This is a genomic window from Streptomyces filamentosus, from assembly GCF_014654895.1.
GTDB classification, from domain to species: Bacteria; Actinomycetota; Actinomycetes; order Streptomycetales; family Streptomycetaceae; genus Streptomyces; species Streptomyces filamentosus.
In genome coordinates this window covers 454277-568554 of the sequence record NZ_BNBE01000002.1, presented here as the reverse complement: position 1 = coordinate 568554, position 114278 = coordinate 454277, and the positions used below count along the sequence as shown (strand labels likewise).

Genomic DNA, 114278 nt, shown 5'->3' with positions numbered 1-114278 from the left:
CGCGCGCGACGAGCTGGCCCTGAAGCGCCTTCACCGCGTCGCCCTGCGTTCCGCGCGCGAGCGGGTGGGCGAGCTGGTGCCAGGTCTGGTTCCCGGCCACGCCGTCGACCCCGGCGCGGTTGGTCGTCTGGAAGGCCCGCACCGCGCTCTCGGTCGCCGGCCCGAAGGAGCCGTCGGCCACGATCGAGGCCCCCCGGGAGGCGAGCAGGTACTGCAGCGACCTGATCCGCTCGCCCGAGTCGCCGAGCCGCGCCACCGGCCAGCCGCCCCACTCCGGGCTGCCGCCGATCCGGGCGGCGACGTCGGCCCTGAGCTGGGGCAGCAGCGCGTACAGCCGGTCGCCGGGGCACTCGGTGTTGTTGAAGTCCCGGTGCCCGAAGATCTGGTAGGCGCGCAGCCCGTACTGGGAGCAGATGTACGCGCAGAGGTCGACCAGCTTCGCGTACTGCGCCGACCGCGGGTCCACCGACGTGTAGGTGCCCTCGTTCTCGATGCCGACGGCGACGGTGTTCTGGCCGGTGCAGTGCGCCGACTCGACCTGCTGGACACCGGCGGCCAGCGCGGCGGCGCTGGAGTGACGGCCCTCGGTGATCCAGCCGCCGCGGCTGATCGTGAAGTGCTGGCCCGAGTCGATCCAGCCCCGCGCGTCCATGTGGTCGTTCTGGATCGACCGGGACAGCCCGAAGGCGTGCGCCTGCGAGTAGTCGGTGCTGTTCGGGGTCGCGGTGTGATGGACGATGATCTTCTGCGGCCCGGTGGCCAGCAGCTTCACCGGGCTGCTCGGCTCGCGGGCGCCCCAGGCCACGCACCCGGAGATCACCGGTCCGGCGAGCGCGGCCCCCGCGGCGGCGCCCGCGGTCCCCGGCAGCGCGGTCCCCAGGACCGCTCCCGCACCGAGGGCGAAGGCCCCGGACAGCAGCGCGCGCCGTCGCGGACGCGGTATCGGCAGGTCGCTCATCGTCTCTCCCCATGTGGTCGGCGGCCGCTCCGCACGACGCGGAGCGGCCGCCGAATGCTATGAGCAACTCAGATGTCCCATAAGGGAGTTGCTCGCCCCGGACTCGGCCGCTTCGGCTTCTCGGGACGCCCCGGGACCCCGCCGGGCGTCACCGCCTCAGGGCTGCGGGGCGTCCTGCGGGGGGTCGCACTCCTGCTCCTTGACCTTCGGGATCACCCCGCAGAGGGAGATGGTCGAAAGGGGGTACTCGGCCACCGACAGCATCCGCGTGTAGGTGTCGCGGTCCACCCGGATGGTGGACTCCTCCGTCCTGCTGCCCTTGTCGGTGATGATCACGCCGTCGCCGATCGCCCCGTTCTCCAGCCGCCCCCAGACCGCCTGGCAGGCGGCGCTGTGCCGGAGCTGGATCCGCAGCCCGCGCAGGTAGAGGAGCCGGACGGTCTTCGCGTCCCACTGGCAGTTCATCGTCTGCGGTTCGCGCCCGAGGCAGGACTCCCCGGAGCAGCCCGGCAGGGGGTGGTCGGACTCGGCGCCGGGCGTGCGCTCGGCCGCGCCCTGGGCCGTCACCCCCGAACTCTCCCCGCTCGCGGTCGACTTCCCCGCGTCCGACCGCGCACCGTCCGGATCGGACCTCACCCCGAGGACGGCGATCACGATCAGGGCGCCCACGACCGCGCCGATCGCCATGTGGACGAGCGGCCGCACCCGTCCGGCGGAGCGTTGCCCGGGTCCGAACCCGGCGGCACGGTACGGATCCGGCGCGCCGGGGCCGGCCGCGCCTTCGGCGGCCGCGCCCCCGGCGGCCTGCACGGCCGGACCGGCCCCGCCCCGCGCGGACCCGCCGACGCCGTCGTGCCCCTGGGATAAGGCCGGCGCGTCACTCGGCGCGCGCCGCTCCTCCCGTACGGGTTCCCTCTCCCGTACGGGGTCTCCCCGGCCTGCCGACTCCTCCTGCCCCTGCCCCGGCGCAGCCCTGCCCCGGCCCTCGCCCCGGCCTTCGCCCCGGCCCTCCTGACCCGGGCCGTCCGTCCCCTCTCGCTCTCCCCGCTCTGCCGACTGTCCCGGTCCGGGCTCCTGCTCCTGGTCCCTCTGGATCTCCGGCCCGGTTTCCTCGCGTCTGTTTCTGCGGGCCAGCCTCTCGGCGTGTTCCCAGAGGGCGATCAGGGGCGCGGGGTCCTGCCCGACCACGTCCGCGAGCTGCTGGACGGCGGCGCGGCTCGGCCACTGCTTCCCGTTGAGGAAGCGCTCCCAGGACGAGCGGCTGTAGTGCGTCTTCTCGGCGAGCCGGCCGTAGCTCAGACCGAATTCCTCCTTGATCCCGCGCATCCCCGCCAGGACCCGTTCGCGGACGGCCCCGAGTTCGGCGTCCCGCCGACGCCGCTCGTCCCGGGCCCGCTTCTCGACAGCAGTCATCCGAAGCCCTTCCCCCGTGTTGAACTCCCTTTGTCTCAAGCGGAGTTCATGAACAACTTGCCGCTACCTGCGGCAGGACTTTGTCACACCGGAGCCCCGGTGAGACAGGGGGCTCACAGACCTCCGGGGCCCGTGCGAGTGATCTGCGCCACAGGCGGCCGCGTGGTGCGAGCCGTCCCGTCTCGTCCCGTCCCGCACACCCCCGGCGTCCCGCGCGTCCCGGCCCCGTCCCGTATCGCCGGCGAGAGGCTCCGGAGCGGCCGCCCCGGCGGCACCATGACTTCGGCCGCTCCCGATCCACCGCGAAGACGAGGACTCCGAGTGACACCCACCCGAACGCCGGACCTCCGGCGCCGCTCACCGCTCGCCCGGGCGGCGCTCGTGCTGGCCGCCGCCCTGCTCGCCGTGCTGGCGCCCTCCGTCCCCGCGCACGCCCTGGACTCCACCACCTGGATCCAGCGCAACCTCGCGGGCATCGGCTATCTGCCGGCCGGAGGGATCGACGGCGTCTACGGCGCGCAGACCACCGCCGCGGTCCGCTCCTTCCAGCGCGACAACGGGCTCGCCGAGGACGGCGACTACGGCAGTCGCACCGAACTCGCCCTGCACGACAAGGTGAAGGAGGTGCAGCGCAAGGCCGGCGCCACGGCCGACGGCGCGTACGGCGACGGCACCAAGTCCGAGGTGACGGCCTGGCAGCAGGCGAACGGCCTGTCCGCCGACGGCGTCGCGGGCACCGCGACCATGAACGCGATGCGGGTGGCCCGTACCGTGAAGATCACCGCGCAGTGGAAGATCGCCGAGCACGGCTGGTCCGTGAGCGGCCAGTTCGGCTGCCTCGACAACCTCTGGATCCGCGAGAGCACGTGGAAGGTGTACGCGACGAACCCCTCGTCCGGCGCCTACGGCATCCCGCAGTCCCTGCCCGGCGACAAGATGGCCGTGGCGGGCCCCGACTGGCGGACCGACCCGGCCACCCAGATCGAGTGGGGACTCGACTACATCAAGTCCCGCTACAGCACTCCGTGCGGGGCGTGGTCCTTCTGGCAGTCCCACAACTGGTACTGAGGAAGAAGGAGTTCGCCACGGCATCGGCACCCGCCCCGCCACGCCGCGCACTGCTGCGCCTCGGCGCCGGAGCGGCCGCGGCGACCGCGCAGGAGAACGTGCGCCGCACCAGGTACGAACTGGATGCGCTGCGCAAGGAGTGCGGCGACCGGCCCGTCACGATCGACTCCGGCTTCCCCGGCATCTCCCACGACTCCTCGGTGGGCGGCGCCTCGAACTCCATGCACCTGTACGGCATCGCCGCGGACGTCCGCGTCTCGGGCTCCCGGCTCGCAGGGGCTTCCGGTCACTTCTCGGCGGGAGCCGGGGAGCGGGCCGCGACGCGTGCCAGGACGAGGGCCGCGAGGGTCAGGCCGCCGAGGGCCGCCGCCGTGCCGGCGAAGCCGCCGAGGGCCAGGCCGGCACCGCCCAGTCCGGCGCCGAGGAAGACGCCGAAACTCATCCCGGCGGCGTTGACGCCCAGCGCCGTGCCGCGCAGGGAGCCGCAGCGCCGTACCAGCAGGGTGGTGACACAGGCCGCGACCGTCGCGTGCCCGGCGCCGACCAGGGCCGTGAGCGGCAGGGCCAGCCAGAGGGCGGGTGCGAAGAAGACGCCGACGAGCGCTGCCAGTGCCACGACCAGCCCGAACGTCATCAGGCGTTCCGCCGGGACCGTCGCCCTGTCGGAGCTCAGCAGCCGTCCGGCGAGCAGGTTGCCGAGGAAGAAAGCGGTGCCGCTGAGCGTCCACACGATCGCGAACGGCTCCGGTGCGAGCCCGAACCGTTCGTCGTAGAACGCGGCGAGGTAGGCGAGGTGGCCCATGAACGCGGCCGTGCGGAGCATGGCGACCAGGAGGAGCGGCACCACGCCCGGCAGGGTGCCCAGAAGCCGGAAGGACTCCAGGTAGCCGGGCCGCTCCGTCGTCCCCGCGGTCTCCGTCCCGGCCTTGCGGCGGCCGCGCAGGAGGAAGTACAGGGCGAGGGCGGCGCAGAGCGCGGCGACGGCCCACAGGTCGCCGCGCCAGCCCCACACCAGGGCGGGCAGGGCCACGAGCGGCGCGGCGAGCAGGGCGGTCAGCGACTGGGTGGCGGTGATGAGGGTGGCGGCGCGGCCCGCCGCGGCGTCGTCGTCGAACCGGTCGGCCGCGGCGGCGGTCAGCGCCGGGTTGAGCACGGCCGTGCCGGCGCCGACCAGCAGGCAGAACGCGGCGAGCAGCAGGAGATCACCGCTCGCGCCGAGCGCCGCCGAGACCGCGAGCACCGCGAGGCCGCCCGCCGCGGCCCACTCCCGGCGCACGCGGTCGAGCAGCGGCGCGAGCGCGGTCCCCACCGCGAGGGCGGCCAGGCCGCCGAGGCCGCGCAGCTGCCCCAGGGCGGCGACGCCGCCGCCGGAGAATTCGGCCATCGGGACGAGGAAGGTGCTGTAGACGGTGAAGGGCACCAGGCCGACGGCGGAGGCCAGCATGAAGGGCCACAGGACGCGGGTCATCGCCAGGTCGCCGGGTACGGCGGCGGTGCCGGACGTCGTGTCCGCGTCCGCACCGCTCCCGTTCTCCGGCCGCGTTCCACCGGTCCGCACGACCGCCTCCGGGCCCTTGGTCTCGCTGCTCATGCCCGTGCCGCCCGGTACCGGTACAGCGTGGTGGTGTCCGCGCTGAACTGGGAGAAGGGGAACGGTTCGGCGGACAGCGCGGTCACGCCGGCGCCCAGGAAGGCCCGCGCGACGGCGCTGCCGCTCTGGGCGTAGACCACCAGCGGGAGCTCCTGCTTGCGACAGTGCTCGACGATCCGGTCGAAGCTGCCGTTCACGAGGGTCATACCGGTGGCGACGACCGCGTCGGCCTCCGCCAGCACCTGCTCCATGTCGTCGGTGACGGGGTCGCCCCAGTGGGTCGTGCGCAGGTTGAAGTCGCAGGGCAGCGGGACGCCGCCCCGTTCCCGTATCGCCGCGACCAGGGGGTTGACGACGCCGATCAGCGCCACCTTGGCCTCCGGTGCGATGTCGAGGAGCCCCGCGACGGCCGCGTCCCTCGCCTCGGCCCGTGCCTTCGGCGCGCCGGTCGGCAGGGTGACGGCCTCGGCGTCCGCCGCGTCGCGGTGCGGCCGTACGCGTCCGAGGTAGGCGTCGAGCGCGGCGATGCGCACCGGAGCGGACTCGTGGCGGATCAGTGCGTCCAGGGTGTGCCCGGAGGCGTCGGCGCAGAAGTCCGGGGCGACGTCGCCGGCCTCGAAGGAGCAGGCGCCGAAGGAGTCTCCGGAGCGCAGCAGCACGTACCGGTTCCGGTAGGTGACCTGGCTGCCGGCCAGGCGGGTGGTGTGGTGGACCCAGAAGGCGCTGGTGACGGTCAGCTCGCCGGGGAGCGGGCCGAAGGCTCCGTCGAGGACGGCCTGCTGGAGTTCCGGTACGGACTGCGGGGGCGCGGAGGGCATGGCTGTTTCCTTCTCGGGTGTGGACGGCAGGAGGGGGAGGAAGGGGGTGCGGGAGGCCGGACAGGCGGTCGGCGCGGCAGGGCAGCCCCGCGAGTCAGGGCCGGCCGGAGGCACGACAGCGGCGAACGCCGTTCCCGTCCCGTTCGGTCGGGGCCGAGCGGTGCACGGCGAGGCCGGGGAACATCAGCCGGTGGGTTCGGTCCGGTTCCGGGGGCACGGCGCGAGGGCTGCCCGGCATGAGCCGGAAGACGCGGCCTAGGCCGGCTCGCCCACGAGGGCGGGCACGCCACGCGGCAGCGGGCCGCCGGCCGGGGGCCAGTCCATGGAGGACCACGGGTGCTTGAGCTCGTCCTGCGCGGTCACCTCGTGGGGTCGCAGGGCACCGAGCCCCCGTGCTCGGGCGTGGTGGGCGTAGGCGCTGTCGACGTAGCGGTGCCCCGTGTCGGCGGCGAGGAAGACGTACGTGCGATCGGCGTCCCGCTCCCGTTCCCAGAGCGTCGCGAGGTACGCGGCGCCCGCGGAGAGGCCGGCGAAGATGCCGCTGGCCCGGAGGAGTTCGACGGCGCCGGACATGGCGTAGTCGAAGTTGACCCAGTGGATGCGGTCGTACAGGTCGTGCCGGACGTTCCGGAAGGGGATGGAGCTGCCGATTCCCGCGATGATCATGTCGGGGTCGGAGACGTGCTCGGCGCCGAAGGTGACGCTGCCGAAGGGCTGGACGCCGACGAGGGCGACGTCCCGGCCGGCCTCGCGCAGGTAGGTGGCGATGGCGCCGGTGGACGCGCCGGTGCCGACGCCGCCGACGAGCGACAGGGGGCCCTCCGGGACTTCCTTGCGGATGAGGTCGGCGACGTCGCGGTAGCCGAGGTAGTGGATGGCGTCGTGGTACTGCCGCATCCAGTGGTAGTGCGGGTTCTCGCGCAGCAGTTCGCCGATCCGCTCCACGCGCAGGTTCTGGTCGAGGCGCAGGTTCTTGGACGGGCGGACCTGCTCCAGGGTGGCGCCGAGGACCTCCAGCTGCACGCGGAGGGTGCGGTCGACCGTGGTGGAGCCGACGACGTGGCAGCGGAGGCCGTAGCGGTGGCAGGCCAGGGCCAGGGCGTGGGCGTAGATGCCGCTGGAGCTGTCGACCAGGGTGTCGCCCGGCTCTACCTGCCCGGTCTCCAGCAGGTGGCGTACGGCGCCGAGCGCCGAGTAGAGCTTCATGGTCTCGAAGCGGAGACAGATCGCGCCCGGCGGGACGGCGACGACGTCCGGTTCCTTGACGGCCTCGGCTATGTGCTCGTACATGTGGTCGTCCTTCCGGTCAGGCGGCGTCGCGGTGGATGAGCTTGAACAGGTACGCCTGGCAGTTGTCGCCCTCCCAGGTCTGGCGGTGCAGCACGACGGGACGGAAGCCGGCGTCGACGCCGTGGCCGACGATGCGCTTGAGCTCGGCCGTGTTGGACACGATCAGGTGGATCTCGCCGTCCGGGGCGAGCAGGTCGCGGGTGACGATCTGGTCGAAGAAGCGGGTGACGATCTCGGCGCCCACGCAGACGTTCCGCACCACGGTCGGGTCGTCGCTCGTCCGCGCGCTGACGGCGGGCGGGTTGAAGGTGACGACGTCGAGGCGCGAGGAGTCCGGGAACTCCTCGAAGAGGTTGGACACCAGCGGTCGGAAGACGGTGCCGGCCCGGTCCCCGACGATGCGCTCGTAGTGGGCGGCGGCGGTGGCCACGCTGTCCGGATGGACGTCGACCGCGTGGATCTCGCGCGCCCCGAGGGTGCCGGCGATCACGGCCTCGACGCCGAGGCCGACGCCCATCGCCGCGTAGGAGCGGCCCTCGACGGGGATCGTGCCGTCCAGGAGGCGGTCGTGGACGATGCGGCTGGTGTCGCCTGGCCTGAACACCCCGGGCGGCAGGGTGAAGGTCCAGCCGTTGTAGTCGTACGTCCGCTCGGTGTGGATGTCGGACCCGGAGCCGCTGTTGAGGGCCAGGATCTCGTCCCGGGGCAGGGTGTCGGGCAGGGAGTCGAGCAGCGCGCGCACGTCGTCCCGGGACGTGGGGGTGCCGTCGGCGGTTCGGTCGGTCATGGATCCTCTGCGGGTCGGACGGGAAGGGAAGTCGGGGGCGGGGAGCGGAGCACGGCCGGAGCGGCGGGGCCGGCCGTCGCCGGAGGCGTGCGGCTCCTTCGCCCGTGCGGAACGGCGGAGCCGGCTTCACGGGGGAGCGCCGACGTCCCCGGTGGGGGCGGCTGACGCCCGGCGGCTGCGAAGGACGGACACGCTGCTCCCCGGGGGATCACCTGGAGTGGACCCCGCACCACGCCGCCGGACGGAGTGAAAGGTGTGGGGCCCGAGCAGCATGAGACATGATGAAAATGATTGTCAACACCGACTGATGGGCTTTCAAGGTGCGCGCACCCCTGATGGCGGCTTCGATGCGAGCTCGCGACCGCCTGCCGTTGCGCGGCCGGCACCCCCTCGGAGGGAGGGGGTAGTAGTGATTATCGTTTTCATATACGCTCGATCCGCCAACCCCGGACAGGAGTCCGAGGGGCCCGTCCGGCGCGGGTCGGGAAAGGGCCCCGGGTCCCTCGCGGAGCGCCACGCGTGCCCTCGGCGCACGCCGGGCCCCGACCCCTCGCGCGGTCGGTCGCCCGGGGCGCGAGCCCGGCCCCCGCGCCCCGCGAGGGCCAGGAAGACGCGGGGGACGGCTTCCCTCCGCCCGCTCCATCGACGGCATGACCCTGCCGATCGACCTGCTCCGAGTCAGATCCCGCCCACGGGCGGACGTCATCCGCCCGACCCGCACGTCCCGTTCGATCCGGAAGGCCGAGTCCTATGTCACCGCCAGCGATCACCGCGCCCTCGGCGAGCAGCGCCGCCGATACGCCGCCAGACGAGATGCCTCCCGAACCCCCGGGAGGGGTGAAGGGCCGGCTCGCTTCCCGCAAGGGTCTGGCGCTCGCCTGCGCCGGCCTCTTCGTCGTTCTTCTCGTCTCGATCGTGGTGGCCATCGGTCTGGGGGCCGCCGTCATCACGCCGGGGGACACCGCCCGGTACCTGTGGGCGGCCGTGAGCGGCGGTCGCGTCGCCGCGGACGACGTGACCACCTATCAGATCATCTGGGAGATCCGTACGCCGCGGGTGCTGCTCGCGGCGCTCGTGGGGGCCGGGCTGAGCGCCATCGGCGTGGCCATCCAGGCCATGGTGCGCAACGCGCTCGCCGACCCCTTCGTGCTCGGCGTCTCCTCGGGCGCCTCCGCCGGTGCCGTCGCCGTCACGGTCACCGGAGGGCTGGCGGCGCTGGGCGTCTACGCGGTGTCGGCCGGCGCCTTCGTCGGGGCCCTGGTCGCGTCGGTCCTCGTCTACGCCGCCTCCTCCGGCCGGGGTTCGCTCTCGCCGCTGCGTCTCGTCCTGACGGGCGTCGCCGTGTCGCTGGGACTCCAAGCGGTGATGAGCCTGCTGATCTACTTCGCGCCGGACAGCGAGGCGACCAGCATGGTCCTGTACTGGACCATGGGCAGTTTCGGCGCCGCGAACTGGGGCGCGCTCCCTGTCGTGTCCGCGGTCGTCCTGCTCGGCCTCGCCCTGCTGTACCGGTACGGCCGGGCACTGGACGTCCTGGCGCTCGGCGACGAGACGGCCGCGAGCCTGGGCGTCGGCCCCGACCGGCACCGCAAGGCCCTGCTCGTCCTGGTCTCGCTCGTGACCGGGGTGATGGTCGCCGTCAGCGGTGCCATCGCCTTCGTCGGACTGGTCATGCCGCACGTGGTGCGCATGGTCGTCGGCGCCACGCACGCGCGGGTGCTGGCCGTGGCGCCCCTCGCCGGAGCGATCTTCATGGTCTGGGTCGACCTGGTGTCCCGGACGCTGGTGGCACCGCGCGAACTGCCCCTGGGCGTCATCACCGCCCTCGTCGGGGTGCCGGTGTTCGTCCTGCTGATGCGCCGCAGGGGCTACATGTTCGGAGGCCGCTGAGATGGAACTCCGACTCGACGGACTCTCCGTCGTCACCGACGGCCGGAGCCTGGTGCGCGACCTGTCCCTGGACGTGGGAAGCGGCCAGGTGGTGGGCCTGGTCGGACCGAACGGAAGCGGCAAGTCCACCGCCCTCAGATGCGTGTACCGTGCGCTGCGCCCCAGCTCCGGGACCGTCCGGGTGGACGGGAAGGACCTCTCCCGCCTGACGGTGCGCCGCTCCGCGCAGGTCGTCGCGGCCATGACCCAGGACGGCGCCCTCGAACTCGACTTCACGGTCGAAGAGGTCATCGCCCTCGGCCGCACCCCGCACCTCCGGGGCAACCAGGCGCTCAGCCGCCGGGAGCGGGAGCTGTGCGAACGGGCCATGGACCGGCTCGACATCCGCCACCTCGCCCGGCGCGGGGTCCTCACGCTCTCGGGCGGAGAGCGCCAGCGCGTCCTGCTGGCCAGGGCGCTCGTCCAGGAGCCCGCGATCCTGGTCCTTGACGAGCCGACGAACCACCTCGACGTACGCCACCAGGTCGAACTGCTCTCGCTCCTGCGCGGCTCGGGGCTCACCGTCCTGGTCGTGCTGCACGACCTCAACCTCGCCGCGTCCGCCTGCGACCGCATCGGGGTCCTCCGCGACGGCCGCCTCGTCACCGCCGGCACACCCGAAGAGGTCCTCACCGAGGACCTCGTCCACGACGTGTTCGGCGTCAGGGCCAGCGTCGTCTCCCACCCGCTGACGGGTGACCCGCAGTTGCTGTACTCGCTCGACCCCTCCCTGTGAAAGGCACCGCAAGCATGTCCATGACTCGATCTCCCCACTCGGCGCGGCAGTGTGCCGCCCTCGGCTCCGTGCTCTCGGCCGCCCTGCTGCTCAGCGGCTGCGGCGCCGACGTGGAGACGGACGCCGAGGCGTCCGCGAAGGTCACCGTCAACCGGTGCGGCGAGCCGGTCGAATACACCGTCCCCCGGCGCGCCGTGGCCTACGAAGGCGGAAGCGCCGACAAGCTGTTCAGCCTCGGACTGGTCGACCACGTGCACGGCTACGTGATGCCGCCGGCGAACCCGCCGGTGACGGAGTCCCCGTGGGCGGCCGACTACGCCAAGGTGAAGATGCTCAGCGACGACCTCCTCAACAAGGAGATCGTGGTCGAGGCCAAGTCCGACTTCGTCCTGGCCGGCTGGAAGTCGGGCTTCAAGGACGAGCGGGGCATCACCCCGGAGATCCTGGACAAGCTCGGCATCCAGAGCTTCATGCACGGCGAGAGCTGCTACAACTACCCCGGGTACCCGGAGAAGCTCACGCCGTTCGAAGCGCTCTACACCGACCTCGAGCGCCTGGGCCGGATCTTCCGGGTCGAGAAGAAGGCCGACGAGGTCGTCGGCGGGCTGAAGAAGAGGGTGGAGGCCGTCAAGGCCCGGGCGCCCCAGGGCGATCCGCTGCCGGTCTTCCTCTACGACTCGGGCACCGACCAGCCCTTCACGGCGGGCAACCAGGTCCCGCCCGACGACATCATCAAGGCCGCCGGCGGCAGGAACGTCTTCGGCGACCTCGACCAGCGGTGGACGCAGGTGAACTGGGAGGCCGTCGCCGAGGCCGAGCCCGAGGTCATCATCGTTCTCGACTACGGGGACCTGCCCGCCCGGAAGAAGATCGACTTCCTGAGGACGTCCCCCCACACGAAGGGGCTGCCCGCCGTCAAGAAGGACAACTTCTTCGTCCTCGACTACAACGAGGGCATCAGCGGGCCGCGCAACATCGACGGCCTGGAGAAGTTCGCGACGTACCTGAGGGGGCTCAGGCGCTGACACCGGGCCGCGGTGCGCCGGGACCGTGCACGTCCGCACGGCCCCGCCGCACCGCCGGTCGCGCCGATGGGGGCGCCGGGACGCGCGGGAGAGCCTTTGCGGGTGGACCGCGTCCTGCGCGTCCGCCCGACGCCGCACCCGGCCGCCACCAGGATCACCACCCTGCTCCACGACACCCGGCACCGCACCGCCCTCGCCCGGCGGAACACCGCCTACGGCCGGCCCCCGCCCCCGCTTCCCGGAGCGACCGGACTACGTCACCCTGCTCTCCGCCTCCCCCGCCGCCCTCCGCGCCGCCGACGACGGCACCTGCGCCCGCAGCCGGTCCGGCGGATAGAACTGCCGGGCCCAGTGGCGGAACGGGCCGATCGGGCCGTCGCCGCGGGCCAGCCGGGGCGGGGACACGTACCGCTTCGTCGACCAGACCGGGAAGTCCTGCGACACGAAAGCGCAGTTGCCCCGGAACATCACACCCGCCAGCAGCCGGTGCGCCGAGCCGCTCACCCAGCGGGCCAGCGGGGCCGGGAGCGAGGCCGGCCCGGCCACCTCGAAGCGGCTCGTCTGGCGCAGCTGGAAAGCCGCGGGCGCGATCATCGTGGTCGTGTACACGGCACAGGTGCGCACCCCGAACCGGGGGAGCGCCGTGCACACGTGCACCCGGCTGATCCCGTTGCCCTCCAGCGTCACCTCCAGCGGACTCGCGCCCAGCAGCGGCACCCGCTCCTCGGAGCGCACCGAGATCCGGAAGGACCGCCCCTCGAAGACCGCCGGCTCGGCCACTTCCGACGCGCCCCAGCCGTGCAGCGGCGTGAAGTGCCCGATGTCCACCGTGTTCTCGACCACGTCCTGGCTGTGCCCCGCCATCTCCCACGCCGCCAGCCGCGGCGCCCGCGTCCCGAGCGTGTGCCAGGGCGTGGGCTCCCAGTCCGGCGCCCGTCCGTCGTGGTGCCGCCACACGAAGACGGCACCGTCGACCTCGCGCACCGGCAGCAGGGTCAGGTCCGAGGACGGCGGCGGGGGCGTGCCGTACCCCGTCCGCGTGCAGGCCCCGTCCGGGCCGAAGGCGAAGCGGTGGAAGGGACACAGCAGTTCGTCGCCCTCCAGCGCGCCGAGCCCGAGGTGCGCCCCCAGGTGCGGGCAGTACGGGCGGACCGCCCGCACCTCGCCGCTGCGGAGCCGGTAGAGCACCACGTCCTCGCCCTGGAGCGGCCGGGTCAGCAGCGTCCCCCGCACCACCTCCGAGGAGAAGGCCACCGAGAACCAGCCGTCGGGGTACGGCAGGACCGGCTCGTGCGCGTCGGCCGGGCTCGGCCCCTCCGTGAGCGCCCGGGTGTGGCCGCGCCTCACAGCTCGACCAGCACCTTGCCGAAGGACGCCGCGCGGTCGGTGTACAGGCTGCGGTAGGCGGCGGGGATGGAGTCGAAGCCGCGGTGCACGGTCTGCTGGTAGCGGATCTCGCCGGCGCGCACCAGCGGACCCAGCTCCGCGTGCAGCGCCGCCCAGTTGTCCTCGGTGAACCACTCCAGCGCGAAGATCCCGCGGATCGTCGTGCGCGGGAACATGATGTACGGCAGCAGCCGGGGCCCGGTCCACTCGCCGCCGACCTGGCTCGACCACTGCCAGCACACCGCGACCCGGCTGTCCACGGTGAGCATCGTGAAGACGGTGTCGGTCATGACCCCGCCGAGGTTGTCGAAGTACCGGTCCACGCCGCCGGGAGCCGCCTTCGCCAGGTCCTCGCGGAGCTGCGCCGGGTCCCCGCCGTGCCGGAAGACGACGACGGCGTCGAAGCCGAGCGCCGCCAGCCGCGCCGCCTTCTCCGGCGAACCGGTCGTGCCCACCACCCGCGCCCCCGCCCGCTTCGCCAGCTGCCCGACCAGCGTGCCGATCGCGCCGGACGCACCGCTGATCAGGACCGTGTCGCCGGGCCGTACGGCCAGGAAGGTGGTGAGGGTGCCCCACGCGGTCATCCCGGCGCCGCCGAGGATGCCGAGCGCGGTGCTCAGCGGCAGCGCCTCGTCGTAGTGGGCCGGGTCCAGCTTCCGGTACGCGGGGAAGACCATCGGGAACGTGCCGGTCTGCCACAGCGCCTCGGCGCCGTTGCTGACCAGGTGGGTGCGCCAGCCGCCGAAGCCCTGCACGAGGTCCCCGACGCCGAACATCGCCCGCGGTCCGGCCGCCAGCACCTCCATGATCGAGTCGGCGCCCATGTGGTCGCCCACCGGGGTGTCCAGGGCGATCCCCTGGAGGTACGGGTCGACGGAGACGTACCGCGTGCGCAGCAGCATCTCGTCCTCGGCCAGATCGGTGTCGAGGTCCTCCACCACCTTCACGTACATCCGGTCCACGTCCGGCACGCCGTCGTTGTGCTCGCTGACGATCCACTTCTCGGTCTTCACGGGGTCGCTCCTGCGGGTTCGATGAGCTGGACGGGGAGGGGGGCGCTGTCGTCGACGGAGGCGGTGAACGGCCGCCCGTCGTCGCGGCAGACGAAGTGCATGACGTGCCGTCCCGAGGCCGCGGCCCGGATCAGGCCGCCGGTGGTGGCCCAGACGCCGGACAGGTAGAAGTCCGCGAGCCCCGGCAGCCCCGGGCCGTGCCGCTTGACCTCCTTCTCCACGGTCTCGCCGCTGTCCACGAACGGCTGCCAGCCGAGCACCGTGCCGTCGTGGCTTCCGGTGTAGCGGACCTGGGTGAGCGGGGTGGACACGTCCCGCACCACGATCGCGTCCCGCAGCCCGGGGTGCCGTTCGTCGAGGAGGTCCACGATCGCGTCCCGCGCCTGCCGCTTGGCCCGCTGGTACTCGCGTCCGCGCCCGACCGGCAGCGTGTGCAGCTCCTCGCCCCGGCGGATCCGGGTGGACCGCTCCGGACCGGTGCTCAGCTCCCGCCACGGCGCGATGTCGCAGAAGTACGTCGCGTACACCACGGAGGTGCCCGGCGGCGACAGCTCCGGGTAGTGGCGGCTGCGGAACTGCACGTTGACGCTGGGGTGCCGGATGCCGGTGAGCCGCTGCGCGACCGCGTCCTCCAGGAGGTACGTGGTGCAGGGCTCCCCGTCCGGGAAGGGCCGGCGCAGCCCCAGGAAGACCGTCAGGTAGCCCGGGAAGACCATGCCGGGTTCCGTGATGGTCCGGGTGTACAGCTCCCGGTACGCGTCGGTGAGGTAGCGGCCCTTCAGCAGGTCGAGGAAGGTGGTGCGCCCGTCACAGGCGGAGACCACGATGTCCGCCCGCAGCTCCGTCCCGTCGCTCAGCCGGACCCCGGCCGCCCGGTGGTCCTCCACCAGGATCTCCACGACCCGGGCGTTGTACGTGACCTCGCCGCCGAGCCTCCGGTAGCGCTCCTCGACCGAGCGGGCCAGGCCCAGCGAGCCGCCCTCGGGCACACCGGCCGAGGCGTCGGCGTGCGCCGCGAGCTGGAAGTAGAAAGGCAGCACGGGGAAGTTGGGATGCTTCTCGTACAGGATGAAGTTGAACGCCTCGCGCAGCAGCGGGTCCTGGAAGCGCTCCGAGTAGTCGCGCATCAGCGTGCCGATGGAGCGCCGGATCACGTTGAAGTAGGGGACGAAGGACGCCAGCATCCGCCAGCGCTCCAGGCGGCCCATGAGCCCGACCGGGGTGAGGAAGGGGTAGCGGGCCAGCGCCTTGCGGAAGGTCCGCAGTCCGGCGCAGAAGTCGCGGATCACCCGGGCGTCGCCGGGGGAGAGGGCGAGCAGGTGCGCTTCGAGGCGGTCCGGGTCGGAGTAGAAGCGGACCGCCCGCCCGTCCCGGCCGCGCACCGTGTTGAACACGTCGAAGTTGCGCATCCGCTTGCCCTGGAGCGCGCCGAGCTCCAGCCAGATCTGGTGCATCTCGTTGCCCGGCCCGCTGCCGAGCAGCCAGCTCACGCAGCAGTCGAGGGTGAAGTCGCCCCGGTCCCAGGCCGTGCAGGAGCCGCCCGGGATCTCGTGCATCTCCAGCACCCGGCTGCGATAGCCGTTCATCTGGGCGTAGCAGCCGGTGGAGAGCCCGCCGAGCCCTCCGCCGACGATCAGCATGGTCCTTCTGGTCATTCGGCCACCGCCGCCTTCCGGGTGTCGTCCCGCTGTTCGAGTCGTGGCAGCCGGCCCAGCTTCCCGGGATGCCACGGCCCGGCACCCTCGCTCGGCCAGGCCCGGAACTCCCGGCCCAGCTCGTCGCACAGGAACTGGACCGCGTACCGGCCGCTGGTCGCGGCCCGGATCAGGCCGCCCATCCCGGTCCACTGACCGGCCATCGAGAAGCCGCTCAGCCCCGGCAGCCGCATCCGGTCCCGGTCCACCAGCGCGGTCGACACGTCGTCGGCCTCGGAGAACGCCTTCCAGGCCAGGATGCTGCCGTAGGTGTTGCCGGTGTACCGCTCCGTCGTCGCCGGTGTCGCCACGTCCACCAGCTCGATCCGCTCCGCGAGGCCCGGGTGGCGCTCGGCCAGGAAGCCCCTCAGGAAGTCGACGACCTCCTGCTTGCGCTGCCGGTACGCCCGCCGGTCCGCCTTCCGCAGCTCCTGCCAGGACCGGTGGTCGGTGAAGTACGTGCAGTGCAGCACCGACTTCCCGGCCGGCGCGAAGCCGTCGGCGTAGTCGGACCGCCGCTGCACCACCAGGCTGTGCTGGAGGCTCCCCGGCAGCGCCGCACCCCGCTCCGGCCCGAGGAGGTACGTGGTGCTGTGCGGCTCACCGGGGGGCAGCGGGCCGTCGATCCCGACGAACGCGGAGACCACCGCCGGGTACAGGTTGTCCGGCCGGTCCAGCAGCTCCTTGTACAGCCGCTCGGTGCGCGGGCTGCTCCACCGCCCCTCCAGCAGCCGGTCCAGCACCGTCGGCCCGTCGCAGGCGGCGATCACGTGGTCGGCGAAGTGCTCCTGCCCGTCCCGCAGGCGCACGCCGACCGCCCGCCCGTCCTCGACGAGGATCCGCTCCACCCGGGCGCGGTAGCCGATGTGCCCGCCGAGCCCCGTGTACCGCTCCTCCACCGACCGGGCCAGACCCAGCGAACCGCCCTCCGGGAAGCCCGCGTTGCCGTTGGAGGCGCAGGACATCGTGAAGAGGAAGGGGAGCAGCGGGAAGCCGGTCAGCTCCTGGAGGAACACGTTCGGGAACGCCCGGCGCAGCAGCGGGTCCTCGAAGCGGTCCGCGAACCGGCGCATGGGCGTGGCCGCGGTGCGCCAGTACAGCCGGAACGCCGGCAGGATCGCGAGCAGCGTCCGCGCCTTCTCCGACGGCGACTTCAGCGGCGGCGGCTTCAGCTCCCACCGCAGATCCAGCCCCGCGAAGCGCTCGAGGTCCCGGCAGAACGCCCGGATCGGGCGCGCGTCGCCGGGCGAGAGCTCCAGCAGGTGCTCCCGCAGCCGGTCCGGGTCGTTGTAGAAGGTGACGGACCGGCCGTCCTCGGTCACCACCCGGTTGAACTGGTCGAACAGGGTGATCCGCTTCCCGTCCAGCGCCCCGAGCTCGCGCCACACCTCGTTCGCCCCGGTCCCGGGTGCCGTGCCGATCAGCCAGTCGATGCAGTAGTCGAAGAGGTAGCCCTGACGGGCCCAGGCGGTGCAGCAGCCCCCCGGCAGCACGTGCTTCTCGAAGATCCGGCTCTCCAGTCCGCTCATCTGCGCGTAGCAGCCGGCGGCCAGACCCGACATGCCCGCGCCGATGATGATCACCCGGGGCCGCCCGCCGGGAGGCCGGGCCTCCCAGTGGGGCCCGCCGTCACGCACGCCCATCCGCGGCACCTCCCGCCAGCAGCGTCCGGACCAGTTCCGCGTTCCCGTCGAGGAACGGACCGTCGAGCATCTCGGCGTGCCGTCCGTGCCCTTCGAGCACGGTGCACCCGCCGGCGGTGACGCCGTGCCAGCCGCCGGGCTCGTCCGCCGCGAAGCGGAGCAGCTTGTCCTGGTCGGAGATCACCGCGATCGGAGCGCCGAGCACACCCAGCGACGGATGGGCACCGCAGTGCGCCAGGTACTCGCGGGCCTGCTCCACGGTCTCCCGGGCGACGATCTCGGAACCGGTGTGCCGCCGCAGGTGTTCCGCGAGCTCCGCCTCGAATCCGGCCAGGTGCTCCTCGCCGAGGGCGACGGCCTCGGCGATCCGGTACGAGTCCATGATCAGCACGAGGTCCACCACCCTGCCCCGCCGCTCCAGCTCCCCGGCGATCTCGAAAGCGAGGTTGCCGCCGAGGGAGTAGCCGAACAGCGTGTACGGCCCGCCCGGGTGCAGCTCCTCCGCCAGGTCGGCGTACCGGGCCGCCTTGTCCGGACTCGACAGGTAGTTGAACCCCGCGAAGCGGTGCTCGGGCAGCCGCGCCGCGAGCTGCCGGTACACCAGCCCGTGCCCGCCCGCGGGCGGCAGGCAGAACACCGTCGCCGCGGGGTCCGCGCCCGGGTTGAACCACAGGTACGGCTCGGCGCCGGGCAGGCGCCCGGTGACGACGTCCTCCAGGGTGCGGGCCATGCCGTGCAGGGTGCTGGTCCGGAACAGCCGCCCGACCGGCACGGACGCGTTGAACTCGGTCCGCAGGTGGTGGATCAGTTCGATCAGCTTGATCGAACTGCCGCCCGCCTCGAAGAAGTCGTCCCGCAGCCCCGGCCGCTCCAGCCCGAGCAGCGACCGCCAGTGCGCCGCCATCCGCGTCTCGTACAGCGTCACCGGCGGCTCGTACCGCTCCGGTCCCGCCTCCGCGCGCGGTTCCGGCAGCGCGCCCGGATCGACCTTGCCGTTCGCGGTCAGCGGCAGCGCGGACAGCTCCGTGAAGTGCGCCGGGATCAGATACGTCGGCAACTGCTCCGCGAGGTGGCGGCGCAGCTCCCGGGCGTCGGCCACCGCGCCCGGCACGGGCACGCAGTAGGCGCACAGCACGTTCTCGCCCGTCTCGTCCCGCCGTACCGTCACGCACACCTGGGCCAGCTCGGGCCGGGCGGCCAGCCGCGCCTCGACCTCCCCGGTCTCCACCCGGTGGCCGCGCACCTTCACCTGGCCGTCGGCCCGCCCGAGCAGGTGCAGCACCCCCTCCGCGTCCCAGTGCCCGAGGTCACCCGTCCGGTACAGCCGCACGGGCTCGCCGCCCGGTGCGAGGGTCACGAACCGTTCGGCCGTCCGCTCCGGATCGCCCAGGTAACCGTCGGCGACGCCGGCGCCGCCGATCCACAGCTCACCGGCCACCCCCGGCGGCACCGGTTCGCCGTGCCGGTCGAGGACGTACAGCTCGCTGTTGGGCAGCGGCCGGCCGACCGGCACCATCCGGCCCGGCTCCAGCCCCTCGGCCGACCCCTCGTAGTAGGCGCTGTCGATGGTGGCCTCGGTCAGCCCGTACGAGTTGACCACCCGGGTGCCCGGCCCGCACAGCGCGACGAGCCTCCGGTGCTCGCCCACCCGCCAGGCGTCCGAGCCGACGATCACCAGGCGCATGAACCCCAGGTCCAGGCCCTCCCGCTCGCAGTGCGCCAGCAGCCCGCGCGCCACCGACGGCACGAACTCGCCGCAGTCCACGCCCTCCGCGCGCATGGTCCGGTAGAGCCGCGCGGTGTCGAGGAGGAGGTCCCGGTCGACGAGGACCAGCGTCCCGCCCGAGCACAACGCCCGGACCAGGTCCCCGGTGAACACGTCGAAGGAGACGCCCGCCATCTGCAGGTGCACCCGGACGTCGGTGTCCAGCCGGTACTCCCGCTGCCAGGCGACGAACACCGAGGCCAGGCTGCGGTGGCTGACCCGCACCGCCTTGGGGCGGCCGGTGGAGCCCGAGGTGTGGATCACGTACGCCGTCCGGTCGAGGCCCACGGCCGGCTCCGGCCGCTCCTCGGCACCCGGCCGGTCCAGCTCGTCGAGGGTGACCGGCCGCCCCGGCAGCAGGACCGTCTCGCCCGGCCGCCCGTCGGTCAGGACCAGCGTGGCCCCGGCGTTCTCCATCAGCTCGGCCAGCCGCTCCGCCGGGTGGTCCGGGTCCAGCGGCAGGTACGCGCCCCCGGCCCGCAACACCGCGAGCAGCGCGATCACCAGCTCCGGCGACTTCGCGAGGCGCACCGCCACCACCGTCCCGTCGCCGACGCCGCGTTCGCGCAGCGAGGCCGCCACGCGTCGCGAGCGCCGGTCCAGCTCCCGGTAGCCGAGCCGCCGCCCGCCCGGTACGGACACCGCGACCGTCTCGGGGAACTGCGCGGCGATCTTCCCGATCAGCTCGTGCACCGGCACGTCGTGGTCGATCCGCCGGCCGGCGCCGCCGAACCCGGTGACGACGCGCTCCCGTTCGCCGGCCTCCAGCATCGGCAGCCGTCCCGCCGGACGCCCGCCCTCCGCGCGGGTCAGGCCGTCGAGGAGGGTCCGGTAGTGCGCGGCCATCCGGCGCACCGTCGCCGCGTCGAACAGGTCGGTGTTGTACTTCAGCACGCAGTGGAAGCGCCCGTCGGAGCGGTCCTCGTACGCGGAGAGCGTGACGTCGAACTGTCCTTCTTCCTCGGGCAGTTCGATGTACTCCAGCGCGTATCCGAAGCGCTCCACGGCCACCTTGTGGGTGAGCAGGATGAACATCGCCTGGAAGACCGCCGAGCGGCTCGGGTCGTGCTGGAGGCCCAACTGCTCCACGAGCAGCACGAACGGGTACTCCTGGTTGTCGAGGCCCCCGAGGACCGCGTCCCGCACCCGGCCCAGCAGTTCGGCCACCGACGGCTCCCCGGCCAGGCTCACGTGCAGCGGCAGCGGATTGACGAAGTAGCCGTAGACGGAGGCGAACTCCTCCTCGGTCCGCCCGGTGACGGGGCTGCCGACCACGATCTCGTCCTGCCCCGACCAGCGGTGCAGCAGCAGGTAGTACGCGGCGAGCAGCACCGTGTACACGGTGACGTTGTGCTCCCGGGCCAGCGCGTGCACCCGGGCGCTGAGCTCCTCGTCGAGCTGGAAGAACTCGGAGGCGCCGTTGTCGGTCTGCACCGGCGGGCGCGGCCGGTCGGTGGGCAGTTCGAGCGCCGGGACCTCCCGCGGCAGGTGCTCCCGCCAGTACTCCAGCATCCGCCGCGCCTCGGGCCCGGCCAGGAAGCGGTTCTGACGGTTGAGGAAGTCCAGGTAGCGGGCCGGGACCGGGGCCAGCTCCGCCGGACGGCCGGTGCGCAGCCCGTGGTAGACCTCGAACAGCTCCTCGATGAAGGTGAAGGTGGAGATCGCGTCCGACACGATGTGGTGGACGGCCTTCATCAGCACCCAGCGGTCCGGGCCCCGCCGGAACAGCCGCAGCCGCACCAGGGGGTCCCGCTCCAGGTCGTACGGCCTGCGGTACTCCGCCACCAGTCGGGAGCGGACCTCGTCCCAGGGCAGCCCGGACACGTCGAGAAGACCGGTGTCGGCGACGGCCTCGGGCCGCACCCGCTGGACCGGACGCCCGTCCTCGGTGGTGATGTTGACGCGCAGGCTCGGATGCCGGGCGATCAGCGTCCGGAAGGCATCGAACAGCAGCTCCGGGTCGAGCTCCGCACGGACCTCCACCGCGCCGCCGATGTTGTACGCGAAGCCGTCCGGGTTGAGCTGCCGGAGGAACCACAGGGCCTGCTGGTTGTGGGTGAGCGGGTGGCACGCCTCGTCGGTGAACGTCTCCACCGCCGTCTCCGCCACCGGACCCCCGGCCGCCGCGAGCTCGGTCAGCCCCGCGTGCAGCCGCTCGGTCAGCTCGCTCACCGGCCCGTTGCTGAGCAGGGCCACCACCGGCAGCGAGACGCCCAGCTCGGCGTGGACCCGGGCCCGCAGCTCCATCGCGAGCAGCGAGTCCAGACCGAGCGAGCCGAGCCGGGCGTCCGCGTCGACCAGCTCCGGCCGCACCCGCAGCACACCCGCCGCGAGGGCCGCGAACCGCTCGGTCACCAGCGCCGTGCGCCCCGGCCCGTCGGCGGCGCGGAACGCGTCGAGCAGACTGCCGCCCCGCCCCGCCGGGACCTCCCGGGCCGCCGCGGCGGCGAGCGCCGACACCAGCGGCGGCGGGGTGGGGTACCAGGACAGGAAGACCGGCCAGTCCACCACCGTGGCCACCAGCAACTGGGCCCGGTCCTGCCCGATCACCCGCTCCAGGACCGCCATGCCCGCCTCCGGCGCCAGCGAGCTCATCCCGCGCGCGTCCCGGTAGTGGGCGACCAGCCCGAGCTCCTCGATCATGCCGGTGGCCCACGGCCCCCAGTCCAGGCTGAGCGCCGGCAGACCGAGTGCCCGGCGGTGATGGGCGAGCGCGTCCAGGAACGCGTTCCCGGCCGCGTAGTTGACCTGGCCGGCGGTGGTCAGCAGCGAGGCGATCGACGCGAACAGCACGAAGTGCTCGACCGGCTCCTCGCGCAGCAGCCGGTGCAGCAGGTACCCGCCGTGCACCTTCGGCCCGTAGCCCGCGTCGAAGGCCGCGCGGTCCAACGACGGCAGCAGGACGTCCCGCACCTGCCCCGCGAGGTGGAACACGCCCCGCACCGGCGGCAGACCGGCGGCCCGGCGCCCGGCCAGCCAGCCCTCCACGGCCGCCGCGTCGGTCACGTCGACCGCGGCGACCAGCACCTCCGCGCCGAGCGCTTCGAGCTCGCGCAGGAACGCGACCCGCCGCCCCTCGGGGCCGTCCGGATCGAGCCCCCGCCACGCGCCGCGCTCCGGCACGCCGGTGCGGCCGAGCAGGACCAGGCGCCGGGCCCCGCGCCGCACCAGGGTGCGGCAGAGCAGCCGCCCCAGCGCCCCGAACGCGCCCGTGACCAGATAGGCGCCGTCCGCGCGCAGCCGCAGCGGCAGGGGACGGGTCAGCCCCGCGGGCGGACGCAGCCTGCTGAGGTGCCGCCGACCGGACCGCAGCGCGACCTCGTCCTCGCCGTCGTCCGCGGTGAGCACGCGCAGCAGCGCCTCGGCCTCGCCGGCGCCCCCGGCCGGGTCGAGATCGATCAGCTTGCCGCTGTGACCGGTCAGCTCCTGCTGCCGCAGCACCCGTCCGATGCCCCAGGCGGGCGCGCCGAACGGCTCCACCGGCTCGCCCGGCACCACCGCCTGGGCGCCCCGGGTGACGATGTGCAGGCGCCCCTCCGGGCACGCCTCGGGCAGCACCTGGGCGAGCGGGACGAGCGAGTAGCCGCCGAGCGTGCCGATCCCGTCGAGGTCCGCCGCGCCGACCGCGTCCAGCGGCGGCAGATCGAGGTTCCACAGATGCACCACGGCTCCGAACCCCGGCCCGAGTCCGTCGAACAGCCTGCGCAGATCGGCCGCCGAATCGGGCCGTACGGTCGCGTGCCGGCCCCCGCTGCGGTAACGGCTCCCCGGGCGGACCAGCCGGCACCGCCCGCCGCGCGCCACGACCGCCTCGGCCAGCCGCGCCCCGAGCCCGCCCCGGTCGGCGAAGACCACGAGGTCGGGGGCGGGGGAGCCGCCGGGGGCGTCCCCGGTCCCCTCGGCGGTCCCACCGTCCTCCGGCGCCTCGGCGGACGCCTCCTCCCAGACCACCTCGGCCAGCCAGCCGTCGATGGTGCCGAGCTTCACCGAGGAGGCCACCCGGTCCACCGCCGCCGCGCGGAAGCCACCGATCCGGCCGAGCGGCGTCCCGTCCTCGGCGTACAGGGCGAGGTCGGCGACCAGTTCCCCCTCGTTCTCCGCGGTCACCGTCGCGTGTGCCCACAGGGCCCGGTCGCCGACCGCGTCCAGCCGCAGCTCCGCGATGCCGACGGGCAGCCGGATCCCGGCGGACCGGCCGTCGTCCGGCGTCGTCGCGGTGAGCACGGTCTGGAAGCAGGCGTCCAGGAGCACGGGGTGCGCGTGGCAGTCCGCGGCCCCGTCGCCCATGCCCGGGGTGGGCCGGATCAGCGACAGTGCCTCGCCGGGGGCCGTCCACACCTCGTCGATCGCCCGGAACGCCGGGCCGTAGTGGTAGCCGAGCGCCGCCAGCTCGCCGTAGCACGCCTCCCGGTCGAGCCGGCGCCCCGCCCGTGCCCGTACCGCGTCCGTGTCCAGCGGTTCCCCGAGCCGGCGGGGCTGCCCGGTGCGGACGACCCCGCGCGCGTGGACCGTACGGTCGGGCGCCCCGGTCCCGTCCCCGGCGAGGGAGGCGATGGTGAACCCGGACTCCTCCGTTGCGAAGGCCAGTTGGACGGTCCTCGCCTCGCCGTCGGGCAGGAACAGGGCCCGGGAGAACTCGACGTCGGCCAGGGTGGCCGTGTCGCCGCCGGTCAGCGCCCGGACCGCCTGCGCGGCCATCTCCAGGTACCCGGCGGCCGGGAAGACCGTGCTGTCCTCGATCCGGTGGTCGGCCAGGTACGCCAGCCGCTCGGTGTCCAGGCGGCTCTCCCAGGTCGGCTGCAGCGCGGAGGTCCGCCGGCCGAGCAGCGGGTGGTCCAGCCGGCCGAGCCGGACCTGTTCCACCGGAGCGGGCTCCACCCAGTACCGCTCCCGCTGCCACGGGTAGCCCGGCAGCGACACCGGCCGCCCCACGGGCTGGAGCACCGACCAGTCCACGTCGACACCCAGCGTGTACAGCTCCGCGAGGGAACGGGCGAACCGCTCGGGCTCGTCCTCCCGGCGCCGGATCGACGGCAGCGTCACCCCCTCGGCGGCCCGGCCCTCCAGGCACTCCCGGATCGAGTGGCCGAGCACCGGGTGCGGACCGATCTCCAGGAACAGCGTGTACCCGTCGTCGACGAGCCGGTCGACCGCGGCACGGAACCGGACCGGCCGCCGGACGTTCTCCCACCAGTACGCGGCGTCCAGCTCCGGCCCCCGCGCACGCCCCTCGCGGGCGGTGAGGTACAGCGGGAGGCCGGCGGCGCGCGGCGCGATCCCGGCCAGCGCCTCGCGCAGCTCGGCCTCGATCGGGTCCATCCGCACGCTGTGATAGGGCACTTCTACGTCGAGGAACCGGGCGAAGACCTGCTCCCGCTCCAGCCGCCCGGCGAGCTCCCCGAGGGCCTCCCGGTCCCCGGACAGCGTCACCGACGCCGGGCCGTTCACGGCGGCGACCGACACCCGGTCCCGGTGCGGGCGGACCAGCCGCTCGGCCTCCTCCTCGGACAGGTTCGCCGCCAGCATCGCGCCGGTGCCCGCGAGCCGCTGCTGGAGGGCGCTGCGCGCCAGCGCGATCCGGACGGCGTCCTCCAGGCCGTACACCCCGGCCCGGTGGAAGGCCGCGATCTCGCCGGTGCTGTGCCCGACGACGGCGTCCGGCCGCACGCCGCGGTGCTCCCACAGCGCCGCGAGCCCCGCCTGGACGGCGAAGTTGGCGGGCTGGGCGAGCCAGGTCTCGGCCATCCGGGACTCCGCCTCGGGCCGGGTCAGCTCGTCGAGCAGCGACCAGCCCGCCTGGCGCCGGACCTCCCGGTCGCACCGCTCGACCGCCTCCCGGAACACGGGCTCGGCGTCGAGGAGTCCGCGTCCCATGCCCCACCACTGCGGTCCCATGCCGGTGAACACCCACACCAGCCGCCGCGCCCCGGCCTCCCGGAGGCGGCCCCGCACGGCGCGGGGGTGCTGCTCCCCGCGCTCGCAGGCGGCCAGCACCTCGTCGAGCGAGCCGGGCGGGTCGAGGGGGGAGTGGACGACGGCGAGGCGCTCCTCGAAGTGCTGGCGGCGGTGGGCCAGGGTGTGCCCGACGTCCGCGAGGGACGCTCCGGCGGCGAGTTCGCGGCGGACGCCCGCGGCCAGTTCGGCGGGGCCCGACGCGTGCCGGGCGCTCAGCGGGAGGATCGAGCGGGCGGGCCTCCGGTCCGTCGCGTGCGGCTCCTCCGGCGGGCGGGGCGGCGCCTCCTCCAGCAGGACGTGGGCGTTGGTGCCGCCGAAGCCGAAGGAGTTGACGCCCGCCCGCGCGGGTCCCTCGTGCTCCGGCCAGTCGACCGGTGCGGTCGGGATCTCGAAGGGCAGCGCGGCGAAGTCGATGGCGGGGTTGGGCCGTTCGAGGTTCAAGTGCGGTGGGATGCGGCGGTGCCGGAGGGCCAGCGCCGTCTTGATCAGGCCCGCGACGCCGGCGGCGGCCTCCGTGTGCCCGATGTTGGTCTTGACCGAGCCGACGTAGCAGCGCGCGCCGGGCACCCGGCCCTGCGCCAGCACCCGGCCCAGCGCCCGCGCCTCGATCGGGTCGCCGACGGGGGTGGAGGTGCCGTGCGCCTCGACGTACTGGAGGCTGCCCGGTGACACTCCCGCCTCGGCGCAGACCCGCTCGATGAGCGTGGCCTGGGCGTCGGCGCTGGGCACGGTGATGCCGTTGGTCCGTCCGTCCTGGTTCACCCCGCTGCCGATCACCACGGCGTGCACCGGGTCGCCGTCGCGCAGCGCGTCCGAGAGGCGCTTGAGCGCCACGACGCCGACGCCCTCGGCCCGTACGTAACCGTCGGCGGAGGCGTCGAAGGCGCGGGAGCGTCCGTCGGGGGAGAGGAAGCCGCCCTTGGTCTCGGCGATGGTGTACTGCGGCGCGAGGTGCAGCAGGGTGCCTCCGGCCAGGGCGAGTTCGCTCTCGCCGCGCCGCAGGCTCTGGCAGGCCAGGTGGACCGCGACCAGGGAGGAGCTGCACGCCGTGTCGATGGAGACGCTGGGGCCGCGGAGGTCGAGGCAGTGCGAGATGCGGTTCGAGACCATCGTCATCATCGTGCCGGTCGCGGTGTGCGCGGCCAGCGTCTCGAAGCCGAGGTCGGCGAACTGCAGGATCTTGTAGTCGAGGGTGAAGGCGCCGATGAAGACGCCGACGTCCCGCCCGGCCAGTTCGGCGGGCCGCTGCCCGCCGTCCTCCAGCGCCTCCCAGGACACCTCCAGGAGCTTGCGCTGCTGCGGGTCCATGTGCTCGGCCTCGCGCGGACTGATCCCGAAGAAGTGGGGGTCGAACTCGTCGAAGCCGTCGATGTAGCCGCCCCGGCCGCCGGTCAGCCGGCCCGGCTTGGCCCGGTCGCGGCTGCCGAGGGTCGTGATGTCGTACCGGTCCGCCGGGGTGGGCACGAGACAGTCCCGGCCTTCGATCAGATTGCGCCAGAAGGACCGGTGGTCCCCCGCGTGTCCGGGGAGCCGGCAGCCGATGCCGATGATGGCGACCTTGTCGTGGTGGGCGGAGCTGGGGGAGTCCGTCATGGTCCAATCCGGTGGGGGGCGACGCCTCGGTACGAGCCGGGCGGGGCGTGTGGGGGCACGACGCCGGTGCGGCGCGGTACGGGGCGGGGAGGTGCGCGGTACCGAGCGGGTGCGCGCGGTACGGGGGACTACGCGGTGCGGGGCGGGCGGCGCACGGGGTGGAGCAGGCTGGCGACGATCGAGCCGGTCTCCGGGAACGCGGCGGGGTCCTTGACGCCGACGATCGCGGGGCGGCGGTCCGGTCTCCAGGTGAAGCTGCCGAAGAGGCGGTCCCAGACCGAGAGGTCCACGCCGAAGTGACCGGCCTCGGCCAGGTCCGCGCTGTGGTGCAGCCGGTGCTGCTCGGGAGTGGCCAGGACGTGGTGGAGCGGACCGAGCCGGACGTCCACGTTCGCGTGCACGAAATAACCCTGGACAAGGGTGAAGAGCGCCACTGCGAAAAGGCAGTCGGCGGAGAATCCGAGAAATCCCAGTGTCAATTGGACGGTGCCCTGCTTGAAGGCGACGTCCAGGAGGTGGTTGACGCCGTTGTTGGCGACATTCACTTTTCCCGGGACGTGATGGATTCCGTGCACCTTCCACAGCAGTCGATTGGAATGCGCCCAGCGGTGGGCGAGGTAGCCGGCCAGCGAGGAGGCCAGCAGGGCGAGGGGCAGCTCCGCCCCGAGCGGCAGCTCCGGCCCCGTGAGGGGGGTCGCGGCCAGGACGGCCGTGACGACCGACTTGCCGAGCACGGCGCCGACCATGGTGAACCCGAAATATGCCGCGTACCAGCACAGTTCCGGGCCGCTGGGGTGCCAGTCGGTCCGGTGCGGGATCAGCCGCTCCAGTGCCGCGAGATAGGCGATGGTGCCGATGAGGAAGAACTGGACGGCCCGGCCGCGGTCCCAGCCGAAGTGCAGGACCGAGGTGAAGAGCCAGACCGCGGACAGGAGCAGGATCGGGTACGCGGCATAACGGAGACACTCGCGGGCGGACGCGCCGATGGTCCATGAATTCGCCGACAGCGACCCCGTATCGGGTCGATCTTCCATGCGGGGAATCTCCATCACATCCGAATGAGGAGTTCGCACAGTAGCAGCGGACATGAGGGGTCGTGAATGAGAGGGCGGCGCTTTTTGGACAGCGCAGAAAGGGGGCGCGCGAGGGGTATTGATAAGAATAGGTTCTTTTCGCCCTCCGGTGTTTCCGGGGGCGGGCTGGAGGGCGCGGGGCCCCGATGCCCGGAAGCAACGATTCCGCACTCGCGCGGACGGCACCGGCCCTGCCGGTCGGCACCCGCCCGGAGAGCGGTTGCCGCGGGACCCGGGCCCGGCGGATATGCCCGAAACCATCGCCCCGAGCCGCCGCGCCGTCCGCCGATCCGCCCATCTTCCCGCGCCGGGCTCACGGGGGAGTGCGAGCGCCGCCGCGGTCCGGCGGGCCGGTCAGCCCGACAGGCCGCGCAGGTGCGGCAGCAGGCGGTCCGGTGTCAGGGGCAGCTCGCGCAGGCGGGCGCCCACGGCGTGGTGCACGGCGTTCGCCACCGCGGCCGCCGTGCCGACGATGCCGATCTCCCCGATGCCCTTGCTGCCCATGGGATTGAGGTGGGGATCCTCCTCGTCCAGCCAGTGCGCCTCCAGGGAGGGCACGTCGGCGTTGACGGGGACGTGGTACGAGGCGAGGTCCCGCTCCACGAACTCGCCGGACCGGGTGTCGAGGGTGCTGCCCTCGGTCAGCGCCATGCCGATGCCCATGGTCATGCCCCCGATGAACTGGGAGCGGGCGGTCCGCGGGTTGAGGATCCGGCCGGCGGCGAAGACGCCGAGCAGTCGGCGCACCCGCACCTCGCCGGTCACCGCGTCCACCTCGACCTCCGCGAAGTGGGCGCCGAAGGCGTGCCGGGCGTACGGAGACTCCTTCCCCGCCTCCTCCGCGGTGTCGGCCCGTACGGTCAGGCCCTCGGACGGCAGCGGGCCGGAGTGGGCGCGCAGCCGCTCGGCCAGCCCGGTGCAGGCCCGGTGGACGGCCCAGCCCCAGGACGCGGTTCCCGAGGAGCCGCCCGCGAGCGGGGCGGCGGGCAGGGCACTGCTGCCGATCTCCACCCGGACCGAGTCCAGGGGGACGCGGAGCGCGTCGGCGGCGATCTGCGCGAGGACGGTGCGCGCCCCGGTGCCGATGTCGGTGGCGTCGACCCGCACGACGTGCGTGCCGTCGGATGCGGCGCGGGCGGTCGCCTTCGACGGGCCGAGGAGGTACGGGTAGGTGGCCGAGGCCACGCCGGTGCCGGTGAAACGGTCACCGGAGCGACGTACGCCCGGCCGGGGATCGCGCCCCTCCCAGCCGAAGAGCCGAGCGCCCTCCTGGAGGCAGCCGACGAGGTTCCTGCTGCTGAACGGCCGACCGCTGTCGGGTTCGAGGGCCGGTTCGTTGCGAAGGCGGAGTTCGACGGGATCGAGGCCGGTGGCGACGGCGAGTTCGTCCATGGCGGCTTCGAGGGCGTACATGCCGGACGCCTCGCCGGGGGCGCGCATCCACGACGGGGTGGGGACGTCGAGGGCCACCACGCGGTGGGTCGTGCGGCTGTGCGGAGAGGTGTACATGACGCGGGCGGGGACGGCGGCCTGCTCCACGAACTCCTTGACCGTCGAGGTCTGCGTGGTGACCTCGTGGGCGAGGGCGCGGATCACGCCGCGGGCGTCCGCGCCGATGCGGACGCGCTGGACGGTGGGGGCGCGGTGGCCGACGACGGCGGGCAGGTGACGGCGGGGCAGGGCGAGCTTGACGGGACGTCCGGTGTGCCGCGCCGCCATGACCGCGAGGACGACCTGGGGGCGCGGGGTGCCCTTGGAGCCGAACCCGCCGCCGACGTGGGCGGCGTGGACGGTGACCCGCTCCCGGGGCACTGCGAACAACGCGGCGAGGACGTTCCGCACGGTGGTGGACCCTTGGTTCGAGTCGTGGACGTTCAGGTCGCCGTCGGTCCACCAGGCCGTGGAGGCGTGCGGCTCCATGGGGTGGTTGTGCAGGGCGGTCAGGGTGTACGTGGCGTCGACGCGGACGGCGGAGGCGGCGAAGGCGGCGTCGAAGTCGCCCCTCTCGCGGACGGCGGGGTGGCCGCCGTTGGCCTCCTCCGGGGTGTAGAGGCGGGGGTGGCCGTCGGCCGGTCCGGCGTCGTGTTCCTCGGGGGCGTACTCGATCCGGAGGGCGTCGGCGGCCGCGCGGGCGTTCTCCGGCGTGTCGGCGACGACGAGGGCGACGTACCACCCGCGGTGGGGGACCCGGTCGTCCTGGAGCACGGCCAGGGTCGGGTCGTCGGCCTCGCCCAGCCGGGGCGCGTTCTCGTGGCTGAGGACGGCGTGGACGCCGGGGCGGCGCAGGATCTCGTCGGCGTGCACGGCGGTGACCCGGCCCCGGGCGACGGTGGCGGGCACGGGCGCCGCGTGGAGGCAGCCGGGCGGGGTGTGCTCGGCGGCGTAGCGGGCGGTTCCGGTGACCTTGAGCCGGGCGTCGCGGCGCTCGGCGTCGGCTCCTGCGACCGGTCCGGCGGGTGTCGGCGGAGGACACATGCGGGGTGGCTCCTCAGGTGGTGGCGGCCAGGTCGGTGAGCACGCGGACGGCGATGCCCCGGGCGAGCGGCACCTTGAAGCCGTTGTCGCGCAGCGGCCGGGCGGCCGCCAGTTCGGCGTCCACAGCCCAGGTGAAGGTCTCCTCGTCGGCGGGCGCCCCGCGCAGGGCCTCCTCGGCGGCGCGGGCGCGCCAGGGCCGGTGGGCGAGTCCGCCGAAGGCGAGGGCGACGTGCCGGACGCGGCCCTCCGCGACGTCGAGGACGGCGGCGACGGAGGCGAGGGCGAAGGCGTACGAGGCGCGGTCGCGGGCCTTCCGGTAGGCGCTGGTGCCGGCGGCCGGCGGGAGGGTGACCTCGGTGACGAGTTCCCCGGGACGCAGGACGGTGTCCTGTTCCGGCCGGTCGCCCGGCAGCCGGTGGAAGTCCGTGAGCGGGACCTCGCGTGCGCCGTCGGGACCGAGCAGGCGCACCCGGGCGTCGAGGGCGGCGAGGGCGACGGCCATGTCCGAGGGGTGGGTGGCGACGCAGTGCGCCGAGTGGCCGAGCACGGCGAGGTCGCGGTGGACGCCGTCCCGGGCGGGGCACCCGGTGCCGGGTTCCCGCTTGTTGCAGGGGTGGGAGACGTCCTGGAAGTACGGGCAGCGGGTGCGCTGGAGGAGGTTGCCACCGGTGGTGGCCGCGTTGCGGAGCTGGGGGGAGGCGCCGGAGAGGAGGGCCTGCGACAGCACCGGGTAGCGGGTGCGGACGAGCGGATGGGCCGCCAGGTCGCTGTTGCGGACGGTGGCCCCGATGCCGAGGCCGCCGCCGGACGTCTCGGTGACGGTGTCGAGCGGCAGCCGGCCGATGTCCACGAGGAGCGGAGAGTCGGCCACGCCGAGCTTCATCAGGTCGACGAGGTTGGTGCCGCCCGCGAGGTACTGGGCGCGGGGGTGGCGGGCGTGGGCGGCGAGGGCCTGCTCGGTGCGCTCGGCGCGCACGTGCTCGAAGGGCTTCACCGGACTGTCTCCTGGTGCACGTCGGTGACGGCGTCGACGATGTGGGGGTAGGCGCCGCAGCGGCAGAGGTTGCCGCTCATGCGCTCGCGGATCTCGTCGCGGGTGAGGTCCGCGGCGCCTTGGGCACGGGCGGCGTGCGGCGGCGTCACGTGCGAGGGGTGTCCGGCGGCGGCCTCGTCGAGGAGGGCGACGGCGGAGCAGATCTGTCCTGGGGTGCAGTAGCCGCACTGGAGGGCGTCCCGGGCGACGAAGGCCTCCTGGAGCGGGTGGAGCCGGCCGTCCCGGGCGAGGCCCTCGACGGTGGTGACGGGCTCGTCGCAGGCGACCGCGAGGAGCAGGCAGCTGTTCACGCGCCGGCCGCCGACCAGGACGGTGCAGGCGCCGCACTGCCCGTGGTCGCACCCCTTCTTGGCGCCGGTGAGGTCCAGGTGCTCGCGCAGGGCGTCGAGGAGGGTCGTGCGGTTGTCCAGCCGGAGATCGTGGGCGGCACCGTTGACCATGAGGGTCACGGACGACGTGGGCCCCTCCGGCCCGTCGCGTGCTTCGCCGCGACCGTCGTCGCGGCCGGCCGTTCCGTCGCGGTCCACGGTGTCCGCCTTCCGTCGGTGGTGGGGGTCGCGTACCCCCGTCCCTGGAGGGGATTCCCCGCCCGCCGCGCCTGCCCCGGTCGCCGGCCGGAGCCCACCCGTTCGGGGGAGGGCGGTCGTCCGGCCGTCCACCGGTGCCCGGCACGGTCCGTCCGGTCCGCCGGGGAGCGGCCGGGCCGGACGGTGCCGTGGCTGCGACCACCGTCCGGCCCGGAGCGGAGGCCCGCCGACACGACCGGTCTCCCGAGCCCGGCCTCCGGCCGTCTCCGCGCTCGACGGGAAGAGACCCCGGCCCGGTCGGCCGGGTCTCCGGATCAGCGCTTGGAGATGCGCACCACTCCGGTCTCGGTGCCCTGGTAGAGGGTGCCGTCAGGGGCGGCCGTCCCCCGCATCTGGAGCGGGTTGTAGACCAGCCCGATGCCCAGGAAGGAGCTGGTGAGCTGGGCGCCGGTGCCCGGGTCGATCACGGAGTGGTGGTACTGGGCGAAGGTGTTCAGTCCGGCGCTGCCCGTCGGCCCGGTCACCGAGACGGTGTAGATCTTCCCGTCGGCCAGGGAGAGCCGGGGCAGAGCGGCGGACTTCACCGGACTGTTCCACACCACCGAGCAGCCCGTTCCCTCGGCGTTCACGTCGATCCGGCTGAGACCGCCCTCGAAGCTCGCGGAGGAGGGCTGGCTCGCCGGAGCACCCTCGGGCAGGGCCGGGTAGGGGTAGCCGTAGGTGTTGGTGACGAAGACGCTGCGCCCGGAGGCGATGACGGCGTCCTCGGTGCCGCTGCGGGCGTACTGGGTCAGTACGGGGATCCGGCAGATCGGGTCCGGTCCGCCGGCCGCCCGGTAGACGAGCAGGTTCCCGTGCGGGGCGGCGTTGTCGACGATGGTGACGTACTCGGTGCCGTTGCCCGGCCCGAAGAAGCTCGGGGTGGTGCCGGTGCCCCAGCTGAGCTGGCCGGGCTTGCGGGCCGGGCCCCGGTCGTACGGCGCCCGCCACTCCACCACGGGGGTACCGTCCGGTCCGGCCGACAGCAGGTAGAGCGCGTGGTCGGTGGCGACGGCGGTCCGGCCCGGGACGGTGGAGATGCTGTTCTGGACGCCCTCGCCGGTGCTGATGCTGCGCACCGCCCCGGTGTCGGTGTCGACGGTGCCGATCACGCCGCCGCTGGTGGCGAACCAGACCCTGCCCTGCCAGTCGGGGGTCAGGCCGACGATGTTGTCCCCGGCGGGGACGGCGTCGCCGAGCGGGGTGGACTGCTCGGTCCGGAGGGTCCATCCGGAGTCGGTGCGGCGGTGGCCGACGCGCACGAGGTTGTTGTTCCCGTCGACGACCACCAGCCGGTCGGCGTTGTCGAGGTAGGCGTACACGCCGCCGAAGAGGCTGCCCTTGGGCAGGGCCAGGGAAGCGAGGTCGGCCCCGGTGACGGGGTCCAGCAGGTGCACGGTCGGCGTCTGCCCGAAGATGCTGGTGCAGAGCGTGATCACGTAGCCGTCGCCGCCCACGACCACGGTGGGGCAGGCCGAAGCCAGCGCGGTGCGGGAGTACTCGATGGCGGACGTCCCGGTCCCCGGGTGGGGCGTGGTGCCGCTGGAGGCGCTGTCGCCGTGCATGGTCGCGGCGCCGTTGGCCGCGGTGGCCGGGTTCTGCGGCGCCTGCGGGCCGAAGGGGGAAGCCGGGTCGGCGGCGGCGGGGGCGCTGCCGAGCGCCACGGTGAGGGAGAGGGCGAGCGCGGCGAGGCGCCCGCCCGCGGGCAGGGAGATCGGCATCAGGGGTGTCCTCGTGGCGGGAAGGGGGACGGCGGTTGCGGAGCGAGGGGCAGGCGACCGCACCGGGCGCCGCGGCACCCGGAGATCGGCCGGCGTGGTGGGAACGGCCGACGGGGCGGCTGCCGAGGGTGTGGCCCGGCCCTTGCTTCCGTGTGGCGGTTGCTCACCGGAACGGCTCTGGCCGCCACGCTATGTGCTGTCCCGGAGGTTCGGATCCTTTCGCGGCGGCCGGCCACAGCTTGTTCACGCCGTTCACGTTCCCGCAGCATGCGGGCAACACGTGGCGGGGCGCGCGGGCCTCCGTCGGTGAGGAGGGGCGGGCCGTTCGCGTCCGAAGCGGTCCGAGGCGCGCCGGGACCCGTCGCGCCGGCCGGTCGGCGCGACGGGTCGAAGGGCGGCGGGGAGGGCGGCCGGCCCTCGAAGATCACGTCGCGGGTCCGCACCCGCTGCCGATCCGTACGGCATCGGACCCGTCGACGAACTCGGTCGGCTTCCGGGGTTCGGGGCGGTCGCCCTGGCGGTCGGACCCCACCGGCCGGGCGGCGTCCCGGTCGAAGCGGTGGAGGGTGAAGCCGGCGCCGTCCGTGACGACCGGGCCCGGTTCCCCGCTCTTCCGGACGCTCGGGTGCCCCTCCTTCGCGAACGGGCGGGCGATCAGCGGACCGAACGCTCCGGCCGCGAGCACCGGCCCTTACACCGCCCGCGGAGGCCGTGCTCCCCGGCGACCGGCACCATCGGCGTCACCGCCGTGGACGCGGCCCCGCCCTCACCGGCGTCCGCACGCCGAGGAAGCGGCCGGCACCGGCGCCCCGGACCGTCGTGACGACGCCCGCGACGAGCAGGCGGCGTCGGGGCCGGCCGCGGCACCGAACGCCGGCGGCGCGGGCACACAGCCGGTGCACCTCACGAGCACGCGCCGGGGCCCCGGCACCGCGAGCCGTCCGAAGCGGGCCCGCAGGCCGTCCTCCGCGGGCATCGTCACGTCGTTCGCCCCCCTACCGGGCGAAGTTGGCAGCGATCCGCTGCTGGATGTAGTCGGCCGCGGTGATCGGCGGGTAGCGGCCCTCCGGGCCCTCGATCACCACGTCGCGGTCGGCCTGGGCGAAGAAGGCGATGCTGTGGCGGGCCGACCGGTCGTCGCCGGGGCCCGGCGACCTGACGCGGTGGAAGTTGGAGGGGAGCCGGTCGTCGCTCCACCGCATCAGCATGTCGCCGATGTTGCAGGTGATCACGGAGCCGTCCGGTTCGACCGGTGTCCACTCCTGTGCCTCGGCCTCCTTGCCGGGGCACACCTGCAGGCCGCCCTGGCCGGCCCGCTGGAACAGCAGGGTCAGGCAGTCGAAGTCGGTGTGGGCGCCGGCCCGCCACACGTTCGCGGGGACCACGGCGTCGGCGGGGACGGCGAAGTAGTGCAGCATCCGCAGGGTGGACTGGTAGTTCGGGCTCGCCGGGTCGTGGGCGCGGGTGAAGAACCCGTCGGGGAGCCCCAGTCCGTCGGCGAAGCACGACAGCACCCGCATCGCCAGGTCCCGGCAGCGCGCCTCGAAGTCCAGGACGCGCCCCCGGAAGCCGGGCAGGGCGTCGTCGGGCCACAGACCGTCCATGTGCGGGCGGGTGACCTGGTACGACTCCTTCTGATCGGGCGTGTTGACCGAGGGGCGGACCTGGGTCATCGATTCCCAGCCGGAGTTGAGGCCCTTCTTCAGGGCGTGCCGGGCCTTGGTGTGCTCGGGGAGGGCGAAGAACGCCTCGGCGTCGGCGAAGGCGCGGTCCACGACGTCGGGTCCGATGCCGTGGTTGACCAGCTGGAAGAAGCCGATGTCGGTGGCGGCGGCCCACAGTTCCCCGGTGATCTCCTCCTTGCGGCGGTCGAAGTCGGTGAGGTCGATGCGGCGGACCTCCCGGGCGGACGTCTCCGTCCCGGCCCCGCCCATGCGGGTCTCCTTGGCCAGCTCTTCGAGCGTGTGGGTGGTGTGCGTCATGGCGGCTGTCGCTCCTCGGACAGAGAGGGGGTACGGGATGCAGTCACCGCCCCTGCGATCCCCAGCGCGGGTGCTCAGACGCCCGCGTGCACGGTCGCGCGGACCCCTTCGTGGGTCCGGCGCCGTGGGCTGGCGCGGGCCCCGGTCGCCGGGGCCCGCGCGCGATGGGTTCAGCCTGCACGGTGGGTGTTACCGGTGGGGGTCGTGCTGTTACGCGGTGGTAAAGCCCGCGGGGGCCCTGTGCGGGGCCGCGGACCCGGTAGGCCGGCCGGAGCGGGTGAGGCCCGCCGCCAGCTCGTGCGAGAGGAGGCGGACGTGCTCTCCGTCGCGTACCAGCACCTCGCCGCCGACCAGTACGGCCGCCACCGTCCTGCTGCCGGCGCACGTCAGCAGCGTGGCGCCCGGGTCGTGGACGGGCAGGCAGGCGTAGTCGCGGTCGAAGCGGTGCAGGACGAGGTCCGCCCTCATGCCCGGCCGCACGCCGCCGTCGGGGTTCTCCTCGATGCCGAGGACCCGGTTCGCGCCGCCCGCCGCCATGGCGAACATCTCGGGGAATCCGAGCAGGTCCGCCTTGCGGTGTGCGGCGCGCTGCAGATAGGCCCCGATGCGCAGGGCCTCCAGGATGTCCTGGGTGTCGTTGCTGGCGGCCCCGTCGACGCCGAGGCCGACGCCGAGGCCGGCGTCGAGCATCTCGGGGACCGGTGCGATGCCGCTGCCGAGCCGCATGTTGCTCAGCGGGTTGTACGAGACGCCGACGCCGTGCCGGGCGAGGGTGGCGCGTCCGGCGGCGTCGAGCTCCACGCAGTGCACGGCGAGGAGGCGGTCCCAGAGGAACCCGGCGCGTTCCAGGTACTCGACGGCGCCGGTTCCCGTGCGCTCGCGGCACAGGACGTCGTCCGTGGTGGTCTCCAGGAGGTGCAGCGAGACGGGCAGGGCGCGCTCCTCGGCGTACGCGCGCACGGTGCCCATGCCCTCCGGGGTCAGGCACCGGGGATTGGGCACGGCGACGCCGATGTCCACCCGGCTCCCGCGGGTCCGCGCGATCAGTTCGTCGGTGTGGGCGAGGGCTTCCTCCAGCGGCTGCATCAGCCGCGGGTCGTAGCCCCATCTGCGGCTGGGGTCGGCGCGGTCGGCGACGCCCCGGCACAGCACGGCCCGTACGCCGCTGTCCTGGAGTGCCCGGAGCACCGCGTCGTGGACCTCGGGCGACGGGTGGGGCCACATGTGCTCGACGAGCGTGGTGGTGCCGCTGCGCAGTGCTTCGGCGGCGGCCGCGGCGGCGGTCGCGTAGGCCCGCTCGGGAGTGAGGAGCGCCGCCTCCTCGCCGACGGCGCCCAGCCAGGCGAGGAGCCCGAGGCCCTCGCCGATGCCGCGCAGTCCCGCCTGGAAGAGGTGGGTGTGGGTGTTGACGAGGCCGGGCGTCAGGTGGCCGCCGCGTCCGTCCAGGACCTCGCCGGCGTGGGGGAGTTCGCCGTGCTCCGAGATCGCCGTGATCCGTCCGCCGGCGAGGTGGACGTCCCTGCCGGGCAGCCAGCGGCCACCGGTGTGGACGGTGACGTCGGTGATGGTCGCGGGGTTCACCGGGCGGTCTCCTTCGGGTGGCGGGCGGCGCCCGTGTGGTGGAACAGGAGGTTGAGCAGGAACGCCACGATCCCGGTGACGGCGATGCCGCTGTCCAGGACGGTGCGCAGGTGGGAGGGGAGCGGCGCGTAGAAGTCCGGTGCGCCGACGGGGATCATGCCGAGCGCGAAGGCGAGGGCGACGGTCAGCAGGTTCCGCGGCTCGGTCAGGTCGGCGCGCGCGAGGATGCGCAGCCCGACCGCGCCCACGGTCCCGAACATGACGAGCGAGACCCCGCCGAGGACCGGGCCCGGGACGGCGGCGACGGCGGCCCCGAGGACGGGCACGAACGCGAGCACCACCATCGACGCGCCCGACAGGGCGACCACGTGGCGGCTCTTCACGCGCGTCACGCTCACCAGGCCCACCGACTGGCCGAAGGTCACGATGGGGAAGGAGGCGAGCGCCCCCGACAGCACCGTGGCGGCCCCGTCCGCGCGCAGCGCCCGTACGACGGTGGGCGCGTCGTCGCCGCGGCCGACGATCTGGCCGACCGCGAGGGTGTCGCCGACGGACTCCACCATGTTCACGAGCTGCACGACGAGCATCGCGGCGATCGCGGGCACCACGAAGGTGGGGGCGCCGAAGACGGTCGGGTCGGGGGCGGTGAGGAGGCGGGCGTCCGCGACTCCCGATCCGTCGAACAGTCCCAGCGGCAGCGCGGCGGCGGTGCCCGCGGCCATGGCGAGGAGCACGGAGAACCGGGCGAGCGCGGGCGGCGCGAGGCGTTCCACGAGGACCGCGAGCAGCACCGTCCCGGCGGCGAGCGCGAGCCCGCGGCCGCCGCTGCCGGCGGGCCCGTGCCCGACGACGAGACCGGCCGCCGAGGGCACCAGCGAGAACCCGATGACGGCGATGACCGTCCCGGTGACCAGCGGCGGGAACAGGTGCAGACAGCGGCCGAACCAGGGGGCGACGGCCAGCGTCACCAGGCCGGAGACGACGGTCGCCCCGAACACGGCGGCGAGACCGTGCTGCCCGCCGATGAGGATGGCGGGGGTGATCGCGGTGAACGTGGAGCCCATCACGATCGGCAGCCGCGCCCCGAACCACTTCAGGCCCAGCGACTGCAGCACGGTGGCGACCCCGCTGACCAGCAGGTTCGCGCTGATGAGCAGGCGTATCCGGTCCTCGGGAAGGTGGAGGGCGGTGCCCACGAGCAGCGGCATCGTGGCCATGCCGGCGTACGCGACGAGCAGGTGCTGCAGGCTCAGCGGCACGAGCCGCCGCCACGGGGGTCGTACGTCGACGGGATGGGGCGCTCGGGGCGCGGGCGCGACGGCGTGCTCGACCACGGCCATCGTTCCTCCTCGTAGCTCGGCGGAAGACGGCTGGTTAGCACCCGGGCAGGCTCCGCGTCCGGGCACGCACCGGCCGTTGCAGCCATGACCGGTGTGGGAGCGACGGTAGGGAGGGGGTGTTTCGGCGGCGTTGCGCCCAGGAAACCGCGGCGTACCCGCAGGGCGGGGCGCGGGCGTGAGGCCGGACGGGAAGGTGGGGCGTGTTCTGCTGCGCTGGTTGTAGGCGAAGGTCCAACCAGGAGGGGTCGCAGGCGCGGGTGGGCGCGGCTATCGTCCCTTCGGTCGGTCCCGGTCGTCAGCGGGGGACGGGGCCGTACGCGCGGGCGCCGTCCGGTGCGGCAGGGCGGGGGCGCTCTCCTCGCCGGCGCCCCGGAGCGATCCCCTGCTGTCCGCGTTCAGCGGGTTCGATCGCGCGTGTGGCGAAGACGGGGGACCAGTGGCCGACGACCAGACTTCCTACGAGCTCCAGCCGCCGGCGGGCGCCGGACCGTCCGGCGCGGCGCCGGCGGGGGTGCCGGAGCGACCGGTGGACGGTGGGGGCGGGGAGGCGGGCGCCGGGCGTCTCGTCGGCGGTCGTTACCGGCTGCTGGAGCGGTTGGGCGCCGGCGGGATGGGCACGGTGTGGCGGGCCCATGACGAGGTGGTGGACCGGGACGTGGCCGTCAAGGAGCCGCGCGTGCCCGAGCACTTCACCCCGTCGGAGCGCCGGACCGCCTGTCTCCGCATGGAGCGCGAGGCCCGGGCGGCCGCCCGGGTCGATCATCCTTCCGTGGTCGTCATCCACGACGTGGTCGGCGAGGACGGCAGGCCGTGGATCGTCATGGAGCTGCTGCGGGGCCGGTCGCTGGCCGAGGTCCTGGAAGAGGGGACCGTCGCGCCGCAGGAAGCCGCCCGCATCGGGCTCGCCGTGCTGGGGGCGCTCACCGCGGCGCACGAAGCCGGTGTGCTGCACCGTGACGTGAAACCCGGCAACGTGATGGTGGGCCGGCACGACCGCGTGGTCCTCACCGACTTCGGCATCGCCCAGGTCGAGGGGGAGCGGAAGCTGACGGAGACCGGCGGGTTCATCGGGTCCCCCGAGTACATCGCCCCCGAGCGGGTCCTCGGCCGCCACCCCGGTCCCGAGTCCGACCTGTGGTCCCTGGGCGTCACGCTCTACCAGGCCGTCGAGGGCGTCTCGCCGTTCCGGCGGCAGACCACTCCGTCCACGCTGCAGGCGATCCTGCTCGCCGAACTGCCCCCGCCGCGGCAGGCGGGAGAGCTGACCGCGCTCCTGAAGGGGCTGCTGCGCAAGGAACCCGAGGAGCGTCTCACCGCCCAGGGCGCACGGCCGATGCTGCACGCCCTCACGGCGTCCGCGCCGCCCCCGGCCCACGCGCCCACGACGGTCGACGGGGCGCCGGCGGGGCGCCCGGCCGGCGGGGCGTGGCGTCACCGGCTGCGCGGCCGGACCGGACCGGTCGCGGGCGCCGTCGCCGCACTGACGGCCCTGGTCGTCGCCCTCGTCCTGGTCCTGTCCCGCGACGGCGTGCCGGACGGGTGGAGGGCGTACGACGAGTACCGGATGCACCTGAGCGTGGCGGCCCCCGCCGACTGGACCATCGCGACCCACGACGACCTCGCCGACACCAGCGGGCCGTACCGGGCCACGTCGTACACCTCTCCCCAGGGGGACGCGTGGATCTGGGTGGACCGCAAGGAGAAGGCCACGGAGACCTCCCGTGCCGTAGCCGACCGGTGGAAGGACGAGCACGAGCGCGAGACGCCCCCGCAGGGCGGGGCGCCGCGCACCGCCAAGGTGGAGCCGGCCACGCATCAGGGCCGGGACGCGGCGGTCCTCACCGAGACGTACAGCGAGAACAGCGAAGGCGTGCCGCGCAGGTTCCTGAAGACGCTGGTCGTCGTGACCTCCGGCCAGGAACGGGTCACGCTCGCGGTCAACGTCCCCGACGGGAAGGACGCCCCGCGGACGGCCGAGGACCTCTTCGGAAAGGCCGTCGCGGCGTTCGAGCTCCGCAGCCTGTGAGGGCAGGGCCCGCCGGTCGGGCTCGGGCCGGCCGGGGCGCCGGCGGCACGGCGTGGGCCGGGGTCCCGGCCGCCGTCGGTCCCGCCGGGAGTCGCGTCGGCGGAGGCGGGAAGGGGACGGCAGGGCTCCGCCTCAGGGCGTGGGCGCCGCCCTCCGGGTGCCCGTCGCCTCGACGGCGTGGAGGAGGAGGGCGAGCCGGGGGCCCGGCCGGCCCGGGCGAGGGCTTCGCGGAGGGCGGTCTCGCCGGTGGGGCGGGTCTCCTCCAGGAGCCGCGGACCCTCCTGGGAGACGTCGGTGCAGGTGCCCCGGCGGTCGGGGGCCCAGGTGACGCATGAGCGGGCCCCGGTCCTCCGGACGGGTGACCAGGCGGGTGGTGGCGCTCTGGCCGAGGGCGACGGCGTAGGCCACCTGCTTCGTCCGGAGGTGTACCGCCGGGGCGGGCCGTCGTGCCGGCGGCTGAGGACGTCGAGCAGGGACGACCCGCGCACGCTCAGGCCGTGCTCCAGGGGGACTCGATCCGGCCGTGCAGCAGGGAGAGGGCGGTGGGGGTGGGGGCGGTTGAGGACGTGAAGGCCCCCTTCCCTCAGTGCTTGCATGCGCGCACTACATGCAAGGGGATTTTCATGCGTTTGCATTTATCCAGCGTCTGCAAGTACTGTTTTCCGCAGTAAGCGCTCCACGCAAGCATCCGGAAGGTCGTCCTCCATGCCTCTCGCGCTCCTGGCCCTCGCCATCGGGGCCTTCGGGATCGGCACCACCGAGTTCGTGATCATGGGCGTGCTGCCCCAGGTCGCCGGAGACTTCGGCGTCACCATCCCCACGGCCGGCTGGCTCGTCTCCGGCTACGCCCTCGGCGTCGTCGTCGGCGCCCCGCTCCTCACCGTCCTCGGCACCCGGGTCTCCCGCAAGAAGATGCTCATGTTCCTCATGGGCCTGTTCATCGCCGGCAACGCGCTGTCCGCCGTCGCCCCCGGCTTCGGCGTCATGCTGGCCGGCCGGATCGTCGCCTCGCTCGCGCACGGCGCGTTCTTCGGCATCGGCTCCGTCGTCGCCGCCGACCTCGTCGCCCCGCAGAAGAAGGCCTCCGCGATCTCCCTGATGTTCATGGGGCTGACCGTGGCCAACATCGTCGGCGTTCCCGGCGGCACGTACATCGGCCAGGTCGCCGGCTGGCGCGTCACCTTCGGGCTGGTCGCCGCCCTCGGCGTCGTCGGCCTCCTCGGCGTCGCCAGGCTCGTCCCCGAGGCGGGCCGGCTGGAGTCGGTGAGCGTCCGCGGCGAGTTCGCCGCCTTCAGGAACGTCCAGGTCTGGCTCGCGATGGCGATGACCGTCCTCGGCTACGGCGGCGTGTTCGCCGCGATCACCTACATCACGCCGATGATGACCGAGGTCGCCGGCTACACCGAGGGCGCCGTGACCTGGCTGCTCGTCCTGTTCGGGATCGGCATGTTCCTCGGCAACCTGCTCGGCGGCAAGTTCGCCGACCGCGCCCTGATGCCGATGCTCTTCACCGCCCTGGCCGCCCTCACCGCCGCCCTGCTCCTTTTCACCGCGACCGCCCACAACAAGATCCTCGCCGCGCTCACCCTCTCCCTCATCGGTGCCCTCGGCTTCGCGACCGTGCCGCCGCTGCAGAAGTGGGTCCTCGACCAGGCATCGGCCGCCCCCACCCTCGCCTCCGCCGCCAACATCGGCGCCTTCAACCTCGGCAACGCCCTCGCCGCCTGGCTCGGCGGTGTCGTCATCGCCGCCGGCCTCGGCCTCACCGCCCCGAACTGGGTCGGCGCGCTCCTCTCCGGTACGGCGCTGCTCCTCGCCCTCCTCGCGGCCCACCTCGACCGCCGCACCCGCAGGGCGAGCCGCGTCGTCACCGGATCCACGACCGCCGAGCCCGCCCCGGCGACCGTCTGACCCCCCCCGCACACAGCTACGACCCCCTCCGAGAAGGACCAGAAGGACCCCCCATGAGCACCGCCGCCCCCGTCGCCCCGCTGACCACGCAGGACGCCGAGACCCTCATCACCGCCGCCCACCGCGCCGCCGAGGCCGCCGGGGTCACCGTCAGCGTCACCGTCCTCGACGCCGGCGGCCACCTCCTCGCCTTCCGCCGGGACGACCGGGCAGTGCTGGTCTCCGGCGAGACCAGCACCCGCAAGGCGTACACCGCGCTCCAGCTGAACGCGCCGACCGCCGATCTCGTCGACCTGGTCAAGCCCGACGGCCCGTTCCACTCCCTGCCCACCGCCCTCGACAAGCCGCTCCTCTTCATCGCCGGCGGCATCCCCGTCCACCGCGACGGCCGCCTCATCGGCGCGGTCGGCGTCGGCGGCGGCGCCCCCGAGCAGGACCACGGCTTCGCCGCCGCCGCGCTCGCCGAGCTGGCCGTGACCGCCCGATGAGCCGCACCCCGCAAGAGGTCTTCGCCGACCACGGCACCCGCCTCGGCACCGGCGACCTCGACCTCATCAGCCGGAACTACACCGAGGACGCCGTCTTCCTCACCGCCGAGCACACCCTCACGGGCCGCGAGGGAGTACGGCGGGGCATCGGCGCCCTGCTCACCGACCTCCCGGACGCCGACTGGCGGCTGGACCCCCGCTTCGCCGGCGACGTGCTGCTCCTCCACTGGACCGCCGCCACCGACACCCACGAGGTCACCGACGGCGTCGACACGTTCGTCTTCCGCGACGGGCTCATCAGCGCCCAGACCGTCCGCTACACCCTCACCCCCCGCACCGCCTGAACCACGAAAGGCCGCACACCATGGCACCCGTCAGCATCCCCACCGTCACCCTGAACGACGGCGTCGAGATCCCCCAGCTCGGCTTCGGCGTCTTCCAGGTCCCCGACGCGGAGACCACCGCCGCCGTCTCCTCCGCCCTTGAGGCCGGCTACCGCTCCATCGACACCGCCGCGATCTACGGCAACGAGGCCGGGGTCGGCAAGGCCCTCGCCGAGTCCGGGATCGCCCGCGAGGAGCTGTTCGTCACCACCAAGCTGTGGAACGCCGACCAGGGCTACGACGCCACGCTCCGCGCCTTCGACGACAGCCTCGCCAAGCTCGGCCTCGACCACGTCGACATGTACTTGATCCACTGGCCCACCCCGGCCCGCGACCTGTACAAGGAGACCTGGAAGGCCATCGAGAAGCTCGTCGCCGACGGCCGCGTCCGCACCGCCGGCGTCTCCAACTTCCAGCCCGACCACCTCAAGCGGCTGATCGACGGCGCCGACCTCGTGCCGGCCGTCAACCAGATCGAGCTGCACCCGGGCCTCCAGCAGGCCGAACTGCGCGCCGTGCACGCCGAGCTGGGCATCGCCACCGAGGCGTGGAGCCCGCTCGCCCAGGGCGCCGTCCTGGGGGACGAGCCGATCACGGCCATCGCCGCCCGCCACGGCAAGTCCCCGGCCCAGGTCGTCCTGCGCTGGCACCTGCAGCTCGGCAACGTCGTCATCCCCAAGTCGGTGACGCCCGAGCGCATCCGCCAGAACCTCGACGTCTTCGACTTCGCCCTCACCGACGACGAGATGACCGCGATCGCCGGCCTCGACCGCGACCTGCGCACCGGCCCGCACCCCGACCAGCTCAACTGACCCCTCCCGAAGGGAGGCGGAACCGTCCCGCGGCCGAGACCCACCGCCCCTTCCACCGACGCCGGCGCCGGCCCCACACCGTTCGCGAGGACCTCGCGTCGGCCGCCCCCACGGGCGCGGTGGAGGCCGGCGACCGGAGTACGGGGTGCTCGTCATGGAGCACCTCGATCGCCGGCCGGTGCGGAGCGCCCGGTCAGGCGGGCATGGCCATCAGCAGCAGGGGAGCGGTGGTGGGCCGGGGGGATCCTCCGTCGGGTTCGAGGGTGAGTCCGACGGCGCCCGCGTCGGCGGGATCGCCGGTGAGGACCACGGTGCCGTCGTGGTCGATCAGACCGGCCGGGAGCATCGTGCCGTCGTGGTCGAGCCACAGCTGGTACGTCTTCCCGGCCCCCGGCGCGGGGAGATCGGCTGCGGTGAACACGGCCTTGTTCTGCCGGTCGGAGGAGACGACGGTGGTCAGGGCCCCGTTGGCGGCCTTGCCGTGAACGGTCCGGGCGTCCGGGGCCGCCAGGACGGCACTGACCTCGTCGAGCTGCTGCTGCGTCTGACGGGCCTGCTCTTCGAGTTCCTGGCCGTTCTGCGTCTGCCACACCGCGACGCCGCCCAGCACGGCGGCCGCCACACTGGCGGCCAGCGCCAGGGGAACGGCACGGCGGCGCAGGATGCCGCCGAGGACGGGCGCCGTACTGGCGGCGGGGACGCGTGGGGGCAGCTGGCGCACACCGTCGACGGCGGCCATGACCTGTGCCTTGACCGCGGCCGGGGGAGGCTGGGAGACGGCCGCGGCGAGCCGTGCCGTGGTGGCCTCGAACTCGGCGGCTTCCTGACGGCATGCCTCGCACGTCTGGAGGTGGGTGTCAAAGGCCCTGCGCTCGTCGTCGTCGAGAGCGCCCAGTGCGTAGGCGGCGGCGAGGGTGTGGGCGTCGGTGGCGTGGTGGTTCATGTGGTCACCCCCATGCAGTCGCGGAGCCGGACGAGCCCGTCGCGCATGCGTGTCTTGATGGTGGGAAGAGGCGTGCGCAGGGCTTCGGCGACTTCACGGTAGGTCAGTCCCCGGTAGTAGGCCAGGGTCACGGCCTGGCGCTGGAGTTCGGTCAGGCCGTGCAGACAGCGGCGCACCTGCTCGGACTCCAGCCGGGTCTCGACCTGTTCGCTGACCTCGTCGAAGGCGGTGGTGTGTTCGCGGGCGGCCTGGGCGTGCTCGCGGTCGGTGGCGGCCTGGGCGGAGCGGACCCGGTCCACGGCCCGCCGGTGGGCGATCGTCGCCGCCCACGTCTGCACGCTGCCGGCTTCGGGCCGGTAGCGCGCCGCCTGCCGCCACAGGTCGATCATGACCTCCTGGGTGACCTCCTCCGACTGGGCCCGGTCGCGCACCACTTTGAGCACGATGCCGAAGACCAGAGGGGCGAGGGCGTCGTAGAGGGCGGAGAAAGCTTGTTTGTCGCCGCGTGCCACTTTGCCCATGATCTCGGTGAGGTCGCTGGGGGTGGTGCGGCCGCCTCGGCCGGCGAAGGGAAGCGGCTGGTTCACCTGTGCCGCTCCGGCCGTGGGCAGAAGGCGAAGAGGCGGCCTGTGCCGACCGTCGGGGGGCGGGGCGTCCATCGCATGCCGGTCCTTGCGTCGTCGCTCGATCGGGCCGGACCGCCCGAAGGCGGTCCGGTCGCCGAAACCTGTGTGTGCTTCGTCCGTTCTTCGTAGCGGACGGGCGGACGGATGGGTGGCGCTTCGTCACCCGTGCCACCTGCGAGTAACCCTTTCGAGGGAATCCAGGTGCAGCGGCCGAGCCGGAGCGCGGACGGCGGCGAAGACGGTGCGTGAGGAGAGGGGAGCGACGTTCTCCCGCTCCCCTCACCGGCCGCGCGGGGTGCGTGGCCGAGGCACCCTCGTGGGAGGTGGTTCACATGGTTCGTGTGCGACACGGTCTGGCGGTGGCCCTGGCGGCCGGTGCGGCGGTCGTCGGCGGCGCGTCGATGGCATCGGCCGATGCCGGTGCGCAGGGAGCGGCCGTCCACTCGCCGGGAGTGGGGTCGGGCAACCTCGTCCAGGTTCCCGTCCACGTCCCGGTCAACGCGTGCGGCAACACCGTCAGCGTGATCGGGCTGCTGAACCCGTCTTTCGGCAACGTCTGCGCCAACGCCTGACCGAGCACGGCCAGAAGGGCTCCGGTCCGCCGCCACGAGGGGGTGGCGCGGACCGGTGATCCGTCCGGGAGGGAGCTTGCGCCGGACGGGTCGGCCGCGGGCGGCTGTCGGCACAGCCGCCCGCGGCACCACTTCCTTTCCACCCGGGCTACCAGGTGAGTACCGCGATGACCTGCTTGCCCCGGTGGCAGGGTCTGACGAAGAGGTCTCCCCCCAGCTCCCGGACGATCTTCAGCCCCCGGCCTCCCGGCTCTTCGCGCCGCGCGTCGTGGTGGTTCCCGGCCAGGTCCGCCGTGCCGTCGCTGAGGACGACGGCCGCCCGCCCCCGCTCCAGGACCAAGGTGAGCGCGTAGGGTCCGACTGCGTGGAGCACAGCATTGCCCACCAGCTCCGAGACGATCAGTACGAGGTCCTCGGCGACCTCGCGGGGGCAGGCGTCCGCCTCCTGCGCCAGAAGCCGTGCCGCGGCTCTACGAGCCTGGCGGGCGGCACGTCCGTCCGAGAGGAGCGGCAGGTGCAGCCCGGTCGGACATCCGCGGGGAGCGATGGCGGTGTCCATGGTGATTCCTCGCAGTGAGCGGTCTCCGTGGCAGGAGAGCCGGGTGAAAAGGAACGCCCTGGGGACGTGGTGATTCGTGGACTCCGCGACGGGTTCCCGGTCGTCACCACTCGCTCGGGCAGTCCCAGGGCCGGGGCCCCGGGGCTGATGCCGTGGCCGGCCGTCCAGAGCTGCTTCCAGTGATGATTCGTGACGACTGCCGCGATGGATTGCCTCGATCCGGGGGAGTCCCGGGCGGCGGGCAGGGTGACCCTCTCCCTCCCTGCCTGCTTCCGTGCCGAATCGGCCGAGAAAAGCGAACCCAGGCGTCGTACTACGCCGCTGCCGCTGCCGCCGGCCCCGCACTGTCCGTCGCGGCGGGGCCGCGCAAACCGACGACAACCCTTACGCAGACCTCGTCCCCGTCCCCGTACGCGTCCGCATCCGTGGTCTCGTCCGCCGCACCCGGTGGACCGCCGGCGTGCTCGGCGGTCGGCGCCGCCCGACCGAGAGCTCCGCTCCGCGCGCCAGTGCCCCTGGTCGCGCCACAGCGTCCGGGCCCGTCGCACAAGGCAACACCAGAAGGGATTTTCACTCTTTCGGGTGTGGGACCAATCCGCCGGACGGGGGGCTACCGAATGCATCAACGTGAGCAGCTTCCGCAGCAAACTCGTCCGCACCGCACTCGGCGCACTGGCCGGACTCCTGGCCGCCTTCACGGCGTTGGCCGTGGCCGAGCTGGCGGCCGGACTGGTGCGGCCGGCGGCCGGGCCGGTGACCGTGGTGGGCGGGGCGGTGATCGACCGGACGCCGGCCGCGGTCAAGGACTTCGCGATCCGCACGTTCGGAGAGAACGACAAGACCGTTCTCCAGCTGGGGATCCTCGCGATCCTCGCCCTGGTCGCCGTCGGCCTCGGCATCCTCGCCCTGTCCCATCGGCGTGCCGGTGCCGCGGGGGTGCTGCTCTTCGGGATCGTCGGCGCCGCCGCCGCTCTCAGCCGTCCGGACTCCACCGGTACCGGTGACGCGCTGCCCTCGATCGCCGGAGCGGTCGCGGGTGCCCTCGCCCTGTACGTACTGGCGTCCCGAGCCGTCTCCGTCCCCGCCCCGGACGGTGCGGACGGTCAGGCGGGCGCCGGGGCGTGGAACAGGCGCGGGTTCCTCACCGCGGCCGGTGCGACCGCCGTCGCCGCGGCCTCGGCCGGCGCACTCGGCCGGTACTTCACCGGCAGGCGAGGCCAGGGCGCCGTCGCCTCCCGGGAGAACCTGGTGCTTCCCGAGCCCGCCTCCCCGGCCCCCGCCGTCCCGGCCGGTGCCCGGCTGAAGGTGCCCGGCATCACCCCCTTCACCACCCCCAACTCCGACTTCTACCGCGTCGACACCGCCCTGACCGTTCCCAAGGTCGACGCCGGGACCTGGCGGCTGCGCATCCACGGCGAGGGCGTCGCCCGCCCCCGCACCTACACCCTCGACCAGCTCCTCGCCCGCCCGCTCGTCGAACGCGACATCACCCTGACCTGCGTCTCCAACGAGGTCGGCGGCCCCTACGTCGGCAACGCCCGCTGGCTCGGCGTACCCCTCGCCGGCCTCCTGGAGGAAGCCGGCGTCAGGCCGCCGTCGAAGGGCGGCCGGGCCGATCAGCTGGTGGCACGGTCCGTGGACGGCATGACGCTCGGCTCTCCCGTCGAGGACCTGATGGACGGCCGCGACGCCCTCCTGGCGGTCGGCATGAACGGCGAACCGCTGCCCTTCGACCACGGCTTCCCCGTCCGCATGCTCGTCCCCGGCCTCTACGGCTACGTCTCGGCCTGCAAGTGGATCGAGGACATCGAGCTCACCACCTTCGACGCCTACGACCCCTACTGGGTCAAGCGCAAGTGGGCCCGCCGCGCGCCGATCAAGACCCAGGCCCGCATCGACACCCCGAAGCCCTTCGCCCGCCCCGCCGCCGGCACCGTCACCGTCGCCGGCGTCGCCTGGGCCCAGCGACGCGGCATCACCCGCGTCCAGATCCGCGTCGACGACGGTCCCTGGCAGGACGCCGATCTCGCCGCCCAGGACACCGTCGACACCTGGCGCCAGTGGTCCTACCGCTGGAACGCCACCCCCGGTGGACACAACCTCACCGTCCGTGCCACCGACGGCACCGGCCAGGTCCAGACAGAACAGCGCACCCGCACGATCCCCGACGGAGCGAGCGGCCGGCACAGCGTCTTCGTGACCGTCCCCTAGACCACCCGGGCGGCCGCGAGGTCCGCACCGGGCAGCACAACCCACCATCTCGACAACACGGAACAGAACCCCCGAGGAGCACCTGATCATGAACAGCATGAAGATCCGCCGCACCGCGATCGCCGTCGCCGCCGCAGTCGCGCTGCCCTTCTCCCTGGCCGCGTGCTCCGACTCCGGCAACGACACCAAGGCCGCCGCCCCCGCCGCGGAGGCGACGGAGGCGAGCACTCCCTCCGAGGCCGCGATGACCGACGACCAGCCCTTCGGCCCCGCCTGCGCCGGGGTGCCGAAGGAGGGCGCGGGCTCCTTCGAGGGCATGGCCAAGGACCCGGTCGCCACCGCCGCGTCCAACAACCCGGCCCTGTCCACCCTGGTCACCGCGGTGAAGCAGGCCGGACTCGTCGACACCCTCAACAGCGCGGAGAACATCACGGTCTTCGCGCCCACGAACGAAGCCTTCGCCAAGATCCCGAAGGCCGACCTCGACAAGGTCCTCGCCGACAAGGCCACCCTCACCAAGATCCTCACCTACCACGTCGTCGGCCAGAAGCTGACTCCGGAGCAGCTGGAGAACGGCAGCTTCGAAACCCTCCAGAAGGGCATGATCACCACGAAGGGCTCCGGTGAGGAGTACACCGTCAACGACGTCTCCAAGGTCGTCTGCGGCAACGTGAAGACCGCCAACGCCAACGTGTACATCGTCGACACCGTCCTCATGCCCAAGTAGGGCTTCACCCACGGTCCACAAGCCAAGGCGGCCCTGCACCCGTCCCCTCGGAAGGGTGCAGGGCCACCGGCATGAGCACGTTCCGGCGGCACGACCCGAAGGCCGGACGCGGCAGGGTGTCGTACTCGGACCGCGTCCTGCGCGGTGAGGAGGCCGCCAGGACTTCGACGGAGCCTCTGCCGAGCCGACGGCCGGGCGCCGGACCATCGGGACGCGGCGGCGCAGGCTTCCCCGGCACGTCAGGCCCCGCCCGCCCTGGCCCGCCTGCGGCGCGGTGACACCTTGATCACACGACGATGGCATTGCCGGCGTCCCCCGCCCCCTGTCCCACGGAACGAGTACCCGCCGGGAGCACCACGCGACCCCTCGGACACGACCTGGCCCCTGGCGTGCGGTCCCGTCTGTGACGGAACGCGGACATGACCACTGACGGGCCGTAACCAACTGCGCGGTACAAATAAGTACGCACCACGGCACCGCCCAGACCACACCGCACCCCGGGGGAATCATGCTGCACACCCGCAAGGCCGTCGCCGCCGCAATCGGTCTCGTGGCCGCCCTCTCGCTCACCGCTTGCACCGGTGACGACAACGCGTCGGGCAGTACGCGGACCAGCCCCACCGCGTCGGCGGAAAAGGCGGGCGTAGCCGGCACCGGCGGGAGCGGTCAGAGCACGGACACCGGCACCGGCGGGGCGGGTGGGGCGGATCAGAACGCCGGTACCGCCACGGGCGGGAGCGACCAGAGCGCCGACAGCAGCACCGGCGGGAGCGCCCAGGACGCCGGCGGCAGCACCGGCGGCGACAGCGGCGGCAAGGTCGGCATCTGCCGCACCGACGCGCTTGAGGTCGCCGCCGTCGACAACACCACGGACAAGACGGAAGGCGTCGTCACCGTCTCCTTCAAGAACAGCGGCGGCAGTGACTGCCGCATCCGCGGTTTCGCGGGCGTCGACCTGAAGACGTCCCTGGGCGACACCTTCTCCGTGGACCGCAACGGTGAGCAGGCCCTGCCGCAGACCCTCAAGGAGGGGGAGACCGCCGCCTTCAACATCACGTTCCCCGTCAACGACAGCGGCGGCTCCGGCGTGCAGCTGACCGACCTCGTGGTGACGCCTCCGAACGAGACCAAGCACGTCACCCTGAAGTGGCCGGCAGGCACGCTCCCCGTCACCGACGGCCAGGACGGCGCGAAGATCGAGATCAGCCCGGTGGGCAAGGTCAGCGACTCGCCGGCCGGCTGACCCCGCCCCGCCGCCCCGGCTTCACCCCCCGCTCGGGAACCGCCGCGGGATCTCCATCCCGCCCGGGCCGGGGGCAGGGGTGCGGGAATCCCGGGTCGCCTACCGCTTGAGGCCGTCTCCGTGTCCGTCCGGGTGCAGGACCACCTTGGTCCAGCCCTCGTCACGGGCGTCGAAGTGCTCGTAGGCGCCGGGGGCCTCGTCCAGGCCGAGCTCGTGGGAGACGACGAAGCTCGGCTTCGCCTTCCCGCTGGCGATCAGGTCCCGCAGCGCCCGGTTGTACTTCTTCACCGGTGCCTGCCCCGTGCCCATGCGCTGGCCCTTGAACCACATCATGCCGAAGTCGATCGGCACCTTGCCCTGGGCCTCCAGCTCGCCCTGGGCCTCCGCGCCGCCGGGGTCCTCGGGCAGGAACACGCCCACCACTCCGATGCCGCCGGTGAACCTGACCGAGTCGATCAGGCCGTTGAGCGTGAGGCCGGCGTCCTCGTGTCCCTGGGGGTCGTGGGCCTGGTAGCCGACGCATTCGCAGCCGTTGTCGGCGCCCAGACCGAGGGTGGCCTCCTTGACGACCTCCGCCGGGTCCTGTTCCGAGGTGTCGATCGGGATGGCCCCGATCCCCTCCGCCATGCGCAGCCGGTCGGGCTGGTGGTCGGCCACCCAGACGCGGCCGGCGCCCTTGAGGAGGGCGGAGTAGGCCGCCATCAGCCCGACGGGACCGGCCCCGAAGACGATGGTCTGGTCGCCGGGCTTGACGTGGGCCATCTCGGTGGCGTGATAGCCGGTGGGGAAGATGTCGGCGAGCATCACGTAGTCGGTCTGCCGCTCGGCGGCGTCCTCACCCAGACGCAGCGCGTTGAAGTCGCCGTAGGGCACGCGCAGCAGTTCCGCCTGGCCGCCCTGGTAGGGGCCCATGTCGGCGAATCCGTAGGCGGCTCCCGCGAGGGCGGGTTCCGGCTGCATGGTCAGACAGTAGTTGGTCAGACCCCGCTCGCACTGCTTGCAGAAGCCGCAGGCGATGTTGAAGGGCAGGACCACGTACTCGCCGACCTGGACCTTGCGGACGGCCGGGCCGACCTCCACCACCTGGCCCAGGTTCTCGTGTCCCAGGGTGCGGCCGGTCTCGAACGAGGTGCGGCCCTCGTACATGTGCAGGTCCGAACCGCAGATGTTGGTGGCGGTGATCCTGACGACGATGTCGCAGGGGTGCTCGATCCTCACGTCCGGTACGTCCTTCACGGTGACCGTTCGCGGTCCTTCGTATACCGCTGCCTTCATGATGACTTCCCTCGGTGCCGCTGCGTGAGCGCGGCACTGCGATGATGAGACGGCGCGAAGAGCCCGGTGCCCCGGACGTCGCTGCGGCCGGGGCCCGTGGTTCCCCCGTGCCTCTCCAGACCGCCCACCCGGATCGGGAGGGACGGGTGGTGCCGCCACCGGCCCGCCGGACGGAGCTTCGGCACTCCGGGAGCGCGCCGTGCCGCTACCCGTCGCCCCCGGGCCGAAACACCCCCCAGCGAACGGCGGCCCCGGAACCGGACGGTCACCGGTCGGCGGTACGCTCCGCGTCCGTGGGCACCGGCCGGTCGTCGCCGGCGTCCTCCGCGTCGCCGTGCCCGCCCCCGCCACGCTTTCCCCGGGAGCGCCCGGGTCCTCCCGGACCCGACGGGCCGCGCCCGCCCCATCGCCACCGTCCTGCCCGGCCTCGGGGACGACACCGGAACCGCGCTCCACCACTGACGGAGGAAGCCGGCCCCTCCCCGCGGCAGGAGGAGGGACCGGCTTCCGCGATCCGCGGGAAGCGGCGCTAGGAACGGTCGAGCGCGCGGGCGAGGAAGCGCCGCGTGGCCTGCTCCCGCGGGGCGGTGAGGACCTGCTCCGCGGTGCCCTGCTCCACGATCACGCCGCCTTCCAGGAAGCAGACCCGGTCCGCGACCCGCCGGGCGAAGTCCATCTCGTGGGTGGCCATCAGGATGGTCAGGCCGCGCAGCTTCAGGTCGGCGACGACGTCCAGGACCTCTCCGACCAGTTCGGGATCGAGGGCCGAGGTGATCTCGTCGAAGAGCAGCAGCTCCGGCTCGGTGGCCAGGGCGCGGGCGATCGCCGCCCGCTGCTGCTGTCCGCCGGAGAGCCGGTCGGGGTGTTCGTGCGCCTTGTCCGCGAGCCCCAGCCGGTCGAGCAGCTCGCGGGCCGACGCCTCGGCCTTTCTGCGCGGGACGCCGTGGACCCGGCGGGGCGCGAGCGTGATGTTGTCCAGCACGCTCAGGTGCGGGAAGAGGTTGTACGCCTGGAAGACGATGCCGATCCGGCGACGGGCGACGTCGGGGTCGAGCCGGGGATCGGTCAGCTCGGTCCCGCCCAGGTGGACGGTCCCGTCGTCGACGACCTCCAGCAGGTCCACACAGCGAAGCAGGGTCGACTTGCCCGAACCCGAGCCGCCGATCAGGCAGACGACCTGGTGCTCGGCGACGTCCAGGTCGATCGAGCGCAGCACCGGCCGCTCCCCGTACTGCTTCCGGAGACCGCGGATGCGCAGCAGCGACTCGCTCATCGGGCGGCCTCCGCCCAGGTGCGCAGGGTCGCCTTCCGCTGGAGCCGGTCGGCGAAGCGGGTCAGCGGGATGGTGACCGCGATGAACAAGAGGGCCGCCCCCAGGTACGGGGTGTAGTTGAAGTCGTAGTCCGCCTTGATCTGCGCGGCCCTCAGGGCCTCCAGCGGACCGAGGACGGCGACCAGTGCCGTGTCCTTCTGCAGGGCGATGAAGTCGTTGAGGAGGGGCGGCAGCACGTTGCGCACGGCCTGGGGCAGGACGACGTGCCGCACGGTCTGCCGCTCGTTGAGGCCCAGGGCCCTGGCTGCGTTCCGCTGGGCCGGGTGGACCGAGTTCAGCCCTGCCCGGAACACCTCGGCGACGTACGCGGTGTAGGAGAGGGTGAGGGCGATCACGCCCAGGATCCAGGGTTCGGAAGGGGTGCCCTGCAGTTGCAGCGCCGGCAGTCCGAAGCCGACGAGGAAGACCAGCAGCAGGGTCGGTACGCCGCGGAACACGTCCACGTAGACCGTGGCGGCGAGCCGCAGCGGCTGGAGACCCGGGGCGCGGGTCACCCGCACCAGGGCGATCAGCAGTCCCAGAACGAGGATCAGGACCTCGGCGACGAGGAACATCTGGACGTTGAGCCAGAAACCCCGGAGGAGATCGGGGAAGGCGGAGCGGAGCTCGGCGCCGTCGAAGAACAGACTGTCGACGCGTTCCCAGCCCGGTGAGGCCACCGCGGCCGCGGCCACCGCCACCACGCCGAGGAGGGTGCAGAGGGTGGAGACCCAGGTGTGGCGGCGCTTGCGGGAGCGCCGGTACCGCTGTCGTTCCCGTTCGTGGTCGCTGGGTCGGTAGGCGCTGTCGAGCGCGTCCGGAGAGGTGGCCGACCGGTCCGGTACGGCCGTCTTGCCGATGTCCACGGTCGGCCCGCTATCGCTTCAGCTCGGGGACGTTCGCGGAGGCGGAAAGCCACTGCGTGGTGAGTCCGGCGAGCGTGCCGTCGGCCCTGAGCGCGTCGAGGGCCCGGTCGACGCAGGAGGTGTACCCGCTGTTCTTCGGCAGCAGCAGACCGAACTTCTCGGGGGTGCCGCCCGCGTAACCGAACTGTCCGACGATCTCGCCGTTCTCCAGCTCCGCCCCGGCCAGGTAGAAGACCGTGGGCAGGTCGGTGACGATCGCGTCGATCTGGCCGTTCCGCAGCGCGGTCACCTCGTCCTTGGTGGTGCTGAAGACGCTCGGCTGCTTCGAGGGCTTGATCTGGTCCAGCACGGCCTGGTAGCTGGTCGTGGCGACCTGCACGCCGATCCTGGCGTCCTTGAGGGCGCCGAGGGATCCGGCCTTCGCGAACGGGGACCCGTCGAGTGCCAGGACGGCCTGATTGGCCGTGTAGTAACTGGTGGAGAAATCCACTGCTTTCGCGCGCTGCGGCGTGATGGAGATCTGGTTGATGTCGAAGTCGAAAGGCTTGGGGCCGGGGGCGTAGGAATGGGCGAAAGGCTCGACGACCCATTTCACCTGATCGCGTTCGAATCCCAGCTTTTCGGCCACCGCATAGGCCACGGCGCTTTCGAACCCCTTCCCGTTCGACGGGGTGTTGCTGTCGAACCAGGGTTCATAGGCGGGGGAGTCGGTGGCGACGGTGAGTTGGCCGCGCTTGTGGAGGCTCGGGTGGTCGGTCGTGCACCGGGGGGCGTCCTTGGATCCGGCCGCTTCCGGCGTGCTTTGCGGCTGCGGCGCGCAGCCGGCCGCCGCGAGCGCGACAAGGGCGGCGGCGGAGGCCGCCAGGGTCATGCGGGTACGGGACATCAGAGGTCCTTCGAGAGGTCCGGGAAAGGTGTGGAGGAGAGGGCCGGTGCTGTGCGCTCAGCGACACAGATCGCCTGCGCAGCGCACGTTGTCCACGTGGCGGCGGCTTACCAGCAGGAGAGTTCCGGACATGCTTTTCAGCATTCCGGTCCACGGAGGCCGGCGTCAATCGGGAAGTGTGTTGCCGGGGTAACGCGTTGATAACATGTCAGCTGGTGAGATGGAATACGCGGTCGCCTTGGCGCAGCCCGAACGCCTCCGCCGCGGAACCTCCGCGGACCACCAGTTCGGCGAATCCGACCCCGGAACTCCCGACGGTGATTCCGGGCTCGCCGAGCGGGACGTCGGGGAGTCGGTCGTAACAGCGCACCCGGATGTCGCGGCCGTCGATCCGGTTGCGTACGAGAAGGCTTTCCGAGGTGTCGTAACCGGGCAGTTCGGCGGCCGGGCGGTCCAGCTTGCAGTTGCCGAAGTTGTCGACGACGGCGATCCGCACGTCTCCGGCGACGGGCGGCCGCACCGCTGTCGGCCGCGCGGGAACGGGGCGGCCGTCCACCAGCCAGCGGGCCAGCAGGGGTGCGTACCACAGGCTTCGGAACTGGGTCCGCACCATCTCCTCGATCTCGGCCGGCGTCAGCTCGGCCCAGTCGGCGGCGGCGGCTTCCAGTACCTCGCGGACATCGGTGACCTGGACGTCCTCCAGCCCCAGGTAGGTGGCCAGCGGGGCGAGGACCCGTTGGTTCAGCGTGCTGACGACCAGGTGGTTCCCGTGGCGGAAGGAGCAGAAGGGCACCCCGTTGGGCCAGTGTCCGTCCCTCGGGGCGATGTTGACGAGCACCACGACCGGTCGGCTCGGGCCGCCGATCAGGTCCGTGGAGCGGAGCAGGTCGAGCAGGGTCAGGGCGGCGGCGCCCTCCGGGTCCGGTCCGTCGAGCGGCAGGACGGTCGGTGTGGAGCCGAACAGAGCGGCGATCCGGGTGGACTGGCGGGCGAGCGCGTTGGGGTCGGCGCAGTCGGTGAGGGAGACGACCGGGGGAAGGGGCATGGCGGTGCTTCGTCCTTCTGTCGAGGGAGGGCACGGGACGGGTGGGGTTCGGGGTGCAGGTGTCGACGGGCTCGGTGGCGGGCCGGAACGACGAAAAACGGACCCTCCGTTTCCGGAGGGTCCGTCGCGTCCTGCGCGCACACGGCTTCGCTAGCGAAGCGCCTCCGGGGGCGGGGGCATCATTCGCATCATGGCGAGGGCGTCGGTGTGCTGCATGGGGTGCACGCTAGCACCAGGTGGAACCAGCTCCAGCACCTTTCCACATGGTGGACGTGACTTCCTGCTCCCCGCCCGGGCCGGCCGGAGCGTCGCCCGGACGGCCGTGCCGGACGGATCCCCGTGGGCGATGCCGTGCTCGCCCCGGATGCGGCGCGAGGAGCGCGCCCTGCGCTGCTGCTCGTACGTCTCCTCGTGCCCGTCCGGGGCGCCCTTCTCGAACGTGCGGTGCGATGGCGTCCCCACGCGTCCGCCGCTCTGGGCGCCGAGGCCCTGGCAGCCGGCCGGCGGTGCCTGGCAGCCGGCCTACGGTGGGGCGGTCAACTGCGAACCAGCAGGACGACAGGCCCGCGATCCGGCGATTGCCGACGGTCACCGCACGAGCCGCGCCACCACCACCCGGCCATGACCGGCCATCCCGGGCTCGACGTCTCACCGCCTGCCGCGCACGAGTTCGTCAGAAGGCGTAGCGCACCCGCAGCCACGGCGTCCGTTCCGCGATCATGCCGGTCAGCGCCTCGACGGCCTCGTGTTTGACCGGGGTGCGATAGCGGACGTTCAGCGCGCCGTTCTGCGACCTCTTGGGCTGCTGGAGGGCCGGCTGCCACAGGACGTCCTCGGCGCGCGGGTGCCAGCCGAGGTTGACCCCGTGCAGGTCCTCGTTGTGGGTGAGCATGATGATCTCCGCCGCGGCCTGTTCCTTCACCCGCCGCGGGAGCACGTCGTCCATCATCCGCAGCAGCTCGCCCCAGGCGTTCCGCCACCCGGGCCGGACGACCACCGGCGACAGGTTGAAGTGCACTTCGTACCCGGCGTCCAGGAAGTCGCCGGCGGCCTCCAGGCGGGCGGGAACGGGGCTGGTGCGGATGTCGAGGAGCCGGGAGTCGTCCGGCGGCATGAGGGAGAAGCGGATCCGGGTGCGCCCGCGGGGGGCGAGCCGCAGCAGGTCGGGGTTGACGAACTTGGTCGCGAAGGACGCCTTGGCGGTGGGCCAGCGACGGAAGGCGTGGACGAGGTCGGCGGTGTTGTCGCTGATCAGGTCGTCGACCGCGCAGTCTCCGTTCTCGCCGACGTCGTACACCCACGCCCGCTCGTCGCACTGGTTGGGTTCCTTCTTCGGTCCGGTCGCGGCGACGTGCCGGCCGATCGCGGCCAGGACCCGTTCGACGTTGGTGAAGACGGTGATGGGGTTGGCGAAGCCCTTGCGGCGCGGTACGTAGCAGTACGCGCAGGCCATGGCGCAGCCGTTGGACAGCCCGGGGGCGATCCAGTCGGCGGAGCGGCCGTTGGGGCGGACGGTGAGGGAGGAGCGCTCGCCGAGGACGAGCGTCTCCCGCTTCACCCGCACCCAGTGCTCGACGTTCCCCTCGTTGCCGTGCAGGTGCGGGATGCGCCAGTGGGAGCCGGTCTCGACGAGCCGGGCACCGGGGAACCGCGCGATGATCTGCCGCCCCCGCCAGGACGCCGCGGCGCCCGGTTCCGCGTGGATCTCCGCCACCCGCAGCAGCCGCGCGGCCTCGGGCCCGTCCCGGAACGCCCGCCCCTCGCGCGCCCCGGCCGGCGCGGACGCGGCGACGAGCTCCGCCACCCCGAACAGCCCTTCGGCCTCCCCGTCCGTCTCCTGAGGCCGCCCCATACCCGCTCCGCCGCCGATTCCGATTCCGATGTCTTCGCCCCAGTCTACGAGCCCCGCCCGTCACCCCTTCCGGTCGGACGAGGGCCACACGTACGGGAGATCGTCCGGTACGTCGGGGAAACGGCCCCGGTAGTGCGCCGGGTCCTTGCGCACCAGCGCCGAACGGTGACTGCGGTGAAACGCCGGGTTCCCCAGCCACGGCGGCAGCTCGCCCGCCCGTGCGAGCTCGGCCTGCTCGCGCACCGTGCCCGGGGGCCGCCAGGCGCGGTAGTCGTCCAGCAGGGTCACCGCGCAGGTGTCGGCCCACCCCTGCCCGGTCCACACGGCGCAGACGTCCAGCCCGTACCGCACCAGCGCCTCCTCGTACCCGGCCCACATCCGCACCGCCGGGTGCCGCCGCCACCCGTACGTCGGCACGGTCAGCCCCCGGAACACCTGCAGCGCCTCGACGCGCTGTTTCCCCAGGCGCTTCGGGTCCAGCACGGCGGCGGAGGCGGAGAAACTCTCGTACGGAAGGAAAGTCTGCATGCACACCTGCTCCCCGCCCCAGGGCCGCCTCCTCGACTCGATGAGCAGAAACCCCACATCTGCCCTAATTTGTGGGTGAATGTTCATCCCGGAAAGGAGTCGACCCATGGCGGACAAGGCCAAGGGCAAGATGGAGCAGGCCAAGGGCAAGGCCAAGGAGGCCGTCGGCAAGGCGACCGGCAACGAGCGGATGCGGGCCGAGGGCAAGACCGACCAGGCCAAGGGCAAGGCGCGAGAGGCCGCGGGCAAGGCGGAGGAACAGGCCAAGGGCGTCAAGGACTCCCTCCGAGGCCGCCGGAACCCCTGAAGGTCCTCCTTCGGGTTCGAGGCGCCCCGATGAGCGAACAGTCGGCCCGCTCGCCCCTTCCGCGGGGCGTGCGGGCCGCCGCATGTCCGCGGACAGCCCGCGGGTCCCCGGGCACACGGAGAGGACGGCAGCACTCGCGCGCCCGCAGGGCCTCCCGCCCGGCGGCAGCGCCCACGGAGAGAGAACCCCTCTCCTCCTCCCGGCCGGGGGAGACCCTCCGAAGGCCGGCCGGACGGCGACCTTCCCGCCGCGGCACCGTCCCGCGACCGGTGGCCAGTCCGCCCCGCCCCCTGGAAGTGACGGGGAGCATCAGTGACGTCCGGGCGACGCCCGGGGAGCGGAGGGCATCCGCCGCGTACCCGCATCGCTCGGCACGTGGTACGCGCCGGGCGTCGGCCCGCTCAGGACGCCGTGGTCACGGCCGGGGCGACGGCCTCGGGGCCGCCGCCGGTGCCCGGCTCCGTAACCCCGTCGGGGTCGTGGTGCGGCGGTTCCGACAACTGCTCGCGCACGTACCCCCACACCACCGCGATGAGCGCGGCGACGGGTACGGCGAGGAGGCTGCCGACGATGCCGGCCAGGCTGCCCCCGAGGGTGACGGCGAGCAGGACGACGGCGGCGTGCAGACCGAGCCCGCGGCTCTGGATGATGGGCTGGAAGACGTTTCCCTCCAGCTGCTGCACCACCACGATGACGGCGAGCACGATCAGGGCGTCGGTCAGGCCGTTGGAGACCAGGGCGATGAGCACGGCGACGAACCCGGCGAACAGCGCGCCGACGATCGGCACGAAGGCGCTGACGAAGGTGAGCACGGCGAGCGGCAGGACGAGGGGGACGTCCAGCACCCACAGGCCGATGCCGATGAGGACGGCGTCGAGGAGACCGACCGCCGCCTGGGAGCGGACGAAGGCGCCGAGGGTGTCCCAGCCGCGTTCGGCGATCGTGGTGGCGTCGGTGGCGAGGCGGCCGGGGAGCTGACGGGCGAGCCAGGGCAGGAAGCGCGGCCCGTCCTTGAGGAAGAAGAACATCAGGAAGAGCGCGAGCACGGCCGTGACGACGCCGTCGACGACCGTGCCGACGCCGGTGGCGAGCGTCGTCAGCATGGAGCCGACGCTGTTCTGGAGGCGGTCGGTGGCGGTGTCCAGGGTGCTGGTGATCTGGTCGTCGCCGATGTTCAGCGGCGGACCCGCTGCCCATTCGCGCAGGTGCTGGATGCCCTCGACGACCCCGTCGGTCAACTCGCCGGACTGCGAGGCGACCGGTACGGCGATGAGCGCGACGGCGCCGGCGGTGACGACGAGGAAGAGGACGGTGACCACCGAGGCGGCGAGTGCCGGCGGCCAGCCGCGGCGGCGCAGGAAGCGGGCGGAGGGCCAGGTCAGCGTGGTGATCAGCAGGCCGATGACGAGCGGCCACACGATCGACCACATCCGGCCGAGCAGCCAGATCACCACTGCGGTGCCCAAGAGGACCAGCAGCAGCTCCGCCGATATGCGGGCCGAGGCGCGCAGTGCGGCACGGGTTCTCGCAGGACTGAGAGAGGCAGACATGCCGATCACCCTAGAGCCGTCCGGGCGGCCCCTCCGCCCGCGCCCCGGTCCGCCACCGGCGGCGGAGCCCGCCCGAGCGCCGGCGGTGGACGGAGCCGCTGGGCGACCCGGAGGGCCGCGGCAGGCGAGACACCGAACAGCGGCGCCTGCTGCCGCACGGTGAGGTTGGTGCGGTCGTGCACGGCCACCGGTGTGGCTGCTGACCAGAGGAGACGGCCGCGACTCGGCCAAGCTGGAGGCGGCCGGTCCGCGTACGGCCCGGATCTTGGTCAGCCTCGTCGAGGGCACTCACTCGCGTACGGTGCGCGGCCCCCCGCACAAGCGGGGACCGGCTTCCGCCCCGCTCGGTGATCCATCGAGTCGCGGGGCGGGCCGGATCGCCAGGCGGGTGGGGCCCGCGGCCGGAGCGCGGGCCCCACCCACCACCTCGGGGGACCACGTTCACGGAGGGGCGACGCGGCGCTCCGCGGCAACCACCCTCAGTAGCTGTCGTAGCTGGGTCGGCCGGTCGGCCGATAGACACCGACCACGGTGCCGCCCTTCGTCGTCGAGACGCTGACCGGCTCCAGCGCCGTCGGGATCGCACCATCGGCGAACAGCCGCTTGCCCGTACCGATGATCACCGGGTGGATGGTCAGCCTGTACTCGTCGACCAGGCCGTGCCGCATGAGGGTCTGGGCGAGGTCGCCGCTGCCGACGACGTTGACGCTGCCGCCGTCGGACGCCTTCAGCGCCCGTACGGCATCGACGGTGTCGCCCTCCAGGAGCGTGGAGTTCTGCCACTGGACGGACGTCAGGGTCCGAGACGCCACGTACTTGTGCATGCTGTTCATCCGCTCGGTGAACGGGTTGTCAGGATCGGCCGTCGGCCAGTACGACGCGAAGATCTCGTACGTCTTGCGCCCGAGCAACATCGCGTCGGAGTGCTCGTACCAGCCGGCGACGGCCGCGCCGACCTCGTCGTCGTCCACCGGCTTCTGCCAGCCGCCGTGCCGGAAGCCGCTCTCCGCGTCCTCGTCCGGACCGCCCGGTGCCTGCATGACGCCGTCGAGCGTCAGGAACGTGCAGACGATGATCTCGCGCATGGTGTGCTCCCTTCCTCCACGGGTAGACCACACGACCGCCGGAAACTCATCGCGCCACTTCCGCGGTACAGCGCCACGGGGCCGCACCGCGACATCGGATCCGGTATCCGTGCGACATCGACCGTGACATCCGGACACGACATCCGAGACCCTGCAACTCGTGGGCAATCCCTCGTGGCGCAGTGAGGCCGGTGGCGGGCAGTTCGTCGGCCGCGGTCCGCAGGATGGGCCGGCGCGGCCGGAAATCCCACTCCCGCGGGTCACATCACGCCCTAGACTGCGACCGCTCCAAGACCTGGAGATCATCGGGAGGCGTGCAAGATGAGACGAGCACTGATCAGTGCATGCGCGGCCGCGGCGTTGGTGGTGTCCGGAGGGAGTGTCGCCACCGCTTCCGACAGTGCTCCGCCGCGCACCACGCACGGTCCTTGCCAGTACAGCCAGACCCCGGACGAGCCGCCGGCGCGCCGTGTTCCGCTGCCGCCCGACCCACGGCGCACCCCTGATCGCGGCACGGTCGACTTGGCCGTTCCGACCAGTCAGGGCCCGCTACCGCTGCGCTTGGACCGGGCCAAGGCGCCGTGCACGGTCCAGAGTTTCCTGCACCTGGCACGGCACGGTTTCTACGACCGCACGGTGTGCCACCGCCTGACGGCGTATCCGACGCTGAAGGTCCTGCAGTGCGGCGACCCGACCGGCACCGGTGAGGGCGGGCCCGGGTACAAGTACAAGGACGAACTGCCGGTGGACCTGCCGCCCGCAGCCACCGATCCCACGGGCGCGCGACGGCTCTACGGACGCGGCCTGCTGGCGATGGCCAACGCCGGCCCGAACACGAACGGCTCGCAGTTCTTCGTCGTCTACGGCGACTCCGCACTGCGACCGAACTACACGGTGTTCGGCACGGTCGGCCCCGCCGGTCTGGCGACACTCGACAAGGTCGCCGCCGGAGGCATCGAGCCGACCGCGGAGAACCCGGCACCGGTCGACGGCACACCCGCACTGCGGACCGAGCTGCTCCACGTCCGGCCGTCCTGCCGGCACTGACGCACCTCTGTCGCCGCGTCCACGACGAGCGTGCCCGGCGGCGTGGGGGGCGTGGCGACACTCGAAGACCCAGTGGGTCCCCCGGCCCTTCGCGGAGCCGGATCGGTCGCGTCGCCTTCGCGTCGCCTTCGCGTCGCCCGGGTCGACAGCGGGCCCGGGTCCCTGATCCGGTTCAGCTGCGTCTGCCCCTCGGTTCCGTGTCCGCCTCCGTGGTCCGCAAAGGGCCACGGAGGCGTGTCCTTGGTCCAGCGGTACCGGTTGCAGGGCGGGAACAGCATGGACGGGGGACAGGTCGGGTCCGCTGGCATCGGGGCCGGAGCAGCCGCCGAGCGGCAGGCGGCGGCGGGGGAGCGGCAGGCCGCTGCCGCCTGGGAGACCGGTCGGCAACAGGCGGCCGCCCACCTGGGACACGGGGCAGCTTCAGGCCGCGGCCCGGCTCGACCTGCCCCACCGGACGCTCACGGAACAGGCCGCCGGCTCAGGACCGTGCATCTCCGAGCCATCACGCACCAGCGTGTCAGCGCCGGACCGTTCTCATGCCTGGCAGTCGTCGTACGACTCCTGATCCCCGCGCCTTGTCCGGCGCGGGGATCACGGATTCCGGTGCCTGCCGGGCGGGGCTGCCCGGCTCTCGGCGGGGCCGGGTGGACCGGGTGAGGGCTCGCCCGCCTCCCGGATCGTCAAGATCCACGTCTCACATGTCCAAAATCCAGGGTCCAGACCCCTCGCGGGTACACCGATCGGCATGACACCACCGCTCCTTCAGAGCCTGCCGCGCCCCGACCGCCACCGCTCCGGCCGGCAGTCGGCGAGTCGACCGCCCGATGTTCCGTCAGGCGGCGTGGACGCCGGGCGTCGCGGCCGTCTCACCGCGCGTGCCTGCCCTTGGACGACTTCGGCTTCTTCTGCCGCGTCTCGCCCTTCCGGGGGCCCGGGCCGGCTGCTTCCGGTCCGGTCGCACGGCCACGTTGCCGCTGCGAGACGCCGGGAGCCGGCGGCTTCCCGCTGTCGACCGCAGCGCCCTCGGAGCCGACGGCCCGCCGGTCCCCGGTGTCCGAGGGGGACCGCTGCGCGGACGCGGAGACGGCTCCGGCTCCGGCCGGCGGAGCCGGCGAGGCGGTCGGAGCGGCCGGCTCCGTCGTGTCGGGCCGCGACGGAGCGGGCACGGCGTTCTCCGCCTCGGCGGGCGGCCCGCCCACCGAACCGGCCAGTCCGACGCCGAGGACGGCCAGTGCCGCACCGGCGGTCACCAGGATCCGACCGGCCCGGCGCGAGGCGGGCCGGTCGGAGGAGGATCGTGCGGGCACCTGCTCGCCGTGTGCAGGGACGGCGGCCCCGACACCGGCGGCCCCCACTGCCGCGCCCGCCCCGTTCGACCTCAGCGTGTCCGGATCCCGCTCGCCGGCGCCGTCCTCGCCCTTCATGGGCGAAGCCGCGAGCACGGAGCATCCCGTGGGCGGCTCGGCCGCTCCCGCGAGATCCTCCGATGCCAAGGCGGCCAAGGCGCGCCCACAGGCCCGGGCGTCCGGTCGGCGGCTCTCGTCCGCGGCGGTCATGGCTTCCAGCACTTCGGCGAGGGCCGGTGGTATGCCGGGCGGAATGACCGGGGGACGGCTCAGACGGGCGATCGCAGCCTCCAGCGGCGCCCCGTCGTACTCCAGTTCACCCTTGATCGACTCCATGAGCACCAGTCCCAGGCTGTAGACGTCCGCTGCCGGCCCGGCGCCCCGGCCCAGCACCTGCTCCGGGGCCATGTACGCGGCGGTGCCCACCAGGGCGCCCGTCGCGGTCTGAGCCGGGGTGCCGAGCAGCCGGGAGATGCCGAAGTCCGTCAGGCGGGGGACGCCCGCCTCGTCCAGCAGGATGTTCGCGGGCTTGACGTCGCGGTGGACGACTCCGGCCTCGTGCACATGGGCCAGCGCCCGGGACAGCGCGGCTCCGATGCGGCACGCCTCGGCGGGCGCCAGCGCGGCCGCCGCGATCCGCCGGCGCAGCGTCGTGCCCCTGACCAGTTCCATCACCAGGTAGGGCGTTCCGTCGTCCCGGCCGCAGTCGTACACGGTGATCAGACCGGGGTGCTGCAGCTGGGCCAGCAGCCGGCCCTCGCCGTCGAACCGCTCCTCCGTGTCGGCGGCACCGTCCGGGCGGAACACCTTCACGGCGACCGGTCGCCGCAGGCGCAGGTCCATGCCCCCGTACACGTCGGCGGCGCCGCCGCGGCCCAGCAGGTCGTCGAGCCGGTAGCGTCCGGCCACCACGTGGGCGGTGAGCCGAAGGTCCGGTCGGATCGGCCACGAGCGGACTTTCATCACTGCGCTCCCTGCGTCCTGTCGTTGCCTGCCCTCGTCCGCCCGCCCACGCGTGCGCTGCCGATGGCCCGGCGACCGCGTGGTTGCGAGCGCCGTGTGCACGTGTGCCCCCTCAGCCGCCGGGCATCCCCCGGTCCCGCACACGGTCTCGTGGAAGGAGAGACGGACGCCACCAGGAGCGCTGCTCGTGCTGCTCCGGCGCGGTGGGTCGCCCACGCCGTCCACCGGCTGGTGGCGGACCGGCGGCACCGGATGCCGGGTGGTACGGCGGCGTGCGCGGCGCCGTACCGCAGTGACCGAGGGTGACCGGAGTCGGGATGGCTTGCGCCGAAGGGGGTAGGTGAGGACGGCACACGACCATCGCGTCTGCGAAGGAGACGAACATGACCGACGACGCCTACCTGTTCCTCGTGGACGACCCGGCAACCCCGCTGGGCGCCTCCGCCACCGCTGTGGGGGACCTGGCGTGCCTGGAGACGCCCGCCGTACGGGCCTGGCTCGACGCGCACGGTGTCACCGCCGCCTCCCCGGACGTTCGGCTGCTGCCGCCGGAGGAGACGGGTGCCATCCCCCACGGAGCGGAGAAGCTGCCCGTCCCGTTGAGCGACGAGGAGCTGAACCAGCTGCGCCACGCGCTGACGCCGGGCGCCCTCGCCCGCGTGGAGGAAGAGCTGCTGGCCTACCGCGACTGCGCGGGCGAGCGGGACGCCCTGCTGGCGCGGGCCGTGGCCGCCGGGATTCCGCCGCACCGCATCGTCGAGCTCACCGGTGAGGACGCCCGGACCGTGGCATCGGCGGCGGCGCGGGGGCAGGGCGGCCCGTCGGATCCCGGTCCGCGACAGCAGTGAGGGGGAGACATGACGACCGAGGAGACGCGTACGAGGCTCCGACAGGTGGAGGACCGGCTCGGCGAGCGCACCCCGGCACCCATCGAGGGACAGACCCGCATCCCCCTCCCCCGGCCCACCCGGGCGGACGACGAGGACGAGAAGGCGTGAAGGCCGGACTCGGAGGAGCGGGACCCCGTCGGCTTCGGGGACGTGCCGGAACCGGTCGGGCCACACCCGCGAGACCGGCGTACGACTTTGACGCGGGGTCGGGCGGGCGGCAGCTGGACGGATGCCGCGTACGCACGCCTCCATGCCGCCGTCGAAGCCTCCTCCGACCGCAGGGAGGGAATCCGCGAGCGCTGCTGTGCCGATGGCTCACCGCGTGAGAGCCGACGCGTCCGTCTCCTGGTGTGCGATCGGTGCGAGACGCTCGTTCCGGAGCACGGCCGTCCCTCACCGGTACTGCGGGAGGAGGAAGGGGACAGGGACGCACGGCCTCCGTGGACGGTTGTGCGCTGTGGTGCCAGCCCCTGTGCACAGGGGGGCAACCCGGCCGGTTCGGCCGCTCGTAGCTTGCAGGGGTGCCGGGTCGCGACACGCGACGGGCGCGACACCGACAGCTCCGAAGGGACCCCTCATGTTCGACATCGCCACGGTGCAGGCCGCTCCGAGCGAGGACCTGCTCACGCCCGACAACGCGGTCATGCTCTTCGTGGACCACCAGCCGCAGATGTTCTTCGGCACCGGCAGCGGCGACCGGGCCGCGATCATCAACAGCACCGTCGGTCTCGCCAAGGCGGGCCGGGCCTTCGGCGTGCCGGCCGTCCTCACCACGGTCGCCGCCGAGTCCTTCTCCGGACCCCTGCTGCCCCAGCTCGCCGAGGTCTTCCCCGAGAACGAGATCATCGACCGCACCACCATGAACGCCTGGGAGGACGAGGCACTCGTCGCGGCGGTCAGGGCGACCGGACGCAAGAAGATCATCCTGTCGGGCCTGTGGACCGAGGTCTGCCTGGTGCTGCCCGCCCTCTCCGCCCTCGGGCAGGGATACGAGGTGTACGTCGTCGCCGACGCCTCCGGCGGCGTCACCCCGGCCGCCCACGAGCACGCCCTGCAGCGCATGATCGCCGCCGGCGCCGTCCCGGTGACCTGGGTGCAGGTTCTCCTGGAGCTGCAGCGCGACTGGGCGCGCCAGGAGACGTACGGCGCGGTCATGGAGATCGTCAAGGCACACGCCGGCGCGTACGGCCTGGGTGTCGTGTACGCGCAGGCCGTCATCGGCGCGCACGCGGCCGGCTGAGCTCCGTGGACACCGGCATTCTGACCCTGCGTCTGCTGGTGGGCCTGCTCGTCGCCGGCCACGGTGTGCAGAAGGTCAGCTCACACCTGGGCGGCAGCGGACTCGAGGGCGGGACCGAGGAGTTCCGCGCCGACGGCTTCCGCGGTGGTGTCCTCACCGCCCTGGCGGCGGGCGGCGGCCAGATCGGATCCGGTCTGCTGCTCGCCGCCGGCCTGCTCACCCCGCTCGCCGCGACCGGGACCATCGGAGTCATGACGGTGGCGCTCACCGTGAAGTGGCACAACGGCCTGTGGGTGCAGCACGACGGGTACGAGTACCCGCTCGTCCTCATCGGCACCGCCGCCGCCCTCGCCGCCACCGGTCCCGGCGCCTGGTCCCTCGACGCGGCCCTCGGCCTCACGCCGTACCCCGCCTGGTGGGCCGCCCTCGTCCTCGTGGCCGGTCTCGGTTCCGGCCTGCTCGCCCGGCTCGTCCTGCACCGTCCCGCCGCCCCGGCGACCGCCGGGAGCTGAGCGCCCGGCGCGACCACTCGGACCGGGCCCGGCCGCCCGCGTACCCCCGACCGGGCGGCCGGTCCCCTCCCCCCCTTCTTCCCCGACAGGAGCACTCGATGGACACCCTCACCACCTCGCACGGAGGCGGTCAGCCGCTGCTGCATCAGAAGGGCCCCGAGACACAGGCGTTCGGCACGCTCAAGCAGCTGCCGATCGGTCTCGGCCATGACACCCGCATGTACGCCTGTCAGCGGCTCAACCGCGTCCTCGCCGATACCCAGATCCTCTACTCCCTCTACAAGAAGCACCATTGGCTCATGCGCGGGGCGACCTTCTACTCGCTGCACCTGATGCTGGACAAGCACGCGGAGGCCCAGCTGGCCATCGTGGACGCGCTGGCCGAGCGGGTCCAGAGCCTCGGCGGCGTCGCCGTCGGGGACCCGCGCCACGTCGCGGAACTGACGGCGATTCCCCGTCCGCCGGACGGTGTGGAGCCGGTGCCCGTGATGCTGTCGAGGCTGCTCGACGCGCACGAGCGGATCCTGATCGACGCCCGTGACGCCGCCGCCCGGCTCTCCGGGGAAGGTGACGAGGGCAGCACAGACCTGCTCGTCTCCGAAGTCGTCCGCACCGGCGAGGCCCAGGTCTGGTTCCTCGCCGAACACCTCGTGGACACCCCTCTGGTACGCGGCTGACGGACACGTACGACGTCGTCGTGATCGGCGGCCGGCCGGGCGGCCAGGCCGTATCGAGATCGACAGCCGGTTCGCGGGTCAGGGCCCGGGCGGGCTGCTCGCCCGCGGCGCCCTCGACGACCTACGGGTCCGCGGGCTGCACGTCCTGCCGTACCGTCCGTTCATCCGGGGACGGATCGGCAGGCACCCCGAGTGCACCGGTCTGGTGCCCGAGGCACACCGCGCCCGCTTCGGACTCCGGCCTCGACCGCGCCGTGGCGCTCCGCTTCGACCTGAAGCGGAGCGCCACGGCCGTTGGCGTGCCGATATGACCGAGGTCGAGGGCGAGAGGATGCCGCGTGCCTTCTCGAACCGGGGGAGCAGCCGGGTCGTGCACCCTGGCGAACGGCGGACGACCGCATCCGCAGGAAGGCCGCAGAAGTGCCCCGGCCGGCCGGGAGGAGTCGGTGTCGGTCGTCGCGGCCCGCCGGGCGGGAACAGAACGCTGCGTCCGCCCGGAAGACCGACCTGCTCGCCCGTCCGTACCTGTCGGCCGGGCAGCGGGCCGCTCCCGTCCCACGGCGGAACCACCGTCAGGAACCGGTACCCCGCGAACACTGCACTCACGGGCAAGACCCAGTGCGTAACACGGCAAGAGAGGCCGATTCCCCGGCCGTAGCGTGACGGACATCCGCACCGCACAGAGGCGCGGACCAGCCGACACCACACCGAGGAGACGTTCATGCCGTACATCACCGTGGGCCAGGAGAACACCAGCCCGATCGAGCTGTACTACGAGGACCAGGGCACCGGCTGGCCGGTCGTCCTCATCCACGGCTTCCCGCTCGACGGCCACTCCTGGGAGCGGCAGACCGCCGCGCTGCTCGCCGCCGGACACCGAGTCGTCACGTACGACCGCCGCGGCTTCGGGCAGTCCTCCCAGCCGACCACCGGCTACGACTACGACACCTTCGCAGCCGACCTGAACACCGTGCTGGAGACCCTCGACCTGAACGACGCCACCCTCGTCGGCTTCTCGATGGGCACGGGCGAGGTCGCCCGTTACGTCGCCACGTACGGCTCGGGCCGCGTCGCCAAGGTCGCCTTCCTGGCCTCCCTGGAGCCCTGCCTGCTCAAGAGCGACGACAACCCGGACGGCGTCGCCCCGAAGGAGTTCTTCGACGGAGTCGTCGCCGCCGTCAAGGCCGACCGCTACGCCTACTACACGGCCTTCTTCAACGACTTCTACAACCTCGACGAGAACCTGGGCACCCGCATCAGCGAGGAGGCCCTCCGCAACAGCTGGGACACCGCGGCCCGGGGCGGCTCCTTCGCCGCGTCCGCCGCACCGGCGACCTGGTACACCGACTTCCGCGCCGACATCCCCGCCGTCGACGTGCCGGCCCTGATCCTGCACGGCACCGCCGACCGCATCCTGCCGGCCGAGGGCACCGCGCGCCCCTTCCACAAGGCGCTTCCTTCGGCCGACTACGTCGAGATCGAGGGCGCTCCGCACGGCCTGCTGTGGACCCACGCCGAGGAGGTCAACACCGCCCTCCTCGCCTTCCTGGCGAAGTGACGCCACACCACTGACCCGCCGGGGTGGCGCACGTGTCCCGGCGCCCCCCGGCTCTCCGGGCCCCCGACGCGGGAACCGTACGAGCTCAGAGAGCGGCCCCCCGTGCAGTTTCGCCCATCTCCGTGCCGTCGTCGTGCCCACCGCGGTATTCGCGGCCTCCGCGGACCGGGGCTCGGGTGGGGACGAGCACACCGGCGGCCTGCCCGGCCGCGTCCGCCGGGCGGCCGCCGAGCTCGCCGCGCTCATGCAGGCGCGCCCGCATGGAACCGGGCCCGAGGACGACGTCGGCGACCTCGAACAGCGGCTCGCCTACCTGCGCTTCGACCGAGACGCCGCCGACATCCCACGGTGCGCGGCGCAGCGCCGCGCACATCCCATCTCAAGGAGAAAACCCCATGACCGAACAGCCCGTGCTCGAGCCCGCCGCGCAGGCGTTCGCCGAAGCCACCGCGCAGCCGCCGTACCTCTACCAGATGCCCGTATCCGAGGGCCGCAAGGCGGTGGACGACGTGCAGAGCGGTGAGGGCGTCCCGCTGCCCGCCGTCGACGAGGAGTGGGTGACCGTGCACGGTGGTCCGACCGGCGACGTCCGGGCCCGGATCATCCGCCCGCACGGCAGCACCGGCATCCTCCCCGTCGTCCTCTACCTGCACGGCGCCGGGTGGGTGTTCGGCAACGCCCACACCCACGACCGGCTCGTCCGTGAACTCGCCGTCGGCACGGGGGCGGCCGTGGTCTTCCCCGAGTACGACCTGTCGCCCGAGGCCCGCTATCCCGTCGCCATCGAGCAGAACTACGCGACCGCCCAGTGGATCGCCCGCGAGGGCCTGCACAAGGACCTCGACGGCAGCCGGATCGCCGTCGCCGGCGACTCCGTCGGCGGCAACATGACCGCCGCCCTCACCCTCATGGCCAAGCAGCGCGGCGACGTGACGTTCGTCCAGCAGGTCCTCTTCTACCCGGTGACCGACGCGAACTTCGACAACGCGTCCTACGGGCAGTTCGCGACCGGCTACTTCCTGCGCCGCGAGGCCATGGAGTGGTTCTGGAACCAGTACACGACCGACGAGTCCGAGCGCGCACAGATCACCGCCTCCCCGCTGCGCGCCACCCCCGACCAGCTGGCGGGCCTCCCGCCGGCGCTGGTGATCACCGCCGAGGCGGACGTCCTGCGCGACGAGGGGGAGGCGTACGCGGCGAAGCTCCGGGCCGCCGGCGTCCCCGTCGTGGCCCTGCGCGTCCAGGGCGTCATCCACGACTTCGTGATGCTGAACGCCCTGCGTGAGACCCAGGGCGCCGAACTCGCCATCGGCATCGCCACCGACACCCTCCGCAAGGCCCTCGCATGACCGGGCCCTCGACCAGCATGCCGGTGGCGGGCCTCGTGCCCGCCCCGCGGCGGGAACCTGAGCACGCCGACCTCCTCGTGCGCAACGCCAGAGTGTTCACCGGCGACCCCCACCGTCCGCACGCCCGCGCCGTCGCCATCCGCGACGGCCGGGTGGCGTCCCTCGGTGACGACCACGAGCTGGGGTCCCTCGTCGGCCCGGGAACCAGGGTCGTCGACGCCCTCGGCCGCCGCGTGGTCCCCGGCCTCAACGACTCGCACCTGCACGTCATCCGGGGCGGCCTGAACTACGTGCTGGAGCTGCGCTGGGACGGTGTGCGCAGTCTCCGGCAGGCGCTGGCGATGCTGCGAGAGCAGGCCGGCCGGACCCCGAAGGGCCAGTGGGTCCGGGTCGTCGGCGGCTGGACCGCCGAGCAGTTCGCCGAGCGCCGGATGCCCACCGTCGCCGAGCTGAACGCGGCCGCGCCCGACACGCCGGTCTTCGTCCTGCACCTCTACCAGTCGGCACTGATGAACCGGGCGGCCGTCCACGCCGCCGGATTCACCCGTGACACCCCCGACCCGCGCGGTGGGCAGATCGTCCGCGGCCGCAACGGCGAGCCGAACGGAGTCCTGCTCGCGGCGCCCGGCGCACTCGTTCTCTACTCGACCTTGGCGGCGGCGCCCGCTCTGGACGCCGCCGACAAGCGCATCTCGACCCGGCACTTCCTGCGCGAGCTGAACCGCTTCGGGCTGACCTCGGCGGTCGACGCCGCCGGCGGTTTCCAGAACTTCCCCGACGACTACGGCACCGTCGCCGACCTGGCGGCGGACGGGGAACTCTCGCTGCGGATCGCCTACCACCTCTTCCCGCAGACGGCCGGGCAGGAACTCGCCGACCTGAGGCGCTGGACCGAGACGGTCAAGCCCGGCGACGGCGACGCGTGGCTCCGGCTCAACGGCGCGGGCGAGAACCTGACCTGGGCGGCCGCCGACTTCGAGAACTTCTCGGAGCCACGGCCCGAACTCGCGGCGGGCTACGAGGCGGAGTTCGAGCAGGCCGTTCGCACCCTGGTCGAGAACGGCTGGGGCTTCCGGCTGCACGCCACCTACGACGAGACCATCCGCCGCGACCTGGCCGTGTTCGAGAAGCTCGCGGCCGAGGGACTCTTCCCCGGCGGCGGACGCTGGCTGTTCGACCACGCCGAGACCGTCTCGGCCGGCAGCCTGGACCGGATCGCGGCCCTCGGCGGCGCGGTGTCCGTCCAGAACCGCATGTCATTCCAGGGCCTCGCGTTCCGTGACCGGTACGGATCCGAGGCCGCCGCCCACACCCCGCCGGTCCGGGCCATGCTCGACCGCGGTCTCACCGTCGCCGCGGGCACGGACGCGACGCGGGTGTCCTCCTACAACCCGTGGGTGGCGCTGCACTGGCTCGTCACCGGCAGGACCGTCGGCGGCACTCCGCTCCGTGGGCCCGCGAACCTGCTCGGCAGAGACACCGCGCTCGGCCTCTACACCCGCGGCGGGGCACGGCTCACCGGGGAAGAAGACGTCAAGGGCATGCTGCGGGAGGGGTACTACGGGGACCTCGCGGTCCTCTCGGACGACTACTTCACCGTGCCCGACCACGTGATCCCCGACATCGAGGCCGTCCTGACCGTCGTCGACGGCCGGATCGTGTACGCCTCCGCCGAGTACGAGGGCCTTGACGAGGCGCTGCCCCCGATCGCACCGGAGTGGTCGCCGGTGACCCGCTTCGGCGGCTACCAGGCGGGCGGCGCACGGCAGGCCGCGCTGGTGGCGGAGGCCGCCGCCGAGTCCGCGGAGCACCGACGGTGGCGTGCGGCGCAAGGGGCGGGCCCCGGCACGCCGCCGTCGCTCGTCGACCCCTGCTTCACCCACTGATCCCCGGAGGAACCCGTATGAACACCGACCCCGGCCCCGACCCCGGCCCCGGCCCCGGCCCCGGCCCCGACCCCGGTCCCGAATCCGCCCCGGCGGTCGGCGGTCGCCGCTTCGAGCCCGACCTGCGGTCCATGACCCGGATCACCCTCCGGCCCATCGCCTCGCCCATGCCGCTGGGCTTCTTCACGATCGCCATCGCGTCCGTGATGACGGGCTGCCTCCAGCTCGGCGTCTTCGACGAGACGGCCCGCGGCGCGGTCGCCTTCACCGTGCTGCCGGCCTTCGTCCTCCAACTCCTGGTGAGTCACCTGGCCTTCGGAGCGCGCGACGTGATCGCGGCGACCCTGATGGCGGTGTTCGCCGGCAGCTGGCTGCCGTACGCGCTCGTCATGCTCACCGAGGCTCCCGACGGCCTCGAGGTGCTCGGCGTGTTCAACCTGGCGCTGCTCTGCTTCGGGACGCTGATGATCGCCGTGACCCGGCCCAAGCGGGCGCTGTGGCTGGTCCTCGTGGTCTCCGCTCCCCGCTGGGCGGCCACGGGCCTCGCGGGAATCACGGGCGCCGAATGGCTGACGCGCACGTCGGGTGCCCTCGGCCTCGTGGTGGCGCTGGTGGCGACGTACGCGGCGTTCGCCCTGATGCTGGAGGACATGCGCAGCGAGGAGGTCCTGCCCATCGGCCGCAGCGGACCCGCCCACCTGGCGGTGGAGGGCGACCTGTCCGTCCAGCTGCGCAATCTGGAGCGCCAGGCGGGTGTTCGCCGGACGCTCTGACCGGGCCGGTCGGCGCCCCTCCTCTGCGCTCCGCTCCGGCGGCGGGTCCCGTGGTGATGTGGCACTGTGCCACGACGACGAGCCCCGCCGCCGGGAGCGACACCGGGACGGCGGGATCGGCCCACGCTGGGAGCGACCGCCTTACGTCACTCTTCCGTCGGCGTACCGTCGACGTCACCACGGTGTGCTCCGGATCGACCCTGGAGTTGCCATTCACGGGGCGTCGTACCGTAGGCCGCGCGAAAGACCCGGCTGAAATGACTGGGACTCACAAAACCCCAGCGCTGGGCGATTGCAGCCACCCCCGCCTGCGCGGCCCTGGGCCGGAGGAGTTCCCGGCGGCACCGTTCAAGTCGCTGCGTCCGGATCCACCCGCCCACGGTCAGGTCCTCGAGCTGGAACAGTCTGTGCAGGTAGCGCACCGACATGAAATGCGCTTCGGCGATCGTGGACGGTGACAGGCCGGGATCACCGAGGTTGCGCAGGATGTGTTCCTTCACGCGCTCGAGAGAGGCGGAGGCGACGTGCGCGCCCTCGGAAGCAGCGCGTCCGCGGCGCTCGTCGATGAGCATCACCATCAGATCGAGTGCGGTGGCGGCGGCCCGGCGGCCGACGCCCTCGTCGAACCCCTCGGCTTCACGCGCCACGCGCGCAAGATAGGTCGCCACCAGCGCGGCGCTGCCCTCCTCGCCGGTGAAGGTGGTGGCGGTCAACGCCTGCAGATCCTCGTCCCGCACGTGAAGTTCTTCGCGAGGGAAATGAAACGAGGTGAACGCGAATTCTTCGTCGAGTCCGATCCTGAACAGGCGGGACGAGTCACTGATGGAGAATTCGCCCGGCCCTATGACGGTTTCCCGCCCGTCCTGCTCCTTCGTCGCGGTGCCCCGCTGCTGGAGGCTGACGATCAGGGACGGGCGGTCGTCGCGCGAGATGTGGCGCTTGGTGCGCCTCACCACCTGTGGTCCCGCCTGGACGCGGGAGATGTGCAGGGTGCCGAGCCGGCTGCTGACGATCGTTCCGGGCGACGGCTTGCTCTCCAGCAGATTCACGTCCATCGGCATGAAGGTGCCGGAGACCACCTCGTGCCAGCGCTCCGCCCGGTCGGCAGCCGTCAGCGGCTCGGTGGAGAGAACAATGGGCACGGACTTCCTCCTGGAACGGGCGCTCGGTCGAAGATCCGTGCGGGAGTCGTTTGCCTACGCTGCCGGAGCGAACTCCGCTGGTCGGAGGCCGGACTGCGGATCGGATCCGGTTGTGCCCCAGCCTGCCGAGGGACCGGCGCAGGCGCATCAGTCAGTCGACTGGTCCGTACGTCGCGCCCGGCGGCGGTCACACCGGGCCGAGGCGAGCGGCCTTCGTCCGGAGGCGCCGCCCCGTCTCCATGACAGGCGCGTCGGGTGTCACCGCGCAAGCGTCGGTCTTCGACCACCGCTGCGGAGCACCGCACCGGGCGCGTGCAGAAGGTCTCAGCGGGTACGGACGATCGGGCACCCTTTCCGCCCTGTGACGGTCTCGGCGGAAAGGGCCTCCATTCCTGGCCTCGGTGAGGCATGAGTATGATTTATCTTCTGGACGGGGCCGGGAGCGCAGTGCGTTTCGGACGCTGCCGGAAGAGGGATCCACACCATGAACGAGCTGATAGGGCCTACCCGCGTGCCCGTTTCCCGACTGCCGTCGACCGGGGCACACCGTGGGCACTAGGCAGAGCACCATGAGCCGGCAGGGGCCCGGAGACGGGCTCGCGGGCCGTGAATCGGAGGTCGGCCGGATCCTGGACGCGATCGAGCAGGGTCGCGGCACCTCGCGGGCCCTGCTCGTCACGGGCGAGGCGGGGAGCGGCAAGACGTCATTGCTGGAGGTCGCTGCCGAGCACGCGCGGGTGACCGGAGCGCACGTACTGAGGGCTCAAGGTTTCGACGGTGAGTCGGAGCAGTCGTTCGCGGCCCTCCACCAGTTGCTGCTTCCACTCGTTCCGGGTGCCGCCGATCTCCCCGGCCACCTGCGGGAGGTTCTGGAGACCGCGTTCGGCCTCGCCCCGATCACCAGGCCCGCAGAGCCGATGCTGCTGCGCGTCGCCGTCCTCACGCTGCTGGTCGAGGCCTCGCGCCGTCGACCCGTCGTGATGCTCGGCGATGACGTCCAGCTCTTCGACCGGGACTCCCTCGACGTCCTGGGCTTCGTGCTCCGCCGTTTCGCGGACGAGCCGGTGACGGTGCTCCTCGCAGCCAGGGGACTGACGCCTCCGGACCCCGCCGTCGCACACCTGCCCCTCCTCACACTGGGACCGCTGACGGTCCAGGCCGCGGCCCGCCTGCTGGACGCCCAGCCCGATTCCCCCACCGGCAGGGCCCGGAGGGAGGTTCTGGACCAGGCTGAAGGCAATCCTCTGGCCATCATCGAACTGTGCCGTGCCGTGCGGTCGGGCAGCCCCCTCGGCCAGGCCGACGGCGCTCTGCCCCGGACCCGGCGGATCCAGGAGATGTTCGCCGCCCAGTTGCGCGCGCTGCCGACCACCACCCAGCGGATGGTGCTCTACGCGGCGGCCTCCTCGGACCAGGAGGACCTGCAGACCATCATGTCCGCTGCGGGAGTGGACGCGGACCTGTCCGTATGGGCGCCCGCAGAGGACGCCGGGCTGATCACGATCGCGGGCCGCCAGGTGGGTTTCCGGCACCCGCTCGTGCGCGCGGGCGCCTACCAGGGGGCCCCGCGCACGAGCGGCAGCGGGCGCACGTCGACCTCGCGGCCGTGCACCAGGACGATCCGGCGCGCCAAGCCTGGCACCTGGCCGCGGCCTGCATCGGCCAGGACGAATCCGTGGCGGCGACGCTGGAGGACACCGCCGAACTCGTCGAACAGCGTGGCGGGTTCTACGCGGCCGCACGGGCGCTCGAACGATCCGCCGAGTGCAGTCCCGCCCCGGAGGACCGGGCACGCCGATACGCCAAGGCACTGAGAGCCGCCAACAACGCGGGCGACACCTTCTGGGTACGCGAGCTCCACGCCAAGGTCACCGCACTGACCGAGGACCGCGACCTGCTCGGCGTCGCGGCGAACGGGGCCGGTCTGGCTCTTTCCATGTCCGGTCATCAGCGGGAAGCGTTCCAGCTCCTGATGGGCTCCCTGGAACCAGACCTGCCGCAGGACGCCAGGACGACGCTCGCGGTGACCGCCGTGATCGGCGCGGTCGCCTTCCAGTCAGGCCTGCCCGAGGTCAGGCGCCCTCTGGTTCCCCTCCTCGACGCCATCGAGACCAGTGCTGTCGGTACGCCCTATTCCGAGCTGGTCGCGGACGAAGCCGTCAACGCCCTGCGGGCCGTCATCCTTTGCGAAGCGGATCCGGTCAGGAACGCCCCGGCCCTGCTGAGCCGGACCCGGCGGCCGAGCTTGCTGGAGCCGCTGACGGGCATTGCAGAAATGATCCGACTGCAGACGCTGGGCGCGGTCGCCTGGTGGGCCGACGAGTCCGAGCTGTGCGTGGACACTTTCCGGCGGGCGTTCGCCATGCTCCGCTCGTACGGAGCCATCGGAACGGGCGCGATCGCCCTGTCGGCCATGTGCTCCGCCCTGATCGACGTCGGACGGTGGGCAGAGGCGGACGAGCTGCTGGACGAGGCGGCGACCCTGGCGGCCGTCCAGAAGATGAAGCACATCGAGGTCGACATCGAAGCCCTCCGCGTGACGCTCCAAGCCCTGCGAGGCAGCTCCACCGACGCCGGGATCGTGACGGACCCCGCCTGGACGGCGGTCAACCTGGAGGAAAACACCGCCACCCACGCACGGTTGCTGCGCGCCGCAGGCACCGTCGCCGCGGCAGCGGGCGACTACGACGGGGCGCTGCGCCACTTCCGGCGGCTGTTTCACCAGGACGGCACTCCCCTGCACTACTTCCTCTCCCACGGGTCCATCGCCGACCTCGCCGCCGTCGCCCGGCGGACCGGACGGCAGGCGGAGATCGAGCCCGTCGTCAGGGCGGTGCGCAAGGCGCTGGGATCGCATACGACGACCCGGATGACACTGCTCCTGCACCACGCCACCGCGCTGGTCGGCGACCCCACGCAGGCTGAGCACCACTTCCGCCTGGCCCTGGTCAACCCGGCCGGCGACCAGTGGCCGCTCGCCCGTGCGCAGGCCCGGCTGCACTACGCCCAGTGGCTGCGCCGACGCCGGCGCCCGCTGGACGCCCGCCCGATCCTGGCCTCGGCCATGGAGGCATTCTCGGGGCTCGGTGCCTCCGCCCTGGCCGACGAGGCGCGCGCCGAGCTTCGGGCGAGCGGCGTCGCCGCTCCGTCCGACCGGCCCGATCCGCTGTCGGAACTGACCGCCCAGCAGCAGCACATCGTACGGCTGGCGGCGCAGGGCCTGGGCAACAAGGAGATCGGGGAGAAGCTCCAGCTGTCCGCCCGCACGATCGGCTCACATCTCTACCAGGTGTATCCGAAGCTCGGCGTCAGCAGCCGCCACCAACTCCGCGACGTCCTCGGTGTCCTGTGACCGAAGGCATGCAGACCGGCGGACGAAGTTCCGATCGCTACGAGGAATGAGAGGTGGGGCGCGTGGAGTACGAGCCCGTCACCGACGGAGCCGGTCCCGAGCGCCCGGCCGTGGTCCTCGACCCCGTCGTCCAAAAACTGGTCGACGCCTCGGCGGACCCGCCGTACCTGCATCAGCTCGGCCCGGTCGACGCCCGGGAAGCACTCCTGGAAGCCCAGGGGCACCTGTTCGACGACTTCGCGGTGGACACCGAGTTCTGGACTGCGCCCGTCGGCCCCTCCGGACTGGTCGGCTTCTGGACCTTCCGCCCCGCAGCGCGGAGCGGCCCCCTCCCCTGGGTCCTCTACGTACACGGGGGCAGGTGGATGCTCGGTGACGCGCAGACCCACACGCGGATGATCTGTGAACTCGTGACCGCCACCGACGCCGTGTTCGTGGTTCCCGAGTACACACGCACTCCCGAGGCCCGGTACCCGGTGGCACTCGAAGAGCTGTACGCCGTATTGACCTGGCTGACCGACAACGCCCCGGACTTCGCACTGGAGGGTCGGAGGCTGGCGGTGGCCGGCGACTGCGCGGGCGCCACCATGGCCACGGCGCTCACCCTCATGGCCAAGCAACGCGGCGGCCCTCGCCTGCGCGCACAACTGCTCTACTACCCGACGACCGCCCCGCACTGCGACACCGCCTCGCGGAAACACTTCCGGTCCGGCTACCTCCTCACCGCCAAGGCCCTGGACTGGTACTGGCAGCAGTACACGGACGACGATCGAGAACTCGCCGAAGCCACGGCCTCCCCGCTGCTGGCGACAACCGCCGAGCTCGCGGGCCTGCCCCCCGCCCTGGTCGTCACGGCCGAGGCCGACGTCGTCCGGGACGAGGCGGAACAGTACGCGCGCCGGCTACGGCAAGCAGGAGTGGCCGTGGCCGCCGTCCGCTACCTCGGAACCGTCCACGACTTCGCGTCGCTCAACGCCCTTCGCGACAGTCCGCCCACCAAGGCCGCCGTCCGCCAAGGCGGCGCCTTCCTCAAGGCCGCTCTCACCGCTGGGCGGTGAGAGCGCGGAACGGAACCGCCCCGGCACCCGGTGGCGCTCCGGAACCGGGTGCCGGGGGATTTCCGGTCCAGCAGCTCGACCTGGCGCTCTGGAAGAACCCGATCCCCTTCGGGGAGCAGTTGCAAGGAACGTTCTTGGTCTGCTGGTGGTACGGGAAGCGCAGGCTGTCCGACCAGCTGAGACGCCCGATTGCGGGGCGGCCGATCGGCGTCGCGGTCCGGCAGAGCGAAGCGGGGATCGTCCGGAGGTTCCGGCTCCGCCCGGCCGTCCGTCGGGTCAGTCCGTCACGCGGACCGCGCGGGCCGGGCGGATGGCGGCTGCTCGGCGGGCCGGGCCCAGCGTGGCCAGGAGCGATGCGGCGAAGGTGGCCGCGCTCAGTGCGCCGATGCCGGCCCACTCGACGGGGAAGCCTCCTGCGAGGCCCTCGAACGCGGCGCTGTTCCGGTACATGAGCCATGTCGTCAGCACGCCCAGCAGGCAGCCGAGGGCGATTCCCTCGACCGCGACGAAGGCGCTCTCCCAGAGGAAGGACCGCCGGACGGTCCGGGCCCGGAAGCCGAGGGCGCGCAGGACGCCGATGGTGCGCCTGCGTTCGCGTACCGCGCGGACCATGACGACGCCGAGCCCGGTGATGCCGACTCCCAGCCCCAGGGCGAGGAAGCCCTGCATGAGGCGGAAGAAGGCCGTGCTGGAGTCGAACTGCTCGCGGATCTCCGACTCGATGGGCGTGGCGACCAGACTGGACGAGAGCTGCTCGCCCTGCAGTCGGGTCGCCAGTTCGTCGGCGGAGGTCCCGGGAGCGGTCCTCACCAGTGCGGAGGCGTTCTGCGCCTGTGTGCCGAAGAGCTCGCGCGCCGCGCCCTCGTTCATCACCACGGGGTACGTGGTGGAGCTCGCGCCGGTGCCGGGGTAGAAGACCATCCCGTTGCTGAGCACACCGGCGATGACCTTCTGTTCGCTGCGTCCGGTGCGTGGGTCGGTGACGACGATGGTGTCCCCGGGGTCGTAGTAGTCGCCGGCCGGGCCGCCCGTGCTGCCGAAGAACCCGTCGAGGACGACGTAGCGGGGATCGGCGGCGAGCGTCTCCCATACCGCGGGGTCGGTCGCGAGCCCGGGCAGCCGTTCCCGGAAGGTGATGCCCGTGATCGCGCCGTCCGGCACGCCGACGACCGCGACGTCCAGGGGCCGGGGATCGCGGTGCCCGGGATCGGTGGCCCGGCCGGTGGCGTTCAGCAGGGGAGTGACGGCCGAGATCCCGTACGAAGAAGGGCTGTTCCGCAGCTCGTCGACCAGGTCGCCGCCCGCCACCTGGGGGTTGTGGTCGAGCCGGAGCGAGTATCCGGCCGTGGCGTCGTCGACGACTCCGTCGACACCCGCGCGCAGGATCCCGGAGATCTCCGTGAGCAGGACGAGCACGAACACGATCAGGGTGTACATCACGAGTGTCGCGCCTGTCCGGAAGCGTTTCGCCAGCGGGTAGGCGACGGCGAGCCGTGCGGCCAGACCCGACTCGGACGGCCGCTCGAGGAGCCGCCGTACGGGGCGGAGGACCCACTTCTGGTTGTCGCTGACGAGGATCACCGCGGAGAACGCCGCGAGCGCGCCCTGGATGACGTAGACGGACATCGACGGCGTGTCGAAGATCCGGGGGCGCACCACGGGAGCCAGGAGGGTCCAGGCGAGAACCGCGCCCGCGACGAGGGTGGTGACGGCGTGTCGCGGCAGGACGAGCAGCAGGGCCGGGGCGGCGAGGGTGAGGGCGAGCGCCGGCAGGAGGTAGGTCGCCTCCGGCCGGCTGCGCGCCACCGCCGGGACGGCCGCGACCGCGCACAGGACGGCCAGGGAGGTCGCGACCGCCACCCGTCGGCGGCGCGGTCCCCGGCCGGGTGAGGAGGGGAGGTCGCGGATGGCGGAGATGATGTTGAACCTGCTGATGCGGACGCTGGTCGCCAGGATCGCGGCGAAGGCGATGAGCAGTCCCATGGCGAGCCCGTTGAGGACGCTCGTGGGCGTGACGTCGAAGGTGATACGGATGCTGCTGCCGCCGACCGACCAACCCTGGAAGATCTCCGCGGCCACCACGGCGACGCCCCAGCCGACGGCGATCCCGACGCCGACGCCCGGCAGCGCGGACATCAGGGCGTAGGCGGCCCCTTCGAGGGTGGAGGACCCTACCAGCCGCGAGCGTTTCATGCCGATCGCCCGCACCATGCCCATCTGGGCCTTCCGCTCCTCGCCGAGCATCACGAAGATGTTCACCAGGAGCAGGGCGCCCGCGATGATGCTGAAGCTGCCGATCATCAGGAACAGTGCGCCGAGCGAGTCCCCGGCCTGTTTCGCGTCCCGCAGTACCGTCTGCTTCGGGGTGTCGATCGCCGCCTGTCCGGCCAGGGGGCCCAAGGCGTCATGGATGTCGGCGGTGACCTGAGGGGTCAGGGCGTTTCCGCCTTCGACGCCGCCCCGGTTCGAGACGAAGGTGACCGAGCGGGCTTCCGTGCCCGCCGCGCGCGCGGCGGCGTCCAGGGTCCCCGGAGCCAGGAACGCGTTGCGGTTCAGGCGCCCTCCGAGACCTGTCCCGGCGAGGCCCTGCTCCGGCAGCACGCGTTCGACCCGGTAGGTGCCGGGCGTCCCGAACAGGTACAGGGTGATCGAGTCTCCGGGGCGTACGTCCAGGGACCGGGCCAGCGGTTCGTTGACCACGACCTGTCCCGGCTCGGGGTTCGGCCCGTCGAGACCCGGGTCGCCGCCCGGTGCGCCGAAGCGGGAGGCGTCGGCGAAGTCCACCTGCCAGGCGAGGACGCGCGGTTCGGCGACCGGGTGGCCCGCGGTGGAGCCGAGGGCGGACGCCTGCGCGGCCCGGACGGTCAGCACTCCGTCGACATCCGGGTCGCCGGCCAGGGTCGCCAGCCGCTCCGCGACGGCGTCTCCGGCCGGGCCGGGCGGGGCGACGACGCGCTCGTCCACCGGGCCCAGGGTCCGGTACGCCTCCTGCCGCACGGAGAAGTCGAGGGTGTCGCCGACGACCAGCGCCCCGATCACGATGGCCGTGCCGAGCATCGATCCGCCGATCACCAGCGCGGCCTCGGTGCGTCGCCGGGCCACCTGCCGGAAGGCCAGCCTGCGGGACACCGGTTGCCGGACGGCGATCAGGACGAGGGCGGCGAGGGCGAGCGCCAGTGCGACGAGCAGGGGGAGGAGCAGGTTCGGGTACATGATCAGCTCGGAGGGATGCCGCGGTCCACGGCGCGGCCGGCCACGGCCTGGCGGACGTCGTCGACCAGTCGACCGTCACGCATCCGGATCAGCCGGGGGACGCGCGCCCCGATGGCGCTGTCGTGGGTGACCAGGACGATCGTCTGGCCCTCGTCACGGTTGAGGTCGCACAGCAGGTCCATCACCTGGCCGGCCATGGCGCTGTCGAGGTTGCCGGTCGGCTCGTCCGCCCACACGATGGCCGGCCGTCCGACCAGGGCGCGTGCGATGGTCACACGCTGCTGTTCGCCGCCGGACAGTTCACTGGGGCGGTGCTCGACCCGAGGGGCGAGCCCGACCCGTTCGAGCGCGGTCAGAGCCCGTCGGCGCGCCTCGCGCGGCCGGACGCCCACGAGGAGCAGGGGCAGTTCGACGTTCTCCGCCGCGGAGAAGACCGGGATCAGGTTGAACGACTGGAAGATGAAGCCCATGGTGCGGGCCCGGTGCTCCGTGCGCGCGGCGTCCGACATCGCGAAGAGGTCGTGACCGTCGATCTCGACCCGTCCGCCGTCGATGTCGTCGAGCCCGGAGAGACAGTTGAGGAGGGTGGTCTTGCCGGAGCCGGACGGGCCCATCACCGCCACGAGTTCCCCGTGCCGCACGACGAGATCCAGATCGTCCAGGGCGGTGACCGCCACCGAGCCCGTCCGGTAGATCTTGCGGACTCCGGTGGCGACCAGAAGGGGACGGTCACCGTTCATACCCTCCATTCGAGATCCCGGAGGCGCCCGGCCGCCACGGCCGGTCGGCACCGTACGGGGGACCGACCGGCCCTGTGCTCGGCGCCCCGGGCGGCACACAGTGGGAGAGGAGGTCGGAGTGGCCGGGGTTCCGCTCGGCCGGGACCGAGCCGGCCCTCGGGAGCGTGAGTGGCCATGATGTTCTGGAACGGCGACGGCATGAACGGATGGGGCTGGTTCGCCATGTCGGCAGGAATGATCCTTTTCTGGGGACTCCTGATCACCGCCCTCGTGTTGATCTTCCGAGTGCTGGACCGGGCCGCTGAACGCCCCTCGCGGCAGGGCGGCCCCACGGGTCCGGAGCGGATTCTCGGCGAGCGGCTGGCCCGCGGTGAGATCGACGAGGAGGAGTACCGGAGGCGGCTGAGCGCTCTGCGGAGCGGAGAGCCGTAGGTCGTTCCGTGGGAGGCCGTCGGGATGCGGGAAGGCGTCCGCCCGGCCGGGCTGGGAACGTGCCCCGCCGGACGCCCGCCGAGTCGCGTGGGCGGCACGACGCGCTCCGTGAGCTGGTCGCACGGCACGCAGAGCGGGGGCGACCCGCTGCCCGCCGCGCCGGAGCGGGCCAGAGCGGCCGACGCAGAGGAGCCCGCCGCCTCCGGACCGCGGGGACGGGGCGGAGCCGGATTTCCCGTGGCGGCCGAAGCGACTTCGACATCGTCCACGCGGTGAGCGCGGCGATGGGTCACGCCCTCGGTTGCCGCACACCTGAGAGGACCCTTGCCGGGTACGGCCGTGTGGCCCCCGTCTTCGCAGGTGTCTCGCATGTCCGGCTCGACCGGCAAGGAGCCGTTCCGCGGCGCTGCCCCCGGCCCGACCGACCCCGCGAGTCCACCCTCCGCACCGAACGGTTCGCCACCCCGGACGGCCGCGCCCGCCTCTCCGCCGCGCCCCACCTGCCACCGGAAGAGGAACCGGACGCCGACCACCCGCTCCTGCTCGTCACCGGACGCCACTGGGCCCACTACAACTCCGGCAGCACGACCCGTCACGGCGCCACCTCGTGCTCGACCCCCATGACCATCTCGACCTGCACCCCGAGGACGCCGCGAGGTACGGAGTCGAGGACGGTGCTCCCGTCGTGGTGGACAGCCGCCACGGCCAGGCGAGGCTGATCGCCCGAGCGGGGAGCGACGTCGCCCCCGGACAGGTCTTCTGCGCCTTCCACTTCCCGTCCGACGGGGTCCACTCGCAGACCTCGGACCACGCCGACGCCGTGACCTCGTGCCCGGAGTACAAGGTCACGGCGGTACGGCTGCGCCCGGCGGCGCGGCCAGGGGCTGAACCGCGTCCGAACCGGCCCCCGAGCCCGGGTCCCGCCGGGATCAGTCGTGCGGTACGAGGACGACGGGGGCCCGGCTGTGGTGCAGCACGGCATGGGCGACGCTGCCGATGTGAGCGCCCATCGCCGAACGGCGCGTACGCCGTCCCACGACCACCAGACCGCCACCGGAGGCGGCCCGTACGAGTTCGGGGCCGGCCGGTCCGATCACCACGGAGGCCGCGGTGGCGACCTCGGGACACTTCGCGCGCCAGGGCTCCAACGTGTCCTCCAGCGCGCGCTCGACCTGCGACTGCACACTGATGCGCGGATCGGGCACCATGGCAGGTCCCCAGGCGTAGAACGGTAGTTGCTGGGCGTAGACGGCGGTCAGGCCGACACGTCGGCGGACCGCCTCTTCGAAGGAGAACGCGAGCACCGCGTCCGCGGGCTGCCGCGCGTCGACCCCGACCACGACGGGGCCCTCCGGAGCGACGCCGTCGGTCGCCCGGACCAGGACGACGGGACGCTCGACGACACCGGCCACGGCCAGGCCCACCGAGCCGACCAGATAGCCGGCCGTGCCGCTCAGCGCACGCGAACCCAGGGCCAGCAGGGCACCCGCCTCCGCCGCTTCGACCAGCGCCGGGACGGGGCCGGTGGTCGCGATCCGGGTGGACACGGAGAGGCCCGGACGCCGCTCGCGCAGTCCCGCCGCGGTGCTCGTCAGCAGTTCCTCGGCCCACGAGTCCTCAGACTTCCGGGCCGTGACCCGGGAGACGGAGTCCGGCCAGGGCTGCCGCGCGTGGAGCAGACGGACGCCTGTGTCGCGCAGCCCGGCTTCGTCGGCCGCCCACCGGGCGGCGGCCGCCGCCTCCTCCGAGCCGTCGATTCCGACCACGATGCCTTCGTCGTTCATGACCGTCCACCTCCTGGCGCCCCGGTGACGTCGTCGGTCCCGTGGACGAGGCGGGTGAGCGAGACCGAGACCACGCCGTCGACCGTCGCGCACATGCGCTCGATCACCGGAACCAGTCCTCGGTACGGCACCGTGCCGCCCAGCTCCACCTGCCCCTCCTTCACCTCGACGCTCACGGCGTCCGGCGCGAGGCCGAGCGTGCCGACGAGGACGTCCTCGGTGATCTCGCGGCGGATGCCGTCGTCGTCGCGGAGGAAGATCCCCAGCAGGTCCCGGCGGCTCACCAGACCGACGAGCCGGTCCTGGGCGTCGACGACGACCAGGCGCTTGACCCCCTGCACCTCCATCAGACGCGCGGCCTCCACGACCGTCCAGCCGGGACGGGCGCACACCGGGGGAGCGGACATCAGCTCCTCCGCGCGTGTTCCCTCCGCCTTCGCCCGCTCCCACGCCTCCAGTCCCGGCACGGGGGGCGTGTTCCCGGGGACGGCGGCCTGATCGGCCGCCTTCCGCAGGAGGTGGCCCTCCGACACGATGCCGATCACCCGGTCGGCCTCGTCCACGACCGGGGCGGCGGTGATGCGGTGCCGCGACAGCACACGCACGATCTCTTTGAACGGCGCGTCCCCGCGGAGGCTCACCACCTCACGGGTCATCAGCTCTTCGATCCGGCGGTGCCGCATCATCCGCTCCTCTCGTGTGCGGTCGTCGTCCCGATCACCAGGTGATCGGCTCGGCCGTCCTGGGCGACCGCGACCGGGGCGTCGTCCTCGGTCGGCTCTTCCGCCGAGTTCGGCGAGCGCCTCGGCGAAGTCGCGGTCCGGCGCGACGCGCTCCCCGTTTCCCTTCCGCAGACGCCGGTCGAAGGCGGTGCGCGCACGTCGGCGGTCGGCCATCACCGGAGCCGCGGGGCGGGCGTTCATCGGGGTGGTTCCACGTCGAGGGCCAGGTTGTCGTACGTGTAGTCGATCGACTGGTGCAGGGCGACGACCCCGTCCACGGAACGGCACAGCCTGACGATCACGGGGATGTCCGCGCGCTCCTCGACCCGGCCGGTCAGGGTGACGACCCCGTCGTCGACGGCGACCCGGAGCGTGTCGGGCGCGAGGCGCAGGGTGTCGCCCAGGACGTCGTGCTCGATCTCCTCCCGGATCGCGGTGTCTCCGCGGAGGAACGGCCGCAGCAGGTCGGTGCGGCTGACGATCCCGACCAGCCGACCCGTCTCGTCGATGACGGGGAGCCGCTTGACTCCTTTGCGGTCCATCGTCCTCGCCGTCTCGACGAGGTTCCAGCCGGGCTGCGCCGAGACGGCCGGCGACGTCATCAGATCGGCTGCCGTCTCCGCCTCGGGGAGGCCCCGCTCCCGGGACAGCAGCCGGACGCCCGCCCAGCGGCCCTCCAGATCCGGTAGTTCGGAGGTGTCCCTCAGCAGATCGGCCTCCGAGACCACGCCCAGGAGACGCCGGTCCTCGCCGACGACGGGAACCGCCGAGATGTCGTGCTCCACGAGAAGGCGCACGATCTCCTTGAAGGGCGTGCCGGGGGAGACGGTGACCACGCGGTGCGTCATCACCTCGAAAACGGTGCGGTGCTGCATGACGCCCCTCCTTCGCCGGGCGGACGTTCCCCGCCGATCCCACCCTGCGGCGCCCACGTCCACGGCAGGAGTGCCGAACGGGACCCTTCCGGGACCATTGGCCCCTATGGCGGGCGACGGGCATGCCCACAGGGTGAAGAGAGGCGACATGGCCGCGGCGCCGACGTCCCGTGGCCGCCCCGCCCGGAGGAGACAGCCATGAACCGCACCGCAACACGGAACAGCCCGGAGAGTTCCCGCCCCGGCCTGTGGGCCCGCGTGGGCGACCGGTTGATCGTCGGTGGTGCCACCGTCGGGGACGAGGGACGGGACGGCGAGATCGTGGCACTGCACCACGAGGACGGGACCCCGCCCTTCGACGTCTGCTGGTCGGACACCGGCCGGGTCACCCTCGTCTTCCCCGGCCCGGACGCCCGGGTCCAGCATTTCCCCCGCTCGGCGCGGACGGCTGCGCCACGTCGGTGAAAGCCGCCGTGGCGCCCACGACACCGGACACCGTCCTGGCCGGACGCACCGCCGGAGCAGCGGGCAGGGACTCCGGCATCCGGCCGGTGAGCGTCACCACGCCGTCCGCGACCTGTACGCCGCGCGTGGCATCGCCCTTGGGCACCAGCAACCCGACCGTTCGTGGCGCACCTCCTCGGCGAGCTCCGGGGCCGAGCGGAGGCGCGCCTTCGGCCGGCCCCCCTGCTCACGGCGCCGGCCGGCCGTCCCCGGCCACGACGGGAAGCCGCTTCAGAGGGCCGCGTCCCGACCGGGCCGGAGGGGACACGGCCTGGCAGAGCCCTGAAGGGGGACCGGTCGGCCCTGTCCCTCCCCTCCGACCGGTGCGAGCGTGACAACAGGCCCCCATACGACCGGAAGGCGGTGGGCAGGATGGAATCCCCCCTGGTAGTCGGCGTCGACGGGTCCGATCCCGCTCTGACGGCCCTGGACTGGGCGGTCGACGAGGCGGTGCGGCAGGGATGTCCCCTGCGGATCGTGCACGCCTCGCTGTGGGAGCGGTACGAGGGCGCCGCACCCCCCTGGACCGCCGACAGGCCGTGGGGCCAGGTCCTGGCCGACAACATCGTCGGCCAGGCCGCGGAGCGCGCCCTCCGGCGGGCGCCCGGGCTCCCCCTCAGCACCGACGTCGCCGCGGAGGACGCGGCGGGCGCCCTGCTCAGGGAGGGGCGGGGAGCGTGGGGCGTCGTGGTCGGCGCGCGCGGACGCACCGAACTCGGCGACCTCCTGCTGGGCTCGGTCGGCCTCGTCGTGGCCGCCCGCTCGTCGTGCCCCGTCGTCGTCGTACGAGGCGACCGGCAGGCCCTGGAAGCACGCCACGGGCGGATCCTCCTGGGGGTCGGCGACCATGACGTCGACTCCCCGGCCGTCGCCTTCGCCTTCCGCGAGGCGGCGGTCCGCGACGCGGAGCTGGACGCGGTGCGCACCTGGCGCCGGCCGCTCCACGACCCGCTCGACCATCCGCTCCTGCGCGGAGAGGCCGGGGTGTACCTCGCGGAGGAGGCGGCGGAGACCCTGGACAAGGCACTCGCCGTACGCGCGCGGGAGAACCCACGGGTACGGGTGCGGCGCAGCACCGTCGAAGGGGCCGCACACCGGGTGCTGACCGAGCGCTCCGCCGCCGCCGACCTCCTCGTGCTCGGCGCCCGCCGACGCGACGGCCTCGTCGGCCTCCAGCTCGGCAGAGCGGCCCACCGGGCCCTGCACCACTCGGTGTGCCCGGTCGCCGTCGTACCGCAGCTGTCACCCGCCACCGCGGAAGCCGCCCCGGAAGGGAGCGAGCGATGAACACCACCGGCGACCGGCGTCAGCAGAGCGACCTCGGCCGTCGCGTCGCGACGCGACGACGGCAGCTCGGACTGTCCCGCGAAGAGGTGGCGGAGCGGGCCGGATCCTCCCCCGGGTACATCGCCTACGTGGAGGAGCAGCTGTCCACGCCGGGCATCGAGTTCCTGGTCCGCCTCGCGCACGCCCTGGACACGACCGTCCAGCAGCTGACCGGGCTCACGGCCGACCTCGCTCCCGGCGGGGCGCCGCCGGGGAACCGGCCGGAACTCGTGGAACTCGACGAGGCGGAGTGCTGGTCCCTGCTCGACGGGCGGGGCGTCGGCCGGATCGGTGTCGAGGGGACCGACGGCCTCGCGGTCTTCCCGGTCAACTACCAGGTGCTCGACGAGAGCCTGGTCTTCTCCACCGCGCCGGAGTCCGCCCTCGGCCGGGCCGCCGCAGCCGGCGCCGAGGTCGCCTTCGAGGAGGACCGGCTCGACGAGGCGTTCCGCCGGGGCTGGAGCGTTCTGCTCGTCGGTCCGGTCCACGCGCTCTCCGACCCGGCCGAGGCGATGGGCATGAGCCGGGCCGTGACCGTGCGTCCCTGGTCGGGGGACGGGCGGGACACCGTCGTGAGGCTCGTGCCGCGTCGTGTCACGGGACGCCGGATCCTCGTGCCCGGCGCACCCGGAACGTGAACCGGGGAGGGGTGAGGGGCGGACCGGCCGGTCCGCCCCTCACCCGCACGCTCATCCCAGCGGGACGACCGCCACCGGTGCCGGGCTGTGGTGGACGACCGCGTGCGCCACGTGGCCGACGTGCGGGCCGGCCGGCAGCCGGCGGGCCCGGCGTCCCACGACGACGAGTTCCGCCTCCCGCGACGCCTCGGTCATCTGGTATGCGGCCGAGCCCACGACGGCCTCGACCGTGACGTCGGCCCCCGGATACCGGCTGCGCCACGGTGACAGCAGCTCGTCGAGGCCGACGCGTACGCCGGCGCCCAGCTCCTCGCCGATGCCCGGGTCCACCACGGCCGCGTAGCCGTAGGAGGCGGGCACCGTCCAGGTGCTGAGGAACCGCAGCGGAACGCGCCGTCTGGCTGCTTCCTCGAACGCGAAGGCCAGCAGGGGTTCGCACGGATGGTGGAGATCCACGCCGACCACGATCCCGTGTGCGGACGCCGCCGGGTCCGGGCGCCGCGCGCGCACGAGGACGACCGGCCGCCGGGCCGTGCCGACGACCGCGAGGGAGACGGATCCCACGATGAAGCCGAGGACGCCGCCGAGCCCGCGCGACCCGAGCACCAGCAGGTCCGCCTCGTCCGCCGCCGCGACCAGTTCGTCCGCCGCGCGCCCGCGCGCCCGCTCCGTGGTCACCTCCAGATCGGGGTGTTCCTTCCGGGCCCGGTCCGCCTCGTCGTGCAGGAGCGCCTCGGCCCGCTCGTACAGCGTCCGGGCGTAGGGGGCCGGGATCTCCGGAGTGTTCGGCCATTCCTCCACGTGCACCAGACGCAGCGGCACCCCACGGAGAACCGCTTCCCCCGCGGCCCACCGTGCCGCGGCGAGGCTTTCCTCCGAGCCGTCCAGTCCCACGGTGACCTGCGCTGCCATCACTGCCTCCTCGGCCGTCCGTCGATGACACCAGGCTCGTCCGGCGCACCGCCGCGCGGTGAGGGCCGGGCAGGTCCGCATCGGGGCCGAACGGCCCATCGCGGCCGGCGCGGGCCGGTGTCAGCGTGAGGAGTGACGCCCCTCCGGGCGCCGTACGCGCCCCGGGCGCACTCCCGAGGAGGAGCCATGAGCAGCGAGACCCCGGTCCGGCCCGAGCTGTCCGACGTCCTCGTGGGCGTCGACGGTTCCCCTTCGGCCCGGACGGCCGCCCTGTGGGCCGCCGCGGAGGCGGACCGGCGGTCCCGCCCCCTGCACCTCGTCCACGCCGCCGACACCGACCGGCGCGCCTACTGGAGCGATGCCGAGACGATCCAGGCCGTCCGGGAGACCGGTCGTGATCTGCTGGCCGGGACCGAGGCGGCGGTCAGGGAGCGCTTTCCCGACCTCGTCGTCACCCGACTGCTCGACCGGCGCGAACCGCTCGACGGGCTCCTGGAGGCCGCGGGCGGAGAGAAGGCGGTCGTCGTCGGCAGCAGGGGCCTCGGAGGCTTCTCCGCCCTCCTGCTCGGCTCCGTGGGACTCGGAGTCGCCGCCCGTGCGGACGTGCCCGTGATCGTCGTGCGCGGCGGGGCGGACCGTCCCGAGTCGGGTTCCGTGACCGCGGCGGTCCGCGATGCCGACGACCTGGGGTGGCTGCTCCTCGCCGCCGCGGAGGCGGACGTCCGCAAGGTCCCGCTCCGCCTCCTGAGCGTGTGGAACATCCTCACGCACGTCGGCGACGTGGCGACCATGCTCGACGACCTCGACGCCGCCGCGCACCGGCGGGTGCGCGAGGTGAAGACCCTCGCCGACCGCGTCCGCGAGTGGTACCCCGACCTCACCGTCGCCCCTCACGTCGAGACCGGGACCTCGACCCCCGGGATCCTCGTCGACGCCAGCGCCCACACCGACCTGATCGTGATGGGCCGGGGACACCGGCCCCTCGGCGTGGGCCCCTCCCTCGGGCGCGTCGCCCACGCCCTCATCCACCACGCCCACTGCCCCGTGGAGATCGTCCCGGTCGACTTCGGGACGCGCGGCGGCGACACCCCGTGAACGACCTCCTGTTCGGCGTGGACCCCGAGGAGGTCTCCGTACCCGCCCTCGTATGGGCGGCGGACGAGGCCGCCCGCCGACGTCTGCGGCTGCGCCTCGTCGTCGCCGTGCCCCCCGTGCACGACCGGCTGGGGTACGACGCCCTGGGGCACCGCACCGCCCTGCGGATCCGCGCGGAGTCCGCCCTCGCCGACGTCGAGGAACTCGTCCGAAGGCTCCGCGGCCCTCTGCCGGCGACCTCGGAACTCGTGGACGGGGCACCGGCCACGGTGCTGCTCGCCCGGGCGGCCGGGGCCGACCTGGTGGTGGTCGGGTCGCGCCGGCTCGGCAGGGCCGCCGAACTGCTCGGTGAGAACTCGGTCGTCGTCCCGCTCACCGCGCGCGCTCCCTGCCCCGTCGTCGTGGTCCGGGCGCCGGAGCACACCGAGGTCCATCCCCCCACCCTCGTGGTCGGCGTGGACGGCAGCGAACAGAGCCAGGAGGCCGTCGCGTTCGCCGTCCACGAGGCGAGCCTGCGCGAGGCACGGCTGAGAGCGGTCTGGGTCTGGCCCCGACCGCTCCTCGCCCACGAGGACACCGGGGCGGGCCTGGCCGAGCGGCGTCGCCTCCTCGCGGAGTCCGTGGCCGGCTGGGCGGAGCGCTACCCCGACACGGACATCGACCAGGACGTCGTGCGCGGGCATCCGGTCGCGGAACTCGCTCTGGCCGCAAGGGAATCCCTCGCGCTGGTCGTCGGTCGGACGGGGCGCGGCGGCTACTCGGGCATGCGCCTCGGATCGACGGTCCACGGCCTCCTGCACCACGCCGACTGCCCGGTGATCACCGTCCCCTCCGGCGCCCCGGTTCTCGGGGGCGACCGCCCCCGGGGCCGGGCCGAACGGCCTCCCCGCCTGGGGCCCGACCGGCCTCCACCGGGTTGACCCCCTCGGCACTGGGCACCGTGCACGCCGCCCCCGAGGCTGGTGGAAGCGCACGTCCCGAAGGCCGCTCCAGGCCCTGCGAAGAGGTGAGTGCCATGCAGCGCGTCCGCATCAGCGCCAAGCCCCGTCGGCCCCGCGAGCAGACCCCGCTGGACCTGCGCACCCCGTCCGGCCGCATCCTGCCCTACTGACCCGGCTCGCCCGCCGAGCCGTCCGGGGCCCGAGGAGACGCCATGGGATCCGTGCGACGCGTCGTCCCCTTCACCGACCCGGGCCGCCGGGACGCCGGCCGTGTGGGAGGCGGGAACGCCTCGCTCGGCGAGCCGGCCGACCGGCTCGGTGCGGCGGGAAACCAGGTTCCGCCCGGATGCGCCACCACCGCGGACGCCTACGGGGAACCGCTCGACACCCACCGTCTGCGTTCCCTTCCCGCCGCCCACGTCCTCCTGCGCCGCCGCGACCCCGCCCGGTGAACGACCCACCACGACGCCGGACCTTCAAGGGCCGGTCGGTCCCCTCGGGGACGGGACCGTTCGGCCCTCTCCGACAGCCCCTTTCGACACTGCGCCGCGCACCGGACGGACAGCAGCCTGGAAGTGCGGAGGCGGACCCTCCGCCACCCGCCGGGGCGGCGCCCGGCACCATGGAAGAGGAGCAGGACGATGACCGGAGCCAAGCCGGAACGCAGGCACAGCTTCTTCCCCGACTTCGACACCTGGTTCGGCCGGGAGTTCCCCGGTCTCCCCGGATGGCGCCCCGCCACGGCCGCCCACGCCATCCCGGTCGAGGTCACCAGCGGCGACGACGGCGTGTACACCCTGCGGGCCGAACTCCCCGGCATGGATCCGGACGACATCGCCCTCACGGTCGACGGCGACCTCCTCACCGTGCGCGCCGAGCACCGGGAGAGCGCCGGGGACAAGGACCATTCGGAATTCCGCTACGGCGCGTTCCGCAGGACCGTACGCCTCCCCGACGCCATCCCGGCGGACGACGTCGACGCCTCCTACGCGGACGGCATCCTCACCGTGCGCGTCCCGATGCCCGCCCCGGACACCCGCACGGCACGGACCATCCGCGTCAAGCGGGCCGCCGACGGCGAGGAGGACCGGTCATGACCACGAAGCGCGTCCTCGTGGCCTACGGCAGCAAGCACGGGGCGACCGCCGGCATCGCCGACGAGATCGGCAGGACCCTCCAGGCCGACGGATTCGACACCGACGTCCGGCCGGCCGACACCGTCACCGACGTCAGCGACTACGACGGCGTCGTCCTCGGCGGAGCGCTCTACGCCGGACGCTGGAACGGCAAGGCCCGCAAGTGCGCCCGGCGCAACGCCGAACAGCTCCGGCACCGTCCCGTCTGGCTCTTCAGCAGCGGCCCCGTCGACAGCTCCGCCGAACGGCACGACATCCCGCCCGTACCCGGCGTCGCCCGCCGCATGGAGCAGCTGGGCGCGAGGGAGCACGTCACCTTCGGCGGCGCCCTCACCGCGGACAACCCGGACTTCATCGCCCGGGCCATGGTCCGCAAGGGCAAGGGCGGGGACTTCCGCGACCCGGCCCGCGTCCGCGCCTGGGCCCACCGCATCGGAGCCGCGCTCGACGAGGACGGCTGAGTCCCGGCCTTCCCGCCCGAGGGGAAGACAAGCGCCCGGAGGCGTGTCATGACCGAACGCGAACCGTCCCGCACGGACCCGCGACCACCCCGCGGCGGCCCGGGCCACCGGACGGCCGTGGTCGTCGTCCTGGCCCTCGCCCTGGTCTGCGGTGCGATCGCCGCGGGATACCTGTGGAGCTTCGGGGCCCGGACGGAGCGCGCCCGCGCCGCCCAGCTCCACCGGGTCACGGCGACCACCACGGGGGCGGCCGGAGAGGCTTCCCCCCTGACGCGGAGCGGTGCGGCGAACCGCGCCGTCGCCCCCGCCCGGTGGGAGTACCCGGACGGGGTGCGCCGCTCCGGCACCGTCGAGGTCCCCGCCGGGACGCCCCGGGGACGGACCGTGGCCGTCACGGTGGACGACTCGGGCACCGCCGTCCGCCGGCCCGGCAACTCGTCGGACATCATGCTGATCTCCCTCGCCGGCGGCACCGCCACGGCAGGAGCCGTCGCGGCCACCGGAGCCGGGGCGCTCGTCCTCATGCGACGGAGGACCGACGGCCGTACGTCCGCGGCCCTGGAGCGCGAGTGGGAGCAGGTCGAGCCCGTCTGGTCCGGCCGCCTCCGGAGGGGGAGCGGCCCGGAGGGCGGCCCCGGGACGGACGATGTCTGACCACGGCGCCGACCGGACGGCGACCGGCCGCACCGGCCGTCGCCCGCGCACCGTCCGACCGCCGGCCGAGGCGCTTCCGTTCGATCCGAGCGAGCCCCTTCCCCGCCTCCGCCGGGAGCTGGACACCGGCCCGGACGGGCTGTCCGCCCGCGAGGCGGCCCGCCGTCTCGCGGTGCACGGTCCGAACGAGGTGCGCCGCAAGGCGAGCGCCCCGTTCTGGCGGGAGGCGGCCGCCCAGCTGGCGCATCCCCTGGCCCTGCTGCTGTGGGCGGCCGCCGCGCTGGCCTTCGTGGCGGACCTGGCCGTGCTCGGCTGGGCCGTCCTCGCGGTCATCGTCGTCAACGCGGGTTTCGCGCTGCTCCAGGAACGCCAGGCGGAACGCGCGGTGGAGACCCTCGCCCGCTACCTGCCCGAGCACGCCCTCGTCGTGCGCGACGGGCAGGCGCTCACCGTGGAGGCCCGTGACCTCGTGCCGGGCGACGTCATCGTCCTGGAGGAAGGGGACAAGGTCCCGGCGGACGGCAGGGTCACCGAGGGCGGCGTGGAGGTGGACCTGTCGATGCTGACGGGGGAGTCGGTGCCGGCGGAACGGGTGGCGGTGGCCGGATTGCTCGGCGCTCCCCTCCTGGAGGAGCCCAACCTCGTCTTCAGCGGGACCACCTGCGTCGAGGGACAGGCCCGGGCCGTCGTCTTCGCCACCGGGGACCGCACCGAGCTGGGACGGATCGCCGCCCTCAGCCAACGGACCGGACGGGAGCCGAGCCCCCTGGAGCGACAGGTCAAGAAGGTGGCCTGGCTCATCGCCGGCGTCGCCACGGCCATGGGCGTCCTCTTCCTCGTCGTCGGCGTGGCGGTCGGCCTGCCGGTGACCGACTCGCTCATGTTCGCCATCGGGCTCCTCGTCGCCAACGTCCCCGAGGGACTGCTGCCGACGATCACCCTCGCCCTCGCCGTCGGCGTGCGCGCCCTGGCCCGGCACGGCGCCCTGGTCAAGCGCCTCAGCGCGGTCGAGACCCTCGGCTCCACCAGCGTCGTCTGCACGGACAAGACCGGCACCCTCACCCGCAACCGCATGCACCTGCGTGCACATTGGACCCCCGGTCACGGAACGGACGCGGGGCCCTGGGCCCGGGCCCTGGTGCGGGCCGCCGCCGAGTGCACCACGGTCACCCGGGACACGGACGGCGAGCTGCACGGCGACCCCACCGAGTCCGCCCTCGTGGAGGGAGCCGCCGGCCTCGGAGCACCGGTGGACCCCGACCGGCGCGACGGCCGGCGGCAGACACTCTTCCGGTTCGACCCACGGCTCCGGATGATGTCCGTCGTCCAGGCCCCGGAGGGCTCCGGTGCCGCCCGGGTGGTGGTCAAGGGAGCCCCCGAAGCGGTTCTGGAGCGCGTCCTGCCCGGTCCCGACCGAGAGGCGGCCCGAGCGGCGGCACAGCGACTCGCCGAAGAGGGCACGCGCGTCCTGGCGGTCGCCGTCCGCGAGCTGGGCCCGGACGAGGGGACGCCCGCCCGGCGGCAGGACGCCGAGACCGGCCTGACCCTGTCGGGCCTGATCGGTCTGTACGACCCGCCGCGCGCCGAGGTCGCGGCCGCCGTCCGCCGCTGCCACGAGGCCGGGGTGCGCGTGCACGTCGTGACGGGGGACAACGGCGCCACGGCCGCCGCGATCGCACGGGAGGTCGGCATCGGTGAGCCCCGACTGGAGGTCGTCGCCGCCTCCGAATCCCTGGACGACAGCGAACTGGACCGGCTCCTCGTCGAGGACGACGCCGAGATCGTCTTCGCGCGCTCCTCGCCCGAGACGAAACTCAAGGTCGCCGACACCCTGCGCGCCCACGGCCGGATCGTCGCCATGACGGGCGACGGCGTCAACGACGCCCCCGCCCTGCACCGCGCCCACATCGGGGTGGCGATGGGCCGCTCCGGCACGGACGTGGCCCGCGAGGCGGCGGCCATGGTGCTCACCGACGACGACTTCGCCACCATCGTCACCGCGATCGAATCCGGTCGCCGCGTCTACGACAACGTCCGCAAGTTCATCGTCTACATCTTCGCCCACGCCACCCCGGAGATCGTGCCCTTCCTCGTCTTCGCCCTCTCGGCGGGCGCCGTGCCCCTCCCGCTCACCGTGCTCCAGATCCTCGCCATCGACCTCGGCACGGAGACCCTCCCCGCGCTCGCGCTGGGCAGGGAGCGCTCCGAACCCGGTGTGATGCGACGCCCGCCCCGCCCCGAGCACCAGGGCGTCATCTCGCGCGACATGCTCGTCCGCAGCTGGGGCTGCCTGGGCCTGGTCTCGGCCGTCCTCGTGATGACCGCGTTCCTCTACGTCCTCTGGCGCGCCGGCTGGCAGCCCGGCGACCCCACCGGCGAGGGGACCCCCCTTCACAGCGCCTACGTGACGGCGACGACGGCCACGTTCGCCGGCATCGTCACCTGCCAGGTCGGCACCGCCTTCGCCGCCCGCACCGACCGTGCCGCGCTCCGCGAGATCGGGCTCCTGTCCAACCCGCTGCTGCTCGCGGGCATCGCCTTCGAACTCTGCTTCACCGCCGCGCTCGTCTACGCGCCGCCACTGCGGCAGGCCTTCGGCACGGCACCGCTTCCCTGGGACGTCGTGCTGCTCATCGGCACCTTCCCCCTGCTGGTCTGGGGCGTCGACGAGGCGCGCCGTGCCCGGCGGCGTCAGAGGGACTTCTCCGCCGGTGCCGGCTCGTCCCCGCCCTGGTCGAGGCGGAAGGGCGGATAGACGTCCGTCATCAGGCTCGCGTAGGCGGCGACGCGCAGCACCCAGCGGTTCAGCCCCACGACGAGGTCGAAGAGATCCCGGGGGTAGCGGGAGGTGAAGGCGAGGGCGAAGCCGGCGACGACCGCGAACAGGGTGACCAGACCACCGCTCCACCAGCCGGCGCGCACGCCACCGGTGAAGAAAGCCAGGACCAGGTAGTGCGGGATCGCCAGCAGCCACCACTTGACCAGCACCTGCGCGCGGGACAGCCGCTCCGGGTAGGCGATGTCCAGCCGGGCCGGGTAGCCGGGCTCCTCGCCCAGGCTGAAGGGCGGGTAACGGTCGGTGCCGAGCGCGCCGTAGGAGTAGTACGAGACCCGCCAGGACCAGCGCAGCACGCCGAGGCAGAAGTCGAACAGGGGTCGCGGGTACCGCTCGGTGAACAGGATCGCGAAGAAGGCGATCACCGTCACCATCAGGAAGGCGATCCACAGGAAGAACAGCACGATCCAGTGCGGGATCGCGAGGATCCATTTGACCAGCCACAGCCAACGGGAGAGCGGGGCGTCGAGCACGGCCGTCACGCGGACGGGCGGGGGGAGTGTCCGAGGAGCGTCCATGTCGCTACTTCCCTGTGCTGGAGGTGCGGTCGTCGCGCCGGAGCCGGTCCACGACCCCCACCACCCCGTCGACGCTGTTGCAGAGTCTGAGGAGGACGGGCACGAGCCCGGGACGCCGGACCGTGCCGCTGAGGGTGACCCGGCCGTCCTCGACCTCCACGGAGATGTCGGAGGGGTGCAGACCGAGCGTCCGGGTCATCACGTCCTCGACGATCTCCTCCTGGATCGCCCGGTCCCTGCGGAGGAACAGCCGGACCAGGTCGCTGCGGCTCAGGACCCCCACGACCCGCCCGTCGGTGCCGGTCACCGGCAGCCGCTTCACCTCGGCCCTGTCCATCACCCGGGCCGCGCGCACCACGCTCCAGTCGGGGTGGGCGACGACGGCGGGGCTCGACATGAGCGCGCCGGCCGTGTCGGTGCCGGAGCCGGCCGCGTGGCGGCGGACGAGGTCGGCTTCCGAGACGACGCCCAGGGGACGGTTCTCCTCGTCCACCACGCAGACGGCGGTGATGTCGAACTCGTCCAGAAGCCGGACGATCTCCTTGAACGGCGTCTGCCGCCCGACGCTGACGGCCGTGGGCGTCATCAGCTCGGCCACGCTTCGGTGCCTCATCGCCGGTCACCTTCCGTGTACGGATTCCACGCCCCCATTTCTCAGGATCGCCCGTGTCGCCCGGCGGGGGGAGGGCCGTCCGGCCCCCTCGGGCCGCCGTGGCGGCCGCCCGAGGGCAGAGCGGGGACAGCGGACACGTCTCCACCGGGCGGGTCTGCGGCAGCGGCTCTTCGCCGCAGACGAACCTGCCCTCCGGGACGTCGCTTCGAGCACGCACGGGGAGCTGCCGCCGGGGTCATGCCCCGGCGGCGAGGGTGAGCGCGCACCGTACGTCCACCACGCCCTCGACGGCCCGTGCCAGGCGCTCCGCGAGCGGGATGAGCGTGCTGTCGCGCACGTCGCCGGCCAGGGTCACCACACCGGCGTCGACGCGGACCTCGATCCGGTCCCGGGAGAGCGGGAACAGACGCGCCACGACGTCGCGGCGGACCTCGTCGGCGAGCTCCTCGTCCGGCCGGAGGAAGACCTTCAGCAGGTCGGAGCGGCTGACGACGCCCTGGATCACCCCGTCGGCGTCGACGACGGGAAGCCGTTTCACCCGGTGGGTGGCCATGAGCCGGGCCGCTCGGGGCAGGGATGCCTCCGGTCGTACGGTGACGGCGGGCGTGGTCATCAGCTCCACCGCCCGGTCGGAACCGGCCTTCGCGGTGGCGTCGCGTCGCCGCAGCTGCTCGACCATGCCGAGGCGGTGGTCGTGGAACTCCTCCTTGAGGAGCAGGTCCGCCTCGGACACGACACCGACGACCCGCCCTTCCCCCTCCAGGACGGGCAGCGCGGTCACCTTCCAGCGTTCCATCGCGGCGACGATCTCCTTGAAGGAGGTGTCGGGCCGGACGGCGACGACCTTCTTGGTCATCACGTCGGCGACGGTGAACGTCCGTGTGGTCATGGCTGTCTCCTTCAAGGGGCGTGGGGCAGGAGCTCGGGAGCGTGCGGGGGGGGGTGTCCACGGCGGCGTCACGACGGCCCGGGACGCGGACGTCGAGCCCCACACGGCCGGCCTGGACGATCCAGAAGCGGCCGGCCCGCGGCGCTGTCCGAAGATGCGGGTGCCGGGGGCGAAGCGGACCGGACGGGAGCATTCCAGGAGCCGTGCCCGTGCCTCCTGCGGGAGTTCGTCCAGCAGGGTCCGCCTGGTGGTCATGGCGTCCTCCAGCTCTCTTCGCCCAGAGTCCCGCCCGGCGCCCCGCGGCCGACAGGGCCGCGCGGGTCCCGCTCCGCGGGCCGAAGGGCCCGTCTCAGCGGACCAGGACGGTCTCTCCGGAGCGGGGCACGACGGCCGTCCAGCCCAGTTCGTGGTCGAGGCGGTCGCGCAGCGTCGCGGAGGCGGCCGGTTCACCGTGCACGACGTAGGCGGCGTGCGGGGCGGGGGCGTTTCGGAGCCAGCCGACGATCTGGTCCGCGTCGGCGTGGGCGGAGAAATGGGGCACGTCGGCGACCTCGGCCCGTACGGGCACGTACTCGCCGAACATCTTCAACGTGCGGACCCCGTCGACCAGGTCCCGGGCACGGGTGCCGGCGGCGGCGAAGCCGACCACGACGACGGCGTTGCGCGGGTCGGGCAGGAGACGGTGCAAGTGGTGCAGGACGCGGCCGCCGGTGGCCATGCCGGCCGAGGAGACGATGACGGCGGGGCCGCGCGTGCTGTTGATGTCGATCGACTCCTGGACCGTACGCGCGGCGAGGAACGGTGCCGGGCTCAGTGCGGCCTCGCCCCGGGCGAGGATCTCGGGCCGCAGCTCCGGGGACCGCTCGCGCACGGCGTCCCGGTAGACGTCGAGCGCGGCCAGGGCCATGGGACTGTCGACGTAGACGGGTACGGAGCGGGGCAGGACGCCCGTCTCGCGCAACCGGGTCAGTTCGTGGAGGACGACCTCGGTGCGGTCGACCGCGAAGGCCGGGATCACGACCGTGCCGCCCCGGGCGAGGGTCCGCTCGATCACCGAGGCGAACTCCGACCGGGCGGATTCCTGGTCGTGGCGGCGGTCGCCGTACGTCGACTCCACCAGCAGCACGTCGGCGCCGGAGAACGGCTCCGGAGGCAGGAGCAGCGGGTGCCCGGGGCGTCCCAGGTCGCCGGAGACGGCCAGGGTGTGCCCGTCCTCCAGGGTGAGGCGGGCCCAGGCCGAGCCGAGGATGTGACCGCCGTGGTGGAGCGTCAGCCGGGTGCCGGACATGATCTCCACGTCCGCCCCGACGGGAACCGGGTCGAAGAAGGACAGCGTCCTGTCGACGTCGGTCTCGTCGTAGAGCGGCTTCGCCGGACGGTGCTTGGACCAGCCGTGCTCGTCGGCGTGGCGGGCCGCCTCCGTCTGGAGCCGGGCGCTGTCCCGCAGCACGATGCCGGCGAGCCGGGCCGTGTGCGGGGTCGCGAGGATCGGGCCGCGGAAGCCCTGCCGGACCAGGCGCGGCAGATAGCCGCAGTGGTCCAGATGGGCGTGGGTGACGACCACCGCGCGGACGTCGGCCGCGTCCCGGGCGAACCGGTCCCAGTTGCGCCGCCGCAGCTTCGCGAAACCCTGGAAGAGACCGCAGTCGAGGAGGATCCGGGCATGGTCGCTCTCGACCAGGAACTTGCTGCCGGTGACCGTCCCCACGCCGCCCAGGAAGCTGAGCAGGGCGGGGCGCGGCACCGACGGGGCGGTGTGGGCTGTTGCCTCGGACATGGGAGGGCCCTCCTTCGCGCCGGGGGCCGGCCGCACCGGTCCGACTCCACCCTCGCGCCGCCCGGTGCGGTGTGCCAGGGGTCCGAGGGGCCCGGACCGGGGACCGACCGGCCCATGCGCGCGGAGGTGACGCGGGGCGAGCCTGACGGTGGGATCCGTGGGAGCAGACCCGCGGACCGGCCGGGAAGGCGGTCGTCATGAAGGCTCTCGTGTTCCAGGGAACGGGCCGGGTCGCGTGGCAGGACGTGCCCGATCCCGCGGTGAAGGACGCGGCGGACGCAATCGTGCGCGTCGACGCGGTCACCCTCTGCGGCACCGACCTGCACATCGTCAAGGGGGACGTGCCCGAGGTCGAACCCGGGCGTGTCCTCGGTCACGAGGCGGTCGGCACCGTGATGGAGACGGGCGGCGACGTCCGGGCGGTGCGGCCCGGCGACCGGGTCCTGATCTCCTGCATCTCCTCCTGCGGACGCTGCCGCTTCTGCCGCGAGCAGCGCTACGGCCAGTGCCGGGGCGGAGGCGGTTGGGTCCTCGGCCACCTGATCGACGGCACCCAGGCCGAGTACGTCCGCGTGCCCTTCGCCGACCTCTCCGTCCACCCGGTCCCCAGCGGCGTCGACAGCTTCGACGCCGTGCTCCTCGCCGACATCTTCCCCACCGCCTACGAGGTCGGCGTCCTCAACGGCGCGGTCCGGCCCGGCGACACCGTCGTCGTGGTCGGCGCGGGCCCCATCGGTCTCGCCGCGATCACCACCGCACGCCTTTACAGTCCCGGCCGGATCATCGCCGTGGACCTGGACGAATCCCGCCTCTCCGCCGCCCGCAGGCTCGGCGCCGACGCCACCGCAGCAGCCGGGGAGGAACCGGAACAGCTCGTCGCCGACCTGACCGACGGCCTCGGCGCCGACGTCGTCATGGAGGCCGTGGGAGTGCCGCAGACCTTCGAGATGTGCACCCGTATGGTCCGCCCCGGGGGCCGCGTCGCCAACATCGGCGTCCACGGCAAGCCCGCCGCCCTCCACCTGGAAGACCTGTGGATCAAGGACGTCACCCTCACCACCGGCCTCGTCGACACCTCCTCGACGCCGATGCTGCTGCGGATGATGGCCGCCGGCCGGCTCCCCACCGCGGAGCTGGTCACCCACCGCTTCGAACTCGGGCAGATGGAGGAGGCGTACGACGTCTTCGGCAGCGCCGCCCGGACCGGCGCGATCAAGGTCGCGCTCGGCGGGCCGCAGCACACGGCCGTCGACACCGCGCCGGCCACGGGCACCGGATGAACGACCGGGGAGCCGCATGAAGGGCCAAGGAGCCGCATGAAGGGCCACGGGGCCCGTCCCGCGCCCCCGCGCGCCGTCGTCCTCGACACCGACGGCGTGCTGATCGACTCCGCCGCTGTCCACGCCGCCGCCTGGAAGACGGCCTTCGACGGCTGCCTTCCCGGGTGGGCGGACAGGGCGGGGAACGGGGAACCGTTCGACGCGGACGCCGACTACCGGCGGTACGTCGACGGCCGGTCCAGGTACGAGGGAGCCGCCGCCTTCCTGGCGGCCCGGGGAATCCGCCTCCCCGCCGGGACGCCGGACGGCCGGCCCGGCTGCGACACGGTCCGGGCCGTGGCCGCGCGCAAGGAGCAGGCCTTCCGCGACGCCCTGCGCGTCCGGCCGGTCACCGCCTTCCGGGACGCCTCGCGGGCCCTTGCGGCCTTGAGGTCCCTCAGTGTGCCCGCCGCGGCGGTCTCCGCCTCCCGTCACGCCCGCGCGCTGCTCGCGTCCGCCGGGACGGACCGGCTCCTCACCACCGTCGTGGACGGTGAGGACGCGGCCGGGCTGGGGCTCGCGGGCAAGCCGGACCCGGCGCTCTTCCTCCACGCGGCGCATGTCCTCGGTGTCCGGCCCCAGGACTGCGCGGTCGTCGAGGACGCCCTCGCCGGCGTCCTGGCCGGCCGCCGCGGGCGCTTCGGCCTCGTCGTCGGCGTCGACCGCACCCCGGACCGGCGCACCACCGAAGCGCTGCGCGAACACGGCGCCCACCTCGTCGTCACCGACCTCATGGAGTGCGTGGAGGCGGTGTGGGGAGCGGGGCCGTGAACGCGGGAAGGAGCGGCTGGACCTGGGGGTACGACGCCTACGAGCCGGAGCGCGAGCGTCTGGTGGAAGCCCTCTGCACCCTCGGGAACGGCCGGTTCGCCACCCGGGGCTCCGCGCCCGAGTGCGCCGCCGGCCCCGTGCACTACCCGGGCACCTACCTGGCGGGCTGCTACGACCGGCGCACCTCGCTGGTCGACGGCCGCACGGTGGAGAACGAGGACCTCGTCAACCTCCCGAACTGGACGCTGCTGCGGTACCGCCGCCTGCCTGAGGGCGAAGCGGCCGGCCCGTGGCTCTCCCCCGACTCCGGCGAACTGCGCCACTACGCCGTCCGGCTCGACCTGCGGCACGGGACCCTTCACCGGGACCTCCTCTTCCAGGACGCCCGGGGACGCGGACTGCGCGTCGGGCACACCCGGATCGTCCACATGGGAGACCCCGGGCTCGCCGTCCAGCGCACCACCTTCCACGCCTACGGCTGGAGCGGCGAGATCGAGGTCGAGTCCCTGCTCGACGGCGACGTCGCCAACACCGGCGTCGAGCGCTACCACCACCTGGAGAGCCGGCACCTGTCCGGCCACCGCACGGTCTTCGCGCCCGGCGGCGTCGCCGGGCTGTCCTGCCGCACGGACGACCCGGGCCGCGTGGTCGCCCTGGCCGTCCGCACGGACACGAGCCCCGAACGACCCGCCCGGACCACTTCCACCTCCACCGGCACCGCACAGGCGTACCGCCTGCCGATCGCCAGGGGACGGCCGGCGTGGTGCGCCAAGACGCTGGCCCTGCGCACCTCGTCGGACCGCCCGCCGGGCGACCCGCTCGCGGCGGCCGTCGAGGCCGCCGCCCGCGCCGCGGACTTCCCCGCCCTGCGGGCCGCGCACGAAGCGGCCTGGCGGCGGCTCTGGGAAGAGGGCGAGCTGCACGTGCCCGGAGAAGCGGGCCGCATCCTGCGCCTGCACCTGTTCCACCTGCTGCAGACCCTCTCCCCGCACACCGCCGACCTCGACGTGGGCGTTCCGGCCCGGGGCCTGCACGGCGAGGCCTACCGGGGCCACGTCTTCTGGGACGAGCTCTTCGTCCTGCCCTACCTCGGCCTCCACTTCCCCGAGGTGGCCAGAGGGCTGCTGATGTACCGCCACCGACGCCTCCCTGCCGCCCGTGCGACGGCTCGGCGCGCGGGCCTGCGCGGAGCCATGTACCCCTGGCAGAGCGGCGGTTCGGGAAACGAGGAGACCCAGGAGCTGCACCTCAACCCGCGCTCGGGCCGCTGGCTGCCCGACCGCTCACGGCTCCAGCGGCACGTCGGGTCAGCCGTCGCCTACAACGTCTGGAAGTACGCACGGGCCACCGGCGACCGCGGCTTCCTGCACGGCGGGGGCGCCGAGATCCTGCTGGAGGTCGCCCGGTTCTGGGCGGCCGCCGCCGTCCTCGATCCCGCGCTGGGGCGCTACCGCATCCGCGGCGTGGTCGGTCCGGACGAGTACCACGACGCCTATCCCGGCGCGGAGGTTCCGGGCGTCGACGACAACGCCTACACGAACGTGACGGCCGCCTGGGTGCTCGCCCGCGGCCTGGAACTACTGGGCGAACTGCCCCCCGCCCGGCGGGAGGAGCTGTGCGGCCTCCTCGCCCTGGACGACGAGGGCCTTGCCCGCTGGGACGACGTGTCCCGCCGTCTGCACGTGCCCTTCCACCGGGGCGTGATCAGCCAGTTCGAGGGTTTCGGGGAGCTGGCGGAGCTCGACTGGGAGGCGTACCGCGCCCGCTACGGCGACATCCGCCGACTGGACCGGATCCTGGAGGCGGAGGGCGACACCGTCAACCGCTACCAGGCGTCGAAGCAGGCCGACGCCCTCATGCTCGGATACCTCTTCCGGCCCGACGAGCTCGTCGGGCTGTTCGCGCGGCTCGGGCACCGGCTGGACGACGAGACCTGGCGGAGCACGGTGGACTACTACCTGCGCCGCACCAGCCACGGCTCGACCCTCAGCAGCCTCGTCCACGGCTGGGTGCTCGCCCGTCTGAAGGGCGCCGAAGCGTGGAGGTACTGCGAGGAGGCCCTGCTCTCCGACGTGGCGGACGTCCAGGGCGGCACCACGGGGGAGGGCGTCCACCTCGGCGCGATGGCCGGCACGATCGACCTGGTCGAGCGCGGCATCACCGGCCTGGAGGCTGGTCCGGAGGGACTGCGCGTGGACCCCGTCGCCCTCCGTGAGCTGCCCCGCTTCGCCTTCACCCTGTCCTGCGGGGGCCATCGGGGCGTCCGCCTGCGCATCCTCCCCGCCCGCCTGGGGATCCGCGTCCCCGCCGGCCCGGGAGGCCCCTTCTCGCTCGTCCTGCCGGGAGGACGGAGGTTCACCCTCCTTCCCGGGGAGGAACGCTGGTTCGGGCTGTGAGCCGGTCCGCGTCGTGTCAGGAGAAGGAGAGGACGTCCGCGACAGCCCGTCGGGGCGTCGCCCGGCCGGCCGGTCCGTAGCCCAGGCGGACGATCATGTGGACGTAGCCGACGTTCGAGAGGGGGTCCCGGGCGTCGAAGCGGAGTTCCGGCCATTCCAGGGGTTGCGACATGAGGGAGGTGGCGAGCCCGTCGAGGGTGGCCTGGAGCAGGACGCGGTGCAGGGCCTGGCCGGCCATCAGCCACGCCTCCGGGGTGTCGGCGGCGGTTCCGAGCAGGGCGATCCGTGGCGTCTTCTCGAAGCGGGCCGACGGGCGGGAGGACATGCGGCCCGGGGCACCGAAATCCCGGACGGGCGCGGTCACGTCGTACTGACGGGGGCCGAAGGCGTAGGCGGGCACGCCGTCGGCGCCGGTCTCTTCGTCGTGCGCCCCCGTACGCGTCCAGGCCGCGATCTCGGCGCGCACGGCGTCGTCGGCGGCCTCGAACAGTTCGGAGGCGTGGACGAGGTCCATGACGGTGTCGGTGTGCCAGTCGCCGGGGACGATCAGACGGCAGCCCTCCAGCCGTGCGGCGGCGCAGAGGCCGTCGAGCAGTTCGGCGGGGACCGGCTCCTCGGTGAACGGGAACCGGCTGGTGTGCCGCCGCGCCAGCGCGGGGTGCAGCACGCCCAGATCGCCGGCGGCCTCCGCGGGGCCCTCGAATCGGACGTCGGCGAGGCGCCAGGGGTCGTCGGGGGAGGGCAGGAGGCGGACGTCGGGACGCAGGCCCCGGTGCTCGGAGGCCACCCGCAGACCGAACAGGGCGCCGCCGCAGCCGATGTGAAGGGCCCGGTGGACCGGGTCCTGGCGGGGCATGCCGCGTGCCGGGTCGCCGCGCAGTTCGAGGACACCGGACGCCTCCCGGTGCACGAACCGCCATGGCTGGGCGTTGTGCATCGACGGCGCCAGGACGGCCTCCTCCACCAGCGAGGTGACGAGGGGACGGGGGAGGGGAGCGGTGGGGGACACGGTACGTCCTGTCTGTGCGGGGGCGGTCATCACGAGAAGTCGTAGGCCGACCGCGGGGGCGGGGCCTCGGCGCGGGTTCCGTCGTCGGCTGCGGACAGCCGGTCCACGACGGCGACCACGCCTTCCACGCGTTCGGCGAGACGCCGGAGCATCACGGCCTCGCTCCGCAGCCGGACCCGTCCGTCGAGGGTCACCACGCCGTCCAGGACGTGCACGTCGACCGCGTCGGCCGGCAGGTCCAGGGCGTCCGCGAGAACCTCCTCGCGGACGCGGCGCCTGATCTCGGGGTCCGGGCGGAGGAAGACGCGGAGCAGGTCGCGGCGGGTGACGATGCCCACCAGCCGCTCCTCCTCGTCGACCACGGGCAGGCGTTCGACCCCGCGGCGCACCATGAGACGGGCCGCGTCCGCCGCGGCCTCCTCGGCGTGCACGGTGACGGCCGGAGCGCTCATCACGCCCCGTGCGGTCAGGGCCCTGCGGGCCAGGAGGTCGCTCTCGGAGACCACGCCCACGACGTGGTCGTCGGCGTCCACGACGGGCAGCCCGCTGATGTCGTGCTCGGCGAGGAGCTTCGCCACGTCCCGGAACGACGTGTCGGGGACGGCGGAGACGACGTCGTCGGTCATCAGGCCGCCGACCTTGAGGTGCTTCATCGCGGTCCCTCCCGTTCGGACAGACGGCAGACGGGTCTTCACGCCACCACCGTCCACCGCGCCGCCACGCGTCGGCGAGGGGCCGAACGGTCCACCTACGGGCCCGACCGGGCCCTGCCGGTTCGCGGCGCCGTCGCGTGGGACCTTTGGCCCCGCCTCTGCCCCCAGCGGCCCTCCGGTCCTCCGGCGCGGAGTGCGACGGTCGAAGGACAGTCCTCACGCACCCGGCAAGGAGGAGCCATGGCCGCAGCCCCGCGACTCCGGCACCCCGGAAGCGTCGTCGTCGGCGTCGACGGATCCGAGGACGCGCTGCTCGCCGCCCTGTGGGCCGCCGAAGAGGCGTTCCTGCGGAGATCGGCCCTCTTCCTCGTCCACGCGACGGACACGGACGCCCTCGCCCGCTACCTCTTCCAGGCCCAGATCGACGAGAGCCGCAGGACCGGCCGCGAAATCCTCGACCGTACGGCCGAGACCGTCTCCGCACACCACCCGGAGGTGACCGTCGTCAAGGAACTGAGCGACCGTCCGCCCTCCGAGGCGCTGCGGCACGCCGCCGCCCTGACCGGCACGATCGTCGTCGGCCACCGGGGCCGCGGCGGGTTCGCCTCGCTGCTCCTCGGCTCGGTCGGCCTGCGGACCGTGGCCACCGCGAGCACACCGGTGGTCGTGGTCCGGGGACACGCCGGGACGGAACACCCGGGCGCCGTCCTGGTGGGGACGCGGGACGACCACGACCTCGGCTGCGCCCGGGCGGCCGCACGCGAGGCCCTGCTGCGACGGCAGCCGCTCCGACTTGTGCACGTGTGGCGGACGGCCTGGGCACGGAGCGAGCGGACGGCACCGCGCGGACGGCCCTGCCCCCAGGCCGCCGACCGCGTGCGCGTCCAGTCCCGGACCACCGGACTCCTGCGTGAGGAGTTCCCCGACCTGAAGATCGAGACCGAGGGCGTGAAGAGCCCCAGCGTGCCCGGAGCCCTCGTCGAGGCGAGCCGGGACGCCGCCCTCCTGGTCGTCGGCGGACGCCGTGGCCCCGGATACCTGGGGCCCACCCTGGGCCGGACCACGCTCGCCCTGCTGCAACACGCCCACTGCCCGGTGGAACTCGTCCCCCGGCACGGACCCGGACACGGGAGCACCTCATGAGCACCACCCCGGAACACCGCGAGATCGTCGTCGGCGTCGACCCCGTGCGCGAAGGGGGCCTCGCCCCGGCCTGGGCCGCCGACGAGGCCCACCGCCGAGGGCTCGCCCTCCGCCTGGTCGTCGCCGTACCGCCCCCGCACGACACCCAGCACGTCGACGACACCCCCCGCCACCAGGCAGGGACCCGGCGCGGCAAGGACGCCCTGCGTGCCGCGGCCGACCTGGTCAGGGCCCGCCAGCCGGACGTGCACGTCGGCTCCGCGCTCGTCGACGGCTTCCCGGCGGCCGTGATGGCGGGCATGGCGCAGCGCGCCTCCATGACCGTCCTGGGCTCCCGGCACCTGAGCCGCACCGAGGAGTTCCTCAGCGCCGGCTCCCTCGTCCTCCCGGTCACCGCCCAGGCGCGCTGCCCGGTGGTCGTGGTCGGCGACGCCGAGCACATCACCCACGACCCGCCCCACCTCGTCGTCGGCGTCGACGGCAGCGAATCGTCCCGGGCGGCCCTCGCCTTCGCCTTCGAGGAGGCCGACCTCCGGCGCTGCGCCGTGCGGGCCGTCGCGGTCTGGCAGCCGCCCGTCTTCACCCTCCATACGGGGGACACGCTCTTCCACGCCGAGCGCCGGCTCCTCTCGGAGACCACCGCCGGCTGGGCGGAGAAGTACCCCGACGTCCGTCTCACCCACGAGGTGCTCGTCGGCTCGCCCGTGGAACTGCTCGCAGGCGCCGCCGAGCACGCCCTGGCCGTCGTCGTGGGCCGCCGGGGCCGGGGCGGCTACACCGGCATGCGCGTCGGCTCGGTCGTCCACGGACTGCTGCACCGGGCCCACTGCCCCGTGATCACCGTCCCCGCGGGGTGAGCGCGCGCCATGACGACGCCGGCCGGAGCCGAAGCGGTCCCGACCTCCCCGGCGACAGGACTCACCCCGGCGGAGGCGGCCCGGCGGCTCGCCGCCGACGGACCCAACGAGGTGGCCGCCCGCCGGCCCGTACGGCTGTACAGCCGGGTCCTCGCCCAGCTCCGGGATCCGCTGATCATGGTGCTCCTGGGCGCCGTCGCGCTGACCCTGGCGATCCGGGACCACCCGGACGCGATCGTCATCGGCCTGGTCGTCCTCGTGAACACCACGGTCGGCGTGGTCCAGGAGGTCCGCGCGGACAACGCCGTCGCTGCCCTGTCGGCGCTCAGCGCCCCGCACGCGCGCGTGCGGCGGGACGGCACGGTCCGCGACGTGGCGGCCGCGGAGATCGTCGTCGGCGACGTCCTGGTACTCGGCGAGGGCGACGTCGTCGCCGCGGACGCCCTGCTCGTCGAGGCGTCCGTCCTGCTCCTGGACGAGTCCATGCTCACCGGGGAATCCGTACCGCGGGACAAGAACGCCGGCGACCTCCTGAGCGCGGGAACCGTCGTCGTACACGGCCGGGGCGTGGCCACCACCACCGCGACGGGCCCGAGGAGCGCCCTCGGCCGCATCGCCGCCCTGCTCGACGACCGGCGCGAGGCGACCCCCCTGCAACGCCGCCTCGCCGCCCTCGGCAGGATCCTCGCCGCGGTGACGCTGGCCCTGTGCGTGCTGGTCTTCGCCCTCGGCCTCGTACGCGGTCTGCCGCCCGGCACCATGGCGGTCACCGCCATCAGCCTGGCCGTGGCCGCCGTCCCCGAGTCGCTCCCCGCCGTGGTCACCCTCGCCCTCGCCCTCGGTGCCCGCCGCATGGCCGCCCGCCACGCGCTGGTGAGACGACTGCCGGCCGTGGAGACCCTCGGCTCGGTGTCCGTCCTCGCCACCGACAAGACGGGCACCCTCACGGAGGGGCGCATGGCCGTCCAGCGGGTCTGGACGCCCGGGATGTGCGCCGAACTCACGGGCGTCGGCTACGAACCGGCGGGGGAGGCCCTGGTCGCCGGGAGACCCGCCACCCCGGACGAGCTCGCGCCCGTGCGGGGACTGCTGAGGGCGGCCGTCCTCTGCAACGACGCCGCGCTGCGCCCGCCCGACGCCACCGATCCCCGAAGCCGCTGGACCGCCGTGGGCGACCCGACGGAAGCGGCTCTCCTGGCGGCGGCGGCCAAGGCGGGATGCCCCCCGGAGCCGCAAACGAGAGCAGACCTCCCCCGGATCGGCGAAGCCCCCTTCGACAGCCACCGCAAGCGCATGACCACCCTGCACGAGGCGGCCCCGGGACGGGTCCTCGTCTGTCTCAAGGGAGCGCCCGAAGCGGTCCTCACCCCGGAGGTGCTGAGCGCGGATCCGCAGACCGTCGCACGAGCCGGGAAGGCGGCCGCCGACCTCGCCGGGGAGGGGTACCGGGTGCTCGCCGTGGCGTCAGGCGTGCGCGGCGACGTGCCGGAGCCGGTCGCCGCGGCCGAGTCGGGGCTGAAGCTCCTCGGCCTCGTGGCGCTGAGCGACCCGCCGAAGCCCCACGCGGCGCGGACGCTCGCCTCCTGCCGCGCGGCCGGCATCACCCCCGTCCTCATCACGGGCGACCACCCCGCGACGGCCCGCGCCGTCGCGGACGGCGTCGGTCTCACCGACGGGACCGGCGGCCCCACGCTCCACGTCGTGACCGGGGAGGACGTCGCGGCCGGCCGGGTCCCCGACCTCACGTTCGTCCGCGTCTTCGCCCGCACCGACCCCCGGCAGAAGCTCGACATCGTCGCCGCCTGGCGGGCGAGGGGCGCGGTGACGGCCATGACCGGCGACGGCGTCAACGACGGTCCCGCCCTGCGCCGGGCCGACATCGGCGTGGCCATGGGCGCCCGCGGCACCGAGGTCGCGCGCCAGGCCGCCGACCTCGTCCTCACGGACGACGAACTCACGACGGTCGTGTCGGCCGTCGAGGAGGGCCGGCGCGTCTACGACAACATCCGCCGCTTCCTCGTCTACGGGATGGCGGGCGGGGCCGCGGAGATCCTCGTGATGCTCGCCGGCCCCCTCCTCGGACTGCCCCTGCCGCTGCGGGCGGGGCAGATCCTCTGGATCAACCTCCTCACCCACGGCCTCACCGGGGTCGCCATGGGCGCCGAGCCGGCGGCGCCCGGGACGATGCGGCGACCGCCGCGCCCTCCTGACCAGCACATCCTCGGCGGTGGCGCCTGGCAGCGACTACTGGTCCTCGCTGCCGTCGTCACTGCGGCGTCCCTCGGCGCGGGGCTGGTCGCGCGGACGCGGGGCCTCGACTGGCAGAGCGTCCTCTTCCTCGCCCTGCTCGCCGCCCAGCTCGGAGTGGTCCTCGGACTGCGAGCCCGGCTGTTCGTCCGGGAGAACCTGTTCCTTCCCCTCTCGGTCATCGCCTCCGCGCTCCTGGCCCTGGCGGCGCTGTACGTGCCCTTCCTCCGTACCGCCCTCGACACGGACCCCCTCGGAGGAGCGGGGCTCGCCCTGGCGGCGGCGTGCGCGCCGACCGGATTCCTCGCGGCGCGGGCCGTCCGCACCGCGTTCCGGGAGGCGGCTCCGACAGGAACGGACCGGCCATCCGGACTACCGTGAGAGCGTGCGCCGGGGACGCGGTGTGCCCCGGACGGACCGGAGGTGGCGATGGGCCGGGAAGGCGCCGGACTGGCGAACACCAGGCTGCCGCGCCTGCGCCTCGACGAGCTGCTGGACGAGCTCCAGGCGCGCATCGACGAGGCGCGCGGCACCAGGGACCGCCTCGACGGCCTTCTGGAAGCGGTCATGTCGGTGGGACGGGAACTCGACCTGCCCTCGGTGCTGAGGGGCATCGTGGAGGCCGCGGTGTCCCTGGTCGACGCCGAGTACGGTGCGCTGGGCGTCATCGGCGAGGACCGGCGGCTCTCCGAGTTCCTCCCCATCGGCATCGACGGCGACCTGCGCGAACGGATCGGCGCCCTCCCGTCCGGACACGGCATCCTCGGCGAACTCATCCGGAACCCCGAGCCCCTGCGCCTGACCGAGCTGTCCGAGCACCCCGCCTCGTACGGTTTCCCGGCCCACCATCCGCCCATGCACTCCTTCCTGGGCGTACCCGTCCGGGTCCGCGACGAGGTCTTCGGCAACCTCTACCTCACCGAGAAGCGCGGCGGAGCGGACTTCGACGCGGAGGACGAGTCGGTCGTGACGACCCTCGCCGTCGCCGCCGGCATCGCCATCGAGAACGCCCGGCTCTACGAGGAGGGCAGGCGCCGGCAGCGCTGGCTCGCCGCGAGCTCCGACTTCACCCGCGCCCTGCTGTCCGGCACGGGGGAGACCGAGGTCCTCGACGGAATGCTGGAGCAGGCCGTGGACATCGCCGACGCCGACATGGGCGTCTTCTACCTCGTCGGCCCCGAGGGCGAGCTCCGCGGCTCGCTGGCCCGCGGCGACGGCGCCGACACCCACCGAGGGGTCGTCCTGTCCAGCAGCGAGGGCACCCTGGCGGCCGCGGCCCTCGCCGCGACCGACGGGCTGATCACCCTGGCGGACGTCTCCAGCGACGCGCGCGTCACGGTCCAGCCCGAACGCTGGCGGGGCTTCGGCCCGGCGGTCGCGGTCACGGTCGGCACCAAGGAACGCCTCAGCGGCGTCCTGATCCTCGCCCGGCGCGGCGGGCGCACGCAGTTCACGAGAGCCGAGACCGCCGCCCTCCCCGGCTTCGCGGGCCAGGCGGCCCTCGCCCTCGAACTGGCCGACCGCCGCCGCGACGCCGAACAGGTCACCCTGCTGGAGGACCGCGACCGCATCGCCCGCGACCTGCACGACCTGGCGATCCAGCGCCTCTTCGCCACCGGCATCACCCTCCAGAGCGCCCGGCGCTTCATCGAGCATCCGGAGGCGGTGGACCGGTTGACCAGGGCGATCGACGACCTCGACGCCACCATCAAGATCATCCGTTCGACCATCTTCGGTCTCCGGGAACACGACACCCCAGGCACCGCCCCGAAACTCAGAAGCCGTGTCGTCACCGCGGTCGACGCGGGCGCGGCCACCCTCGGCTTCGCTCCCGCGCTCCGCTTGGAGGGGCTCCTGGACACGGACGTGCCCGTCGACATCGCCGACGACGTGGTCGCGGTGATCGGCGAAGCCCTCACCAACGTCGCCCGTCACGCCCAGGCCCACAGGACAGAGGTCGCCGTCGTCGCCGACGACGGGACCTTGGAGGTGACGGTGGGTGACGACGGCATCGGTCTGACACCGGATCGGGTCGACAGGGGGCTCCGCAACCTCGCGGAACGGGCCGAGCGCCTCGGCGGCTCCCTCACCGTCCACTCTCCGCCGGGACCCGGCGGGGGAACCCGCCTCACCTGGCGCATTCCCCTTCCTCCGTGCGACGGACGAGAGGACTAACCGCTCTCCGCCCCGTGCTCGTGGGCCTGCGCGGCGATCACGGCCGCCTGCACCCGCCGCTCCACCCCCAGCTTGCCGAGCAGCCGCGAGATGTGGTTCTTCACCGTCTTCTCCGACAGGTAGAGCCGCTTGGCGATCTGCCGGTTGGTGAGCCCCTCCCCGATCAGCTCCAGCACGGACCGCTCA

Annotated in this window: 95 protein-coding genes and 3 pseudogenes (2 of these 98 running past the window's edge); 48 read left to right on the top strand and 50 right to left on the bottom strand. The window is 73.4% G+C overall.

The annotated features are described in order from the left end of the window. Positions 1–958, bottom strand: partial view of a peptidoglycan recognition protein family protein gene (locus IE326_RS21585; protein ID WP_150226396.1) — the 5' portion only. Its footprint begins 131 nt before the window's first position; only the first 958 of its 1089 coding nucleotides appear in the window; it begins with the start codon at positions 956–958; the stop codon falls past the left edge of the window. A 156-nt stretch (positions 959–1114) separates the two neighbouring features. Then, positions 1115–2371 carry a helix-turn-helix domain-containing protein gene (locus IE326_RS21580; protein WP_190042677.1) on the bottom strand — a complete coding sequence of 419 codons (1257 nt, stop codon included), beginning with the start codon at positions 2369–2371 and terminating at the stop codon, positions 1115–1117. Between the two features lie 321 nt (positions 2372–2692). Here IE326_RS21580 and IE326_RS21575 point away from each other — a divergent pair, with 321 nt between their 5' ends. Both IE326_RS21575 and IE326_RS41895 read left to right on the top strand, forming a co-directional pair. Then, the gene (locus IE326_RS21575; RefSeq protein WP_190042676.1) at positions 2693–3439 is read left to right on the top strand and encodes a peptidoglycan-binding domain-containing protein; all 747 of its coding nucleotides are present in this window, start codon (positions 2693–2695) and stop codon (positions 3437–3439) included. Next, positions 3358–3693 (top strand): annotated as a pseudogene (locus IE326_RS41895) (D-Ala-D-Ala carboxypeptidase family metallohydrolase); the annotation flags it as partial. The gene IE326_RS21575 and the pseudogene IE326_RS41895, both read left to right, overlap by 82 nt. Positions 3694–3725: 32 nt before the next feature. Here the strand turns inward: IE326_RS41895 and IE326_RS21565 are convergent. The 4 genes from IE326_RS21565 to IE326_RS21550 all read right to left on the bottom strand — a co-directional run bounded on the left by IE326_RS21565 (position 3726) and on the right by IE326_RS21550 (position 7925). Next, positions 3726–5030, bottom strand: coding sequence for an MFS transporter (locus tag IE326_RS21565; protein ID WP_229915551.1), 1305 nt, complete (start codon positions 5028–5030; stop codon positions 3726–3728). Then, a complete protein-coding gene (locus IE326_RS21560) occupies positions 5027–5848 on the bottom strand; it encodes a Rossmann-like domain-containing protein (RefSeq protein WP_190042675.1) in 822 nt (273 codons plus the stop codon). Before IE326_RS21560 ends, IE326_RS21565 begins: the two co-directional genes overlap by 4 nt. A 255-nt stretch (positions 5849–6103) precedes the next feature. Next, entirely contained in the window at positions 6104–7138 is a 1035-nt protein-coding gene (locus IE326_RS21555; protein WP_190042674.1) for a pyridoxal-phosphate dependent enzyme, read from the bottom strand. A gap of 16 nt (positions 7139–7154) precedes the next feature. Continuing rightward, a complete protein-coding gene (locus tag IE326_RS21550) occupies positions 7155–7925 on the bottom strand; it encodes a class I SAM-dependent methyltransferase (RefSeq protein ID WP_190042673.1) in 771 nt (256 codons plus the stop codon). Between the two features lie 813 nt (positions 7926–8738). Here IE326_RS21550 and IE326_RS21545 point away from each other — a divergent pair. Genes IE326_RS21545 through IE326_RS21535 form a run of 3 tightly spaced genes read left to right on the top strand, consistent with a single transcriptional unit; the run spans position 8739 to position 11615 of the window. Continuing rightward, the gene (locus IE326_RS21545; RefSeq protein ID WP_150226390.1) at positions 8739–9815 is read left to right on the top strand and encodes a FecCD family ABC transporter permease; all 1077 of its coding nucleotides are present in this window, start codon (positions 8739–8741) and stop codon (positions 9813–9815) included. Position 9816: 1 nt separating this feature from the next. Further along, positions 9817–10590 (top strand): ABC transporter ATP-binding protein, encoded by a 774-nt coding sequence (locus IE326_RS21540; protein ID WP_190042671.1) that lies wholly within the window; start codon positions 9817–9819, stop codon positions 10588–10590. A 20-nt stretch (positions 10591–10610) separates the two neighbouring features. Next, positions 10611–11615 (top strand): ABC transporter substrate-binding protein, encoded by a 1005-nt coding sequence (locus tag IE326_RS21535; protein WP_373310247.1) that lies wholly within the window; start codon positions 10611–10613, stop codon positions 11613–11615. A 252-nt stretch (positions 11616–11867) separates the two neighbouring features. Here IE326_RS21535 and IE326_RS21530 read toward each other — a convergent pair whose 3' ends face one another. From IE326_RS21530 to IE326_RS21465, 14 genes are all read right to left on the bottom strand, one after another. Then, positions 11868–12962 (bottom strand): Rieske 2Fe-2S domain-containing protein, encoded by a 1095-nt coding sequence (locus IE326_RS21530; protein ID WP_190042669.1) that lies wholly within the window; start codon positions 12960–12962, stop codon positions 11868–11870. Then, positions 12959–14014, bottom strand: coding sequence for an MDR family NADP-dependent oxidoreductase (locus IE326_RS21525; RefSeq protein WP_190042668.1), 1056 nt, complete (start codon positions 14012–14014; stop codon positions 12959–12961). Before IE326_RS21525 ends, IE326_RS21530 begins: the two co-directional genes overlap by 4 nt. Continuing rightward, positions 14011–15654: a phytoene desaturase family protein gene (locus IE326_RS21520; protein ID WP_150232336.1), complete on the bottom strand. Its 1644-nt coding sequence runs from the start codon at positions 15652–15654 to the stop codon at positions 14011–14013. The genes IE326_RS21525 and IE326_RS21520 overlap by 4 nt, the downstream gene beginning before the upstream one ends. Before the next feature lie 11 nt (positions 15655–15665). After that, on the bottom strand, positions 15666–17351 hold the full coding sequence (locus IE326_RS21515) for a phytoene desaturase family protein (RefSeq protein ID WP_190042667.1): 1686 nt from the start codon (positions 17349–17351) through the stop codon (positions 15666–15668). Then, positions 17338–26664 carry a non-ribosomal peptide synthetase/type I polyketide synthase gene (locus IE326_RS21510; RefSeq protein WP_190042666.1) on the bottom strand — a complete coding sequence of 3109 codons (9327 nt, stop codon included), beginning with the start codon at positions 26662–26664 and terminating at the stop codon, positions 17338–17340. Before IE326_RS21510 ends, IE326_RS21515 begins: the two co-directional genes overlap by 14 nt. Before the next feature lie 128 nt (positions 26665–26792). Continuing rightward, positions 26793–27698: a sterol desaturase family protein gene (locus IE326_RS21505; RefSeq protein WP_190042665.1), complete on the bottom strand. Its 906-nt coding sequence runs from the start codon at positions 27696–27698 to the stop codon at positions 26793–26795. Positions 27699–28091: 393 nt separating this feature from the next. Next, a complete protein-coding gene (locus tag IE326_RS21500; RefSeq protein WP_190042664.1) occupies positions 28092–30212 on the bottom strand; it encodes a xanthine dehydrogenase family protein molybdopterin-binding subunit in 2121 nt (706 codons plus the stop codon). A gap of 13 nt (positions 30213–30225) precedes the next feature. Further along, positions 30226–31206: an FAD binding domain-containing protein gene (locus tag IE326_RS21495; RefSeq protein WP_190042663.1), complete on the bottom strand. Its 981-nt coding sequence runs from the start codon at positions 31204–31206 to the stop codon at positions 30226–30228. Further along, positions 31203–31706 carry a 2Fe-2S iron-sulfur cluster-binding protein gene (locus IE326_RS21490; RefSeq protein ID WP_190043453.1) on the bottom strand — a complete coding sequence of 168 codons (504 nt, stop codon included), beginning with the start codon at positions 31704–31706 and terminating at the stop codon, positions 31203–31205. The genes IE326_RS21495 and IE326_RS21490 overlap by 4 nt, the downstream gene beginning before the upstream one ends. Before the next feature lie 401 nt (positions 31707–32107). Beyond that, positions 32108–33553, bottom strand: a complete 1446-nt coding sequence (locus IE326_RS21485; protein ID WP_190042662.1) for a hypothetical protein — start codon at positions 33551–33553, stop codon at positions 32108–32110. 424 nt (positions 33554–33977) lie between these two features. Continuing rightward, entirely contained in the window at positions 33978–34238 is a 261-nt protein-coding gene (locus IE326_RS21480) for a hypothetical protein (protein WP_190042661.1), read from the bottom strand. A 310-nt stretch (positions 34239–34548) separates the two neighbouring features. Next, positions 34549–35535 carry an isopenicillin N synthase family dioxygenase gene (locus tag IE326_RS21475; protein WP_150226378.1) on the bottom strand — a complete coding sequence of 329 codons (987 nt, stop codon included), beginning with the start codon at positions 35533–35535 and terminating at the stop codon, positions 34549–34551. 210 nt (positions 35536–35745) lie between these two features. Continuing rightward, positions 35746–37116 carry an amidohydrolase family protein gene (locus tag IE326_RS21470; RefSeq protein ID WP_190042660.1) on the bottom strand — a complete coding sequence of 457 codons (1371 nt, stop codon included), beginning with the start codon at positions 37114–37116 and terminating at the stop codon, positions 35746–35748. Beyond that, the gene (locus IE326_RS21465; protein WP_190042659.1) at positions 37113–38456 is read right to left on the bottom strand and encodes a uracil-xanthine permease family protein; all 1344 of its coding nucleotides are present in this window, start codon (positions 38454–38456) and stop codon (positions 37113–37115) included. Before IE326_RS21465 ends, IE326_RS21470 begins: the two co-directional genes overlap by 4 nt. Positions 38457–38892: 436 nt before the next feature. Here IE326_RS21465 and IE326_RS21460 point away from each other — a divergent pair, with 436 nt between their 5' ends. Further along, positions 38893–40482: a serine/threonine-protein kinase gene (locus IE326_RS21460; RefSeq protein WP_229915550.1), complete on the top strand. Its 1590-nt coding sequence runs from the start codon at positions 38893–38895 to the stop codon at positions 40480–40482. Positions 40483–40614: 132 nt separating this feature from the next. Here IE326_RS21460 and IE326_RS40850 read toward each other — a convergent pair. Further along, positions 40615–41014: pseudogene (locus tag IE326_RS40850) on the bottom strand (winged helix DNA-binding protein). A gap of 173 nt (positions 41015–41187) precedes the next feature. On the opposite strand from IE326_RS40850, the gene IE326_RS21455 reads away from it, so the two are divergent. Genes IE326_RS21455 through IE326_RS21440 form a run of 4 tightly spaced genes read left to right on the top strand, consistent with a single transcriptional unit; the run spans position 41188 to position 44076 of the window. Continuing rightward, positions 41188–42393, top strand: a complete 1206-nt coding sequence (locus IE326_RS21455; protein ID WP_190042658.1) for an MFS transporter — start codon at positions 41188–41190, stop codon at positions 42391–42393. Positions 42394–42446: 53 nt separating this feature from the next. Next, a complete protein-coding gene (locus tag IE326_RS21450) occupies positions 42447–42881 on the top strand; it encodes a GlcG/HbpS family heme-binding protein (protein ID WP_150226374.1) in 435 nt (144 codons plus the stop codon). Continuing rightward, a complete protein-coding gene (locus tag IE326_RS21445) occupies positions 42878–43225 on the top strand; it encodes a nuclear transport factor 2 family protein (protein ID WP_150226373.1) in 348 nt (115 codons plus the stop codon). The genes IE326_RS21450 and IE326_RS21445 overlap by 4 nt, the downstream gene beginning before the upstream one ends. 20 nt (positions 43226–43245) lie before the next feature. Beyond that, a complete protein-coding gene (locus tag IE326_RS21440; protein ID WP_150226372.1) occupies positions 43246–44076 on the top strand; it encodes an aldo/keto reductase in 831 nt (276 codons plus the stop codon). Positions 44077–44269: 193 nt separating this feature from the next. Here IE326_RS21440 and IE326_RS21435 read toward each other — a convergent pair whose 3' ends face one another. Together IE326_RS21435 and sigK are read right to left on the bottom strand one after the other, a co-directional pair. Next, the gene (locus tag IE326_RS21435) at positions 44270–45019 is read right to left on the bottom strand and encodes an anti-sigma factor (RefSeq protein WP_190042657.1); all 750 of its coding nucleotides are present in this window, start codon (positions 45017–45019) and stop codon (positions 44270–44272) included. Continuing rightward, a complete protein-coding gene (sigK, locus tag IE326_RS21430) occupies positions 45016–45606 on the bottom strand; it encodes an ECF RNA polymerase sigma factor SigK (RefSeq protein WP_373310246.1) in 591 nt (196 codons plus the stop codon). The genes IE326_RS21435 and sigK overlap by 4 nt, the downstream gene beginning before the upstream one ends. Positions 45607–45977: 371 nt before the next feature. Here sigK and IE326_RS21425 point away from each other — a divergent pair, with 371 nt between their 5' ends. Beyond that, positions 45978–46217, top strand: coding sequence for a chaplin (locus IE326_RS21425; RefSeq protein ID WP_190042655.1), 240 nt, complete (start codon positions 45978–45980; stop codon positions 46215–46217). A gap of 148 nt (positions 46218–46365) precedes the next feature. Here IE326_RS21425 and IE326_RS21420 read toward each other — a convergent pair whose 3' ends face one another. Continuing rightward, a complete protein-coding gene (locus IE326_RS21420) occupies positions 46366–46776 on the bottom strand; it encodes an ATP-binding protein (protein WP_190042654.1) in 411 nt (136 codons plus the stop codon). Positions 46777–47403: 627 nt separating this feature from the next. On the opposite strand from IE326_RS21420, the gene IE326_RS21415 reads away from it, so the two are divergent. The 3 genes from IE326_RS21415 (at position 47404) to IE326_RS21405 (ending at position 50957) form a co-directional block, all read left to right on the top strand. Next, a complete protein-coding gene (locus IE326_RS21415; protein ID WP_190042653.1) occupies positions 47404–48987 on the top strand; it encodes a molybdopterin-dependent oxidoreductase in 1584 nt (527 codons plus the stop codon). Between the two features lie 88 nt (positions 48988–49075). After that, positions 49076–49714 carry a fasciclin domain-containing protein gene (locus tag IE326_RS21410; protein ID WP_150226366.1) on the top strand — a complete coding sequence of 213 codons (639 nt, stop codon included), beginning with the start codon at positions 49076–49078 and terminating at the stop codon, positions 49712–49714. 508 nt (positions 49715–50222) lie between these two features. Next, a complete protein-coding gene (locus tag IE326_RS21405) occupies positions 50223–50957 on the top strand; it encodes a DUF4232 domain-containing protein (protein ID WP_190042652.1) in 735 nt (244 codons plus the stop codon). 99 nt (positions 50958–51056) lie between these two features. Here the strand turns inward: IE326_RS21405 and IE326_RS21400 are convergent, their stop codons facing one another. From IE326_RS21400 to IE326_RS21365, 8 genes are all read right to left on the bottom strand, one after another. Beyond that, positions 51057–52232, bottom strand: coding sequence for a glutathione-independent formaldehyde dehydrogenase (locus IE326_RS21400; RefSeq protein WP_190042651.1), 1176 nt, complete (start codon positions 52230–52232; stop codon positions 51057–51059). A gap of 529 nt (positions 52233–52761) precedes the next feature. Continuing rightward, positions 52762–53505 carry an amino acid ABC transporter ATP-binding protein gene (locus IE326_RS21395; protein ID WP_150226363.1) on the bottom strand — a complete coding sequence of 248 codons (744 nt, stop codon included), beginning with the start codon at positions 53503–53505 and terminating at the stop codon, positions 52762–52764. Continuing rightward, entirely contained in the window at positions 53502–54410 is a 909-nt protein-coding gene (locus IE326_RS21390) for an amino acid ABC transporter permease (protein ID WP_229915549.1), read from the bottom strand. The genes IE326_RS21395 and IE326_RS21390 overlap by 4 nt, the downstream gene beginning before the upstream one ends. A 10-nt stretch (positions 54411–54420) precedes the next feature. Then, entirely contained in the window at positions 54421–55296 is an 876-nt protein-coding gene (locus IE326_RS21385) for an ABC transporter substrate-binding protein (protein WP_150226361.1), read from the bottom strand. 208 nt (positions 55297–55504) lie between these two features. Beyond that, positions 55505–56341: an SAM hydroxide adenosyltransferase gene (locus IE326_RS21380; protein ID WP_150226360.1), complete on the bottom strand. Its 837-nt coding sequence runs from the start codon at positions 56339–56341 to the stop codon at positions 55505–55507. Between the two features lie 150 nt (positions 56342–56491). After that, positions 56492–56803 (bottom strand): hypothetical protein, encoded by a 312-nt coding sequence (locus tag IE326_RS40845; protein WP_229915548.1) that lies wholly within the window; start codon positions 56801–56803, stop codon positions 56492–56494. Between the two features lie 211 nt (positions 56804–57014). Further along, on the bottom strand, positions 57015–58193 hold the full coding sequence (locus IE326_RS21370) for a spore photoproduct lyase family protein (RefSeq protein ID WP_190042650.1): 1179 nt from the start codon (positions 58191–58193) through the stop codon (positions 57015–57017). A gap of 60 nt (positions 58194–58253) precedes the next feature. After that, complete coding sequence (locus IE326_RS21365) at positions 58254–58721, bottom strand: MSMEG_6728 family protein (protein ID WP_190042649.1); 468 nt, start codon at positions 58719–58721, stop codon at positions 58254–58256. Between the two features lie 106 nt (positions 58722–58827). Between IE326_RS21365 and IE326_RS21360 the strand changes: the two genes are divergently transcribed. Continuing rightward, positions 58828–59028 carry a CsbD family protein gene (locus IE326_RS21360; RefSeq protein WP_190042648.1) on the top strand — a complete coding sequence of 67 codons (201 nt, stop codon included), beginning with the start codon at positions 58828–58830 and terminating at the stop codon, positions 59026–59028. Between the two features lie 401 nt (positions 59029–59429). On the opposite strand, the gene IE326_RS21355 is transcribed toward IE326_RS21360, so the two are convergent. Continuing rightward, on the bottom strand, positions 59430–60578 hold the full coding sequence (locus IE326_RS21355) for an AI-2E family transporter (protein ID WP_190042647.1): 1149 nt from the start codon (positions 60576–60578) through the stop codon (positions 59430–59432). 479 nt (positions 60579–61057) lie between these two features. After that, positions 61058–61663 (bottom strand): dihydrofolate reductase family protein, encoded by a 606-nt coding sequence (locus tag IE326_RS21350; RefSeq protein WP_190042646.1) that lies wholly within the window; start codon positions 61661–61663, stop codon positions 61058–61060. A 321-nt stretch (positions 61664–61984) separates the two neighbouring features. Between IE326_RS21350 and IE326_RS21345 the strand changes: the two genes are divergently transcribed. Continuing rightward, the gene (locus tag IE326_RS21345) at positions 61985–62710 is read left to right on the top strand and encodes a peptidylprolyl isomerase (RefSeq protein WP_190042645.1); all 726 of its coding nucleotides are present in this window, start codon (positions 61985–61987) and stop codon (positions 62708–62710) included. Positions 62711–63576: 866 nt separating this feature from the next. Here IE326_RS21345 and IE326_RS21340 read toward each other — a convergent pair. Next, positions 63577–65019 (bottom strand): serine/threonine-protein kinase, encoded by a 1443-nt coding sequence (locus IE326_RS21340; RefSeq protein WP_190042644.1) that lies wholly within the window; start codon positions 65017–65019, stop codon positions 63577–63579. A gap of 383 nt (positions 65020–65402) precedes the next feature. On the opposite strand from IE326_RS21340, the gene IE326_RS21335 reads away from it, so the two are divergent. The 7 genes from IE326_RS21335 to IE326_RS21310 all read left to right on the top strand — a co-directional run bounded on the left by IE326_RS21335 (position 65403) and on the right by IE326_RS21310 (position 69896). Then, the gene (locus tag IE326_RS21335; protein ID WP_150226353.1) at positions 65403–65867 is read left to right on the top strand and encodes a DUF6003 family protein; all 465 of its coding nucleotides are present in this window, start codon (positions 65403–65405) and stop codon (positions 65865–65867) included. Between the two features lie 9 nt (positions 65868–65876). Continuing rightward, positions 65877–66017, top strand: coding sequence for a hypothetical protein (locus tag IE326_RS21330; protein ID WP_170313751.1), 141 nt, complete (start codon positions 65877–65879; stop codon positions 66015–66017). A 469-nt stretch (positions 66018–66486) separates the two neighbouring features. Beyond that, positions 66487–67149 (top strand): hydrolase, encoded by a 663-nt coding sequence (locus tag IE326_RS21325; protein WP_190042643.1) that lies wholly within the window; start codon positions 66487–66489, stop codon positions 67147–67149. Between the two features lie 5 nt (positions 67150–67154). Continuing rightward, the gene (locus IE326_RS21320) at positions 67155–67661 is read left to right on the top strand and encodes a DoxX family membrane protein (RefSeq protein ID WP_190042642.1); all 507 of its coding nucleotides are present in this window, start codon (positions 67155–67157) and stop codon (positions 67659–67661) included. Positions 67662–67759: 98 nt separating this feature from the next. Further along, positions 67760–68338 carry a Dps family protein gene (locus tag IE326_RS21315; protein ID WP_150226350.1) on the top strand — a complete coding sequence of 193 codons (579 nt, stop codon included), beginning with the start codon at positions 67760–67762 and terminating at the stop codon, positions 68336–68338. Then, complete coding sequence (locus IE326_RS41890; protein ID WP_373310245.1) at positions 68229–68996, top strand: GNAT family N-acetyltransferase; 768 nt, start codon at positions 68229–68231, stop codon at positions 68994–68996. Before IE326_RS21315 ends, IE326_RS41890 begins: the two co-directional genes overlap by 110 nt. Before the next feature lie 63 nt (positions 68997–69059). Next, entirely contained in the window at positions 69060–69896 is an 837-nt protein-coding gene (locus IE326_RS21310; protein ID WP_190042641.1) for an alpha/beta fold hydrolase, read from the top strand. Positions 69897–69981: 85 nt separating this feature from the next. Here the strand turns inward: IE326_RS21310 and IE326_RS41885 are convergent, their stop codons facing one another. Then, on the bottom strand, positions 69982–70269 hold the full coding sequence (locus IE326_RS41885; protein ID WP_190042640.1) for a hypothetical protein: 288 nt from the start codon (positions 70267–70269) through the stop codon (positions 69982–69984). A gap of 22 nt (positions 70270–70291) precedes the next feature. Between IE326_RS41885 and IE326_RS21300 the strand changes: the two genes are divergently transcribed. Genes IE326_RS21300 through IE326_RS21290 form a run of 3 tightly spaced genes read left to right on the top strand, consistent with a single transcriptional unit; the run spans position 70292 to position 73904 of the window. After that, complete coding sequence (locus IE326_RS21300) at positions 70292–71245, top strand: alpha/beta hydrolase (RefSeq protein ID WP_190042639.1); 954 nt, start codon at positions 70292–70294, stop codon at positions 71243–71245. After that, positions 71242–73131, top strand: a complete 1890-nt coding sequence (locus IE326_RS21295; RefSeq protein ID WP_190042638.1) for an amidohydrolase — start codon at positions 71242–71244, stop codon at positions 73129–73131. Before IE326_RS21300 ends, IE326_RS21295 begins: the two co-directional genes overlap by 4 nt. 17 nt (positions 73132–73148) lie before the next feature. Next, a complete protein-coding gene (locus IE326_RS21290; RefSeq protein WP_190042637.1) occupies positions 73149–73904 on the top strand; it encodes a GPR1/FUN34/YaaH family transporter in 756 nt (251 codons plus the stop codon). A gap of 146 nt (positions 73905–74050) precedes the next feature. Here the strand turns inward: IE326_RS21290 and IE326_RS21285 are convergent, their stop codons facing one another. Continuing rightward, the gene (locus IE326_RS21285) at positions 74051–75046 is read right to left on the bottom strand and encodes an AraC-like ligand-binding domain-containing protein (RefSeq protein ID WP_190042636.1); all 996 of its coding nucleotides are present in this window, start codon (positions 75044–75046) and stop codon (positions 74051–74053) included. Positions 75047–75615: 569 nt separating this feature from the next. Between IE326_RS21285 and IE326_RS40825 the strand changes: the two genes are divergently transcribed. From IE326_RS40825 to IE326_RS21275, 3 genes are all read left to right on the top strand, one after another. Then, complete coding sequence (locus IE326_RS40825) at positions 75616–76860, top strand: AAA family ATPase (protein WP_229915547.1); 1245 nt, start codon at positions 75616–75618, stop codon at positions 76858–76860. A gap of 122 nt (positions 76861–76982) precedes the next feature. After that, positions 76983–78398, top strand: a complete 1416-nt coding sequence (locus IE326_RS41710; protein ID WP_308440342.1) for a helix-turn-helix transcriptional regulator — start codon at positions 76983–76985, stop codon at positions 78396–78398. Between the two features lie 62 nt (positions 78399–78460). Further along, the gene (locus IE326_RS21275) at positions 78461–79456 is read left to right on the top strand and encodes an alpha/beta hydrolase (protein WP_229915546.1); all 996 of its coding nucleotides are present in this window, start codon (positions 78461–78463) and stop codon (positions 79454–79456) included. A 276-nt stretch (positions 79457–79732) separates the two neighbouring features. Here the strand turns inward: IE326_RS21275 and IE326_RS21270 are convergent, their stop codons facing one another. Both IE326_RS21270 and IE326_RS21265 read right to left on the bottom strand, forming a co-directional pair. Beyond that, positions 79733–82669, bottom strand: a complete 2937-nt coding sequence (locus tag IE326_RS21270) for an ABC transporter permease (protein WP_190042635.1) — start codon at positions 82667–82669, stop codon at positions 79733–79735. Positions 82670–82671: 2 nt separating this feature from the next. After that, positions 82672–83409, bottom strand: a complete 738-nt coding sequence (locus tag IE326_RS21265; RefSeq protein ID WP_190042634.1) for an ABC transporter ATP-binding protein — start codon at positions 83407–83409, stop codon at positions 82672–82674. Positions 83410–83583: 174 nt separating this feature from the next. Here IE326_RS21265 and IE326_RS21260 point away from each other — a divergent pair, with 174 nt between their 5' ends. Both IE326_RS21260 and IE326_RS40815 read left to right on the top strand, forming a co-directional pair. Continuing rightward, positions 83584–83841: an SHOCT domain-containing protein gene (locus tag IE326_RS21260; RefSeq protein WP_150232330.1), complete on the top strand. Its 258-nt coding sequence runs from the start codon at positions 83584–83586 to the stop codon at positions 83839–83841. A 607-nt stretch (positions 83842–84448) separates the two neighbouring features. Then, positions 84449–84634 (top strand): annotated as a pseudogene (locus IE326_RS40815) (molybdopterin dinucleotide binding domain-containing protein); the annotation flags it as partial. A gap of 136 nt (positions 84635–84770) precedes the next feature. Here IE326_RS40815 and IE326_RS21250 read toward each other — a convergent pair. From IE326_RS21250 to IE326_RS21240, 3 genes are all read right to left on the bottom strand, one after another. Further along, entirely contained in the window at positions 84771–85625 is an 855-nt protein-coding gene (locus IE326_RS21250) for a universal stress protein (RefSeq protein WP_190042633.1), read from the bottom strand. After that, complete coding sequence (locus IE326_RS21245) at positions 85622–86308, bottom strand: CBS domain-containing protein (RefSeq protein ID WP_190043449.1); 687 nt, start codon at positions 86306–86308, stop codon at positions 85622–85624. Before IE326_RS21245 ends, IE326_RS21250 begins: the two co-directional genes overlap by 4 nt. A 236-nt stretch (positions 86309–86544) precedes the next feature. Then, positions 86545–87222, bottom strand: coding sequence for a CBS domain-containing protein (locus IE326_RS21240; protein WP_150226340.1), 678 nt, complete (start codon positions 87220–87222; stop codon positions 86545–86547). A gap of 198 nt (positions 87223–87420) precedes the next feature. Here IE326_RS21240 and IE326_RS21235 point away from each other — a divergent pair, with 198 nt between their 5' ends. From IE326_RS21235 to IE326_RS21225, 3 genes are all read left to right on the top strand, one after another. Beyond that, positions 87421–87687 carry a DUF1918 domain-containing protein gene (locus tag IE326_RS21235; RefSeq protein WP_373310244.1) on the top strand — a complete coding sequence of 89 codons (267 nt, stop codon included), beginning with the start codon at positions 87421–87423 and terminating at the stop codon, positions 87685–87687. A gap of 411 nt (positions 87688–88098) precedes the next feature. Continuing rightward, positions 88099–89013 carry a universal stress protein gene (locus IE326_RS21230; RefSeq protein WP_190042632.1) on the top strand — a complete coding sequence of 305 codons (915 nt, stop codon included), beginning with the start codon at positions 88099–88101 and terminating at the stop codon, positions 89011–89013. Next, entirely contained in the window at positions 89010–89690 is a 681-nt protein-coding gene (locus tag IE326_RS21225) for a helix-turn-helix domain-containing protein (protein WP_190042631.1), read from the top strand. Before IE326_RS21230 ends, IE326_RS21225 begins: the two co-directional genes overlap by 4 nt. Positions 89691–89741: 51 nt before the next feature. On the opposite strand, the gene IE326_RS21220 is transcribed toward IE326_RS21225, so the two are convergent. Then, complete coding sequence (locus IE326_RS21220; RefSeq protein WP_190042630.1) at positions 89742–90602, bottom strand: universal stress protein; 861 nt, start codon at positions 90600–90602, stop codon at positions 89742–89744. A 186-nt stretch (positions 90603–90788) separates the two neighbouring features. On the opposite strand from IE326_RS21220, the gene IE326_RS21215 reads away from it, so the two are divergent. From IE326_RS21215 to IE326_RS21185, 7 genes are all read left to right on the top strand, one after another. Further along, complete coding sequence (locus IE326_RS21215; RefSeq protein WP_190042629.1) at positions 90789–91697, top strand: universal stress protein; 909 nt, start codon at positions 90789–90791, stop codon at positions 91695–91697. Then, positions 91694–92617, top strand: a complete 924-nt coding sequence (locus tag IE326_RS21210) for a universal stress protein (protein WP_190042628.1) — start codon at positions 91694–91696, stop codon at positions 92615–92617. Before IE326_RS21215 ends, IE326_RS21210 begins: the two co-directional genes overlap by 4 nt. A 233-nt stretch (positions 92618–92850) precedes the next feature. After that, a complete protein-coding gene (locus IE326_RS21205) occupies positions 92851–93090 on the top strand; it encodes a hypothetical protein (RefSeq protein ID WP_150226334.1) in 240 nt (79 codons plus the stop codon). Between the two features lie 189 nt (positions 93091–93279). After that, positions 93280–93735 carry an Hsp20/alpha crystallin family protein gene (locus tag IE326_RS21200; protein ID WP_150226333.1) on the top strand — a complete coding sequence of 152 codons (456 nt, stop codon included), beginning with the start codon at positions 93280–93282 and terminating at the stop codon, positions 93733–93735. Beyond that, entirely contained in the window at positions 93732–94235 is a 504-nt protein-coding gene (locus IE326_RS21195) for a flavodoxin domain-containing protein (protein WP_150226332.1), read from the top strand. The genes IE326_RS21200 and IE326_RS21195 overlap by 4 nt, the downstream gene beginning before the upstream one ends. A 48-nt stretch (positions 94236–94283) precedes the next feature. Then, positions 94284–94889: an Rv1733c family protein gene (locus tag IE326_RS21190; RefSeq protein ID WP_190042627.1), complete on the top strand. Its 606-nt coding sequence runs from the start codon at positions 94284–94286 to the stop codon at positions 94887–94889. Further along, positions 94882–97644, top strand: a complete 2763-nt coding sequence (locus tag IE326_RS21185) for a cation-translocating P-type ATPase (protein WP_190042626.1) — start codon at positions 94882–94884, stop codon at positions 97642–97644. Before IE326_RS21190 ends, IE326_RS21185 begins: the two co-directional genes overlap by 8 nt. Here IE326_RS21185 and IE326_RS21180 read toward each other — a convergent pair. The 4 genes from IE326_RS21180 to IE326_RS21165 form a co-directional block, all read right to left on the bottom strand. Beyond that, positions 97581–98243, bottom strand: a complete 663-nt coding sequence (locus tag IE326_RS21180; RefSeq protein WP_190042625.1) for a DUF4389 domain-containing protein — start codon at positions 98241–98243, stop codon at positions 97581–97583. The genes IE326_RS21185 and IE326_RS21180 overlap by 64 nt on opposite strands. Positions 98244–98247: 4 nt before the next feature. Then, positions 98248–98856, bottom strand: a complete 609-nt coding sequence (locus IE326_RS21175) for a CBS domain-containing protein (protein WP_190042624.1) — start codon at positions 98854–98856, stop codon at positions 98248–98250. Positions 98857–99091: 235 nt separating this feature from the next. Next, complete coding sequence (locus tag IE326_RS21170) at positions 99092–99745, bottom strand: CBS domain-containing protein (RefSeq protein WP_150226327.1); 654 nt, start codon at positions 99743–99745, stop codon at positions 99092–99094. Positions 99746–100094: 349 nt separating this feature from the next. Further along, positions 100095–101522: an MBL fold metallo-hydrolase RNA specificity domain-containing protein gene (locus IE326_RS21165; RefSeq protein ID WP_190042623.1), complete on the bottom strand. Its 1428-nt coding sequence runs from the start codon at positions 101520–101522 to the stop codon at positions 100095–100097. Positions 101523–101719: 197 nt separating this feature from the next. On the opposite strand from IE326_RS21165, the gene IE326_RS21160 reads away from it, so the two are divergent. The 3 genes from IE326_RS21160 to IE326_RS21150 are packed head-to-tail and all read left to right on the top strand — an operon-like array spanning position 101720 to position 106008. Beyond that, the gene (locus tag IE326_RS21160; RefSeq protein ID WP_190042622.1) at positions 101720–102802 is read left to right on the top strand and encodes a zinc-dependent alcohol dehydrogenase family protein; all 1083 of its coding nucleotides are present in this window, start codon (positions 101720–101722) and stop codon (positions 102800–102802) included. A gap of 36 nt (positions 102803–102838) precedes the next feature. After that, positions 102839–103612 (top strand): HAD family hydrolase, encoded by a 774-nt coding sequence (locus tag IE326_RS21155; RefSeq protein WP_190042621.1) that lies wholly within the window; start codon positions 102839–102841, stop codon positions 103610–103612. Further along, on the top strand, positions 103609–106008 hold the full coding sequence (locus IE326_RS21150; protein ID WP_190042620.1) for a glycoside hydrolase family 65 protein: 2400 nt from the start codon (positions 103609–103611) through the stop codon (positions 106006–106008). The genes IE326_RS21155 and IE326_RS21150 overlap by 4 nt, the downstream gene beginning before the upstream one ends. Positions 106009–106024: 16 nt before the next feature. Here the strand turns inward: IE326_RS21150 and IE326_RS21145 are convergent, their stop codons facing one another. Beyond that, positions 106025–107047 carry an Acg family FMN-binding oxidoreductase gene (locus IE326_RS21145; RefSeq protein WP_190042619.1) on the bottom strand — a complete coding sequence of 341 codons (1023 nt, stop codon included), beginning with the start codon at positions 107045–107047 and terminating at the stop codon, positions 106025–106027. Next, positions 107047–107670: a CBS domain-containing protein gene (locus tag IE326_RS21140; RefSeq protein ID WP_190042618.1), complete on the bottom strand. Its 624-nt coding sequence runs from the start codon at positions 107668–107670 to the stop codon at positions 107047–107049. The genes IE326_RS21145 and IE326_RS21140 overlap by 1 nt, the downstream gene beginning before the upstream one ends. 240 nt (positions 107671–107910) lie before the next feature. Between IE326_RS21140 and IE326_RS41545 the strand changes: the two genes are divergently transcribed. Genes IE326_RS41545 through IE326_RS21120 form a run of 4 tightly spaced genes read left to right on the top strand, consistent with a single transcriptional unit; the run spans position 107911 to position 114092 of the window. Continuing rightward, the gene (locus IE326_RS41545) at positions 107911–108813 is read left to right on the top strand and encodes a universal stress protein (protein ID WP_150226319.1); all 903 of its coding nucleotides are present in this window, start codon (positions 107911–107913) and stop codon (positions 108811–108813) included. Then, complete coding sequence (locus IE326_RS21130) at positions 108810–109670, top strand: universal stress protein (RefSeq protein ID WP_190042617.1); 861 nt, start codon at positions 108810–108812, stop codon at positions 109668–109670. The genes IE326_RS41545 and IE326_RS21130 overlap by 4 nt, the downstream gene beginning before the upstream one ends. A gap of 9 nt (positions 109671–109679) precedes the next feature. After that, positions 109680–112298 carry a cation-translocating P-type ATPase gene (locus IE326_RS21125; RefSeq protein ID WP_190042616.1) on the top strand — a complete coding sequence of 873 codons (2619 nt, stop codon included), beginning with the start codon at positions 109680–109682 and terminating at the stop codon, positions 112296–112298. A 48-nt stretch (positions 112299–112346) separates the two neighbouring features. Next, positions 112347–114092: a sensor histidine kinase gene (locus tag IE326_RS21120; protein ID WP_190042615.1), complete on the top strand. Its 1746-nt coding sequence runs from the start codon at positions 112347–112349 to the stop codon at positions 114090–114092. Here IE326_RS21120 and IE326_RS21115 read toward each other — a convergent pair. Next, positions 114089–114278: the 3' end of a response regulator gene (locus IE326_RS21115; RefSeq protein ID WP_190042614.1), read on the bottom strand. 497 nt of this gene lie beyond the right edge of the window; the window shows 190 of its 687 coding nt (coding positions 498–687); its start codon lies beyond the right edge, outside the window; it ends in the stop codon at positions 114089–114091. The two genes, IE326_RS21120 and IE326_RS21115, sit on opposite strands and share 4 nt — an antisense overlap.

Coding starts and splice junctions, on each gene's coding strand:
- IE326_RS21465 (WP_190042659.1), bottom strand. CDS start 38,456: ATGGCCGTGGTCGAGCACGCCGTCGCGCCCGCGCCCCGAGCGCCCCAT.
- IE326_RS21185 (WP_190042626.1), top strand. CDS start 94,882: ATGTCTGACCACGGCGCCGACCGGACGGCGACCGGCCGCACCGGCCGT.
- IE326_RS21130 (WP_190042617.1), top strand. CDS start 108,810: ATGAGCACCACCCCGGAACACCGCGAGATCGTCGTCGGCGTCGACCCC.
- IE326_RS21335 (WP_150226353.1), top strand. CDS start 65,403: ATGACCGACGACGCCTACCTGTTCCTCGTGGACGACCCGGCAACCCCG.
- IE326_RS21540 (WP_190042671.1), top strand. CDS start 9,817: ATGGAACTCCGACTCGACGGACTCTCCGTCGTCACCGACGGCCGGAGC.
- IE326_RS21220 (WP_190042630.1), bottom strand. CDS start 90,602: ATGGCAGCGCAGGTCACCGTGGGACTGGACGGCTCGGAGGAAAGCCTC.
- IE326_RS21555 (WP_190042674.1), bottom strand. CDS start 7,138: ATGTACGAGCACATAGCCGAGGCCGTCAAGGAACCGGACGTCGTCGCC.
- IE326_RS21245 (WP_190043449.1), bottom strand. CDS start 86,308: ATGCGGCACCGCCGGATCGAAGAGCTGATGACCCGTGAGGTGGTGAGC.
- IE326_RS21435 (WP_190042657.1), bottom strand. CDS start 45,019: ATGAACCACCACGCCACCGACGCCCACACCCTCGCCGCCGCCTACGCA.
- IE326_RS21520 (WP_150232336.1), bottom strand. CDS start 15,654: ATGCTGATCGTCGGCGGAGGGCTCGGCGGGCTCTCCACCGGCTGCTAC.
- IE326_RS21145 (WP_190042619.1), bottom strand. CDS start 107,047: ATGACCGCCCCCGCACAGACAGGACGTACCGTGTCCCCCACCGCTCCC.
- IE326_RS21380 (WP_150226360.1), bottom strand. CDS start 56,341: ATGCCCCTTCCCCCGGTCGTCTCCCTCACCGACTGCGCCGACCCCAAC.
- IE326_RS21140 (WP_190042618.1), bottom strand. CDS start 107,670: ATGAAGCACCTCAAGGTCGGCGGCCTGATGACCGACGACGTCGTCTCC.
- IE326_RS21440 (WP_150226372.1), top strand. CDS start 43,246: ATGGCACCCGTCAGCATCCCCACCGTCACCCTGAACGACGGCGTCGAG.
- IE326_RS21370 (WP_190042650.1), bottom strand. CDS start 58,193: ATGGGGCGGCCTCAGGAGACGGACGGGGAGGCCGAAGGGCTGTTCGGG.
- IE326_RS21190 (WP_190042627.1), top strand. CDS start 94,284: ATGACCGAACGCGAACCGTCCCGCACGGACCCGCGACCACCCCGCGGC.
- IE326_RS21445 (WP_150226373.1), top strand. CDS start 42,878: ATGAGCCGCACCCCGCAAGAGGTCTTCGCCGACCACGGCACCCGCCTC.
- IE326_RS21365 (WP_190042649.1), bottom strand. CDS start 58,721: ATGCAGACTTTCCTTCCGTACGAGAGTTTCTCCGCCTCCGCCGCCGTG.
- IE326_RS21425 (WP_190042655.1), top strand. CDS start 45,978: ATGGTTCGTGTGCGACACGGTCTGGCGGTGGCCCTGGCGGCCGGTGCG.
- IE326_RS21405 (WP_190042652.1), top strand. CDS start 50,223: ATGCTGCACACCCGCAAGGCCGTCGCCGCCGCAATCGGTCTCGTGGCC.
- IE326_RS21450 (WP_150226374.1), top strand. CDS start 42,447: ATGAGCACCGCCGCCCCCGTCGCCCCGCTGACCACGCAGGACGCCGAG.
- IE326_RS21545 (WP_150226390.1), top strand. CDS start 8,739: ATGCCTCCCGAACCCCCGGGAGGGGTGAAGGGCCGGCTCGCTTCCCGC.
- IE326_RS21200 (WP_150226333.1), top strand. CDS start 93,280: ATGACCGGAGCCAAGCCGGAACGCAGGCACAGCTTCTTCCCCGACTTC.
- IE326_RS21490 (WP_190043453.1), bottom strand. CDS start 31,706: ATGGTCAACGGTGCCGCCCACGATCTCCGGCTGGACAACCGCACGACC.
- IE326_RS41885 (WP_190042640.1), bottom strand. CDS start 70,269: ATGTGCGCGGCGCTGCGCCGCGCACCGTGGGATGTCGGCGGCGTCTCG.
- IE326_RS21360 (WP_190042648.1), top strand. CDS start 58,828: ATGGCGGACAAGGCCAAGGGCAAGATGGAGCAGGCCAAGGGCAAGGCC.
- IE326_RS21560 (WP_190042675.1), bottom strand. CDS start 5,848: ATGCCCTCCGCGCCCCCGCAGTCCGTACCGGAACTCCAGCAGGCCGTC.
- IE326_RS21295 (WP_190042638.1), top strand. CDS start 71,242: ATGACCGGGCCCTCGACCAGCATGCCGGTGGCGGGCCTCGTGCCCGCC.
- IE326_RS21475 (WP_150226378.1), bottom strand. CDS start 35,535: ATGACGCACACCACCCACACGCTCGAAGAGCTGGCCAAGGAGACCCGC.
- IE326_RS21515 (WP_190042667.1), bottom strand. CDS start 17,351: ATGGGCGTGCGTGACGGCGGGCCCCACTGGGAGGCCCGGCCTCCCGGC.
- IE326_RS21155 (WP_190042621.1), top strand. CDS start 102,839: ATGAAGGGCCACGGGGCCCGTCCCGCGCCCCCGCGCGCCGTCGTCCTC.
- IE326_RS21330 (WP_170313751.1), top strand. CDS start 65,877: ATGACGACCGAGGAGACGCGTACGAGGCTCCGACAGGTGGAGGACCGG.
- IE326_RS21225 (WP_190042631.1), top strand. CDS start 89,010: ATGAACACCACCGGCGACCGGCGTCAGCAGAGCGACCTCGGCCGTCGC.
- IE326_RS21565 (WP_229915551.1), bottom strand. CDS start 5,030: ATGAGCAGCGAGACCAAGGGCCCGGAGGCGGTCGTGCGGACCGGTGGA.
- IE326_RS21395 (WP_150226363.1), bottom strand. CDS start 53,505: ATGAGCGAGTCGCTGCTGCGCATCCGCGGTCTCCGGAAGCAGTACGGG.
- IE326_RS21510 (WP_190042666.1), bottom strand. CDS start 26,664: ATGACGGACTCCCCCAGCTCCGCCCACCACGACAAGGTCGCCATCATC.
- IE326_RS21195 (WP_150226332.1), top strand. CDS start 93,732: ATGACCACGAAGCGCGTCCTCGTGGCCTACGGCAGCAAGCACGGGGCG.
- IE326_RS21310 (WP_190042641.1), top strand. CDS start 69,060: ATGCCGTACATCACCGTGGGCCAGGAGAACACCAGCCCGATCGAGCTG.
- IE326_RS21260 (WP_150232330.1), top strand. CDS start 83,584: ATGATGTTCTGGAACGGCGACGGCATGAACGGATGGGGCTGGTTCGCC.
- IE326_RS21550 (WP_190042673.1), bottom strand. CDS start 7,925: ATGACCGACCGAACCGCCGACGGCACCCCCACGTCCCGGGACGACGTG.
- IE326_RS21325 (WP_190042643.1), top strand. CDS start 66,487: ATGTTCGACATCGCCACGGTGCAGGCCGCTCCGAGCGAGGACCTGCTC.
- IE326_RS21120 (WP_190042615.1), top strand. CDS start 112,347: ATGGGCCGGGAAGGCGCCGGACTGGCGAACACCAGGCTGCCGCGCCTG.
- IE326_RS21355 (WP_190042647.1), bottom strand. CDS start 60,578: ATGTCTGCCTCTCTCAGTCCTGCGAGAACCCGTGCCGCACTGCGCGCC.
- IE326_RS21235 (WP_373310244.1), top strand. CDS start 87,421: ATGAACCGCACCGCAACACGGAACAGCCCGGAGAGTTCCCGCCCCGGC.
- IE326_RS21290 (WP_190042637.1), top strand. CDS start 73,149: ATGAACACCGACCCCGGCCCCGACCCCGGCCCCGGCCCCGGCCCCGGC.
- IE326_RS21345 (WP_190042645.1), top strand. CDS start 61,985: ATGAGACGAGCACTGATCAGTGCATGCGCGGCCGCGGCGTTGGTGGTG.
- IE326_RS21170 (WP_150226327.1), bottom strand. CDS start 99,745: ATGACCACACGGACGTTCACCGTCGCCGACGTGATGACCAAGAAGGTC.
- IE326_RS21230 (WP_190042632.1), top strand. CDS start 88,099: ATGGAATCCCCCCTGGTAGTCGGCGTCGACGGGTCCGATCCCGCTCTG.
- IE326_RS41545 (WP_150226319.1), top strand. CDS start 107,911: ATGGCCGCAGCCCCGCGACTCCGGCACCCCGGAAGCGTCGTCGTCGGC.
- IE326_RS21300 (WP_190042639.1), top strand. CDS start 70,292: ATGACCGAACAGCCCGTGCTCGAGCCCGCCGCGCAGGCGTTCGCCGAA.
- IE326_RS21350 (WP_190042646.1), bottom strand. CDS start 61,663: ATGCGCGAGATCATCGTCTGCACGTTCCTGACGCTCGACGGCGTCATG.
- IE326_RS21535 (WP_373310247.1), top strand. CDS start 10,611: ATGACTCGATCTCCCCACTCGGCGCGGCAGTGTGCCGCCCTCGGCTCC.
- IE326_RS21180 (WP_190042625.1), bottom strand. CDS start 98,243: ATGGACGCTCCTCGGACACTCCCCCCGCCCGTCCGCGTGACGGCCGTG.
- IE326_RS21340 (WP_190042644.1), bottom strand. CDS start 65,019: ATGAAAGTCCGCTCGTGGCCGATCCGACCGGACCTTCGGCTCACCGCC.
- IE326_RS21485 (WP_190042662.1), bottom strand. CDS start 33,553: ATGCCGATCTCCCTGCCCGCGGGCGGGCGCCTCGCCGCGCTCGCCCTC.
- IE326_RS21215 (WP_190042629.1), top strand. CDS start 90,789: ATGAGCAGCGAGACCCCGGTCCGGCCCGAGCTGTCCGACGTCCTCGTG.
- IE326_RS21165 (WP_190042623.1), bottom strand. CDS start 101,522: ATGTCCGAGGCAACAGCCCACACCGCCCCGTCGGTGCCGCGCCCCGCC.
- IE326_RS21125 (WP_190042616.1), top strand. CDS start 109,680: ATGACGACGCCGGCCGGAGCCGAAGCGGTCCCGACCTCCCCGGCGACA.
- IE326_RS21175 (WP_190042624.1), bottom strand. CDS start 98,856: ATGAGGCACCGAAGCGTGGCCGAGCTGATGACGCCCACGGCCGTCAGC.
- IE326_RS21385 (WP_150226361.1), bottom strand. CDS start 55,296: ATGTCCCGTACCCGCATGACCCTGGCGGCCTCCGCCGCCGCCCTTGTC.
- IE326_RS21500 (WP_190042664.1), bottom strand. CDS start 30,212: ATGTGTCCTCCGCCGACACCCGCCGGACCGGTCGCAGGAGCCGACGCC.
- IE326_RS21400 (WP_190042651.1), bottom strand. CDS start 52,232: ATGAAGGCAGCGGTATACGAAGGACCGCGAACGGTCACCGTGAAGGAC.
- IE326_RS21240 (WP_150226340.1), bottom strand. CDS start 87,222: ATGCAGCACCGCACCGTTTTCGAGGTGATGACGCACCGCGTGGTCACC.
- IE326_RS21265 (WP_190042634.1), bottom strand. CDS start 83,409: ATGAACGGTGACCGTCCCCTTCTGGTCGCCACCGGAGTCCGCAAGATC.
- IE326_RS21505 (WP_190042665.1), bottom strand. CDS start 27,698: ATGGAAGATCGACCCGATACGGGGTCGCTGTCGGCGAATTCATGGACC.
- IE326_RS21580 (WP_190042677.1), bottom strand. CDS start 2,371: ATGACTGCTGTCGAGAAGCGGGCCCGGGACGAGCGGCGTCGGCGGGAC.
- IE326_RS40825 (WP_229915547.1), top strand. CDS start 75,616: ATGAGCCGGCAGGGGCCCGGAGACGGGCTCGCGGGCCGTGAATCGGAG.
- IE326_RS21420 (WP_190042654.1), bottom strand. CDS start 46,776: ATGGACACCGCCATCGCTCCCCGCGGATGTCCGACCGGGCTGCACCTG.
- IE326_RS21410 (WP_150226366.1), top strand. CDS start 49,076: ATGAACAGCATGAAGATCCGCCGCACCGCGATCGCCGTCGCCGCCGCA.
- IE326_RS21315 (WP_150226350.1), top strand. CDS start 67,760: ATGGACACCCTCACCACCTCGCACGGAGGCGGTCAGCCGCTGCTGCAT.
- IE326_RS21250 (WP_190042633.1), bottom strand. CDS start 85,625: ATGAACGACGAAGGCATCGTGGTCGGAATCGACGGCTCGGAGGAGGCG.
- IE326_RS21160 (WP_190042622.1), top strand. CDS start 101,720: ATGAAGGCTCTCGTGTTCCAGGGAACGGGCCGGGTCGCGTGGCAGGAC.
- IE326_RS21270 (WP_190042635.1), bottom strand. CDS start 82,669: ATGTACCCGAACCTGCTCCTCCCCCTGCTCGTCGCACTGGCGCTCGCC.
- IE326_RS21455 (WP_190042658.1), top strand. CDS start 41,188: ATGCCTCTCGCGCTCCTGGCCCTCGCCATCGGGGCCTTCGGGATCGGC.
- IE326_RS41710 (WP_308440342.1), top strand. CDS start 76,983: ATGTCCGGTCATCAGCGGGAAGCGTTCCAGCTCCTGATGGGCTCCCTG.
- IE326_RS21205 (WP_150226334.1), top strand. CDS start 92,851: ATGGGATCCGTGCGACGCGTCGTCCCCTTCACCGACCCGGGCCGCCGG.